We start from the raw sequence: 113,447 nt of genomic DNA, 5'->3' as shown, positions 1-113,447 counted from the left end.
GAACTGGGAGGTGGTTTGCATGTGCTGACCGCGCTGAGCGATGTCGCCCATGTCGGCAGCGGAAAGCTGATCCAGATGAATGTTCGCGCCGCTGCCGATGCCGGTGCTGAAGGCGAACACCAGACCAATCACCAGGGCGATGGTGGTCAGGATTTCGAAGTAGATCACCGATTTCAGGCCGATGCGTCCGACCTTCTTCAGGTCGCCGGCACCGCTGATGCCGCTGACCACTACGCAGAACACGATCAGACCGATGAGCATCTTGATCAGTTTGATGAAGCCATCGCCGAGCGGTTTGAGCTGGGCGGAGTATTCAGGAAGGGTCAGCCCACAGACGATGCCGAGCACCAGTCCGAGAACCACTTGGAGGAAGATTGAACGCGAGCACCATCTGAGCATGGGAGGAATCCTGGTCGGTGTCCTGGCTGCCGTGCGCTTCGCGCATCAGATTCAGGACTTAATTATTGTGGTCTTACCGGTATGTCCAGTGCAGGCGCAGTCTACGCTGGGTTTTTTCAGGATGACAAGTAAAAATATCAAAATTGGCATGACCGGTCTGACCAGTGGTGCGGGTCCCCCGTAGGAGCTGCCGAAGGCTGCGATCTTTTGATCTTGCTCTTCATCGGTCTGTCGGACGCTAAAATCAAAAGATCGCAGCCTTCGGCAGCACCTACACCGGTCGTCATGAACGTTCAGGCATAAAAAAACCGGCCATCACTGACCGGTTTTTTCATTGCTGCGGTTCTGCGGGCTGATTAGGCGCCGTATACCGGCAGCTTCTTGCAGATGGCCTTGACCTTCTCACGAACGGCGTCGATCACCGCTTCGTTGTTCAGGTCCGCCAGGATGTCGCAGATCCAGCCGGCCAGCTCTTTGCACTCTGCTTCCTTGAAGCCACGAGTGGTCACAGCCGGAGTACCGAAGCGCAGACCGGAGGTGACGAACGGGGAGCGTGGATCGTTTGGCACGGAGTTCTTGTTCACAGTGATGAACGCTTTGCCCAGAGCTGCGTCGGCGTCTTTACCGGAGATTTCCTGCTTGATCAGCGACAGCAGGAACAGGTGGTTTTCAGTACCGCCCGAGACCACGTCGAAACCGCGCTCGATGAACACGCCGGCCATGGCCTTGGCGTTCTTCACCACTTGTTGCTGGTAGGTCTTGAACTCAGGCTGCAGCGCTTCCTTGAAGCAGATCGCTTTGGCGGCGATCACGTGCTCCAGCGGGCCACCCTGGGCGCCCGGGAATACCGCGGAGTTGAGCTTCTTCTCGATGTCGGCGTTGGCGCGAGCCAGGATCAGGCCGCCACGGGGACCGCGCAGGGTCTTGTGCGTGGTGGTGGTCACGACGTCAGCGAAAGGCACCGGGTTCGGGTAGACGCCAGCGGCGACCAGACCGGCCACGTGGGCCATGTCGACGAACAGGTAAGCGCCAACCTTGTCAGCGATTTCGCGGAAACGCGGGAAGTCGAGGATCTGCGAGTAGGCAGAGAAACCGGCCACGATCATTTTCGGCTTGTGCTCAACCGCCAGACGCTCGACTTCGTCGTAGTCGATCAGGCCGTTGCCGTCGATACCGTACTGAACGGCGTTGTACAGCTTGCCGGAGGAGGAAACGCTGGCACCGTGGGTCAGGTGACCACCGTGCGCCAGGCTCATGCCCAGGATGGTGTCGCCCGCTTGCAGCAGAGCCAGGTAAACGGCGCTGTTGGCTTGCGAACCGGCGTGCGGCTGAACGTTGGCGTAATCAGCGCCGAACAGTTCTTTTGCACGGTCGATGGCCAGTTGCTCGACGATGTCGACGAACTCGCAACCACCGTAGTAGCGCTTGCCCGGGTAGCCTTCGGCGTACTTGTTGGTCAGTACCGAGCCTTGAGCTTCCATGACCGCAGGGCTGGTGTAGTTTTCCGAAGCGATCAGCTCAATGTGCTCTTCCTGGCGCTGAGCTTCTTGCTCCATGGCGGCAAAGAGATCGGCGTCGTACTTGGCAATAGTCAAATCACGGCTGAACATGGCGGTCCTCAAGGATCGGGGCAGAAAAGGGGGGCATTCTAACCCAATGGGTTTTAGATGGCATATGAAAGGACATCATGTCGCAGACAAGTGGGCTTCATGACGGGATCAGCGGTGATCGTGCCGGCCTCATCGCGAGCAAGCTCGCTCCCACATTTGAAATGCGTTCCCCTGTGGGAGCGGGCTTGCTCGCGAAGAGGCCGCCTGCATCACTACAAAGTCTCAGTCGAACATGAACAACGCATCATTGCTGAACTGCGCCTCAAACCGGCTCGCCGGCATCGGCCGGCCGAACAGATACCCCTGAACCTCATCGCAACCATGCTCACGCAGGAAGTCGAGTTGCTCGTGTGTTTCCACGCCCTCGGCGATCACCGCCAGATTGAGGCTGTGGGCCATGGCAATGATCGCGCGGGCAATCTGCGCATCCTGCTCACCCGACGGCAGGCCGTCGACGAAGGTGCGGTCGATTTTCAGCACGTCGATGGGGAACTGCTTGAGGTAGTTCAGCGATGAGTAACCGGTGCCGAAGTCGTCGACCGCAATGCTCAGGCCGAGATTTTTCAGCCCGGCGAGAATCTGCATCGCTTCGCTGACTTCGCGCATCAGGATACTTTCGGTCAGCTCCAGCTCCAGGCACGCCGGCGGCAGGCCGGTTTCCTTGAGGATGGTGGCGATCCGCGTCCCGAGTTGGCCGTCGGAGAATTGCCGGGCCGAAATGTTCACCGACACCTTCGGCACCCGGACCTTGGCTTGATGCCAGGTCTTGAGCTGACGGCAGGCCTCACTGATCACCCAGTCGCCGACATCCACCACCAGCCCGAGCTCTTCGAGCACAGGAATGAAGTCTCCCGGCGGCACCAGACCACGTCGCGGATGGCGCCAGCGCAGCAAGGCTTCGGCGCCGGTCAGGCGTTTGCCATCGCCGCTGAACTGCGGTTGGTAGTACAACACGAACTCGTCCTGCTCCAGGGCGTGTCGTAAGTCGCTTTCCAGCTCCAGACGCTCCAGGGCGCTGGCGTTCATATCGGCCTGATAGAACTGGAAGTTGTTCTTGCCACGCTCCTTGGCGTGATACATCGCGGTGTCGGCGTTTTTCATCAGCTGGCTGAGTTCGTTACCGTCCTGAGGGCTCAGGGCGATGCCGATACTGGCCGTGACGAAGAACTCGCGGCCTTCAAGCACGAATGGTTTCACCAGGCTGGCGAGAATCTGTTCGGCCACATGAATCGCCCGGTTCAAGGCAATTTCACGGTTGGCCCGCGGTTGCAGCAGCAAGGTGAATTCATCGCCGCCCATGCGCGCCACGGTGTCGTCATCATCGACACAGCCGAGCAGGCGCGTGGCCATTTCCTTGAGCATGCGATCGCCGGCTGCGTGGCCCAGGGAGTCGTTGATCGGTTTGAAGCGGTCCAGGTCGAGGAACATCAGCACGACCCAGGACTTCTGCCGTTCGGCCGATTGCAGCGCCGTGTGCAGGCGATCCTGGAACAGCGTGCGGTTGGGCAGGTGGGTCAGGGCGTCGTAATAGGCGAGGCGGTGAATCCGCTGCTCACTGGCCTTGCGTTCGCTGATGTCGCTGAAGAAGCACACGTAGCTGGCCAGATCGCCTTCGTCATCCAGCACCGCCGTGATCCCGACCCAGGCCGGGTAATGCTCGCCATTGCGTCGTTTGAGCCAGACTTCGCCTTCCCACGTGCTGTGCTGATGCAATTGCTTGAGCACGTAACGCAGATGGGCTTCCTGCTGATCGTCGACGGTCAGCATGTTCGGTAACTGGTCGAGCACCTGCTCCACCGCATAACCGCTGACACGGCTGAAGGCTTCGTTGGCCTGGACGATGTAGCCGGCCGGGTCGGTAATCAGGATCGCAGAAGTCGAGTGCTCAAATACGGTCGCGGCCATGCGCAGGTCTTTTTCGGCCCGGCGTTGCTGGCTGATGTCGCGACCGACGCCCAGCACGCCTTCGAATGCACCGTGTTCGTCCCAGACCAGCACCAGCCGCAGTTCGATAGGGATCTTGCGCCCGTCGGCCCGCAGGCAGTCGAACAAAAACAGTTGGGTCTGCACCTGACTGCGCAACAGCGCCAGTTGGTCGGGTTTGTTCAGCGCTTTGCTGACCCGGTCCATCAGGTTGTAAATACCGGTCAGCTGTTGCGGGTTGGCAATGGTCGATTGCCAGCCGTTCTGGAAAATCCAGTCGGCGTCGTAGCCCAGCACAGCTTGCACCGACGGGCTGACGTAGTTGAGCGCCAACTTGCTGTCGGTTGAGAAAATCACATCGCTGATGCTTTCGGCGAGCATCCGGTAACGCTGCTCGCTGTCGCGCAGGGACTCACTGGCTTCGATCTGATCGGTGATGTCCTTGGCCACGCCGATGATCCGCGTGACCTGATCATGCTTGTCCCGCGCCAGCGCCTGTTCGCGGATGTCGAAACGCCGCCATTTGCCGTCCCGGTGGCGGAAGCGCAGCTGGCATTGCATCAATTGTCTGTAACCGGCCTGGCGCTGGGTTTGGCGCGAGCGGTGGTAGAAGTCCGCATCTTCGGGGTGCAGCAGAATTTCCCAGAAATACTCGCCCATCTGGTGCAGTTCGGTGCGGTTGTAACCGAGCGTCTGGCCCAGGTGGTGGTTGCTGAAAATCATTCGCTGGCTGATCACGTCCTGCACGTACAGATGATCCGGCACGGTGCGTACCACGTCGGACCAGAATCCTTCGCGCTCCAACAGCGACAGTTCGACGAGCTTGCGGCTCGTGATGTCGGTGATGCTCAGGATCACCGCTTTATAGTCGTCCTGGTCTTCCGGCAGACGCAGGACCAGCCACAAGTGCTGGTCGCGGCCATTGGCGTCCTGCAGTTTGATTTCCAGTTCAAGCTGTTTCTGCTGGTTGAGCACCGCGTCGAGCACTTGATCGCCGATGGCGGCGCCGTCCTGCGGGTTGCCGTCGATCAGCAGTTTCCAGGCTTGATCGCAAGCGTTGACGTTGAGCAGTTGCAGGGCGACCAGGTTGACCTCGGTGATGCGCAGTTCCTGCAGAAGTTGCTGGCGTTGTTCCGGTGTCTCGAGCCAGGCCTTCAGGTGCTCGCTGCTGTGCAGCTGAGCCTTGTCGAAGACGCTTTTGAGCCCGAATACGTCGAGTACACACAGTGCGACACCGGTGCCTTCGAAAATATCCTGGTAGCGTCGACGGCCTTCGTGCACCTGGCGTTGGCGGCGGCGCATGTTCAGCAGGGCGATAAATGGCAGCAGGGAGAAGGCCAGGCCCAGAAGGCATTTGCCAATGAACGCCGGCAGCAGGTGTTCGATCACCCGTTGCCGGTCGAACAGCCCGCGCAGTTGCCAGTCGCTGCTGCTCAGGGGCACTGTCAGCACGCTGTTGGCCACATCGTCCTCGGTCAGTTCACCCGACTTGGCCAAGGGTAGTGACTCATCGCGACTGATGACTTGGTGATTGAAGCGGTTTTCTACCAGCCACAGCGGGCGGATACCCGCTTCGTTTGGTTTGGTCAGCGACGAGAAAAATGTCGGCGTCAGGCGCAGAACCCAGTAGCCGCGGGTGCTACCGCTGGCTTGATGCAGCAGCAGATGCACCACCGAACCGTCATTGGCATTGCTGAAATAATGGGCCTGGGCGTGACTGCGCCGGACCAGTTCGCTCAGGTACTCGGCGTCGTCGCTGTCGTCGGCACTGTCGTTGAGGACTTTGCCGGAGGGGCTGAGTAACGCGAGGCTGCGCAGGTCGGGCAAGGATTTTTGCAGTTTGCGCAACAGCGCCTGCTGTTCGTCGGCGCTTTGCGGTTGTTCGACGATCGGTAGCAGGTTGAGGGCGATCTGGGCGTTGAGCGCCATGTTCAGGCTGACTTGCGAGGCCAGATCGGCGGTGTAGTCGATGGTGTACTGACGCTGGTTTTTCTGGGTTTCGCGCAGCTGATCCAGCAACTGCCAGAACAGCAGCGCGAGCAGCAACAGAACGAGCGCCGCCAGCGCGCCCTTCAAGGAGCCACGCAGGGGTGAGCCGGTCGCAGGATTGAGTGCGCTCACGGAAGAAGGTGGGGAGACATTAGACAAACTGTAATCCTGCGGTTTGGCTGGACTGGCGCGACGTGCACTATAAGCCGGACGCCCGGAGGGCGGCTAGCATGCCCTGAGTTGTGGCAAAGTGCCAGTCCCGCTCGGCTGGACTGCCTTCCGTCAATCAGGTAGCTTTGCCGGTTACGCGGGAGCGTTCCAGCTCCTAGAATTTGGCTTTTTCAGCGCGCACGCATTGATACCCATCAATCGGACGACGCGCACGGCCTGGCCGGGCATCGCCCGCGCCCCAATCATTCATCGTTCACTGACCCTAGGTTCTCCATGGCTCAATACGTATTCACCATGCATCGGCTGGGTAAAGTTGTTCCGCCGAAGCGGGAAATCCTGAAAAACATTTCGCTGTCGTTCTTCCCGGGCGCCAAGATTGGCGTACTCGGCCTTAACGGTTCGGGTAAATCCACGCTGTTGAAAATCATGGCGGGCGTCGACACCGAGTTCGACGGCGAAGCCCGTCCGATGCCGGACCTGAACATCGGCTACCTGCCGCAAGAACCGATCCTGGACCCGACCAAGACCGTGCGTGAAGTGGTTGAGGAAGCGGTCAGCGTGATCAAGAACGCCCAGGCTCGCCTGGACGAGGTCTACGCGGCTTACGCTGATGAAGATGCCGACTTCGACAAACTGGCCGCTGAACAAGCCAAGCTCGAAGCCATCCTGCAAGCCAGTGACGGCCACAACCTGGATCGCCAACTGGAAGTCGCCGCCGATGCGCTGCGTCTGCCGGCCTGGGATGCCAAGGTCGAATTCCTGTCCGGTGGTGAGAAGCGTCGTGTGGCCCTGTGCCGCCTGCTGCTGTCCGCACCCGACATGCTGCTGCTCGACGAACCAACCAACCACCTGGACGCCGATTCCGTCGCCTGGCTGGAGCACTTCCTGCACGATTTCCCGGGCACCGTGGTCGCGATCACGCACGACCGTTACTTCCTGGACAACGTTGCCGGCTGGATCCTCGAACTCGACCGTGGCGCCGGTATCCCGTACGAGGGCAACTATTCGGGTTGGCTCGAAGCCAAGTCCGATCGTCTGGCTGCCGAATCCAAGCAGCAGTCGGCCCACGAAAAAGCCATGAAGGAAGAACTGGAGTGGGTGCGCAAAGGCGCCAAGGCCCGCCAGTCCAAATCCAAGGCTCGTCTGCAACGCTTCGAAGAAATGCAATCGCAGGAATTCCAGAAGCGCAGCGAAACCAACGAGATCTACATCCCGGCCGGTCCACGCCTGGGCGACAAGGTCATCGAATTCAAGAACGTTTCCAAGGGTTATGGCGATCGCGTGCTGATCGACAACCTGTCGTTCTCCATGCCTAAAGGCGCCATCGTTGGCGTGATCGGCGGTAACGGTGCTGGTAAATCGACCCTGTTCCGTATGCTGATGGGCAAGGAAGCGCCGGATTCGGGCAGCATCGAAGTCGGCGAAACCGTGCAACTGGCGTGCGTCGATCAGAGCCGCGAAGACCTGGACGGCAGCAAGACTGTGTTCCAGCAAATCTCCGACGGCTCGGATCAGATCCGTATCGGCAACTACGAGATTCCGTCGCGTACCTACGTCGGTCGCTTCAACTTCAAGGGCGGCGATCAGCAGAAGTTCGTCAAGGACCTGTCCGGTGGTGAGCGCGGTCGCTTGCACCTGGCCCTGACCCTGAAAGAGGGCGGCAACGTCCTGCTGCTCGACGAACCGTCCAACGACCTCGACGTTGAAACCCTGCGTTCCCTGGAAGAAGCCCTGCTGGACTTCCCGGGCGCTGCCATTGTGATCTCTCACGATCGGTGGTTCCTTGACCGCGTCGCGACTCACATCCTGGCGTACGAAGACGACTCGCAAGCGGTGTTCTTCGAAGGTAACTACACCGAGTACGAAGCCGATCGCCGCAAACGCCTGGGCGAAGCCGCGACTCAGCCGCATCGTGTACGGCACAAGAAACTGGCCTGATTTCAGGTTGGTTGCATGAAAGAACGGAGCCTTCGGGCTCCGTTTTTTTATGGGGTTTCAGATAGGCCGCAGCGCGGCCATCGTCGGAACGCCGCCCGGAGCAAGCTCGCTCCTACATGGATTTAAGTAGGCCGAAAATCTTCAATCCAATGGAGATCTACTGTGGGAGCGAGCTTGCTCCGGGCGGCGTTCTGACGATGGCGCCTTCAAGCTCACCCAATTTCTATGCCCAAAACCTCAATCACCAAATCCCCAGCCGGCCGCTTCCACAGCACTTCATCCCCGACCTGCGCCCCGAGTAACGCCCGACCCAAAGGCGAACCCCAGTTGATCAACCCACTGGCAGCATCCGCCTGATCCTCGCCGACCAACTGCACACGCTGCTCGTTGCCTTGTTCATCGGCAAACGTCACCCAGGCGCCAATCTGTACTTTGTCAGACGAAGAGGCCGGGACGACTAACTGAGCGCTTTGCAATCGTTGATTGAAATACCGCCAGTCACGCTCAAGGTCGGCCTGGCGCTGTTTGTCGGCCAGTTCACCTTTGGCACTCTGTTCATTGAGCAGGTTTTGCACGTCGGCAAGTTTCGCCTGAAGTTGGGCGAGTCCGGCTGGGGTGACGTAATTGGGCTGCGCACTGACTTGTCGTTCGACGGGCTGATCGGCTTGCGCGGCGGCGTTATCTTCATTGACGAAGGCGCGACTCATGGTTGTCTCCCGTTATAGGGTTTGGGCCATGGTCGCAGGCTTTTAGTTTCGACAGATATCTGTCAGCGACTTATTGCGAGCGAAAAGCACGAGCGGCGTCCTGATCCTTCTGCTGCTGCCAGGCCTTTTCGCGCTCGTCCCAATGGTGGCTGCGATAATCCTCACGATCCTCGCTTTCGCGCATCGCCTGACACTGACGGAAGCCATCGCTCCAGCCCTCGGCGTACTGCTTGTCCTTGAGGTAACGCGGAACGTTTTTACGAAACTCTCCGGTGATTGCCCCCGCCGCTTGCCGGCCACTGCTGCAACCGTCATCGAAGCCATCGGCGAATGCCGGTGGATAACCCTTGGCGATCAAATCCTCGTGGGTCGTCTGGCAACCCGCGATCAACATCAGCAACCCCGCCACGCCCACGCAACGCCACATCTCAGACTCCCAGACCGTCAACGGCCTATAGGAGAAGTCTAGGAGTGGATTCGTGAGCGGGATGTGAAAGAAAGATCAAAAGATCAATAGTGATACCACTTCACCTCAAGCATCACTTCGTTCTCGGGCGAAGCCAGGTGGCTGAATTCTCGCTGGGCACTCAGGCGCAAACCCAGGTTGCGCGACAATTCCCACTGCTGATTCAGACTCACGCTACGGCGCACTTCGCCGTTGGTGAAGAAGTCGCCCTTGGCTTCCAGGCTGAAGTTGCCCAGCGAGTTTTTCCACAGCACGCCGCTGTTGAAACCTGCCGCCGGCGCGATGAAACCGGCAAAGTCGTTGTTGTGCTCAACGCGCACGGTGCCCAAAGCAAAGCCGAGCATGTCGTCGCCCAGTTGCCAGGTCCCGCCGCCACCGCCATTGACGTGGCTGACCAGGGTTTCGTCGTCATGCTTGCCCGGCACGCGCTCCAGGCCGCCGGTAACTTGCCACGAGAGTGGCTGCAGCAATTCATTGCGCGGGGTCAGGGAACGGATGGTCGCCAGGTCCAATTGCTGCAACTGCCAGTGATTGCCTTCGTACTGGCGCAGTTTCATTTGCAGGATTTCAATCTGCGCGCCGAGGGGGAAGCTCTCGGCGTTGTCGTTGAGGTCGTGATAAGCCATGCGCAAGCCATACTCGCCAAAGGCCTTGTCGCCCCGAGTGCCGATGCCGGCCTGCCAGGTGCGCGATTCATGGCCATCCTCAGGCAGGCCGGGTTGCGGGATGTCCAGTTCCGGTGCCGGATTCTGGTTGATCGCCCGCAGCAATTCGAAACTGCGCTGCGCCCGTTGCGGATCGCGTTCCTGGCCGTTGGCGCGGTAGCGCTCCAGGCGATAGGCCGCGTCGATGATCAGCGCCTGACGATCCTTGGGTTGAGCCTTGAACGCCGGTTCCTGTAACTGCTTCTGGTCGGCGCTGACTTTCAGCACCCACTCCTGTTCTTCATTGGTCAACGGCTCGGCGCGGCTCAACAGTTCACGTTCGCGAGACGGTCGATACTGAATGGATTCCACCAGTCCGGCTTCTTTTACCGCTTTGACGGTGTCCGTAGGAATCGCGGTCAGCGGGAACTGTTCGGTCAATCGCAGGCTCGGGCGGGCGACTTGCAGCAGTTCCAGCAGACGATAGGAGCAGTTTTCGTCGAAGAAGAAATAGTCGAACTGGATCTGCTTGAGCTCCCAGACGTGCTCGACCATGCGCTCGGTTTCTTCCTGGGTCAGATTAAGGCGGTACTCCCACAGATCACGGTTCTCGAGACTGCGGTACTCCGAAAGTTTTTCCTGATAAGGCACCAGGGCAAACAGACCAGGATAGCCGCCCATCAAGCCTTTCCAGGCATACAGGATGCTGTTGTCCGAGCCTTCGATGTACGCGCCGAAGTTGATCGCATAGCTGAGCAGGGCGGTTTGATCGCTCTGTACATTGGCCTGGTCGATGCGCAGCAATGTGTGGCCGAACATCGATGACGGACTGTTCAGATACGCTGCCGGGAAAATCATCACCGCACTGTGGGGCGAAACATCCTTGAACCATTGCTTGAATTCAGTGCAGGGAAGCGTCGGCAGATCGGTCAGGTTGAGCTGTGCCTTGAGCCAGCGGGTGCGGGCCGGGTAGACGCATTGCGCATGTTTTTCGCCAGCACTGGCCGGGGCGTAGAGCGCTTGCACGGTCGCCGCCAGCTCGCGGTCAGGATGTTCATTGCCGTCGGCGGCGAGGAAGAATTTCTTGTCGCTGACATAGCTGCGCCAGCCGCCGAGTTTGGCGGTTTCGTAGTGACCCAGGGAAGTCCAGAAGGGGTCATTGGCCAATTGCTGCAAACGTTGATTGTCGATTTTGGGCGTGGCAGACAGCGGGGCGCAGACACAGAGCGCCAGCCAGGCAAGGCGTTTGAGCATAGTGGGCAACTTAAGTCGAAAGAAACAAAGACCCAGCGCGGTTGATGCCATTTGTCTGTAGGAGCTGTCGAGTGAAACGAGGCTGCGATCCTTTGATCTTTAAAAGCAAAGATCGCAGCCTCGTTTCACTCGACAGCTCCTACAGTTGAATGACATTACCCAAAGAGGGGCAGGTCCAAAAAATAAAGCCCGCTCCCCGAAAGGAGCGGGCGGGTCGAGCTTAAGCTTGAGTGGCGTATTTGGCCAGACGCGGATCGCTCTTCAGAACGGCCAGGGTGTTGGTATGCACGTCGTCAGCGGTCACGTCAGCCTTGCTGAATATCTGCTGGAAGTGCTCATGAGTGACGGCGGCGAAATGCGCACGGTCTTCCGGCGCCACGCCCAGTACCACGGCGTAAGTGGTCAGCGCTTCGCCCTGACCCTTGGCCATGTCTTCAGACAGCTCGTTCATCATGCCATTCATGGCAATCCAGGATTTGCCGCCATAGGTCAGCGACGCATTAGTCGCGCAACCGTTGGTACCGGAGGTCATACCGAAGGTTGCGTTGCCGGAAGTGCCGTTGGTGGTGGATGCCAGGAAGTGAGCCGGGGTGCCACGCTGACCTTCGAACAGCATGTTGCCCCAACCGCAATCCGGGCCGCCTGGCGCCTGAGCCATGGCATTGAGGGATACAGCGGTGAAGAGAGTACCGAGAAGAATCCGTTTCATAGCTTTGTTCTCTTTATGTGCATACCAATGGACAAGGGGTCTGGCCCAATCCGGCGCCAGTGGGCCAGTTATTAATCCAGCCGCGCAGTTTGGAGTTTAGGCACGATCCCGGGGTTCCGTGATTTTTTGCAAAACATTATTGAAAACATTGATTTGGCCCCGTCCCGCTTGGGGATGCCGCTTTGTCTATGCTTTGGCTAGAGGCGCGCCTTGCAAGTGAGGTATGGGCAGCGCCAGAATGCCGCTATCTGCCCCGCCTGATGTAAGGAAGCCCGATGCCTGATCCTGTTGCTGCCAGCTTGCGTCTAGCGCCCGAAGCGCTGACCCGTCCGTTTTCCGCTGAACAGTTCAGCTTCTCTACCACCAATGATTTGGAGCCCTTCCGCGGAGTGCTTGGCCAGGAACGTGCGGTCGAAGCCTTGCAATTCGGTGTGGCAATGCCACGCCCCGGTTACAACGTATTCGTCATGGGCGAGCCCGGCACCGGCCGGTTTTCGTTCGTCAAACGCTACCTGAAAGCCGAAGGCAAACGCCTGCAGACCCCGGCGGACTGGGTCTACGTCAACAATTTCGATGACCCTCGCGAGCCTCGCGCACTGGAGTTGCCGTCGGGCACCGCCGGTGCCTTTATCGATGACATCAACGGCTTGATCGACAACCTGCTGGCGACTTTTCCGGCCGTGTTCGAGCACCCGTCCTACCAGCAGAAGAAAAGCGCCATCGACCGCGCCTTCAACCAGCGTTACGACAAGGCGCTGGATGTGATCGAGCGCCTGGCGCTGGAGAAGGACGTTGCGCTGTACCGCGACAGCACCAATATCGCGTTCACGCCGATGAGCGAAGGCAAGGCCGTGGACGAGGCCGAATTTGCCCAGTTGCCGGAAGCCGATCGCGAGCGTTTTCACGACGACATTTCATGGCTGGAAGAGCGGCTGAACGAAGAACTCGCCAGCCTGCCGCAGTGGAAGCGTGAGTCGAGCAATCTACTGCGCCAGCTCAACGAAGAAACCATCACCCTGGCCTTGCAACCCTTGCTCGCGCCGCTGTCGGAAAAGTACGCGGAAAACGCCGGCGTTTGCGGTTACCTGCAAGCGATTCAGGTGTATCTGCTCAAAACCGTGGTCGAGCAACTGGTCGACGACAGCAAGACGGACGCCATCGCCCGCAAGCTGCTGGAAGAGCAATACGCGCCGAGCCTGGTGGTCGGTCATCCGTTCAGCGGCGGTGCGCCAGTGGTCTTTGAGCCGCACCCGACTTACGAAAACCTGTTCGGTCGCATCGAGTACACCACCGATCAGGGCGCGCTCTACACCACGTATCGACAGTTGCGTCCGGGTGCGCTGCACCGCGCCAACGGCGGCTTCTTGATTCTTGAAGCGGAAAAAATGCTCAGCGAGCCATTCGTGTGGGATGCGCTCAAACGCGCGCTGCAATCGCGCAAACTGAAAATGGAATCGCCGCTGGGCGAGATGGGCCGTTTCGCCACCGTGACCCTGACACCGCAACACATTCCGCTGCAGGTCAAAGTCGTCATCATTGGCGCCCGACAGCTCTACTACACGCTGCAGGACCTCGATCCGGACTTCCAGGAGATGTTCCGCGTCCTGGTGGACTTCGACGAAGACATCCCGATGGTCGACGAAAGCCTGGAACAGTTCGCCCAGTTACTCAAAACCCGCACCTCCGAAGAAGGCATGGCGCCGCTGACCGCCGATGCGGTGGCGCGTCTGGCGACTTACAGTGCTCGCCTGGCTGAGCACCAGGGGCGTTTGTCGGCGCGGATCGGTGATCTGTTCCAACTGGTCAGCGAGGCGGATTTCATTCGCCAACTGGCCAGTGACGAAATGACCGACGCCGGGCACATCGAACGTGCGCTCAAGGCCAAGGCCACGCGGACCGGGCGCGTCTCGGCGCGGATTCTCGATGACATGCTGGCCGGGATCATCCTGATCGACACCGCAGGTGCGGCGGTCGGCAAGTGCAACGGGCTGACAGTGCTGGAGGTCGGTGACTCGGCCTTCGGTATACCGGCGCGGATCTCCGCCACGGTCTACCCGGGAGGCAGCGGCATCGTCGATATCGAGCGTGAGGTCAACCTCGGTCAGCCGATTCACTCCAAGGGCGTGATGATCCTCACCGGGTATCTGGGCAGCCGATACGCCCAGGAATTCCCGCTGGCGATTTCCGCGAGTATCGCCCTGGAGCAGTCCTACGGTTACGTCGATGGTGATAGTGCATCGCTGGGCGAGGCTTGCACCTTGATTTCGGCACTGTCGAAAACCCCGCTCAAGCAGTGTTTTGCGATCACCGGTTCGATCAACCAGTTCGGTGAAGTGCAGGCGGTGGGTGGGGTCAACGAGAAGATCGAAGGCTTCTTCCGGCTCTGCGAAGCCCGCGGGTTGACCGGTGAACAGGGAGCAATCATTCCCCACGCCAACGTTGCCACGCTGATGCTCGACGAAAAAGTGCTGACGGCGGTGCGCGCGGGGCAGTTCCACGTCTACGCCGTGCGCCAGGCTGATGAAGCCTTGAGCCTGTTGGTCGGCGAGCCGGCCGGTGCGCCGGACGCCGATGGCCAGTTCCCTGAAGGCAGTGTTAACGCGCGAGTGGTGGAACGCTTGCGGGTCATCGCAGAAATGATCAGCGAAGAAGACCTCAAGGAAGCCGAGAAAGAAGCTGCGCAGGAAGCACTGGTCGAGGCCAAACCGGCTTGATACAAATCTGAGGTCACCTCAATCCCCTGTGGGAGCAAGCTCGCTCCGGGCGGCGTTCCGACGATGAGGCACTGACATTCAACATCTCTGTTGGCTGACAGTCCGCTATCGCGAGCAAGCTCGCTCCCACATTTGACTTGGGTGAATCATGAAAAGTGCCATCAGTCTGGCGTCAATATTCACACAATGACCATTCGGCGCCTTTCGGTCTCACTTGACGTGCTAGTCAGACTTTTCCTCTATTCTCAGGTCAAGGATATCGACAGTAATCACTGGATCGAGACAGTCCTCCCGTGGGGGCTGAATACCGGATCTACCGAGGGTCGCCGCCATGTCGCGCAACCTCTGCCTCACCCGTCAATGCCTGGGCCTTGTGACCCGTATCGAGTGTGCCATCCGCCCATTGGCGGGGGATACGGGCATGTGGACCTTACTCTTCGCCGCCGGAATGGAAGGTGAACAACCTTCTGCCATCAAAGCCCAGGGCCCGTTTCATGGCCCCTTTGTGGCTGAGTCGATCCTCGACACCATCGTTGAAAGTCTCACCCTGCACGGCTATGAGCTGGCCGATGATCCGCAAATCTGGTGCCTGCACCTGCAAGCTCAGCTGCGGGAAATCAATGGTGGCCGCTGCCGTAACCCTGGAGGTTTCGAGTTTCGGCCCGAGCACTGAACAGGCTATTGAGCAAGGCTGGACGTGTCCGCCTTGTCGAGTTTGACCTCGAAGCCATATTGCACGGTGGAGAGATCGGTTCGTTGATAGGTTTCCAGGCGGGCAGGCTGCCCGTAGAAATAATGCACCCCCAATAATGCCGGGCCTTCTGCGCTCGCATCGTGGCTGACCGAAAGAATCTCCTTCAGATAATTGCCGCTGTCGTCCTTGGCGAAGAAACGCCAGTCCTGGGCGGGAAACTGCTTCAGATCAACCATCAGCGCATTGCCCTTGAGCACCAGGCCTTTGGGCAACTGGCGGGCGTCGATGGTTTTCTTTTCGACGGTGGCGAGAAACAGCGGCATGGAGCCCACCGCGTAAGCCGGGGTTTCTGGAAACAGGTTCAAGTCGTAGGTGATGGTGCCGCGCAGGGGATCGACCTGGTAAGCCTCAGGCGGCAATTCGATCGGCTCATCGCGTTTGCCGTTACCGTCTTCGGTAAAGAAACTGACCGGGCTTTCGCCGGGGGTGAAGGAGGTGCCGAGCAGCTCATCATTGAAGCTTTTGGGGTGATCGAACTCGATGCGCGCGGCGCTGGGGTCTTCGACCGACTGGCTGATGCGGATGCTTTTTTTCAGTTGTTCCTCGCCAAGTGTGGCGCCCTTGAGCCAGATCGTGGCCTGGTCGTCGTACACCACCACTGGCAGCGTCAGTGGCTGGATGGTCTTTTGCGTGGTGTGTGGGTCGAAGCGAAGTACCGGCAGGTTCAGGTCCTTGCGGGTCACCGTGGCGGTTGAATAGTCCAGTACGCTGACCTCAAGCGTTTCGATCGGCCCGTTGAAGTACACCTTGGAATAATGGTGGCTCTGTTGCTTCTCAAAGGCGCGCTGCTCTTCATCGATCTGTTTCTCGAAGCTCTCGCTCCAGGCTTTCTGCTGTTGCATTTTCGCCAGTTGCTTTTGATAGAAGGCTATTTGTGCGGCGGTTTCGTTGATCGAGCCTGAGCGCGAGAGAAATTGCCCGCTGCTGTCCTTGGCCTGGACGATCAGCGGGTTCAGCGGTGTTTCGCTGACCTCGGGGGCCAGTGGCGCGCTGTTGTTGAATTCGATTTCGGCGTAGTTGTTTGCAAGGTTCAGCAGGTTGACGCTGAGGTTGTCGTTGGTGCGAGTCTGGCCAACGTCCTTTTTCGTCAGGTCGAAACTGTAGAGCCGGCGCGGCGCGATGACTTCCACCTTGCCTTGCAGGCTCACTGGTTGTGGCTGGTTCTTGTTTTCGACATCCAGGCCATCGATGAAAGGGTAGGTCACCGTCAGGTCGTCGGGGTTGGTCAGGTTTGAACTCGATGGGCTCAGTTGAATGCCCGGATCGGTTTCTGACCATTCCGGCTGAAACGGGATGACGCGTTTATTGCTCAAAGTCACCGATTGCCATTCAAGACTATGGGGAAAGAGAAACGCGACCGGAATGTTGAAGTTGAAAGGGAACACCGGTTGCAGATCGGTCAGGTAGTCGGAACTGGAATCTTTGTGCAGCACGAACAGGCCGTTGATGTAGGTGTCGACCAAGGCTTGGGGCGTCGGATAGTGCTTGAGGACGGCGAGGGCGTCTTCGCCATATTCTGTTTCCACCGGTTTGCTGTCGAGCTTGAGTTGCGCACGCTCGAGCAACAACAGTGAGCCGCCGAGTTCAGCCACGGCTTCCTTGAGTTTTGGGTCCTGAATCGCATCCAGAGACTTCTCGAACTGCGCAGTTTTTTCCTCGAGGCTGACCTGGCGCTTCTCATCGCTGGGTGAGCAGGCGCTCATCAGCAAAGCCAGGCAAATTCCGGCGCTCGTTAAAGGCAATCGCACATCCATTTCCCGTCTTCCTGTCCGATGTCGCTGAGCTGTCAATGCTTTGGACACTAGCAGAAAAACCTTGTCACACACGCGCAGGTTGCGGATTTCCCAACGGTTTCTGGCTGCTTCTGGGTATAGACAGGTGGCTGGTATACTCGCGGCCATTTCCAGGCCTTGTGTGAGATTTAATGGAACGCTTTATCGAAAATGCAATGTACGCCAGCCGCTGGCTGCTGGCGCCGATCTACTTCGGTCTGTCCCTCGGGCTGTTGGCCCTGGCGCTGAAATTCTTCCAGGAAGTCTTCCACGTCATCCCTAACGTGTTCTCGATGGCCGAGTCGGATCTGATTCTGGTGCTGCTCTCGCTGATCGACATGGCGCTGGTAGGCGGTTTGCTGGTGATGGTGATGATTTCCGGTTACGAGAACTTCGTTTCCCAACTGGACATCGACGACGACAAGGAAAAGCTCAACTGGCTGGGCACCATGGATTCCTCTTCATTGAAGATGAAGGTGGCCGCTTCCATCGTGGCCATTTCGTCCATCCACCTGCTGCGGATTTTCATGGACGCCAAGAACGTCGATCCCGAGCATTTGAAGTGGTACGTGATCATCCACATGACCTTCGTGATTTCGGCGTTTGCCATGGGTTATCTGGATAAGCTGACCAAGCACTGATCGCTTTTTATCGCTATACCAAACCGCCCGTCTGTTGCGAAACAGACGGGCGGTGTCGTTTGTGGCTTGTACTTTGATGCGCCGAGGCCTATGCCTGTAAGGATCTTGGCTCGCCACTGCGTGAGGTGCGTTTATGGACCTGAAAGAGTTGAATGCTTATGCCATCGCCGGGAAGGTTGATGAACTCAACCTGATTTCGATGGAAGGCGGGATCTACCTGTTGGAAGCGCGGATGCATGGCGCGGCGTATCCGCTGAGTGATAACCACGGCCAGATGTTTCATCTTCGTTCGGTCGAGCATGCGCGTGAAGTACTTCATGCCTTTCCCAGCTTGCCGTTCAACCTTGTGCACGTTTCGGTTCATGACGAGATGTGTGGACTCGGTGCTAGCTCCGAGGGAAGCCTGAAGGTACCGATTGCGTGGCAGCACTGACGGCTCTCATCAACGCAATGACATCTGTGCTAGTCTGCTGGCCCTTTTGGTTCCGGGCGCTCCGGGACGCGCTGTGCACGCACGGCTAGTTCCAGGGCCGTCCGCACAGCGGAGCAGTGTCATGTCCGAAGTAAATCTGTCCACCGACGAAACCCGCGTCAGCTACGGTATTGGCCGTCAGCTGGGCGATCAACTGCGCGACAACCCGCCACCGGGCGTTAGCCTGGACGCGATCCTGGCAGGCCTGACCGACGCTTTCGCCAGCAAGGAAAGCCGTGTGGGTCAGGAAGAAATGTCCGCGAGCTTCAAGGTCATTCGCGAAATCATGCAAGCTGAAGCAGCTGCCAAAGCTGAAGCCGCTGCTGGCGAAGGCCTGGCATTCCTGGCTGAAAACGCCAAGCGTGACGGCATCACCACCCTGGCTTCCGGCCTGCAATTCGAAGTGCTGACTCAAGGTGAAGGCGCCAAGCCAACCCGTGAAGATCAAGTGCGCACTCACTACCATGGCACTCTGATCGACGGCACTGTGTTCGACAGCTCCTACGATCGTGGTCAGCCTGCAGAATTCCCGGTTGGCGGCGTGATCGCTGGCTGGACCGAAGCCCTGCAACTGATGAACGCCGGCAGCAAATGGCGTCTGTACGTGCCGAGCGAACTGGCTTACGGCGCTCAAGGCGTTGGCAGCATTCCGCCGCACAGCGTACTGGTATTCGACGTCGAACTGCTCGACGTTCTGTAATCCCAATGTGGGAGCGAGCTTGCTCGCGATAGCGGCATAACAGTCGACAGAGATGTTGAATGCTAGTCAGTCATCGCGAGCTCGCTCCCACAGTTTTTTGCGACGATCTTCATATTTCAAGCTTGTGGTGCAGTTCGCTTGTCGGGCGCAACGCCCGGGCATAGCAGAACAGAAACAGATTGCGCACCAGTTCCTTGAGCACCACCGGCTCGCTGGAACTCAAGCCATTGACGTCCAGATCCCCCTGATCCTGCAGCTCGTTCAAGGCTTCTTCTTCAAGCACTGCACAGACTTCCCCGGTTTCCCGATGCAGGATCCTGAGGTAAGGGTGTGGGCGGTCCAGCCAGGCATCGATCAAATAAGTCATGGGTCTCATCTCCATTGATTGGTTTAAATGAGAATAATTCTTATTCATCAAATAGCAAGGACCTATTGGCGGTTTGTGTTTTTTTAAGGGTAAAGGTTGCGTAAGGTCAAAACGGCTGGCGTTTGGCTATTGCGAGGGTTTGTTGGGCGAAGCGGGGGAGGGTGAAGCACCATCCCACGCAGGACGCGGGATGGAATACAGCAGGCTCAGACTTTTCTGACGAACTCGGATTTGAGCTTCATAGGGCCGATGCCGTCGATCTTGCAGTCGATGTCGTGATCACCATCGCACAGGCGGATATTCTTGACCTTGGTGCCGACCTTGACCACTAGCGAGGTGCCTTTGACCTTGAGGTCCTTGATCACAGTGATGGTGTCGCCGTCCTGCAGGACGTTGCCGACCGAATCCTTTTTCACGGTGTCATCGGACACTGCTTCGGCTTCGCCGCTGGCGGACCACTCGTGGGCGCACTCAGGGCAGATCAGTTGGGCGCCGTCTTCGTAGGTGTACTCGGAATTGCATTTTGGGCAGGGTGGCAACGTGCTCACTAAAGCTCCTTGGATTGGGGGGCGCTAAAAGTCGCACATTGTATAGGGTTTTATCGGAGGAGGGGCGCACAGCAAAAGATCGCAGCCTTCGGCAACTCCTACAGTGTTTTGTGTACTCCTGTAGGAGCTGCCGAAGGCTGCGATCTTTTGATCTTGCTTTGAATATCAGTGCGTGCGGGCGACCGCAAATTCGCTCAACTCGACCAGAGCATCGCGGTATTCGCTGGCAGGCAGCGCGTCGAGGCACTTGATCGCGCGGGCGACGTAGTCACGGGCCAGATGCGCGGTGTAATCCAGCGAACCTGAGGCTTCCACGGCTTCGCGGATGCTTTCCAGGTCTTCGATGCCGCCTTTCTGGATTGCCTTGCGCACCAGTGCAGCCTGCTCCGGCGTGCCTTCGCGCATGGTGTAGATCAGCGGCAGGGTCGGTTTGCCTTCAGCCAGATCGTCACCGACGTTCTTGCCCAGGGTTTCGGCGTCGCCTTTGTAGTCCAGCAGGTCGTCGACCAATTGGAACGCCACACCCAGGTGATCACCAAACGTACGCAGGGCTTCTGTCTGTTCCGATGTCGCTTCGCAGAGCGCTGCAGCACTGTGGGTCGAGGCCTCAAAGAGCATCGCGGTCTTGCCGCGGATGACTTCCATGTAGGTTTCTTCGGTGGTGCTGGCGTCACGAACCTTGGACAGCTGCAACACTTCGCCTTCGGCGATGATGCGCGTGGCTTGCGAAAGGATTTTCATCACCGGCATGGAGCCCAGTTCGACCATCATTTCGAAGGACCGCGAATACAGGAAGTCGCCCACCAGCACGCTTGGCGCGTTGCCCCACATGGCGTTGGCGGTCGAGCGGCCACGGCGCATGCCGGACATGTCGACCACGTCGTCATGCAGCAGGGTCGCGGTGTGCAGGAACTCGATGGTCGCGGCCAGCAGGCGCAGGTCATCGCCTTCGCGACCCAGAGCCTTGCCACACAGCAAAACCAATAGAGGGCGCAGGCGTTTACCGCCAGCCGAGGTAATGTAATCGCCGATTTTCGATACCAGCGGCACTCGGGAAGTCAGCTGCTTCTTGATGATGCCGTCGACGGCGCGAAAATCGTCCGCCACCGCGCGGTAGAAAGCTTGGGGTTGCATCAGCGACAGTTGCTCCAGAAGGGTTGCGCGGCATGCTAGGACCCACGTCGGCGGGTGTCAAGGTACGATGGACGGCCTCTTGCATCGCCCCGGCAGCTTGCGTACAATCGCGCACCCTGAACTTCCTGGGCAGCACCTGCCTTACGCAATTGCAAACAGGCCTTCCAGCCCAATGCAGCCATGCCAGCCAATACCTCTTCTTATAAAGAGCTGGGTGAGCAGGATTATCGGAGAAATACCATGTCGTACGCAGTAATTGTTACTGGTGGCAAGCAATACAAGGTCGCCCCAGGTGAATACCTGAAGATCGAAAAACTGGAAATCGCTACCGGCGAATCCGTTACTTTTGATCGCGTTCTGTTGGTCGCCAATGGCGATGACGTGAACATCGGCGCTCCAGTTGTTGCTGGCGCTACCGTTGTGGCTGAAGTGATCTCCCAAGGTCGTCACGATAAAGTCCGCATCATCAAGTTCCGTCGTCGTAAGCACCACATGAAGCGTATGGGCCACCGCCAGTGGTACACCGAGATCAAAATCACCGGTATTCAGGCTTAATTTCAGCCTAATTCCTCACTAGGAGAATTGACTCATGGCACACAAAAAAGCTGGTGGTAGTACCCGTAACGGTCGCGACTCAGAAGCCAAACGCCTTGGCGTGAAGATGTATGGCGGCCAGGTTATCATTCCGGGCAACATCATCGTGCGTCAGCGCGGCACCCAATTCCACGCCGGTTACGGTGTTGGCATGGGTAAAGATCACACTCTGTTCGCTAAAATCGACGGCGTGATCAAGTTTGAAGTAAAAGGCGCTTTCAACCGCCGTTACGTGAGCATTGTCCCGAAGACTGAAGTTGTCGCGGCATAATTACGTAGTTGCTGGAAAAGCCCTGTCTCGCGACGGGGCTTTTTCGTTTGTGGGGTGAGTCTCTTGCAAAGCTGTTTGTGATGGGCTCCAGCGCTGGATTTGCGGTCGTTGATTGAGGTCGCTGCGCTCATTTTTGCAAGAGTCTTATGTCTTAGTGTTTTTCGGCTCGTCCGTATGACGAGAGGCGTTTTGTTATGAAGTTTGTTGATGAAGTATCGATTCGAGTAAAGGCCGGCGACGGCGGCAACGGTTGCATGAGCTTCCGTCGCGAGAAATTCATTGAAAACGGCGGCCCGAACGGCGGTGACGGTGGTGATGGCGGCTCGGTCTACATGATCGCCGACGAAAACCTCAACACCCTGGTGGACTACCGTTACACCCGGCACTTTGATGCCGAGCGTGGTTCCAACGGCGGCAGCACTGACTGCACCGGCAAGAAAGGTGAGGAGCTGGTGCTGCGTGTTCCGGTCGGCACTACCGTCATCGACTCCGCTACTCAGGAAGTGATCGGCGACCTGACCAAGGCTGGCCAGAAACTGCTGGTGGCTCACGGCGGCTGGCACGGTCTGGGTAACACCCGTTTCAAATCCAGTACCAACCGTGCTCCGCGTCAGACCACTCCGGGTAAGCCGGGTGAGGCGCGTGATCTGAAGCTGGAAATGAAGGTATTGGCTGACGTCGGTCTGCTGGGCTTGCCGAACGCTGGCAAAAGTACCTTCATTCGCTCGGTGTCGGCCGCCAAGCCGAAAGTCGCCGACTACCCGTTCACCACGCTGGTGCCGAACCTGGGTGTGGTCAGTGTCGATCGCTGGAAAAGCTTCGTGGTCGCGGACATTCCGGGTCTGATCGAAGGTGCTTCCGATGGCGCAGGCCTGGGGATTCGCTTCCTCAAGCACTTGTCGCGTACGCGTTTGCTGCTGCACCTCGTGGACATGGCGCCGCTCGATGACGCCAGCGCCCCGGATGCTGCTGAAGTGATCGTCAGCGAGTTGACTAAGTTCAGCCCGTCCCTGGCTGAGCGTGATCGTTGGTTGGTGCTGAACAAGTGCGACCAGATCCTCGAAGAAGAGCACGATGCTCGCGTCAAGGAGATCGTCGATCGTCTGGAATGGACTGGTCCGGTCTACGTGATCTCGGCCATCTCCAAGCTGGGCACCGAGCGTCTTTGCCACGACATCATGCGTTACATGGAAGATCGTGCTGATCGCTTGGCTAACGACCCGGTTTACAAAGAAGAATTGGCCGAACTCGATCAGCGCATCGAAGACGAAGCCCGTGCTCAGCTGCAGGCCCTGGATGACCAGCGTGCCCTGCGCCGTAGCGGCGTGAAGTCGGTCCACGACATCGGCGACGATGATTGGGACGAAGAAGATGTGGATGACGAAGACGGTCCGGAAATCATTTACGTGCGTGACTGATTCGTTGCAGTAAACTTAAGCGCCGCTCAATCGAGCGGCGTTTTAGTATCTGGAAATCGGTAGTCACGAATAACGTTACGGACAGCGCTGGGTCGCGCTGTCCTCAAGCTAAGGTTGAAGATGATGCGGAGCAAGGTGACAGGTGCGCAGCGTTGGGTCGTGAAGATCGGCAGCGCTTTGCTGACGGCGGACGGTAAGGGCCTGGATCGCGCGGCAATGGGTGTTTGGGTCGAGCAGATGGTGGCTTTGCATGAGGCTGGCGTCGAGCTGGTGCTGGTGTCCTCCGGGGCGGTGGCGGCTGGCATGAGTCGCTTGGGCTGGACCGTACGACCCAGTGCGATGCACGAGTTGCAGGCCGCTGCCGCCATCGGTCAGATGGGGTTGGTGCAGGCCTGGGAGTCGAGCTTTGCCGAGCATGGCCGGCATACCGCGCAGATTCTCCTGACCCACGACGACTTGTCCGACCGCAAGCGCTACCTGAATGCCCGCAGCACCTTGCGCGCGCTGGTTGAGCTGAAGGTAATTCCGGTGATCAACGAGAACGACACCGTGGTTACTGATGAAATACGTTTCGGCGACAACGACACGCTCGCGGCGCTGGTGGCCAACCTGGTCGAGGCTGATCTGTTGGTGATTCTCACAGATCGCGATGGCATGTTCGACGCCGATCCACGCAACAATCCCAACGCTAATCTGATTTATGAGGCGCGCGCTGATGATCCGGCGCTGGATGCGGTGGCGGGCGGTACCGGTGGTGCGCTGGGTCGTGGCGGCATGCAGACCAAATTGCGTGCTGCGCGGCTGGCGGCTCGTTCCGGTGCGCATACCATCATCGTTGGCGGGCGTATTGAACGCGTGCTGGATCGCCTCAAGGCGGGCGAGCGCATCGGCACCTTGCTGTCGCCTGAGCGCGGCCTGTTGGCGGCGCGCAAGCAATGGCTGGCCGGGCATCTGCAAACCCGCGGCACGCTCGTGCTGGATGCCGGTGCGGTGACGGCGCTGTCCAAAGGCAACAAAAGTTTGCTGCCTGTGGGGGTCAAACTGGTCCAGGGCAGCTTCCGTCGTGGCGAGATGGTGGTTTGCGTGGCGCCGGACGGTCGTGAAATCGCCCGGGGCCTGGCCAACTACAGCGCGCTGGAAGCACAAAAAATCATCGGTCAGTCGTCTGAGGCGATTGTCGGTCTGTTGGGTTACATGGCGGAGCCGGAACTGGTTCACCGCGATAACCTGATCCTGGTCTGAAGGAATACCTGAATGCGCGTGGCAAAAGGATTGTTGGGTCTGCTGTTGGCGATGCCGCTGCTGGCCTCGGCCGAGGAGATTGGTCAGGTGTCGACGGTGTTCAAGTTTGTCGGCCCGAACGACCGCATCGTCGTTGAGGCGTTTGATGATCCAAAGGTTGAGGGTGTGACTTGCTACCTGTCGCGAGCCAAGACGGGTGGCGTGAAGGGTGGTTTGGGGTTGGCTGAAGATCGCGCGGAAGCGTCTATCGCTTGTCGTCAGGTCGGGCCGATCAGCTTCAAAGGAGAGTTGAAGGATGGTGACGAGGTGTTCAAGGAGCGCACTTCGCTGGTGTTCAAGACCATGCAGGTGGTGCGATTCCTCGACAAGAAGCGCAATACGCTGGTGTATCTGGTCTATAGCGATCGTGTGATCGAGGGTAGTCCGCAGAATGCGGTCACCGCCATCCCTATCCTGCCGTGGGCGAGCGCCCAGTAATCTGACGCAAATCGAAATGTGGGAGCGGCGGTGCGACGATTCGACTTGCTCGCGAAGGCGGTGTAACAGTCAACGATGATGTTGAATGTTATGGTCTCTTCGCGAGCAAGTCGAATCGTCGCACCGCCGCTCCCACATTTTTTTGCGTTATAGCTGCCAAATCGCAGGCAATAAAAAACCGACCCTGAGGTCGGTTTTTTAACAAGCTTATCGCTTATGCGGCAACAGCAAGGTTCAGAGCCTTGACGTGACCGTTCAGGCGGCTCTTATGACGAGCAGCCTTGTTCTTGTGGATGATGCCTTTATCGGCCATACGGTCGATAACTGGCACGGCCAGAACGTAAGCAGCTTGAGCTTTTTCAGCGTCTTTTGCGTCGATGGCCTTAACTACATTCTTGATGTAGGTACGAACCATGGAACGCAGGCTGGCGTTGTGGCTGCGACGCTTCTCAGCCTGTTTTGCACGTTTTTTGGCGGAAGGTGTGTTGGCCACCGTCGAGCTCCTCGAAAGACTTTTTAGGAAATAGCAAACAAAATAGGCCGCGAATCATGCCGATGAGTTGATGTCTTGTCAAGGGCGGTTGAGACGTTCCGCTAAGTGGTAGGTATAAAGAGGCGGGATATTTATTTCCGGCGCTTGACCTGTAAACTCGCGAGCTTTGGCTCTGTGCTGCTGCGGCGCGGAGTATCGCATAAGTAGGCGCTTTGTTCGCCTGCTGTTTATCGACAGGCACAAACTCTTTCAATGAATCTGCTCAAATCGTTGGCCGCCGTCAGCTCTATCACGATGCTTTCCCGGATTCTGGGGTTCGTTCGTGACACTCTCATTGCGCGCACATTTGGCGCCGGGATGGCGACTGACGCCTTCTTTATCGCCTTCAAACTGCCCAATCTGCTGCGGCGGATCTTCGCCGAGGGGGCTTTTTCCCAGGCATTCGTGCCGATTCTTGCCGAATACAAAAGCCAGAAGGGCGAGGAGGCGACGCGAACCTTCATTGCCTACGTCTCGGGCCTGCTGACGCTGGTACTTGCGTTGGTCACCGCGTTGGGCATGATCGCTGCGCCGTGGGTCATCTGGGCGACCGCGCCGGGTTTCACCGATACGCCGGAAAAATTCGAGCTGACGGCCAGTCTGTTGCGCGTGACCTTTCCTTATATATTGCTGATCTCCCTGTCTTCATTGGCCGGGGCGATCCTCAATACCTATAACCGCTTTTCGGTGCCGGCCTTCGTGCCGACCCTGCTCAACGTCAGCATGATCATCTTTTCGGTGTTCCTGACGCCGTACTTCGATCCGCCGGTCATGGCGCTGGGCTGGGCAGTACTGGTGGGTGGTCTGGCGCAATTGCTCTATCAGCTGCCGCACCTGAAAAAGATCGGCCTGCTGGTGTTGCCACGACTGAACCTGCGTGACAGCGGCGTCTGGCGGGTCATGAAACAAATGTTGCCGGCGATTCTCGGTGTGTCCGTGAGCCAGATTTCGCTGATCATCAATACCATTTTCGCCTCGTTCCTGGTCGCCGGTTCCGTGTCATGGATGTACTACGCCGACCGTTTGATGGAATTACCGTCCGGTGTGCTGGGTGTGGCGCTGGGTACGATTCTTCTGCCGACCCTGGCCAAGACCTACGCCAGCAAGGATCGCCAGGAATACTCGCGAATCCTCGACTGGGGTCTGCGCCTGTGCTTCATGCTGGTGTTGCCGTGCTCCCTGGCGCTGGGGATTCTCGCCGAGCCGCTGACGGTTTCTTTATTCCAGTACGGCCAGTTCAGCGCGTTTGACGCCTCCATGACCCAACGGGCGCTGATCGCTTATTCGGTCGGTTTGCTTGGGATTATCGTGATCAAAGTGCTGGCGCCGGGCTTTTATGCGCAACAAAACATCCGCACGCCGGTAAAGATCGCGATTTTTACCCTGATCGTTACCCAGTTATTCAACCTGGTGTTGATCGGCCCGCTGGCCCACGCCGGTCTGGCGCTGGCCATCAGCATCGGCGCGTGCATTAACGCCGGGCTGCTGTTCTATCAACTGCGCAAGCAGCAGATGTATGAGCCGCAACCGGGTTGGGCGAAGTTCGGCTTCAAGCTAGTGATTGCAGTGTTGGTGATGTCTGCTGTGTTACTGGTCGGAATGCATTTCATGCCAGCCTGGGATCAAGGGCATATGCTGGAGCGGTTCCTGCGTCTGGGCGCATTGGTCGTTGCCGGTGTGGTGGCTTATTTCGGCATGTTGCTGTTGATGGGCTTCCGTTTGCGAGACTTCAATCGCAAAACGCTGAGCTGAGGTCACGACCTCGATAAACACGGGCGAGTCGACGGTTTTGTCGGCTCGATCACTTTGGGTTACGGTGTTGCCTGTCGTCGGCCGCCGGGTGTGGTTATAATCGACCACTTTATGAGCAAGAAGCGCGTTATGCAGCTGGTTCGAGGCCTCCACAACTTGCGCCCCCAGCATCGGGGCTGTGTCGCCACTATTGGCAACTTTGACGGTGTTCACCGTGGCCACCAGGCTATCCTGGCGAGGCTCCGTGAGCGTGCGCTCGAGTTGGGCGTGCCCAGCTGCGTGGTGATTTTTGAGCCGCAGCCGCGAGAGTTCTTCGCCCCGGACACGGCGCCGGCCCGTCTGGCCCGGCTGCGGGACAAACTGCAGCTGCTGGCCGAGGAAGGTGTCGACCGGGTCCTGTGCCTGGCCTTCAACCAGCGCCTGAGCAAGCTCAGCGCCGCCGAATTCGTCGACACCATTCTGGTGGACGGCCTCGGTGTACAACATCTTGAGGTCGGTGACGACTTCCGTTTCGGCTGTGACCGGGTAGGGGATTTCGATTTCCTGCAACAGGCTGGCGTCCTTCAGGGTTTTACCGTGGAAGCGGCGCAGACTGTGGAGCTGGACGGTATTCGTGTCAGCAGCACCCAGGTCCGCAATGCCCTGGCCGCTGCCGATTTTGCCCTGGCCGAGCGACTGCTCGGTCGTCCGTTCCGGATTGCCGGGCGGGTCCTGCATGGCCAGAAGCTGGCGCGCCAGTTGGGTACGCCCACGGCCAACATACAACTCAAGCGTCGTCGCGTGCCGCTGACCGGGGTTTACCTGGTCAACGTCGACATCGACGGCAAGACCTGGCCAGGCGTCGCCAACATTGGCGTGCGGCCAACCGTTCAAGGTGATGGCAAAGCCCACCTCGAAGTGCATCTTTTAGATTTTGCCGGCGATCTGTATGACCGGCGTTTGACGGTGGTTTTCCACCACAAGCTGCGTGAAGAGCAGCGTTTCGCCTCTCTGGAGGCGCTTAAGACGGCGATCAATGCGGATGTTGCCGCCGCCCGTGCCCTGTCGCACCTAGCGCCAATCGCTAATGAAGAGCCTTAAATGACCGACTATAAAGCCACGCTAAACCTTCCGGACACCGCCTTCCCAATGAAGGCCGGCCTGCCTCAGCGCGAACCGCAGATTCTGCAGCGCTGGGACAGCATTGGCCTGTACGGTAAGTTGCGCGAGATTGGCAAGGATCGTCCGAAGTTCGTACTTCACGACGGTCCTCCGTACGCCAACGGCACGATTCACATCGGTCATGCGCTGAACAAGATTCTCAAGGACATGATCATCCGCTCGAAAACCCTGTCGGGTTTCGACGCGCCTTATGTTCCGGGCTGGGACTGCCACGGTCTGCCGATCGAGCACAAAGTCGAAGTGACCCACGGTAAAAACCTGGGCGCGGACAAAACCCGCGAACTGTGCCGTGCCTACGCCACCGAGCAGATCGAAGGCCAGAAGTCCGAATTCATCCGTCTGGGCGTGTTGGGCGACTTTGCCAACCCGTACAAGACCATGGATTTCAAAAGCGAGGCCGGTGAAATCCGCGCCCTGGCTGAAATCGTCAAGGGCGGTTTCGTGTTCAAGGGCCTGAAGCCTGTGAACTGGTGCTTCGACTGCGGTTCGGCCCTGGCTGAAGCGGAAGTCGAGTACGAGAACAAAAAGTCTTCGACCATCGACGTCGCGTTCCCGATTGCCGACGAAGCCAAGCTGGCTGCCGCTTTCGGTCTGCCGTCGCTGGGCAAACCCGCTTCGATCGTGATCTGGACCACCACCCCGTGGACCATCCCGGCCAACCAGGCGTTGAACGTTCACCCTGAATTCAACTACTCCCTGGTCGACGTCGGCGACAAACTGCTGGTGCTGGCTGAAGAGCTGGTCGAGTCGTGCCTGGCCCGTTACAGCCTGGAAGGCTCGGTCGTTGCGACCACCACCGGTAAAGAGCTGGAACTGATCAACTTCCGTCACCCGTTCTACGACCGTCTGTCGCCGGTTTACCTGGCCGAGTACGTTGAACTGGGCGCTGGCACGGGTGTGGTTCACTCCTCGCCAGCCTATGGCGTGGACGACTTCGTGACCTGCAAGAAGTACGGCATGGTCAACGATGACATCATCAATCCGGTACAAAGCAACGGCGTTTACGTACCGTCGCTGGAGTTCTTTGGCGGCCAGTTCATCTGGAAGGCCAACCCGGCCATCGTCGACAAGTTGACCGAAGTCGGTGCGCTGCTGCACACCAGCATCATCGAACACAGCTACATGCATTGCTGGCGTCACAAAACCCCGCTGATCTACCGTGCCACCGCGCAATGGTTCATCGGCATGGACAAAGAACCTGTGACCGGCGAAACCCTGCGCAAGCGCGCGATCAAAGCCATCGAAGACACCAAGTTCGTTCCGGCCTGGGGCCAGGCGCGCCTGCACTCGATGATCGCCAACCGTCCGGACTGGTGCATCTCCCGTCAGCGCAACTGGGGCGTGCCGATCCCGTTCTTCCTGAACAAGGAAAGCGGCGAGCTGCACCCGCGCACAGCCGAATTGATGGAAGAAGTCGCCAAGCGCGTCGAAGTCGAAGGCATCGAGGCCTGGTTCAAGATGGACGCGGCCGAGTTGCTCGGTGACGAAGCGCCGCAATACGACAAGATCAGCGACACCCTCGATGTCTGGTTCGATTCGGGCACCACGCACTGGCACGTTCTGCGCGGTTCGCACCCGATGGGCCACGAAACCGGTCCACGTGCCGACCTGTACCTGGAAGGTTCGGACCAACACCGTGGCTGGTTCCACTCGTCGTTGCTGACCGGTTGCGCCATCGACAACCACGCGCCGTACCGCGAGCTGCTGACCCACGGCTTCACCGTCGATGAGTCCGGTCGCAAGATGTCCAAATCTTTGGGCAACGTGATCGCGCCGCAAAAGGTCAACGACACCCTGGGCGCCGACATCATGCGTCTGTGGGTTGCTTCCACCGATTACTCGGGTGAAATGGCGGTTTCCGAGCAGATCCTGCAACGCAGTGCGGACGCTTACCGGCGTATCCGTAACACCGCACGCTTCCTGCTCTCCAACCTGACCGGCTTCAACCCGGCCACCGACATCCTGCCGGCCGAAGAAATGCTGGCGCTGGACCGTTGGGCCGTGGACCGCACCCTGCTGCTGCAACGTGAGCTGCAAGAGCACTACGGTGAATACCGCTTCTGGAATGTCTATTCCAAGATCCACAACTTCTGCGTGCAGGAGCTGGGTGGTTTCTACCTCGATATCATCAAGGACCGTCAGTACACCACTGGCGCCAACAGCAAGGCCCGCCGTTCGGCGCAAACCGCGCTGTACCACATCTCCGAAGCGCTGGTGCGCTGGATCGCGCCGATCCTGGCATTCACCGCTGACGAACTGTGGGAATACCTGCCGGGCGAGCGTAACGAATCGGTAATGCTCAACACCTGGTACGAAGGCCTGACCGAGCTGCCGGAAAACGTCGAGCTGGACCGCGCCTACTGGGAGCGGATCATGGCGGTGAAGGTCGCGGTCAACAAGGAAATGGAAATCCAGCGCGCAGCCAAGGCCGTCGGTGGCAACCTGCAAGCCGAAGTGACGCTGTTCGCCGAAGAGGCGCTGAGCGCCGACCTGGCCAAGCTGAGCAACGAACTGCGCTTCGTGCTGATCACCTCGACTGCTACTGTTGCACCATTCGTTCAGGCGCCGGCCGATGCCGTGGTCACCGAAGTCACCGGTTTGAAACTGCAAGTGGTCAAGTCGAGCCACGCCAAGTGCGCCCGTTGCTGGCACTGCCGTGAAGACGTCGGCGTGAACCCGGAGCATCCGGAAATCTGCGGTCGTTGCGTCGATAACATCAGCGGCGCTGGCGAGGTTCGTCACTATGCCTAATGCGGCTGGCCGTTTCGGACGGCTGAGCTGGCTCTGGTTGAGTTTGCTGGTCCTGGTCATCGACCAGGCCAGCAAGTTCTACTTCGAAGGCAAGCTCGAGATGTTCCAGCAAATCGTGGTGATCCCCGATTTGTTCAGCTGGACCCTGGCCTACAACACGGGCGCAGCGTTCAGCTTCCTGGCCGACAGCTCCGGCTGGCAGCGCTGGCTGTTTGCCCTGATCGCGGTCGTGGTCAGTGCGGTGCTGGTGGTGTGGCTCAAGCGTCTGGGACGCAACGAAACCTGGCTGGCCGTCGCTTTGGCGCTGGTGCTGGGTGGCGCGCTGGGTAATCTGTATGACCGCATTGCCTTGGGCCATGTGATCGATTTCATTCTGGTGCATTGGCAGAACCGCTGGTATTTCCCGGCGTTCAACTTTGCCGACAGTGCAATCACTGTCGGTGCCGTAATGCTTGCGCTGGACATGTTCAAAAGCAAAAAAACCGGAGAAGCCGTTCATGACTGAACAGGTATTGGCTGAGCAACGCATCCGCCAGAACACGGAAGTCACCTTGCACTTTGCACTGCGCCTGGAGAACGGCGACACCGTCGACAGCACCTTCGACAAAGCCCCGGCGACCTTCAAGGTCGGTGACGGCAACCTGTTACCAGGGTTCGAAGCAGCGCTATTCGGCTTCAAGGCTGGCGACAAGCGTACGCTGACGATTCAGCCGGAAAACGCTTTTGGCCAACCCAACCCGCAGAACGTACAGATCATCCCGCGCTCTCAGTTCAAGGACATGGAACTGTCGCCTGGCTTGCTGGTGATCTTCAACGATGCGGCCAATACTGAGTTGCCCGGCGTGGTGAAGGCATTCGATGACGAGCAAGTGACCATCGACTTCAACCACCCGTTGGCCGGCAAGACATTGACCTTTGACGTCGAGATCATCAACGTCAAATCGTTGTAACTGACCGGAAACGGTCAAAATGTGGGAGCGAGCTTGCTCGCGATGAGGACCTGACATTCAACATTGATGTCGACTGATACTCCGCCATCGCGAGCAAGCTCGCTCCCACATAGATTTCACTGTTCTCGGACCTTGTGTTCGATCAACAGGCAGGCATTACTTTTTCTTGCGCGCAAGACACGAGGCACAGCATGCAAATCAAACTAGCCAACCCCCGTGGCTTCTGCGCCGGTGTGGACCGGGCGATCGAAATCGTCAACCGCGCCCTGGAAGTCTTCGGGCCGCCGATCTACGTGCGCCACGAAGTGGTCCACAACAAATTCGTCGTCGAAGACCTGCGTGCTCGCGGGGCGATCTTCGTCGAAGAGCTGGATCAGGTGCCGGACGACGTCATTGTGATCTTCAGTGCCCACGGTGTTTCCCAGGCCGTGCGCACCGAAGCCGCCGGTCGTGGCCTGAAGGTGTTCGACGCCACTTGCCCGCTGGTGACCAAGGTACATATCGAAGTGGCACGCTACAGCCGCGACGGCCGTGAATGCATTCTTATCGGCCACGCCGGTCACCCGGAAGTCGAAGGCACCATGGGCCAGTACGATGGCAGCAATGGTGGCGCGATCTATCTGGTCGAAGACGAGAAAGACGTCGCCGCCTTGCAGGTGAGCAACCCTGAAAAACTGGCGTTCGTGACCCAGACCACCCTGTCCATGGACGATACCAGCCGCGTCATCGACGCACTGCGTACGCGCTTCCCGGCGATCGGTGGCCCGCGCAAGGACGACATCTGCTACGCCACGCAAAACCGTCAGGACGCGGTCAAGCAACTCGCCGACGAATGCGACGTGGTACTGGTGGTCGGCAGCCCGAACAGCTCCAACTCCAATCGCTTGCGTGAACTGGCCGAGCGCATGGCCACCCCTGCCTACCTGATCGACGGTGCCGAAGACCTGCAAAAGAGCTGGTTCGAGGGTGTCGAGCGAATCGGCATCACCGCTGGCGCCTCCGCACCGGAAGTCCTGGTGCGTGGCGTGATCCAGCAGTTGCAGGCGTGGGGTGCTACCGGCGCCGATGAACTGGCCGGTCGCGAGGAGAACATCACCTTCTCCATGCCTAAAGAGTTGCGCGTCCGCTCCCTGCTTTAACGCTTTTGCCTCCTGGGCACAGCGCCTGCTCAGCCTTATGGCTGCGCAGGCTGACGCGGCCGGTCGCGGCCAGCACCACCTGGAGCTGAGTGACCGGTTCGCGAGCTGCGCAAATGTGCAGTGTCCCCGCTTGAAAGGCCCGTCCGGGCATCTGTGGCTCGCCAATACTGTTGAAGCGTATGTATCGCCTGACCGGCCAATTGCCGACAATCGGCACCCGAGTGCCACTCGCGCGCTCAACCAGCAGCGGATTGCTGTTGTCCTCCGCCCCTTTGCCACTGATATCCAGAATGATCCGCCAGCCCTGACTCCAGTCGCTGTTGATGGCGTGAATCACGACACTCTGGTTGCGTGTGATGGCAACGGTTCTGGCGTTGCGTATACCGCTGATAAGCGACTCTGCCACCTGCTCGCGATGGTTCGATTCAGTCAGTGCTGCAAATGCCGGACTGACCAATAGCAGAACAATCCCGACAATTGTCAGTCCCATGAGCAGTTCGATCAGGCTGAAACCTCGCTGATGCATGTCATCTCCCTCCCTGGAGTGCTGCGGCCCGCGCGGTCCCTGCGCGAGTAATGGCAAAACAACCGAACACCTGTCGGTCGAATGCTCTAGCGTGTAGAAGCAGGTATAGCCGACGGCAACGGAGGGCACCGATGGATCATCGTACAAAAGGTTTCACGCTGATCGAGTTGCTGATTGCGCTCGCGGTGTTTCTGATACTGATCACCCTGGCTGTACCAGCGTTTACTCGTTCGGTGCAAAGCACCAAGGCCGACACCGAAATCGGCGATCTGCAACGCGGACTCAATTTCGCACGACTGGAGGCTATCGACCGTGGTGTCACCACCCGGCTGCGCCCGACAGCCGGCGGTAGCGTCTGGACCGGGGGATTGACGGTCTATGACGGTACTGGCAATTCGGCCAATGTATTGCGGGTTGTACCAGCGATGAGCAGCGGGGCGACTCTGACGCTAACCTTTGGAGTGACCGTCATCGATTTCAACAATCTGGGCGGGTTGTCGGCACCGTCCACGGCGGTAGTGATCAGCTATGTACTGGGGGCGCAAAGCAGGACGCTGAATGTGTGTTTGAACGGACGAATTCTATTGGGTGGAAATTGCGGATGAGGGGATGGAGCAAGCGTGCACAGGAGGGCATGACGCTGATCGAAGTCTTGGTTGCGTTGTTGATTCTGAGCGTGGGGCTGTTGGGGGCGGCAGCGATTCAGCTCAATGCGCTGAAGTACACGGACAGCTCGCGGATGACCAGCCAGGCGAGTTTTATCGCCTACGACATGATGGACCGCATTCGCGCCAACTCCGCTGCCGATTACACCGTCACGCCGCCGACCTCGGGTAACTTGAGCGTCGCCCGGGATCAGGACCTCTACGACTTCACGACCAACATCGTCAATTTCGGCGGCGCCACGGCTACTGGCAGCGTTACGCTCAATCAGCGGGTGTACACCATTACCATCACCTGGGATGACTCGCGGGCTGCCAATGTCGCCAATTCGCGGCGCAGCTTCATCCTGACCAGTCGAGCCACCGTTGACCCGGTGTCGACGCCATGAACCGGTCCAGCAGAGGTTTCGGCCTGATCGAGTTACTGATCGCCCTGGCATTGAGTTTGGTCGTGGTCCTGGGCGTGGCGCAGATATTCATCGCGGCCAAGAACACCTATGTCAGCCAGAACGCCGCTGCCGCCATGCAGGAAGACGCGCGTTTCGCACTGAGCAAACTGATTCAGGAAATTCGTATGGTCGGGATGTTCGGTTGTCTGGGGGCTATCACCGATTCAAGTTCGGCGGGTGACTTCAATGCCAGCCAGACAACGCCGATCAGTTGGGATAACGCCAACCTCAAACTGACCCTGGTGACAGCGGATGTCGGCGGCAGTGGTGGGGTACCGACCTGGACCGTGGTTTCCGATTGTCGGAACAATGCAACGGCCTACACCGGCGTCCGGGTTCCGGGGTCGGGAGAGCTGGCGTTTCCGATCCGGCGCTTGATCTACAGCTTCAGCAACAATCAACTGCTGATGGGTGTCGGCACCGGCACGCCGGCTCAGGCGGTGCTGGTGAACAACGTCAGTGCCTTCAACGTGAGCTTCGGCCTCGCCAGTTCCGCTACTGATGTGGCCGCCTCCAGTTACAGCAGCAACCCCACTGATCCGGCGCGCATCCGTAGTGTTCGCCTGACGTTGACCCTCACCGACCCGAACAACCGGGTAGGCAATCAAACCTTCAACGTGGTTGCCGCTCTGCGCAACCGCTTGCCATGAGGGGAGGGCCGATGAGTATTTCTCCCGAGACCCCTCACTCCCAGCGCGGCATGGCGCTGCTGGTCAGCCTGGTGTTTCTTCTGTTGCTGACACTGATCGGCCTTTCATCGATGCAAAACGCCACCCTTCAGGAAAAAATGGCCGCCAGCGTGACCTTGCGCAATCAGTCGTTCCAGGGCGCCGAATCGGCGTTGCGCGTGGGTGAAAGCGCGGTGCAACTGGATACCTATTCTCTGCCGGTCTGCAGCGGCACTACCCAATGCGCGCCACCGGCCGAGTCGTCGACAATCACCGGTGCCGGTTTCAATTCCACTTCGGGGGTGACCTGGATCGCCTCCGGCAGCGGTTTTTACGGGGTGCAGAACATCGGCACCACCCTGACCGCCGTGAATGTGCCGAGCAACACCTCGACAACGCTGTACCGGGTGACCGCCGTGGGCATCGCGGGCAACTCGCGCAGTGTGGTGGAGAGTATCTATGCGAAATATTGAGGCGCGCACAGGTTGGCGCCATCGGTTGTTGCAGTTGTTCTGCGGCGCGGTTTTGAGCCTTTATCTGGCAGCGCCGACTTACGCCTTCACGCCCTCGGATTCGCCGCTGTTGAACGCCGCCGCCGTGACCCCCAATGTGATGCTGTTACTCGATGACTCGGGGAGTATGAACAACATTATCTGGGCGGCAGGCTTCGACCCGACAATCGCGCGCACTCCGGTGACTATTTGCCTCTCGAATGGTTCTTGCTTGAGAGGGCGGGAACTTGACATGACCGATAGCAATATTTCCTTGTCGAGTTTGACTCGGGGAACCTGTTCGAAAGGATGGTACGGTTTTTATAACAACAGTTTCCTCGGTCTGGATTCACTCTGTCTGAAGCTTCCCGATCCGGTAGGGGGGGAGGACACGCGGTATACGGCAAATTACTTGTCCTTTCTGATCAGTCTGGCCAACAAATCAGATCGGGATTTCACTGATGGCTCGATCCCCAATGATTACCGGATGAACGTGGCGCGCAACGTTTCCACGATGTTGGTGGCCGGCAACCGCGATCTGCGCATCGGCCTGTCGACGTTCAATCTGGCGGTCGGCAACCACAAGAATGACGGCGGTTATATTGCCCGTTCGGTCAGTGATATGTCGGCGGTCAGCGGCGCAGTGACCCAGGCTCAGGCCAATACCAACTACAACGCACTGATCGACGCGATCAATGAACTGAGCGCGGAAGCCAATACACCGCTGGCAGAAGCCTATTACGAAATCACCCGCTATTTCCGTGGCATGGCGCCATACAACAATTCGACGCCCACCACCTATACCAGTCCGATTCAGGACCGCTGCCAGAAAAATTACGGGGTGGTGATTACCGATGGTCTGCCGACCTACGACCGAACCTTTCCCACCGGCGATCCGCTGGGTGGCAGCCAGTTACCGAACTGGGACGGTGTCAGCAATAACGATGGCGCCAACCTCTCCGGCGACGATGAGGGCGACACCCTGTACCTGGATGACATCGCCAAGTTCGCCTTCGACATCGACATGCGCACGACCGGCACTGATGCTGCGGGCAAAAACTGGGACGCAGTGGATTTTCCCAAACAGAACATGAACACCTACACCGTGGGGTTCGCCATCGCGAACCAGATGTTGTCGGACGCGGCGACTTACGGGCAGGGCAAGTATTACCAGGCGACCGACAGTGCAGGACTCAACAGTGCACTGTCGTCGGCGCTGAGCGACATCACCTCCAAGGGCGGCTCCGGCGGGGGGGGCGTTGCCAGCGGTACCATTCTGGCCAGCGGTTCGAGTTATTTCCAGACCAGTTACGATCCCAAGGATTGGCGCGGCACGATCAAGTCCTACGGATTTACCTCCGCTGGCGCGGTCAACACCGCCTCGGTGTTATGGACCACTGATACCGCCATCGTGCCCGGTGCCACGGCGCCGACCTATCAATCCTGGAACACCCTGACCAATGCGGCCGTGACGCTGGCCTACGCCAGTTTTACGTCAGCCCAGCAAACTTCCCTCAACCAGGGTTTGCCCACCGGCATCACTGGCAGCGATCTGGTGGAGTGGAGCAAGGGCACCAACAAGGCCGGCTTGAAAGTGCGCAGTGTGCTACTTGGCGACATCATCAATTCGCCATTGGCCCTGGCATCGCCCACGGATAAAACCGCGTCCGATCTGTCAGGCGACACCACTTACAGCACCTATCTGGCAACCAAAGCGGCAAGCATGAACGCCAGCCTCGTGGTGAACGCCAACGACGGCTTTGTAAACGTCATCAGCACGGCCAACGGCACACGGCGTTACGCTTTTATGCCGTCCAGTGTGTTGCCGTCACTGCGCTACATCGCCGACCCCACTTACATAAACGGGGTGAGCCACAAGTTTCTGGTGGACGGCCAGGTGGGCGTGTTCGATGCCCAGCTCAACAGTGCCTGGAAAACCCTTGCGTTGGGCGGGACAGGGGCGGGGGGCAGGACCTTCTACGCATTGCAGTTGTTCGACGCCTCGGCTGGCAATGTGACCAAGGCTTTGTGGGAAATCAGCGCTCCGGCCACAGTAAGCACGGCGAACGTTTTCAATGATCTGGGTTATGCCTACGCACGACCGGAAGTGGCACGCTTGGCCGACGGTCGATGGGCGGCATTCATCTCCAATGGTTATGGCAGCAACTCCGGGGTGGCAGCGTTGTACGTGGTCGACATTCGCGACGGCTCGCTGATCAAGAAAATCGTGGTCGACGGCGCCGAAACCACCAACGGCCTGTCGTCGGTGAAGCTCAGGGTCAACTCGCAGAATGTGGTGCAGGCCGCCTATGGCGGCGACTTGAAAGGGCGTCTATGGAAGTTTGATTTGAGCGCCACCGCCCCGGAGTCGTGGGATCTGGCGTTTTCCCGCACACCGCTGTTTACCACCGCAGGTGGTGTCACCCAGCCGATCACCGCGCAACCATTGCTGGCGGACAATTCGTTGGGAGGGAAGGAAGTGTTTTTCGGCACCGGTAAATTCAACGAGACGGCCGACAAGACTAACAAAGACCTTCAAGCGTTCTATGCCGTGTGGGATGCGGAAGGTGGCTCCGGGCAAATCACAACGTCCAGTTTGCAGGCTCAGACGGTGACCGGTGTGTTCTCCGGTAGCAGTGGGCAATTCATCACCACCAGCCAGAACGACGTGACCTATCCGGCGAAAAAAGGCTGGTACCTGCCGCTGGTGTACAACAACGTGCTAACCGGTGAGCGGGTGATCAATCAGGCCAGTCTGGTGGCCGGCCGGATCGTGTTCACCACGGCCAGCGTGGACACCACCGACCCGTGCGCCAGTTTCGGTACCGGCAAACTGGTCGAGCTGGATGCATTCAGCGGTAAGATGCTCAATTACGCAGTGCTCGACAGCAATGGCGATGGGCTGGTCGACAGCAAGGATTCGATATCCAGCGGGGTGATTTTCACCGGTGGTATTCCGACACTGAACGCGATCGTCAACAATGCGGCCGGCAAGATTGTGAACGACTCCAGCGGTGGCATCAGCTCCCTGGTGGAGAAACCCGGCGGTGGCGGTAACCGTCGCATCATGTGGCGACAAATTCAGTAAGTGAGAGTTGAGGCATGCGCAGATCCAACCGAGGTTTTACCCTGATCGAAATCATGATCGTGATAGCGATCATCGGGATCGTTATCACCATTGGCTACCCGAGCCTCACCGAGTACGTAAAAAAAGGCCGTCGAACGGAGGTGGCCGGGCTGCTCTCCGAGCAGGCACAGATCCTCGAGCGTTTCTATTCGAAGAGTAATGTCTACACCGGCGTTGCAGGCCTGAGTGCTGGCAATGACTTTTACACCATTACCCAGACCCTGACTGATCAGACCTTCCTGCTGACGGCAGTTCGCAAGGCTGGCAAAGCTATGGAGACCGACAAGTGTGGAGATTTCACCATCACCAACACCGGTGTCAGAAGCATGGTCAATGCGGCGTCCGGGCTCGCCACCAAAGATTGCTGGGGTCGCTGAGTTCCTTTTTCGGGTGCCTTTTATGCCCACTGTCTATTTAACGGTTGGATCAGAACATGACCAGGCAACAGCAAGTGGTGATTGTCGGCGGCGGCGTGATTGGCCTGCTGACAGCGTTCAATCTCGCGTCCGAAGTGCAAAGCGTTGTGCTGCTGGATCGCTCGAACGTCGGTCAGGAGTCGTCCTGGGCCGGCGGCGGCATCGTCTCGCCGCTCTACCCGTGGCGCTACAGCCCGGCGGTCACCGCGTTGGCGCATTGGTCCCAGGATTTTTATCCACAGCTGGGTGAGCGACTGTTTGCAGCCACCGGTGTCGATCCCGAGGTGCATACCACCGGGCTGTACTGGCTGGACCTGGATGACGAGGCCGAGGCGCTGGCCTGGGCCCAGCGTGAAAACCGTCCGTTGCGGGCTGTGGATATCTCGGCGGCTCACGACGCGGTGCCGGTGTTGGGGAGCGGTTTTTCCCGTGCGATCTACATGGCCGATGTAGCCAATGTGCGTAATCCGCGGCTGGTGAAGTCCCTCAAGGCTGCGTTGCTGGCGCTGCCGAACGTAACGATTCATGAGCAGTGTGAAGTCAGCGGGTTTATCCGTGAAGGCGCTACGGTGGTCGGGGTGCAGACCTCGGCGGGAGCGATTCATGGCGATCAGGTGGTTCTGACTGCGGGCGCCTGGAGCGGTGATTTACTCAAGAGCCTGGGCCTGGACCTGCCGGTCGAACCGGTGAAAGGGCAGATGATTCTCTACAAATGCGCAGCGGATTTCCTGCCGAGCATGGTTCTGGCCAAGGGGCGTTATGCGATTCCTCGGCGCGATGGGCACATTCTGATTGGCAGTACGCTGGAGCATCAAGGCTTCGACAAGACGCCGACCGAATCTGCCCTGGAGAGCCTGAAGGCATCGGCGGTGGAGTTGATTCCTGCACTGGCGGATGCCGAGGTCGTGGGGCACTGGGCCGGGTTGCGACCGGGTTCGCCGGAAGGTATTCCCTACATCGGTCGGGTGCCAGGGTTCGAAGGGCTTTGGCTTAATTGCGGGCATTACCGTAATGGCTTGGTGCTGGCGCCAGCGTCGTGTCAGTTGTTTGCGGATGTGATGCTGGGGCGTGAGCCGATCATTGATCCGGCGCCGTATGCACCGGCTGGACGTATTTAACCGTTAGATATTGATTGCTTGCCCGATCGCCATCGCGAGCAAGCTCGCTCCCACAGTTGATCTGAGGTGTGTTCAGATTATGTGCACACCACTGAACCCTGTGGGAGCGAGCTTGCTCCGGGCGGCGTTCCGACGATGGGTCCCTCAATCCAATCCAAGTTTCTTGAGCCTGTAACGCATCGACCGGAATGAAAGATTCAACCGTTGAGCCGCCGCCGTGCGGTTCCAGCGGGTTTCTTCCAGGGCCTGGAGGATAAGGTTGCGTTCGACGTTTTCCAGGTAGTCTTCCAGGTTGTCGATCTGCGTCAGGTCCGGCACACCACCTTCCGGGTTGCAGTTGCCTTCGGCCAGTCGCAGGTCGCTGGCTTCAATTTGTTTGTTTTCGCACAACGTGTGAGCCCGTTCGAGCACGTTCTCCAGTTCCCGCACATTGCCGGGGAAGCGATAGTTTTTCAGCGCGTCGAGGGCTTGGGGGTGGAGTTTTGCGGCGGGTTGGCCAGTGTTGATGGCCAAGCGTTTGAGCACGTGGCTGGCGAGGGATTCGATGTCGTCCCGGCGTTCGCGCAAGGGCGGCACCCTTAGTTCGATCACGTTCAACCGGTAGTACAAATCCTGGCGAAAGCGTTCGGCGGCGACTTCGGCGTCGAGGTCTTTGTGGGTGGCGCAAAGGATACGCACATCGACCACGGTTTCCTGTTGCTCGCCGACACCGCGAACGGCTTTCTCCTGTATTGCCCGTAGCAGTTTGACCTGCATCGCCAGCGGCAAATCAGCCACTTCGTCGAGAAACAGGGTGCCGCCATGGGCCGCCTGGAACAGTCCAGGTTTGTCTTCGATGGCACCGCTGAAGCTGCCTTTGCGATGCCCGAAAAATTCGCTCTCCATCAATTCTGACGGAATCGCCCCGCAATTGACCGGGATAAACGGTTGGCTGGCGCGCGGCCCTTGCTCATGGATCAGTCGCGCGACCAACTCCTTGCCGCTGCCGGATTCGCCGCTGATGTACACCGGCGCTTGGCTGCGGGCTAGTTTGTCGATGTGTTTGCGCAAGGCGCGCATGGGCGGTGAATCGCCCAGCAGCCGGCGATCGATGGCGACGCCGGTGCCGCCCGGCGCAGGCAACCGAAGCGCGCTGCTGACCAGTTCCCGCAGGCGAGTGAGGTCCACCGGTTTGGTCAGGAAGTCGAAGGCGCCGGCCTTGAGGGCGTTGATCGCCGTTTCCAGGCTGCCATAAGCGGTGATCATTGCCACGGGTACGTTTGGGTGGCGTTGCTGGATGTGTTGCACCAGCTCAAGGCCGGTGCCGTCCGGCAAGCGCATGTCGGTGAGGCACAGGTCGAAGGTCTCTCGCGAGAGCAGGGCCTGGGCTTCGCCGAGGTTGCGGGCACTGAAGGTGTCGAGTTTCATCCGGCCCAGGGTGATTTCCAGGAGTTCGCGGATATCCGGTTCGTCGTCGACGATCAGGACTTTTTGCCGTGGGCTCATGTTCAACTTTGTTTCCGTCCGTGAGCAAAAGTGATGCGAAAGCAGCCGCCTTGGCGTGTTTTGAAGTCTAGGCGGGCCTGGTTGCTTTCGCACAGCTCACGGGACAGATAAAGCCCCAGGCCGGTGCCTTGGGGGCTGGTGGTGAAGAACGGTTCGAACAAGTGCACGTGATGCTCCGGTGCCACGCCGGGGCCATCGTCCAGGATCTCGAGGACCGGCAGCTGGCTGTCCAGGTCAACAAACAACTCGAGCCAGACCTGTGCCAGGTCGTGATTCAAGGCGCTATGGCGCCAGGCGTTACGCAACAGATTGTCGAGAATCTGGGTCAGTTGGTCTGGGTCCATCAGGGTTTTGAAGTCTCCTGAGCCGATGCGCAGATGAATCTGCTGATGCTCGGCCGCCCCCTCGCGGGTTTCGTTGACGTATTGCTCCAGCCACGGCTTCAGATCAAGCCGTTGCGCTACGGTTTGCTGGCGGCGGGACAGTTGCAGGACGTTTTCGATTACCCGATTCATTCGCTGAGAGTGGTCTTGAATAATCTGTGTCAGACGTCGATCCGCGCGGTTCAGTTCCTCTGATTCTTGCAATAGCTGCGCGGCATGACTAACGGCGCCCAGTGGATTGCGGATTTCATGGGCGATACCGGCGGTCAGGCGACCGAGGGCAGCGAGCTTCAGTTGTTGGGCCTGTTGGGCGATTTGCGCGAGGTCTTCGAGAAAGACCAGGGTCTGGTGGTGTGGACTTTGGTCCAGGGCAATGAAGCTCGGTTGCAGCTCCAGACCACTACTGGCGACTTTCAGGCTCTGGGGGCGCAGCGTCGGATTGTTGAGCCACAGTTGCAGGCGTTCGACCAGGCTGGGTAAGTAGTCGTCGATCAGTTGGCCTGCAAGATTTTCCCTGCCTAACAGGTTCAAGGCGCTGTGGTTGGCCAGTTGAACCCGCCGCTTGTCGTCGAGTACCAGGATGCCGGTACGCATGCGTTGCAGGATCAGTGCGTTGAGGGCTTCGAGGCCGACGACTTCGCTGGCCCGTTGTTCGGCGAGGGTTTCGCTGACTTCCAGGCGTCGGATCAGCCCTTGCACCAGCAATGCCGCAGCAAAACACAAGGCGCCGAGCGTGCTGACTTGCAGGTAATCGTTGGGGGTGGCGGGATGGCTGAAACTCAGGAGGAAGCTCAGCCCGACGATGCCGAGCGCGCCAACCGCGGCAATCAGCAGGCCGATGCGCCCTCGCAACAAGGTGTTACTGATGGCTACCGATACGATCAGCAAGTTGCCGATGGCGCTGGCCACACCGCCGCCGGCGTAGAACAGACCGCACAGCAGCAGGACGTCGGTCAGCGCCAGGCTGAACAGTTGCGCCGGGCGCCGGGTGTTCCCGAGGAATACCACCAGCAGGATATTCAGCACCAGGTAAAACCAGCTGCCACTGCGCAGCAGGTCGTCATTGCTGAACGTCAGCAGCTGGTTGTCCATGTTGCTGGAGATCAACAGCACCAGGGTGATGCCGATGCTCAAGCGGTAAAGGTGATAGAGGCGCAGCAGTCGCTGGGCCTGTTTGCTGCCGGGACTGGAGGTCTCAGCGATCACTGGAGCCCGGGCCTTGCTCAAGATGAGCCTGGCTGCAATACCACTGTTGTTGAAGGCTCAGCGCGCGGTCGCGTGGCAGGTGTACGCCGCAATGGGCGCAGCGGACCATGGGCGCCGCTTCCAGCTCGGCAGGGGACTTGGGCACGGAAGCCTGGCCCTTGAACTTGCGCCAGAACCATACCGCAGCGGCAATCAGGGCGATCCAGAACAGTAAACGAAGCATGATGAGCTGCTATTCGACGAGTGATGAGCCAGTTTAGCCAAGGACATGACCAGCGCACAGCGTAATAATCGAGCCCATAAAAAAGGAGCCTCGAAAGGCTCCTTTTTGTACAACCCGATGTGTCAGTCAAACACGCCGAAGGTCATGTAGCTGAACCACGAGCGGTCGCTGTTATTGGCTTCGGACTCGTGTTGCTCTTCTTCGATCACGTCGCCATTTTCATCTTTAGGCTTGAGATCGTTCGGAATCGCGTCCTTGGCGTCCTGGAATTGCTTCTGCACGTCCTGGTTGGCGCGGGTTTCGCCCGGCGGCAGTGGTGGACGGGATTCGATCAGGCCCAGGGTCGCCTTGCTCAACCATGAACGGTTGTCGGCTTCGGCCACCGATGGCACGAACTGACCGTCCACCAGGCTTGGGTGCGTCGGGTAGTTGAGTTTCAGGGTTTCCAGGCTGGTGGCGGCCAGTTCGTCCAGGTGTAGACGCTGGTAGGCCTCTGTCATCACCGCCAGGCCGTCACCGACCGAAGGGGTTTCCTGGAAGTTTTCCACCACGTAGCGACCACGGTTCGCGGCGGCGACATAGGCCTGACGGGTCAGGTAGTAGTCGGCAACGTGAATCTCGTAGGCCGCCAGCAGGTTGCGCAGGTAGATCATGCGCTGCTTGGCGTCCGGCGAGTAGCGGCTGTTGGGGAAGCGGCTGGTCAGCTGGGCGAACTCGTTGTAGGAGTCGCGAGCGGCGCCCGGGTCACGCTTGGTCATGTCCAACGGCAGGAAGCGCGACAACAAGCCGACGTCCTGGTCGAAAGAAGTCAGACCCTTGAGGTAATACGCGTAATCCACGTTCGGGTGCTGCGGGTGCAGGCGAATGAAGCGCTCGGCGGCGGACTTCGCAGCTTCAGGCTCGGTGTTCTTGTAGTTGGCGTAGATGAGCTCGAGTTGAGCCTGATCGGCGTAGCGACCGAACGGATAACGCGACTCCAGCGCCTTCAGCTTGGCTGTGGCGGCGGTGTAGCTATTGTTGTCCAGATCGTGCTGAGCCTGCTGGTACAGCTCGACTTCGCTCAGGTTTTCGTCTACGACTTCCTTCGATGAGCAAGCAGCGGTCAATGCGAGGATGGCGATCAGCAGCAGGTGTTTCACTTGCATGGCGGCTTGCGTCCCTATGACGGCCGCTGTCTTGGGCGGGGCCGTCCTGTTATGATGAGCGCCCCGTTGAATAGCCTCGGGGCAAAAGACGCCGTATTTAACCACAAGCGCGCAGCCGAAACCAAAGGCTGTGCCGACGCCTAGTCTGAGCATGTCCGATAAAATTGAACTTCGCGCAGAGGTGCCGTCCGAATTGGGCGGCCAACGCCTCGATCAAGTCGCCGCACAATTATTCGCTGAGCACTCGCGCTCGCGCCTTTCCGCCTGGATCAAAGACGGCCGCCTGACTGTGGATGGGGCGGTTATCCGCCCGCGAGACATCGTTCATGGTGGTGCCATTCTTGAACTCACTGCCGAGCAGGAAGCTCAGGGCGAATGGATCGCTCAAGACATCGAGCTGGACATCGTCTATGAAGATGACGACATCCTGGTGATCAACAAACCCGCGGGTCTGGTGGTGCATCCTGCCGCCGGTCATGCCGATGGCACCTTGCTCAACGCCTTGCTGCACCACGTGCCGGACATCATCAATGTGCCCCGCGCCGGTATCGTGCATCGCCTGGACAAGGACACCACCGGTCTGATGGTGGTGGCCAAGACCATTCAGGCGCAGACACAGCTTGTCACGCAATTGCAGAGCCGCAGCGTAAGCCGGATCTACGAGTGCATCGTGATCGGTGTGGTGACTGCCGGCGGCAAGATCAACGCGCCGATCGGTCGTCATGGTCAGCAACGCCAGCGCATGGCCGTGATGGAAGGTGGCAAGCAAGCCGTCAGTCATTACCGCGTGCTCGAGCGTTTCCGCTCCCACACTCACGTGCGGGTGAAGCTGGAAACCGGTCGTACGCACCAGATTCGTGTGCATATGGCTCACATCAACTTCCCGTTGGTCGGAGATCCTGCCTACGGCGGTCGTTTCCGCATTCCGCCGGCAGCCAGTGTGACCATGATCGAATCGTTGAAGGCGTTCCCGCGTCAGGCGCTGCATGCGCGGTTCCTGGAGCTGGATCACCCGACCACCGGTAAACGCATGAGCTGGGAATCGCCACTGCCGGACGATTTCGTCTGGTTGCTGACGCTGCTCAAGCAAGATCGTGAGGCGTTCATCGGATGAGTGACTGGCTGATTCCCGACTGGCCTGCGCCTGCCGGGGTGAAAGCCTGCGTTACCACCCGTGCGGGCGGCGTCAGTCTGGCGCCGTTCGACAGCCTCAACCTCGGCGATCACGTCGATGACAGCCCCGAAGCTGTTGCCGAAAACCGCCGTCGCCTCACCGATCATTTCTCTATTCAACCGGCCTGGTTAAAGCAGGTTCACGGCATTGCCGTGGCCCACGCAGACCCAAGCCAGGTGGCCACTGCCGATGCCAGCTGGACGGCAACGCCCGGTATTGCCTGTACGGCGATGACCGCGGATTGCCTGCCTGCATTGTTTTGCGACCGTGCAGGTACTCGCGTCGCGGCGGCCCATGCCGGTTGGCGCGGGTTGGCGGCGGGTGTGCTGGAAGCGACTCTAGACACGCTGGCCGTGCCACCAGAAGAAGTGCTGGTCTGGCTCGGCCCGGCCATAGGCCCGCAAGCCTTTGAAGTCGGCCCTGAAGTGCGCGAAACTTTCGTCGAGCAATTGCCCGAAGCCGCCAAAGCCTTCGTACCGAGTCAAAATGCTGGCAAATTCATCGCTGACATTTACGAGCTGGCGCGCTTACGTCTGGCGGCTCGCGGTGTCACCGCTGTTTATGGTGGCGGTTTCTGTACCGTGACCGATCCACGCTTCTTTTCTTACCGCCGCAGTCCACGCACCGGTCGGTTTGCCTCCCTGATCTGGCTCGAACGCTAGAATTAGCTGACCTACATCAACGTCACGACGCTTGAAACTCCCAGAATCGACCGCATCTATAACGGTATCTGGCAGGTTTCTTCATTCAGGATGTTTTATAGGTCCGGCCTGCTCAAAAGGAAGGTGACCCATGCGTATAGACCGTTTAACCAGCAAGTTGCAGTTAGCCTTGTCCGACGCCCAATCCCTGGCCGTCGGCCTCGATCATCCGGGGATTGAACCGGCGCACTTGATGCAAGCCATGCTTGAACAGCAGGGTGGTTCGATCAAACCCCTGTTGATGCAGGTTGGCTTTGACGTCAACAGCCTGCGTAAAGAGCTGACCAAAGAGCTCGACCAACTGCCAAAAATCCAGAACCCGACCGGCGACGTCAACATGTCGCAGGATTTGGCGCGCCTGCTCAATCAGGCCGATCGTCTGGCCCAGCAGAAGGGTGACCAGTTCATCTCCAGCGAGCTGGTGTTGCTCGCCGCCATGGACGAGAACAGCAAGCTCGGCAAATTGTTGCTCGGCCAGGGCGTCAGCAAGAAAGCCCTGGAAAACGCGATCAACAACCTGCGCGGTGGTGAGGCTGTCAATGACGCCAACCACGAAGAGTCGCGTCAGGCGCTGGATAAATACACCGTCGACCTGACCAAGCGTGCCGAAGAAGGCAAGCTCGATCCGGTGATCGGCCGTGACGACGAAATTCGCCGGACCATTCAGGTCCTGCAACGCCGCACCAAGAACAACCCGGTGCTGATCGGTGAGCCTGGCGTGGGTAAAACTGCCATCGCCGAGGGCCTGGCCCAGCGCATCATCAACGGCGAAGTGCCGGATGGATTGAAAGGCAAGCGTCTGCTGTCCCTGGACATGGGGTCGCTGATTGCCGGTGCCAAGTACCGTGGCGAGTTCGAAGAGCGCCTCAAATCCCTGCTCAACGAACTGTCGAAGCAGGAAGGACAGATCATTCTGTTCATCGACGAACTGCACACCATGGTCGGCGCCGGTAAAGGCGAAGGCTCGATGGACGCGGGCAACATGCTCAAACCCGCCCTGGCTCGTGGTGAGCTGCACTGCGTCGGCGCGACCACGCTCAACGAGTATCGCCAATATATAGAGAAGGATGCGGCCCTCGAACGGCGCTTCCAGAAAGTGCTGGTGGACGAGCCGAGCGAAGAAGACACCATCGCGATTCTGCGTGGCCTGAAAGAGCGTTATGAGGTTCACCACAAGGTGGCGATCACCGACGGCGCGATCATCGCTGCGGCCAAGCTCAGTCATCGCTACATCACTGACCGTCAGCTGCCGGACAAAGCCATTGACCTGATCGACGAAGCGGCTAGCCGCATCCGCATGGAGATCGACTCCAAGCCCGAAGTGCTCGATCGTCTGGAGCGTCGTCTGATTCAGCTGAAGGTGGAATCCCAGGCGCTGAAGAAAGAAAGCGACGAAGCCGCGATAAAACGTCTGGAAAAACTCCAGGAAGAAATCGTTCGTCACGAGCGCGAGTACTCGGACCTGGAGGAAATCTGGAACGCGGAAAAAGCCGAAGTCCAGGGTTCTGCGCAGATCCAGCAGAAAATCGAACAGTCCCGTCAGGAACTGGAAGCTGCCCGCCGCAAAGGCGACTTGAACCGCATGGCCGAGTTGCAGTACGGGATCATCCCGGACCTGGAGCGCAGCCTGCAAATGGTCGACCAGCACGGCAAAACTGAAAACCAGTTACTGCGCAGCAAGGTGACCGAAGAAGAGATTGCTGAAGTCGTTTCGAAGTGGACCGGCATTCCGGTGTCGAAAATGCTCGAAGGCGAGCGCGACAAGCTGATGAAGATGGAAAGCCTGTTGCACCAACGTGTGATCGGCCAGGACGAAGCGGTGATTGCCGTTTCCAACGCCGTGCGGCGGTCCCGCGCCGGTTTGTCCGATCCTAATCGCCCGAGCGGCTCGTTCATGTTCCTCGGCCCTACCGGTGTCGGTAAAACCGAGCTGTGCAAGGCGCTGGCCGAGTTCCTCTTTGATACGGAAGAGGCGATGGTGCGGATCGACATGTCCGAATTCATGGAAAAACATTCCGTGGCTCGCCTGATCGGCGCGCCACCAGGCTACGTAGGCTATGAAGAGGGCGGTTACTTGACCGAGGCGGTGCGTCGCAAGCCTTATTCGGTGATCCTCCTGGACGAGGTCGAGAAGGCCCACCCGGACGTTTTCAACATCTTGCTGCAAGTGCTGGAAGATGGCCGACTGACCGACAGTCATGGCCGCACGGTGGATTTCAAAAATACCGTGATTGTCATGACCTCAAACCTCGGTTCGGTGCAGATCCAGGAATTGGTCGGTGATCGTGAAGCGCAGCGTGCGGCGGTGATGGATGCGATTTCCACGCACTTCCGGCCGGAGTTCATCAACCGGGTCGATGAAGTGGTGATCTTCGAGCCGTTGGCTCGGGATCAGATCGCGGGCATTACCGAGATCCAGTTGGGTCGCCTGCGCAGTCGCCTGACCGAGCGCGAGCTGAAGCTTGATCTCAGCCCTGAGGCCATGGATAAGCTGATCGCGGTAGGTTACGACCCGGTTTACGGCGCACGGCCGCTCAAACGAGCAATTCAGCGCTGGATCGAGAACCCGCTGGCGCAGCTGATTCTGTCCGGTCGTTTCATGCCGGGCGATACCGCCAAGGGTGTCGTGGAAAACGACGAAATCGTCTTCGTCTGATCCCTGGCCACAGTAAAAGAGAGGAGGCCTCGCATTGCGAGGCCTTTTTTTCGCCAGGCTGTTGAACTGAAAGGAAAAGGCTTGTAAAGTGCGCCCCGCAGTAAGTCGCCCTTAAGGGTTCCCGCTCCCCAAGCAGGAATCTGAAATAAGTTGCAAATCATTAACTTGAAAGCAATTTAGGGGGTTGACAGAGGTGCTTAAGATTGTAGAATAGCGCGCCTCAGACACACGAACGCAGCGATGCGAACGGGTCGAAGAGGTGAAGCAAGCTTCACAGTTGTAAATTGAAATATCAGTAGTAATTGAAATATGTAGTTCCGTGATAGCTCAGTCGGTAGAGCAAATGACTGTTAATCATTGGGTCCCAGGTTCGAGTCCTGGTCACGGAGCCAATTTCAAGCCGGGGTATAGCGCAGTCCGGTAGCGCGCCTGCTTTGGGAGCAGGATGTCAGGAGTTCGAATCCCCTTACCCCGACCATTTTTGGGTCGTTAGCTCAGTTGGTAGAGCAGTTGGCTTTTAACCAATTGGTCGTAGGTTCGAATCCCACACGACCCACCATTTTTGAAACCAGTTAACGCTGGGGTCAGATCTTAAGATCAGAGGCCAAAAGCACTGATCGAAGAAGGCGACTTTTTAAAGGTCGCCTTTTTATTACCGGGGTATAGCGCAGTCCGGTAGCGCGCCTGCTTTGGGAGCAGGATGTCAGGAGTTCGAATCCCCTTACCCCGACCATATTAAAAATCTTCGTATCGAAAGATACGGGGATTTTTTTTGTCTTCGATTTTTTGTCTTCGAGAAATAACACTTCAGTCATCGTACAACTTGCCGATAACGAGGCGACGGGGTACTGCCGAAACAACGCCCCTTATCCAAGCCACTACAAGAAAAGGGCGTTCGTTATGGTGCTTCGTCAGTTAAATATCGCTCCTCGGGCAGCCTTGGGGTTCGCCCTGATAGCCGTATTGGTCGCTTTGCTCGGGATTTTTGCCCTGGGGCAGATGTCGAGCATTCGCGACAGCGAGGTGGCGGTGGAGAAACAATGGCTGCCGAGCATTCGCGGTGGTGACGAGATCCGCGAAATCATGCTGCGCATCCGTACCATTTCCCTGCGCATGGCCCTGGATCAGGATCCGAAGAACATTCCTGTCTACCGTGGCCAGATGGACACTCGCGACAAAGAGTTGAGCCAGAAGATTGCGGCTTATGATCAGTTGGTCAACACCGCAGAAGGCAAGGCCTTGTATGACCAGTTCAAAACCACCTTCGCGGATTATCGCTCCGGCATTGCTCAATCGTTCTCCCTGGCCGAACAGGGTCGCCGTGACGAACTGACCAAACTGCTGCTGATCGACATGAAAACCGTGGTCGATGGATCCGGCAAACAGCTCACAGACCTGGCGGATCTGTTCGCCAAAAAAGTCGCCGCCGAGAGCCAGAAATCCGCAGCGCATTACGAAACTTCGCGGATGATCGTCAGCCTGTTCATCGCATTGGCGGCGTTGGCCACCGTCGGCCTGGCCATGCTGCTGACCCGCAGCATCGTCAAACCGTTGAACGAAGCGTTGAATGCCGCGGAAAACGTGGCACGAGGCGACCTGACGCGCCCCATCGAAACCCATGGCAACGATGAAGTGAGTCGCTTGATCAAGGCGTTGGCGACCATGCAGCGCAACCTGCGTGAAACCTTGCAAGGTATCAGCGGCTCGGCGGCGCAATTGGCGACAGCGGCTGACGAGTTGAATGCGGTCACGCTCGACAGCACGCAGAACCTGCAACAGCAGAACAACGAGATCGAACAAGCGGCGACGGCTGTCACTGAAATGACCACCGCGGTGGAGGAGGTCGCTCGCAACGCGGTGTCTACCTCCGATGCCACGCGCCAATCCAGTGAGTCCGCGCACGCGGGCCAGGAGCGGGTCAGCGAAACAGTCACCGCCATCGGCGCCCTGGCCAGCGATGTGCAGATCACGGGCGGATTGGTGCAGTCCCTGGCCAACCAGTCTCAGGACATCGGCAAGGTGCTGGATGTGATTCGTGCGATTGCCGAGCAAACCAACTTGCTGGCCCTCAACGCTGCCATTGAAGCGGCGCGCGCCGGGGAAAGCGGTCGCGGTTTCGCAGTGGTTGCCGATGAAGTCCGCGCGCTGGCTTATCGCACGCAGCAATCGACTCAGGAAATCGAGCAAATGGTTCAGGGCATGCGTAACGGCTCAACTCAGGCGCTGGATTCCATGCAGGCCAGCTCAACCCGTGCGGCCAGCACGTTGGCCTTGGCCGAGCGTGCAGGCGAAGCGTTGCAGACCATCACCGCGTCGGTCCATCAGATCCACGAGCGCAATCTGGTGATCGCCAGCGCTGCCGAAGAACAGGCACAGGTGGCACGTGAAGTCGACCGTAACCTGGTGAATATTCGTGACCTTTCGGTGCGATCTGCTGCCGGGGCGGATCAGACCAGCGCGTCCAGCCATGAGCTGTCTCAGCTGGCCAATGCCTTGCAGGGCATGGTGCGGCGCTTCCAGCTTTAAATGTTCCAGACACAAGAAAGCCGCGCTTCTCGACGGAAAAGCGCGGCTTGGTTCTCGGAAACTTAGGCGCCGTCTTGGTCTTTCAGGTGCTCGAACAAACCTTTTGGCATTTTCTTGCCATTGGCTTCGAAGTTGGCTTTCACGTTGTCGTAAGCCTCTTGCTCGTCGATGAAGCCGTCATGGTTGGTGTCGATCTTGTCGAAATTGGACTTCGGCGCGACTTTCTGGAATTCGGCACGGGAGACCTTGCCATCGCCATCCGTGTCGGTTTTTGCCATCGAAGCATCGCCACACTTGCCTTCGCCACATTTACCTTCAGGGGTTTTCACAACCTGTTCGGCCGAGGCCAGCAGGTAGCCCTGAGTCAGAGGTTGCGAGGCGAACACAGCGCCGGACAACATCATGCCACCGGCCAAAACAGCGCCGAGCAAACCGATAGTGTTTTTGGTTGTACGGGACATTTCAATACTCCTGGGTTGCACGACACAACCGTTCGATAAAGGACGCCACGTAAGTGCGGCGATAACCGTAGCTGGCGGGGAGCCTTGCTTGGGTGTGGCCATTTAGCGGGCGTGGTGTATCGCTACTGTGTCGCGCAAGGGGGGCGTTTGTAAGCGAAGGGGTGAAACGGCGGGGGGAGATACAGTGAGACACAGATCTGCAAGGCACTGACTAACAAATGTGGGAGCGAGCTTGCTCGCGATAGCGTCCGTCGACATCAATGTCGCCTGACACGCCGCCATCGCGAGCAAGCTCGCTCCCACAGGTTTTTGTATCAGTGCAGCTTCAACCGCGGCTCAGTCCCGCGCCCGATCTTGCTCCCCAACATCAACATCGCCGTACGAAACGCGCCATACAGCGCCATCTGGTGCATGCGATACAGCGACACGTAAAACATCCGCGCCAGCCAGCCTTCAAGCATCACGCTGCCGGTGAGGTTGCCCATCAAGTTACCCACAGCCGAAGAACGCGACAGCGAGATCAGCGAGCCGTAGTCGGTGTATTTGTACGCAGGCAGAGGCTTGCCTTCGATCCGCAGTTTCAGCGATTTGGCCAGCAACGAAGCTTGCTGATGCGCAGCCTGGGCGCGTGGCGGTACATTGCGATCGGTGCCCGGTTGCGGGCAGGCCGCGCAGTCACCGAAGGCGAAGATGTTCTCGTCGCGGGTGGTTTGCAGGGTCGGCAGTACTTGCAGCTGATTGATCCGGTTGGTCTCCAGACCATCGATGTCCTTGAGAAAACCCGGTGCGCGAATCCCGGCGGCCCAGACTTTCAGGCTGGCGTTGATGACTTTGCCATCGGCGGTAATCAGGCTGTCGGCTGTCACTTCACTGACGGCGGCATTGGTCATGACGTTGACCCCGAGTTTCTCCAGGGTTTTATGCACAGGCCCGCCGATACGTTCCGGCAGGGCCGGCAGCACCCGTGGCCCGGCTTCGATCAGGGTGATGTGCATGTTTTCCGGTTTGATCCGGTCAAGACCATAGGCGGCCAATTCATGCGCGGCGTTGTGCAATTCGGCGGCCAGTTCAACCCCGGTGGCACCGGCGCCGACGATGGCGACGCTGATCTGCTCTACCACATCGGTTTGCCCGGCATGGGCGCGCAGGTAATGGTTGAGCAATTGCTGATGGAAACGCTCGGCCTGTTTGCGGGTGTCGAGGAACAGGCAGTGTTGCGCCGCGCCCTGAGTTCCGAAATCGTTGGTGGTGCTGCCGACCGCGATCACCAGCGAGTCATAACCCACTTCGCGCGCCGGGACCAGTTCAATGCCGGCTTCGCCGTAGGTGGCGGCCAGCTGGATTTTCTTCTGTGCGCGATCAAGCCCGCTCATGCGCCCCAGCTGGAACTCGAAGTGGTTCCATTTCGCCTGGGCAACATAGTTGAGTTCGTCTTCGGAAGAGTTCAGGGAACCTGCCGCCACTTCGTGCAACAGCGGTTTCCAGATGTGGGTCAGGTTCGCGTCGACCAGCATCACACTGGCCGTGCCGCGCTTGCCCAGAGTCTTACCCAGACGGGTAGCCAACTCCAGACCGCCGGCGCCGCCGCCAACGATGACAATACGATGAGTCATGGGGATATCTCGCAAGGCTAAAAGAAATCGGTGCAATTACCCGAGCGAGCGCGATGCTGCTCATAGCGTCAGGTAACTGATAAGTCGGCTCAACAGGCCTAAACCAATGGTCACTGCCAACACCACCACCAGGAGCATCCACGGCCGGAAAGGCCGGCGCTCGACTTGGTGCTGGGACAGTTGCAGGTACTCTTCGACATGCTTTTGGTCGTCGGGGTTCAGGCGGCTGGTCATATTGGGCCTCGTCAGGGGTAGACGTTGCTAAATGTGTAGAAGCTACAAGCAGGCTGCGGTTGTAACACGTTAGCCCACATTGAACGGAGCATAGCCGCTGGCAGGAATGGGCTCGACGCTCACCGTATCGTCCAGGCGAATGATTCCACTTTGTAACATTAGTTACCCCAAGCAGAAGTACTGATATTTCTCCAAATCGACCCAAACACGCATAAATTTTTTTTTCGAGATGGGGCCGAGCCGGTCAAACGTCCCGGGTATTGGCGCAGCACCATTTCTACTCGTACAGCGTCGAGCCAGACCGCTCGGTCTGCTGTGCATAGCCTGTTTTTGAATGCGAACACGCAATGATTGCGTTCGGTGTCGACGATCTCTAGCGGATAAACCCAATGAGAATTACCCGCCTCCCAAGGCGTCGCCTGAACCCGGTGGCGACCGTCCTGGCGGCAGAGAGAGGATTTCGATGCCCATGACGCTTTCCTTAAAAAACAGGATGCCTGCCTGAGTTGTCGGCAGAGCGGCGACTATCAAGCATCGCGCTCAACCAAGCGCCGGTGGCAATCTGCCGGGGTCAATACCTTGCCCGCTCTGGAGCGGACCCTGATGGTCTCGACCGGCTCCGACAGGTCGCTGTCCAGCAGCACCGAATAACTCTCGCCCTTGCTGTAGAGGAAGCGCTCACCCCACTGGCGCATGCTGACCACTATGGGGAACACGGAGCGCCCCATCTCGGTTAAAACATACTCCTTGTAGGCACTGCCGTCGGACGCCGGTTGGACTTCGAATACGCCCAACTCGACCAACATTTTGAGTTTGACCGTAAGGATGTTTTTGGCAAGGCCAAGACGCTTCTGGAATTCACTGAAGCGGCGAACGTCATCGAAAGCGTCGCGAATGATCATCAACACCCAGCGATCTCCGATAGCTTCGAGAGTCCGGGCCACAGGGCATTCGCTCTGTGCCAGTAGCTTTTGTCTGGCCATGACTCTCCAACCTTCCGGGGCAGATTGTTTATGAAAAAGTTCTAACGTCAGACGAAAATATTTTGAAATATCTAGTTGTATTTTAGAACCAGGTTTGCTAAAAAATCAACGCATCGGTTTTCTTTCAAAACCACATACTTCCAAGGATGGAGTGATGACGCTGAACCCCCAAAAACCTTTGAAAATGGACTTCGAAGCCGAAAAATCAGCAGGCGGAGCCACTACCCTGCTACCTCAGGGGCGTGCAGCCACCACCCTCAGCCATTACCAGACACTTCTCTTCGCTATCACCTGCGCTATGGCCGTGGCCAATGTCTATTTCGCACAACCGCTGCTTGAGTCCATGGCCGCCAGCCTGTCGGTTCCGCCCAGCACTATCGGAGTGGTGGTCACTGCTACTCAGGCCGGATACGCGGTGGGGCTGCTTTTCATAGTCCCTCTGGGCGATCTGCTGAACCGCAAGAAACTCATCCTGGCGCAGATGCTGATGTCGGCCGTAGCCTTGTGCGCAGTAGGACTGGCCCAAGGTTGGGGCATGCTGCTCGGCGCGATGGTGCTGGTCGGTCTGATGGCCGTCGTGGTTCAAGTGGTGGTCGCCTACGCTGCCACACTGGCGAGCCCGGACCAGCGAGGTCAAGCCATCGGAACGGTGACCAGTGGCGTAGTGCTGGGCATTCTGCTCGCCCGCTTCGTCTCTGGCGCGATGGCTGACCTGGCCGGATGGCGAGGCGTCTACTTCATGTCGGCAGCCTTGATGGTTGGCATGGCGTTGGTGCTGTACCGAACCATGCCGGCGTCGACAACGCCGCCAGCCAAAGGCAGCTACTGGCAGTTACTGCGTTCGGTCTTCCAGTTGTATCTGACAGAACACACGCTGCGCGTCAGAGGCACCTTTGCCCTGCTCATATTCGCCGCATTCAGTGTGTTGTGGACCGCAATGGTCCTACCACTAAGCGCGCCTCCGCTGTCGCTTTCACATACCCAGATTGGCCTGTTCGGTCTGGCCGGAGTGGCTGGCGCGCTGGCCGCAGCACGGGCCGGGCGACTGGCCGACCAAGGGCTCGGCAATCGCACGACAGGCGTTGCTCTGGCGCTATTGACCTTGTCCTGGCTGCCAACCGCGTTTGTTGAAAGTTCATTACTGGCCATGGTGGTGGGCGTAGTACTGCTGGACTTTGCCGTGCAAGCGGTGCATGTGACCAATCAGAGCCTGATCTTCGCGGCGCGGCCCGATGCGCAAAGCCGTCTGGTGGGCGCGTATATGTGTTTCTACTCAGTGGGTAGCGGTTTGGGCGCAATAGCTGCCACTTACACTTATGCTCACTTTGGCTGGGTGGCCGTTTGCCTGTTGGGTGCTGCCATCAGTGGGATAGCCCTGCTGTATTGGTTGTATCTGGAACTGACCTCCCGATAGGATCTGTCCTTGTGTATCGAAGATTTTCAGGTCGAAGAATATATCAGTGGCCCCATCCGCCATTTCGACGGCCTGGTACTGAACGGCCGGATCCTCACCATGCTTTCCAGCCAATACGTAGGAACATGTCTGGACTACATGGAGCGCGGCCATCCTCTCGGCTCCTGGCACTTGGAGACCTCCGCGCAGATGCAAGCATGGGTCGGCGCCGCGCTGGAAGCGGTGCAGATCCGCAATGGCGCGTTCCATCTGGAAGCAATCATGGATGGTGACGAACCGGTGTTCCTTGAGGTGGGTAACCGGGTTGGAGGCGCAGATGTGGTAGCGACCTATGAGCTGGCCACCGGCATCCACATGCCGTCGCTGGAGTTGCGCATCCACGTTGAGGGCGAGCTGGATATCGCGCATCTGACTGAGCGGCAGCCAAACCTGGGCTTCGGCTGGTTTGTATTCCCCGGGCACACCCACCGAGAGCGGATCTATTACGGCCTGGACGGCGCAGACGAACTGCGGGCAAGCCCATTCGTCGTGCAATGGAACGAACTGCAACCGGGCCGCGCTGCTGCCGGAGCACGTGACTTATTCGGCCTTCGAGGCACCCCTGGCAGGCATCGTCAAGACTGCAGAACCGCAACAGACCCAGGCCTGGATGCAAGCGCTGTTTTCCCGAGTGAGCCTCGCCGAAAACCTGACGTCCGTAGCGTGACAAAGCCCAACATCATTAAGGCAACTCATCAATGAAACCACTACACGTAGTGTTGGCTGTACTGATCACGGCAATCTGGGGTGTCAATTTCTCGGTGATCAAACTGGGGCTGGCAACCGTAGATCCGTTCATCCTGGCGGGCATCCGCTTCAGTCTCTGTGCGTTACCGGCGATCTTCTTCATCCGCAAGCCCGATGTGCCGTGGCGCTACATCATCGGTTACGGACTGGTGTTCGGCATTGGTCTGTGGGGCGTGGTAAACCTGGGCATCAAGGCCGGACTCTCGGCAGGGATCGCCTCGCTGGTGCTGCAGTTCAGCGCGTTCTTCACGATCCTGCTGGGCGGGTGGGTGTTCAAGGAAGCACTGACACGCTTTCAGCTACTGGGCATGCTGATCGCACTCGCCGGGCTCCTGTGCATCATCATGATCAGCGATGGCTCGGTCAGCCTGCCAGGCGTGCTTCTGGTGCTGGTTGGCGCGGCCTCATGGAGCGTCGCCAATATCATCAACAAGAAGGCCAGCACCAAGGATGTCTTTGGTTTTCTGGTCTGGTCCAGCGCCTTCGCGCCGATCCCGTTGTTCGCCCTCGATTACGCGGTTAATGGCAGCGCCGGCTATACCACGTTCGTCAATCAGGTAGACACGACCGCCGTGCTGTCGATTCTGTTTCAGGTCTACCCCAATACCCTGTTCGCCTACTGGATATGGAACTCGCTGCTCAAGACCTACCCGGTCTCGACGGTAGCACCACTGTCGTTGCTGGTGCCGATCTTCGGCATGCTCGGTTCTGTTTTTGTATTCAACGAAAGTGTGCCGCTGAGCAAAGTACTGGCGGTGGTTCTGATTGTGCTCGGCCTGGCCGTAGGCCTCTATGGACAGCGTATTTTCAATGCTGTGTTCGCGCATCCTGCGCGTACTTCAATATGAATCGACAGGGAGTTGGTATGAGTCTGGGAAGACGTGATTTCATGGGTGCGGCTGTTGGAGCGACTCTGATCGGAGGCAGCATGATCGCAGGCGTGGCTGGCGCACAGGTGGGCAATGTGCCTGTTCAGGATGACTCTGTAGCGACACTGGACCCCAACGACTGGGCATCCGTGCGTGCGCAGTTCAAACTGTCTCCGGAGTTTGTGCACATTTCCAACTTCTTTCTTGCCTCCAACCCGAAGCCCGTGCGCGATGCGATGGCCCGCCACCGGCAGGCATTCGATGAAAACCCCTACACCTACCTGGAAGACAATATGTTCGCCAGACCCGAGGAGATGGTCTGGCGCAAGGTCTGCGCAACAGCAGCAGACTATACCGGCGGACGGGCCGAGGACATCGCACTGACGACCAGTACCACGCAGGGCCTGGCGATGGTCTACAACGGTCTCAAACTGACACCCGACCAGGAAATCCTGACGACCAACCACGAGTGGTACACCCACGATGTGGCCATGCGCCTGGCTGTCGTCAAATGGGGCGGGAGCCTGAGAAGAATTGACCTTTACGAACGGCCCGAGGATGTCAGTGTTGACGCAATCGTCGCCCGCATTGAAGCAGCCATCAGGCCCTCGACCCGGATCCTGGCAATGACCTGGGTGCATTCGGGCAGCGGGGTGCGTTTACCGGTGCAGGAGATAGGTGCACTCGTGGCGCGAGTCAATCAGGATCGCTCCGAGGCAGACAGAATCATCTATGTGATCGACGGTGTGCACGGCTTCGGCTGTTTCGAGGCCCAGGTCGCCAGCCTGGGTTGCGACTTTTTCAGCGCAGGGACGCACAAGTGGATCCTTGGTCCGCACGGTACGGGCCTGGTCTGGGCCCGTGAAGGTCAGTGGGCGCAGATCACGCCGACCATTCCCACCATCATGGCAGCCGAGCCCGCTAATGCCTGGCGCCAACAGCGCGACCCTCAGGGAGACACACAGGGTGCCTGGGTCAGTCCCGGAGGCTTCCTGGCGTTCGAAAACCAATGGGGCGTGATCGAAGCGTTCGAGTTCGTCAAGCAGATCGGCCGCAAGCGCATTGCTGACCGCGTCGCTGAACTCAATGGACAGCTGAAGGAAGGATTGTCGAAGCTGCCCAATGTGCACCTGCATACGCCCCAGTCTGCGCAGTTCTCCGCCGGAATCGTCTGCTGTGATGTAAAAGGCTGGGCCCCCAAAGATGTGGTGGCCAGGCTAAAGGCGCAGAAGATCATCGCCAGTGCCACACCCTACCGCCATTCGACAGTACGGTTCTCCGCCGGGATCATCAACACGCCGGAAGACATCGACAAGACCCTCAGGGTGATGCGCACTCTAGCCTGACACCCAGCCCGGATCGACGCCAGCCTCATGCACTTGCACAACTGTGGCGCAGTCGCTGGCGTCAGGAATTCAATTGAAGAATGGCCGCGTACTCAAGGGCAAGGATCGATTCCATGAATGAAAAACAAGTCGTCATGAAAAGCACTTCAAAAGAGCTGACTATGTTCCTGGTCTGCTCGACGGTTTATCGACTGTTTTCCGGCGCGCTGCTGGTCTCGTTGACGTGGACCATACTCAATCAGAACGAAGGCGATTACCTGCCGTTGGCGCTGGCGATTTTCTGCTCGTTTATACCGGCCTTTGTCACGCCAGTGATGATCAAGCGCCTGTCGAGCCGAATGAACGGCCGCCAGGTGAGCAGCTGGTTTCTGATGTGTCTGACCGGCCTCAGCCTGGTTTCGGGAGCATCCAGAGACTTTACCATCGGCCTGCTGATCATCAATCTGTTTGTCTGGCTGATGATCATGCTGCTCGAAGCCAGCCTGGATATGTGGTTCACCCAGATTCAACGTGGCATGGACGAAACGATGGTACGCCGGATCAGCGGGGCAACCACCGCCACCAGCCAGGCGGCCCTGATGATCGGCCCTTTGCTGGCGGCGGGCTTGATGCCGATTCTGACCGGTGTTGGGTTCTCCATTTTGCTGTGCGCCGGCTTCTTGTTGGTCGCAGCCATTTGCTACACGCGTGACAGTCTACCGGTGGCGGCGCAGGAGGCTGGCGAAGTAGCGGCTCCAGCCAAGCTTCCGCTAGCGCTGTTTGTGCCGATGGTACTTATCTGGCCAATCCTCGGGGCGTTCAACTTTATGTTGCCCGTCTATGTGTCGAGCCACGGCTGGGCGCTGTTTGAACTGGGTGTGCTCGATGCGGTGTTCGGCATGGGCATGGCGCTGATCGGGGTGCTGGTCATCATTGCCAATACCGGTCGTAACCTGTTGGCTTATCTGTCAGCCCTGATTGCGCTGGCGGTGATTTCCACGTCAATGTGGTTGCTGATGCCAGACACACTGATACTGAAAGCACTGAGCCTGTTGATTCTCGGTATGGCTTTCGGCGGCGCGCGGGTGCATATCCGTGTCGCCATCGCCTGCCGCTACAGCGAGGCCGCTGTGGGCTTGTATGTCAGCCGGGCGAATGCCCTGGCCACGCCGGTGCTGCTGTTGATCCTCAGCCTGCAATTGGCAATGATCGAGAACGCCTGGCTGCTTCCGTTCCTGCTGGTCACATTGACCGTCGTTCTGTTGTTGCAGACATCGGCGACCCGCTTTGCCCGAGGGCATACGCGCGTCGAAGCAGTGGGTGCCTGAAAAGTCGCCCTGCATTTCACTTAACAGCTTCGGCAGTCAGTAAAGGCATCCCGCGCCTGGAAGATCGTCTGCAAACGCGACCCGTTTGCGGCACTTCGGCAATCAGTTCCTGCAATGGACTCACAGGCTGATCCCGACATCGAAAACAATGCTGCGACCCAGGTTGCTGCGCAGGAAATCCGGTGCGTCCGGGTGCGCAAACAGCACACGGGCGAAGGTCGGACCGACCAGCGACAACGAGCGCCAGCCCTGGCGCAGGTATTCGGTCGGCGGCGGGAAATGGCTGTTGAGGTCCAGCACTTCGCGCTTGAGGCTTGCGAAGGCGATGATGTCAAGTTCGCCCAGGTCCATGCCGCGTTCTTTGTAGTTGTGCGCTTTTTTGCGCAAGGTCGGCGCCAGTCTCAGCAAGAATTCATTCGCCGGAATGCGCCGGGGCTTGGCCTCGCGGCGCACCAGCGAACTCAGAGAAAACGCGCTGCGCCGGCGTTGCAGCTCATCGCGCCATTCGTCGTTGAGGCGTCGGCCTTCATCGAGCACAAAAAACACTTCGAAACTGGCGTCACGAAACAGCACGTCCGGCGGCTCCCCGGCCGGGGCGAATTCGTCGGCGCGATAGGGAATGTTCAGGCCTTGCAGCAGGCGCTGACAGACCCAACGCTCACGCTCCCATTTGCGGGCATTGGACAGGAACGCGTTGGCTTGCTCGGCCGCGATGGTCAGCAGGCGTAAATAATCTGAGTCATCCATAAGCCCAAGCTTAGCGTTCAAATGCGACAAGCTGAAAGCTTTGCATCGACACGAGGTCGTTATGGTCCAGCGGGCTTCATCGGCGTCCGGGCGCTTGCGGCGCTTCTTTGATCATTGTTGCCTGATGTTTCCCCGCCAGTGTCCGGTTTGTCCTTTTCTGTATCTTCTCCGGGAGGACAGTTCTGGAGGTTTTATGAAAACAACAGGAGCAACCCAAATCATCACGGGATACTTTCAGTTTCCTGTGGCATTCAAAAGGCCTGAGTTCAATTGCCAAACAATTGCTGACGGCCTCAAGGATGCTGAGTTTGATCTACTCGTGCTGCCTGAAATGTGTACGACGGGTTATCTCTTCGATTCAAAAGAAGAGCTTTTGCCTTTTGCCGATTGTGCTCAAACGGGAGCGTTTGCCGGTTTTTTGCAAGACTTGTCAGCGCAGAAGCAGGCGACATTAGTTGCCGGCATGGTCGAACGCGATGGTGAGAATCTTTACAACACAGCCATTGTGGTGAGTCGAGGCAAGTGGCTGGGTAAACAACGCAAGTGCCATATCACAGACCTGGAGAAGAAACTCTTCGAGGAAGGTGACCGCTGGCAATGCTTTGATGATGGCAAGATTCGCTTTGGGGTTCTGATCTGTTTTGATCTATGGCTTCCTGAGGCCGCTCGATTGCTCGCTCTGGACGGCGCGAAACTCTATTGCTGCCCGGTCAACTATGGCGGCCCATGGACCGGCGATATCATGCGAGTCCGCGCGATGGAGAACGGCCTGCCGCTCGTTTCCTGCAATAGAACAGGCGTCGAATCGGGGCTGCAAATGGACGCTCGCTTTTGTGGAGAAAGTCAGATCATAGATGCCGCCGGAAACAAGCTCGTTCAATCCCGGCAAGAAACCAGCCTTGAATTGACCCAACTGTCTATCGGCCCCAAGGGAGAAGCTCAAGGTAATGTCATGTGCAGCGATCTTTTAAAAGAGGCTCGACGTTACACGCTCTCAGGACCTGTATATCGGTAGCGCGCTCCAGGTCACGGCGACGGGGTATGCGAAGGGGGCGGCCTCGACTGATCGCGAAAATGTTCGCTGTACCGGCCATGCGCGATTATGCCTATCGAGTGATGCTTGACCGTGATGGTCGCGTGGCGCCGCGCTATCCCGGGCCTGTGGATAAAGTGCTGTGGCTGCAGCTCAAGGACGGTCAATTGGTGGCTCAGCACGAATACGCCACGGCTGCGCAATTGCGTGAGGCGCTGGAGAAGGCCCTGCCCTGATTGGTGCAGAGTGCCTGTGACCGCAGACGCTGACATCTGAGTCATCCATCAGCCCGCGCTTAGCGTTCAAATGTGATCGCAATGAAGGCAGTTCATCGGAGAGGTTCCGATCTGCCGGATCTGCGGCGCGCCATGCCCGCGACAATCCTCATCCCACGCCCGGTTCAGGGCATTGCACAAAACGGATAGCGATCTGCGCAAAGCGGATATTGCCCCGTGCCTGTCGCCTCTACCCTCGGCTGTACGGACGTAAGCCGCTTTACCGACGCTCTAAAAATAACAACAAGAGATAAATGCCATGCGCAAGATCGACGTACATGAGGTTATCGACAACGCACGATTCAACCGCTTTCACTGGATGGTGCTGTTCTGGTGTGCCCTGATCATCATCTTCGACGGTTACGATTTGGTGATCTACGGCGTGGTGCTGCCGATGCTGATGAAAGAGTGGGGGCTCAGTCCCCTGCAAGCAGGCGCACTGGGCAGTTATGCACTGTTCGGAATGATGTTCGGCGCGCTGTTCTTCGGCCCGCTGTCGGACAGGATCGGCCGCAAAAAAGCCATCACGATCTGCGTGATGCTCTTCAGCGGTTTTACCGTGCTCAATGGATTTGCCCGAAATCCCACCGAGTTTGGCCTCTGTCGGTTCATTGCTGGCCTGGGCATTGGCGGGGTGATGCCCAACGTCGTGGCGCTGATGAACGAGTACGCGCCGAAAAAGATTCGCAGCACGCTGGTGGCGATCATGTTCAGCGGCTACTCGGTGGGCGGCATGCTCTCGGCGGGGCTCGGTATCGTGCTGATCCCGAGTTTTGGCTGGCAATCGGTGTTTTACGTGGCGGTGCTGCCGTTGCTGTTGTTGCCGTTGATCATGTACTTCCTGCCCGAGTCGGTGGGTTTCATGCTGCGTCAGGGGCGCAATGAAGAGGCGCGCCACATTCTGGAACGGATTGATCCGGCTTACGTCGCACACGCCAGCGATCTGTTGCACATGAGCGAAGTGAAGGGCACCGGCACCCCGGTGTTGCAACTGTTTCGCGAAGGTCGTGCGCTGCGCACGCTGATGTTGTGGCTGGCGTTTTTCTGCTGCTTGCTGATGGTCTACGCCTTGAGTTCCTGGTTGCCGAAACTGATGGCCAACGCCGGTTACAGCCTGGGGTCGAGTCTGTCGTTCCTGCTGGTGCTCAACTTCGGTGCCATTTTCGGCGCGGTCGGCGGCGGTGTGCTGGGGGACAAACTCAACCTGCCGCGGGTGTTGGCGGTGTTCTTCGCCGTGGCTGCGGTGTCGATCACCTTGCTGGGTTTCAACAGCCCGATGCCGCTGTTGTACCTGCTGATCGCCATCGCCGGCGCCACCACCATCGGCTCGCAGATTCTGTTGTACGCCTGCGCCGCACAGTTCTACTCCATGACCATTCGCTCAACCGGTTTGGGTTGGGCCTCGGGCATCGGGCGCAACGGTGCCATCGTCGGACCGCTGCTGGGCGGTGCCTTGCTCGGGATTAGCCTGCCGCTGCAACTGAATTTCATGGCCTTTGCCTTGCCCGGTGCGGTGGCCGCGATTGCCATGACCGTGTTCGCCATCAGCAGTCGGCGCAGTGCTAAACAAGCGCTGTCGGGCCTGCGCCATGGTTCGCTCGACGGGTCTGTTGGCGACGTTTCATGAGAGCGTTAGTCCGGGACTTTTCCCTGTCTGCGGCAGTCGCCGGGTTTATCGCCACGGTGATTTCCTATGCAGGCCCTTTGGTGATCATCTTCCAGGCCGCCGAGACCGCGCACCTCTCGCGGGAGGTGCTGTCGTCATGGATCTGGGCGATTTCCATCGGCAGCGCCGTGCTCGGCATCGGTCTGAGCCTGCGTTACCGCGTCCCGGTGATCATCGCGTGGTCGGCGCCGGGGTCAGCGTTGCTGGTGGCGCTGTTGCCAGGGATCTCCATGCCGGAGGCGGTGGGTGCCTATCTGGTCAGCAGCCTGATTGTTTTTCTGGTCGGGGTGTCGGGGGCGTTTGACCGGATCATCGGCAAACTGCCCGCGGCCATTGCGGCAGCGATGCTGGCGGGGATTCTGTTCAGCTTCGGCACCGGCTTATTCGTCTCGTTGCAGGGCAAGCCGCTGCTGGTGCTGGCGATGTTCGTCACGTACCTGATCTGTAAACGGTTGATGCCGCGGTATGCGGTGTTGATGGTGCTGCTGGTGGGCTGCTCGATGGCTTTTCTCGCCGGTGATTTGCACAGCGAGGCGTTGGTGATCGGGTTGGCCACGCCGGTGTGGATCACGCCCGCCTTCAGCCTGAGCGCGACGCTGAATATCGCCTTGCCGCTGGTGATGGTGGCGCTGACCGGCCAGTTCGTTCCCGGCATGGCGGTGCTGCGCGCCAGCGGTTACGCAACACCGGCCGGCCCGATCATCGCCAGCAGTGCGGTGGGCACGGCGCTGTTGGCACCGTTCGGTTGCCATGGGCTGAACCTGGCAGCCATCACCGCGGCGATTTGTACCGGGCGCGAGGCCCATGAAGATCCCGGCAAACGCTATGTGGCCGGGGTTGTGGGCGGGCTGTGTTACCTGGTGCTGGGGATCTTCGGCGCCACCCTGGTTTCACTGTTTTCGGCGTTCCCCAAAGAACTGATCGCAGCCTTGGCCGGGCTGGCGCTGTTCGCTGCGATTGCCGGGGTGTTGGCCGGCGCAATGGCCGTGCCGAGTGATCGCGAAGCCGCGTTGGTGACCTTTCTGACCACGGCGTCGGGCATGTCGTTGTTGGGTTTGTCCGCCGCCTTTTGGGGGCTGATTTTCGGCATGGTCACGCACTTGTTGTTAAACGCCCGTCGTCCCGTTCCCCGCCGCGAATACGCTGCGGCTGAAGCACTTCAACCTGTCGATCAATAAAAATAAGAGAAAAAACGATGAAACAGATTCTTCCAACAACCGGTTCAGTGTTGTCCATGGCTGTCGTCTCGAGTTTCTCCGCCGGTGCGATGGCGGCCGAGAGTGGCTTCATCGAAGACACCACCGCCACCTTGCAAGCACGCAATTACTACTTCAGCCGGGACTTTTCCGACATCGTCGGGGCCAACCAACAATCGAAGGCCGAAGAGTGGGCGCAGGGCTTCATCCTCAACGTCAAATCCGGTTATACCCAGGGCCCGGTCGGTTTTGGTGTGGATGTCATTGGCCTGCTCGGCCTCAAACTCGACAGCAGCCCGGACCGGGTCAATACCGGTTTGCTGCCGGTGCAGGGTGATGGGCGCGCGGCGAATGATTACAGCCGACTGGAAGGCGCGTTGAAGGTGCGTTTCTCCAAAACCGAACTGAAGGTGGGCGAACTGCAACCCAACCTGCCGGTGCTGGCCTTCAGCGATATCCGTTTGCTGCCGCCCAGCTATCAGGGTGCGAGCATCAGCTCAAACGAGATCAATGGCCTGACCTTGCAAGGTGGCCACTTGAGTTCCACCAGCCTGCGCAACGAGGCTGGCGACGAAAAGATGCAAGCCATGCTCGGTCATGTACCGCAGCGTCAGGTCAGCAGTGATGGCTTCAACTTTGCCGGCGCCGATTACGTTTTCAACGATAAACGCAGTTCGGTCAGCGCCTGGTTCGGGCAACTGGAAGATATCTACAACCAGCGTTTCCTCGGCCTCAAGCACAGCGAGCCACTTGGTAACTGGATACTGGGCGCCAACCTCGGGTATTACGATTCGCGCGAAGACGGCAAAAAGCTGTTGGGTAACATCGACAACCAGGCGTTCTTCTCCTTGCTGTCGGCCAAGCGTGGCGGCCACACGTTCTATGTCGGTTATCAGGGCATGTTCGGCGACAGCGCCTTCCCCCGAGTGTTTGCCAACATCAGCCCACTGGGTAACGAGGTGCCGACCTACGAGTTCGCCTTCACCGATGAGCGCTCCTGGCAGGCGCGTTACGACTACGATTTCGCGGCCCTCGGCGTGCCGGGGCTGACCAGCACCGTGCGCTACATCACCGGCAACAATGTCGATACCGGCAAAGGGTTCGAGGGCAAGGACCGCGAGCGTGATCTCGATCTCGGCTATGTGCTGCAGAGCGGCAGCCTCAAAGGCCTTGGGATCCGTGTGCGCAACGTGATGGCCCGTTCCAACTACCGCAGTGATATCGACGAGAACCGTCTGATCCTCAGCTACACCTGGACACTGCTATGACCACTGGAAAAGAACACCTGCCCTACAACCTCGGCGCGAATCTGCTGTTGATGATGGCTGGCGCAGGCTCCGTGATGTTGGGCTGGGGTGATAGCGAGCGGCTGATGCTGGCCGGTGGGATCAACCTCGCGTTGCTGTGTGCGGCGGTGCTTTATCGCCGTCAGCCAAGGGTAACGTTGGCGTCGATTTCCGCACCTGTGTGGCAGGCTGCCGAACCGGTTGTTGTACCGATCGAAGCACCGCTCGCGCCACCGCCAACAGTGCCGGAGCGCGAGTGGCCTGGGGCCGTTGTGCAGGTCACGCTGGAGCAATTGACCGAGTCCGTGCTGCAAACCGAGGAAGACATGCGCTTTGCCAATCAACTGGCGCGCACGGCAGGTGAACGGGTAAACGCGAGTGCGCTGAGCATGCAGTCTTCGGCCGGTGTGCTGGAAGATCTGAACCTCTACATGCAGCGTCTGGATCAAGTGTTCGACGAGCTCGGCAGTCAGTCGATGCGCATCGGCGCGATTGTCGGCAGCATCCAGGACATTTCTCGTCAGACCAACCTGTTGGCGTTGAACGCAGCCATTGAGGCGGCGAGGGCGGGCAGCCATGGCCGAGGGTTTGCGGTGGTGGCCGATGAGGTGCGCAATCTCTCGCGTCAGGCAGCGGACTCCAGTGCGCAGATCCGGCAAATCGCTACGGGGCTGGAACAGTCCGCTGAACAGGCACGCCAAGGTCTTCAGCAGTTGTCCGGCTCTACACGTCTGGGCCTGGAAAAGGCCGGAGTGGCCCTGCACTCGATGGGCGAACTGCAAAGCGGTGCGGTTGCCAGGGTCGAGGTGGTCGAACGCATCATGGCGCGCCTGGCCGGCCTGCATGATCTGGCCTTGCAGGCGAAACGAATGATCGTGTGAGTCGTGCAGTGTGCCAGTGATTACAGGTTGCTCGTGCAATCACCCATGACCTCGTACGTCACGCGATGGGTCTGGCCTTGATGATCGACATACTCCATGGTCGCAGGCACAACCCCGCAGGCGGTCGCGGTGTCCGACACTGAAACGACCTTGGCGATGTCCAGCGGCTGTGCCGGGTTGTACGAGGTAGCGGCGGGCTCGTTGCCGGCGGCCATGGCCGAGGTGGCGACAACGGTCAGAAACAGGCTGATCAGGGTTTTCATTTTTGTGGGCTCGGTGTTGATTCGGATGCTTGAAGTTTAGTCTTTGGCCGTGAGTGATAAAGGGGGCTGGGTTTGATTCAGCGTTGCAGGGAACGTAACAATCGCTGGTTTTGTGTGCATATCCGTTTCTGCGGTAACGGCTACTTAGGGTTCCGCCCTTACGGCGGGTCACTTGGAAAAGCCCCAAGTAACCAAGGGCTCTTGCCCCTTTCGTTCGGTGCCTCGCCTAGGCTCGGCATGCCCTCGCTCCGGTCCTGCTCCGTGGGCCCGCCGCCATCGGCCATCCATGGCCGGGGGCGGCTAACCCGGCATCCATGCCGGGTTGCCCACTGCGCAGAACCTGCGCTCGGCCTCTCGAGGGGGCGGTGCATCAAGATCAAAAGCTGCAGGCGAGCTAACGCTCGGCCTGTTGAGTGGTGAGTAGCAAAAGCTGTACGCCGATCTGCTTTATGTGGGAGCGGGCTTGCTCGCGAAGCTGTTGATCTTGCCGTTGCCGTTGCCGTTGCCGTTGCTGTTGCTGTTGCTTTGGCTTCAGATCTGCCGCCCCTTTCCCAGAGGCCGAACGCAGGCGTTGCGCAGGGGGCACCGCGGCAAGGATGCCGCGGTAGCCGCCCCCGGCCATGGATGGCCGATGGCGGCGGGCCCCCGGAGCAATGCCGGAGTGAGGGCATGCCGAGCCTAAGCGAGGCACCGAATGGCGGGGCAAGAGCCCTTGGTTACTTGGGGCTTCTCCAAGTGACTCGCTGTAAAAGCGAAACCGCCAGCAGCCGCTACCGCAGCAACGGATATGCCCCCAATCGTAAAACGACCCTCCGGAGCAAAGTCGAAGCCCATCCAACGGCCGGTGTAGACTGAGGGCCTGTTCTCTTTCGGCAAGACAAGGGAGTGTGCCCAGCCATGATCGGCGCCGAGTTACTGTCACCTGAAACCCTTACGGTAGGGTGGTTGATCTATGTACCGGTGCTGATCTGGGCCGTTGCGCGAGCATCGTGGGTCGAACTGTTCAGCGACAGTCGCCGCCAACATCTGTTGTTTGGCACGGTGTTCGCGCTGTTCATGCTCTGGCTGGTGCGACAAGACTTCGACACCGGCGTGTCCTACCACTTTATCGGCATGACCGCCGTGACCCTGTTGCTCGACTGGCCGCTGGCGATTGTCGGCGGGTTGGTCGCGCAAGCGGGACTAGTACTGCTCGGGCGGCAAGATCTGGCGGCGATGGGGGTCAACGGCGCGCTGCTGATTCTGCTGCCGGTGCTGGTCACCGAGTGCTGCGCCATCCTGGTGGAGCGAGCGCAGCCACGTAATCCCTTTGTGTATATCTTCGTGTCCGGGTTTTTTGCAGCGGCGCTGTCGGCGTTGCTGTGCCTGCTGCTGGCGCTGTGGTTGCTGTGGTTCGACGAACGTTTCGCCATGCCGTATTGGCTGGAAGATTTTGTCGGTTATCTGTGGCTGCTGATTTTCCCGGAAGCGTTCATCAACGGCATGGTGGTCAGTGCGCTGGTGGTGTTTTGCCCCGAGTGGCTGGAGACGTTCAATCGCACGCGCTACCTTTCGGCCCCCTGGAAAGACGACGATCCCAAATCTTGATCCACATCAAAGGCAAAAATCGCTCACGAATCCATGCTCTGGAAAACCTTCAGGAGCATCGAAATGAGCGTCTACGAATGGGCAAGGCAGGAGTTGCGTCAGAGTCTGGATGGGGCGCAGGAAGTGGGGTTTGATCCGGGGTTGAGCCTGCGCGCCTTGCTCAGTGCAGTGGTGCAACAGAGCAAGGCAGTGCGCAGCGCCGAAGACCTGGCCGATGAGTTGCGCTTTCTTGCGGAAAACCTCGATGACAGCCAGGACTACGGTTTTATGCGGCCTTGAAGATCAGTGACGCGGGTCGAAGTCTTCGCTGAACAGTTCGTCTTCGGCATCCGGGCTGACCGGAATCTTGTGTTCTTCCGAAGCCCAGGCGCCCAGGTCGATCAGTTTGCAACGGTCCGAACAAAACGGCCGGAAGGTGCTTTCTGGGCTCCATTCAACAGGGGCGCCGCAGGTTGGGCATTCGACGGTTGGGGTTTGGCTCATGACTGGCCTCCACGCAAAGTAAGGTAAAAGTGATGCAGGCGTTCAACCTCGCTGTGCAGCCAGGCGAGGTCGCGGTCGTTGACCACCACATCGTTGGCGTGGCTCACGCGGTCCTGTCGGCTGGATTGGGCCTTGAGGATCGCCTGGACCTGTTGCTCGCTGGTCTGGTCACGCTGCAGGGTGCGCTCGATCTGTAGTTGTTCCGGGGCATCGATCACCAGAACCCGTTGGGTCATGGCGTACTGCCCGGACTCGATCAGCAGCGGCGAAACCAGAATCGCGTAAGGCGATTGTGCCTTGGCCAGATGATCGGCGATTTCCTTGGCGATCAGCGGATGCAGCAACGCTTCGAGCCAGCGGCGTTCCTCTGGCACTTCGAAGATCAGTTTACGCAACGCCGCGCGATCCAGCTGCCCGTCGGCTTGCAATACGCCGGGGCCGAAGTGTTCGGCGATCCTGGCCAGCGCCGGGCGCCCCGGTTCCACCACCCAACGCGCCGCATGATCAGCGTCCACCACGTGCACGCCGAGGTTGATGAAGTGCTGGGCAGCCGCGCTTTTGCCGCTGCCGATGCCGCCGGTCAGGCCGAGAATCCAGGGTTTTTCCACAGGGGTATTCATTTCAAACCGACAAACTGCCAATAGAAGTCGGTTATTTGACCACCCCAGAGCAAGGCAATCCAGCCGGCAATTGCCAGAAAGGGTCCGAAGGGGATCGGCGCGGAGGTTTTCGCGTTGCGCAAACGCAGCAAAATCACGCCGACAACGGCGCCCACCATCGACGATAACAGGATGGTCAGAGGCAAGATCTGCCAGCCACCCCAGGCGCCGAACATCGCTAACAGCTTGAAATCACCGTGGCCCATGCCGTCCTTGCCGGTGATCAGCTTGAACAGCCAGAACACTGTCCACAACGCCATATAGCCGGCCACCGCGCCCCACAATGCATCATGCAAGGACACGAAGAGCCCGAAGCTGTTGACGATCAGCCCCAGCCATATCAGTGGCAGCACCAGCACATCCGGCAACAGTTGATGTTCGGCGTCGATCAGGCTCATCGTCAGCAACCCCCAGCTCAGGAGCAGCGCCATGCAGGCCTGCCAGCCGAAACCGAAATGCCAGGCGATGAACGCCGAGAGCAGACCGCAGGCCAGTTCGGTCAGCGGGTAGCGTTTGCTGATGGCTGCCGTGCAGTTCGAGCATCGACCCCGTAAGAGCAGATAACTGAGCACCGGAATATTTTCCCAGGCGCGGATTTGATGGCCGCAATGTGGGCACCGGGAATGGGGCAGCATCAGGTTGAAGGTCGATAGCGGTGTTTCGCCTGGCAAGCCCAACACTTCACGAGCCTCCTCACGCCATTCGCGGTCAAGCATTTTTGGCAGGCGCCAGACCACCACGTTGAGAAAGCTGCCAATCAGCAGGCCGACCAACATGGCTGAGATTACGAAGGTCAACGGGTAGAGGGTCAGAATGTCGTTAAAGGGCATGTCAGATCGCTGAGCCAAGTTGGAAGATGGGCAGGTACATCGCAACCACCAGACCACCGACGATAACACCCAGCACCACCATGATGAACGGCTCCATCAGGCTGCTGAGGTTATCGACCATGTTGTCCACTTCGTCCTCATAGAAGCTCGCGACCTTGTCGAGCATATCGTCCAGTGCGCCGGACTCTTCGCCGATGGCGGTCATCTGGATCGCCATATTCGGAAAGATACCGGAGGCACGCATGGAGAAGTTCAGTTGCATGCCAGTGGATACATCCTGCTTGATGCGCAGCACCGCGCGCTTGAACACGATGTTGCCGGTAGCGCCGGCCACCGAATCCAGGGCTTCCACCAGTGGCACACCTGCCGCAAAGGTAGTCGACAGCGTGCGGGCGTAACGGGCCACGGCGGACTTGTACATCAGCGTGCCAATTAGCGGCAATTTCAGCAGCCAGGTGTCCATTCGGTCCCGAAAGGCTTGCGACGTTTTAAAGGCGTGGCGCACACCGAAGATGGCCGCGATCAGCACGCCGAGCATCGCCCACCACCAGTCCTGCATGAATTCCGAGAGGCCGATGACCATCACCGTGAAGGCTGGCAATTCGGCGCCAAACCCTTTGAATACCGATTCGAACTGCGGCACCACTTTGACCAGCAGAATCCCGGTCACAATGATCGCGACAAACACCACCGCCAGTGGGTAGGTCATGGCTTTCTTGATCTTGGCCTTGAGGCTTTCGCTCTTTTCCTTATAGGTCGCCACTCTATCCAGCAGGGTATCGAGGGCACCGGCCTGCTCGCCGGCATCTACCAGGTTGCAGTACAGCTCATCGAAATACTGAGGCTTTTTGCGCAGGGAAGCGGCGAAGCTGTTACCCGCCGCGACTTCCTGTTTTACCTCGTCGATCAGTGTGCGCATGGCCGGGTTATCGAAGCCTTCACCGATGATGTCGAAGGACTGCAACAGCGGTACGCCGGCTTTCATCATGGTCGCCATCTGCCGGGTGAACAGAGCAATGTCCTGGGCCTTGATGCGCTTGCCCAGGTTGAAAATCGAGGTGGACTTCTTGCGCACCTTGCCGGGGTTGATGCCCTGCTTGCGCAACTGGGCCTTGATCAACGCCGGGTTCTGACCGCTCAACTCTCCCGTCACTTTGGTGCCTTTGCGGTCTGTACCTTCCCAGGCGTAGACGCTGATTTTTGCTGCTTTGACCGCCATATTCAGTCCTTGGTGACCCGGTTGATTTCTTCAAGGCTGGTGATGCCTTGCATGGCTTTGAGCAGGCCCGACGTCCGCAGGTCGTTGAAGCCGTCTTTACGCATCTGGATGTCGATTTCCAGTGAGTTGCCTTCGGCCATGATCAGCCGTTGCAGGTCCGGGGTATTCTTCACCACTTCATAAATCCCTACTCGCCCTTTGTAACCGTTGTTGCAGTGATCGCAACCGACTGGCTCATAGATCGTGAATGAGCCGATCCGTTCCTCGGGGAAGCCTTCCTTGAGCAGCGCCTCCCGGGGAATCTCGATGGGTTTCTTGCAATGGCTGCATAGCTTGCGCGCCAGGCGCTGGGCGATGATCAGGCTGACCGAGGTAGCAATGTTGAACCCCTGGATGCCCATGTTGTGCAGGCGTGTCAGGGTTTCGGCGGCGCTGTTGGTGTGCAGGGTCGACAGCACCAGGTGCCCGGTCTGGGCGGCCTTGATGGCTATTTCTGCGGTTTCGAGGTCACGAATCTCGCCAACCATGATCACGTCCGGGTCCTGTCGCAGAAATGAGCGCAGCGCCTGGGCGAAATCCATTCCCTGTTTGGGATTGACGTTGACCTGGTTGATGCCTTCCATGTTGATCTCCACCGGGTCTTCGGCGGTGGAAATGTTGATGTCCACGGTATTGAGAATGTTCAGCCCGGTGTAGAGCGACACGGTTTTACCCGAACCGGTGGGCCCGGTCACCAGAATCATCCCCTGTGGCTGCTTGAGGGCGGCCATGTACAGGTCTTTCTGGTCCGGCTCATAGCCGAGGGCGTCGATGCCCATTTGAGCGCTGGACGGGTCGAGGATCCGGATTACCACTTTCTCGCCCCATAGGGTCGGCAGGGTGTTGACCCGGAAGTCTATGGATTTGCTCTTGGACAGGCGCATCTTGATCCGCCCGTCCTGGGGCCGACGCCGTTCCGAGATGTCGAGACTGGCCATGACTTTCAGTCTCGAGGCGATGCGGTTGGCCAGTTGAATCGGCGGCTTGGCGACTTCACGCAGCATGCCGTCGGTGCGCATCCGCACGCGGTAGGTTTTTTCGTAGGGCTCGAAATGCAGGTCGGAAGAGCCGCTCTTGATCGCGTCGAGCAACATCTTGTGGACGAAGCGCACCACGGGTGCGTCGTCGGCGTCTTGTCCGCCAATGGAATCCTGTTTGTTGTCATCGATCGACTCGATGTCCACACCATCAAGGTCGACATCGGCCATGTCTTCCAGGCCGGTGCTAGGGCTGTCGAAGAATTTTTCGATGGCATCGGTGAGCTTGTCGTCTTCAACCAGAATGGCTTCGGTATTGAGCCCGGTGCTGAACTGGATGTCATTGATGGCCTGGTGATTGGTCGGGTCGGAAACGCCCACGAACAGTTTGTTGCCGCGTCGCCAGAGGGGCAAGGCGTGGTGCTGGCGGATCAGTTTCTCGCTGACCAGACCCTTGGGTTGGGTTTCCTTGTCCAGGCAGTTGAGGTCGAGCAAGGTCATGCCGAAGTGTTCCGACGCGATCTCGGCGACCAGGCGGCTTTTCACCAGCTTGTTCTGCACCAAATAGGTGACTAGCGGGGTTTTATCACGTTGGGCTTGCTGATACGCCTGTTGCGCGCTTTTGTCAGTGAGCAGTTCGGCCAGGACCAATTGCTTGGTCAGACCGCTAAGGGCGATGTCATTCATTGGGATTCCAAGCGCAGACAGTTCATGACTTATAGCCTAGTCAAGCGGAGGAACCAAACCAGCGACGTTCAGGGGACAAAAAGTGTCAGATAGTGCGGATTCTGGGGGTAGGAAAGGGGTTTGTGTCGCTCGCACGCCCCGCCAACACGGGGTGAAGGGCTTGGCATGGGCTGTGCTGCGGCTAATTCAGATCATGAGATTTCGACTCATGCATGGAGCTTGTCTATGAATACTCAGAAAGGTTTTACGCTTATCGAGCTGTTGATCGTGGTGGCGATAATCGGGATCCTGGCGACGGTTGCGCTACCGCAATATTCGAAGTATCAATCGCGGGCGAAAGTAACTGCAGGTCTTGCTGAAATATCGGCACTGAAGGTCTCTTACGAAGACATTATCAATCAAGGTAACGCCCCCACCCTTGCTCTGATGGGCGTTAACGCGACCACAGGTAATTGCACGATTGCGGTGGCGGGCACCGTCGCTACCGGTGTTGGCAGTATTGGCTGCACGATCCTCAATGCAAACGGCCTGGTGGCCGGCAAGACCATCACGCTTTCGCGCACGCTTGACGGTGGCTGGACTTGCGCCTCGACAGTACTCAAAGAGTACGCGCCTAACGGTTGCCCTGGCGTCTGATCCAATTCCAAGCCTGTCCCATGCCCCGCGATTCACAACGCGGGGCATTTTTTTGTTCGTCATTTGAGGGGTCGATTCAAATAATCAAGAAAATCCCGACATTTCATGGCCTTAGGCCTGCGACAAAACCCGCAACTTGCATGTAGAGAATCTCGCAGTCATGCATTTTGCATGATTTCGAAAATCCTCTGTTTTTATAAGATACTGATTTATAACGGTTTATTGCTTGGCCGAAAGTTGGCACAGCGTTCGCAATATCTCTGGTAACCCTGCTGACAAGACACGCAGCAGACTTTATGAAAAACAGGAGTTACTCGTATGAAGAAGTTCGCTATCGCTGCCGCTACTGCTACCGCGCTGACCCTGACCATGGCCAACGCTGCATTTGCACAGACCACCACCACCCAAGCCCCGATGACTCTGGCGGCGGGTGAAATGACTAAGGCTAAAGAATCCACTTCCGATACCTGGATCACTACCAAAGTCAAAGCAGACCTGGTGACTGAAAAAGGCATTCCTGGTACCGACATTAAAGTCGAAACCAACAAAGGCGTTGTATCCCTGTCGTCCACCGTTGCGGTGACAGACGCTCAGAAAACCACCGCAGTGGCCATTGCCAAGAAAATCAAAGGCGTCAAAGCGGTCTCCGCTGACGGCCTGAAAGCCGAGTAAGGCAAGACTTCTCGCCTGGACTGGGAGAAGGCGCGGCAGGCGGGCCGAGCAATACGTCAGCCGCCTCTGGAGAGTTCATGCGAAAGGCCATAAGGATGTGGCCATTACAGGCCTCGGCATTCGTGTCGGGGCCTGTTCTATTTGGGTCAACGCAAAGCACATGTGGGAGCGGGCTTGCTCGCGAACGCGGCCTGACAGCCAACATTTTTGTTGAATGTTAAGCCCTCTTCGCGAGCAAGCCCGCTCCCACATTAAATTGTGCCCACATAAGATCGTGGTGAGTTCAGTTACCACGCTTGCTGGTGATCTGCTTCAAGCGATTACCTTCAAAACGCAGGTACTGATACATCCCGCCGTTGGGCCCGTAGGTCCATTCCTCGACTTGAAACTCTTCCCGCCGGTTAGCGCTGCGCTTGTAGCCCAACAGATCACGGCTGACCGGTTCACCGCATTTCTGCAGTACTTCGCTGGACCTGTCCCCGACACTGACCAATTGACTGCCGCAGCGTAGGGTATCGGCTGCCGAGGCCTGACTGGCAGCCATTGCCAGTGCCAGGTACATCAGCCATTTCGCGCCCATCACTCGGCGTCCAGATGCAGCGGCGTAACCACTCGGCCGTCACTTTGTGCTTCGCCGAGGTTAGCGTCGATGAAGTACACGCGGTCATCGGCCAGCTGACCCTTGTCGACCAGATAGTCCTTGATGCTGCTGGCGCGTTCCTGACCCAACTGACGCAACAGCACGTCGCTGGAACTCCAGAACTTGATCACGCCTTCGCGCATTTTTACCGTGCGTTCTTCCTTGCCAAGATCCTTCCACTCGGCGGGCGGCTGCGTCTTCAGGCGCGTGCGGTAAATTCCTTCCAGCAGCGAACCCTTCTCGTTGTCCGGTACTTGCACCAGCGAGGCCTGAGCCGGCACTTTGTCACCGCGGCGCTGGAGCATTTTGTAGTAGTTGTATTGGTATTCCCGTTCCAGACGTTGCTCGGCGATCAGTGGGCCATCGCTGCTTGCGGCAGCCGTGCCTTCGATTTCCAGGCGCAAGGCCGGACGTTCCTTGAGGGCCTGGGACAGTTTGACCAACGAACCCTCGGCATCCTTGCTCAGGTCGCTTGAACCCGGCGCAAACGAGACAGTGCCCAGATCTTCCGAGCCGCCGCCTCTGACCAGCCCGCCAATCATTTTGAATGGCGCCGCAGCAGCTTTGACGATCAGGTTGCGCAAGGTCTGCCAGACAATCGGCATGATGCTGAACTGCGGGTTGTTCAGGTCGCCGGTCACCGGCAGTTCAATGGAAATCTTGCCGTCGACGTCCTTGAGCAACGCGATCGCCAGTTTCAGCGGCAGGCTCACGGCGTCCGGACTGTCGACTTTCTCACCCAGTTGCAGCTGCTCGACCACCACTTTGTTTTCGGCCTTGAGCTGGCCCTTGGTGATCAGGTAATGCAGGTCGAGATTGAGTCGGCCCTTGCGGATGCGGTAGCCGGCGAACTTGCCGGAGTAGGGCGTCAGCGTGGTCAGTTCAACACGTTTGAAGCTGGTGGCGATGTCGAGGCTGGCCATCGGGTCGAACGGGTTGACCGAGCCCTTGATGGTGACCGGTGCATAGCGGTCGACCTTGCCTTTGATATCGACACTGGCTGGTTTCGCCTGACGGCTGTCGATGGTGCCGATCTGGCCGTTGAGTTGTTGCACGGCGGTGGCGAAGTTCGGGGTCAGGCTGAAGTCGGCGAAGTTCGCCGAACCGTCATTGATGGCAATGCCGCCAATGTGGATGCCCAGCGGTTTTTCCTTGCCGGCAGGTTTGGCAGCAGCCGTTTTGGCGCCGGAGTCGGGCGGTTGCGGAATCAGCAGATCATCGATGTTAGTGGTGCGGTCATCGTTGATCATGAAGCGGGCATAAGGCTGGAACAGTTTGACCTTGTCGATCGACAGGCTATCGCCGTGCTGATAATTCAGGCCTTCGAGCACCAACTGCTGCCACTTGAGGAAGTCGCGGGTTTTGAGGGTGTCGAGGGTATGCAGTTGATCGACCTGAGCTTTGCCTGTGACGCTGAATGCCAGCGGCTCGGTGCTTTTCAGATCGACCGCCAGATCACTGCCGAGCATGCCGCTGCGCAGTTCCAGGCGAATGAACGGGGTGATGTAGGACTGGGCGACGCGCAGGTCGATGTCCTTGGTTTGTACTTTTAACTTGGCGCTGACCGGGGCGAGATTGACGATACCGTCTGCCGTGATCTTGCCTTGCTTGCCCACGCCCGTATCGAGCTTGAGGTTAAAAGGCGAGCCATTGAGGCTGTCGAAATTCTGCAGGTCCAGGTTCAGCGGGCCGACGTCCAGCGCCACGGCGGGTTGCGCCTTGCGATCAGCCAGATGCACCTGGTAATCGCGCAGTTGCACGTCTTTGAGCAGCACCTGCCATGGTTTGCTCGGTGGCGCCGGTTCGGGTTTCGGTGAATCGGCAGCTGCCGGGGTGGTGGCCGGTTCGGCTTTGGCTTTGGCGGCTGCTTTGGACGGTTGGCTGGCGAACAGTTTCTGCCAATCGAGTTGCCCGTCGGCTTCAAGGGCGGCCCAGGTTTCCAGTTTCTGGCTGCGGATCTTGCCGACGACCACTTGCTGCTTGGCCAGGTCTACGGTGGTTTCGCTGATGTCCAGCCGCCCAAGCTTCGCCAGCGGCCGACCGTCCGGTGCCTTGATGTTGAAAGGCGCGACGCTGACGGCGACGTTGCTCAGCAGTAATTCGGTTTCTTTGGACAGGTTCAGCTTGTAATCGGTGCTCAGGTTCAGGGTGCCGTTTTCCAGATCCAGCGGCACCGAATCGCGCACGTATGGCCACCAGACTTTCATGTTGCCATCGGTGACTTTCAACTTACCTTCGGAGGCAATCGGGATCAGGCTGAAATTGCCGGTCCAGTCGATCTGTCCACCGGCAGGGCCGACGGCCACCAGGGTCATGTCGGCGTTATCTTCTGGCAGGGTGCTGAGGTTCTTCAGCTCGAAGTCGAGTTTGTCGTAGAGGAATTCGATCGGCTCGCTGGGCCGTGCATCCTGGAAGTGCACATAGCCGTCGGCCAGTTTGGTCCGCTCGATGCGCAACGGGAACGGTTTGGCGTTCGGGTCGGCCGGGGTCGGTTCACTGGCGGGGATTTTGAACAGGCCAAGCAGATTGAGCTTACCGTCCTTGCCGAAGAGGATTTCGGTCTTGGGTTTGTCGATTTCGATATCGGACAGGTGCAGCGCCTTGGTCCAGAGGCTGTCGATTTGCAAGTTGGCATATAGTCGCTCGAAGCCGACCTGTTCCTTGCCCGGCTCGCCGATGATCAGTCCCCAAAGGGTGACTTCAAGGCTGAACGGGTTGAGTTCGATCCGCGAAATCGTGGCGGGCGTCGTTGCGTAACTGGCCAATTGTTGATTGGCCACCCGTAACGCGATGCCCGGCAAAATCAGAAACCCCAGCAGGCTGTAGAGGGCTAGAGCGGTCAACAGAGCGCCAATAGCGCGAATCAATCCTTTGGGCATGTGTGGCTTCATCTGTCTGAATCGGAGTGCGTTGGAGTATGGCACGCGTTTGCGGTTCCGAAGTGATCATGCTTTATAGGATTTATCTGATTTTTCGGACGAATCTCAGAGCTGCAGAATCAGGGTTTTCAGCGGCGGCTGCTCATCCATTGACGGAAAATCGCCGCCTGGTTTCATCACGGTCCACTCGCGCACCGGCCGGCCGGCTTTCTCTGCACAGCGCAAAACTTGCTCGCGCCAGTCGTCCATGCTGACTTTTGCGAGGTTGTTGCAGCAGATCAGCACGCCATTGTCGGCGGTGGTCAGCAGCGCGGGTTTGAGCAGGCTCTGATAGTCGCGCAGCAAGTCGACGGTGCCGAAAGCGCTCTTGGCCCAGGCCGGCGGGTCCAGCAGCACCAGGTCGTACTGACGCTGTTCCAGACGCTGATAGCTCGGCAGTTTTTGCCCGCGGCGCTGGCTGATCGGTAGGCCGGCCAATTGGCGGATTGCCGGGAAGTAGTCGGACTGGATGAAGTCCATGGTCGGCAACTGCGGATTGAGCAGGCCGTTCTCACGGCCGACGGCCAGGTTGCCTTCAGCGAAGTCGAGGTTGCAGACTTCGCTCGCGCCACCGGCCGCAGCACTCAGGCCGACGCCACAGGTGTAGGCGAAGAGGTTCAGCACACTTTTGTTTTTGCTGTGCTGCTTGACCCAGCCGCGCGTGTTGCGCAAGTCGAGGAACAGCAGCGGATCCTGGCCGGCGTGGCGGCCGCGAACCCGGTAATTCAAGCCCCATTCGTGGCCGATCAAGTCTTGCAGGGCGGCTTCGTCGGCGCGGTAGACGGTGTCTTCGCGGTCGATACGCGAGTTGCCACGGGAGCGATCGTTGTAGACCAGCAGCGTCTCGAGGCCCAGGTGCTGATTGAGGGTGTCGTGCAGTTGCAGCAGTGCGTCTCGCTCCAGCGACTGGTGAAAGCTTTGCACCAGCAATTGCGGGCCGTAGCGGTCGATTGTCAGGCCGCCGGCGCCTTCCTGGCTGCCGTGGAACAAGCGATAGCAATCGGTGCCTTGCTGATGCAGTTCGGCCAGCAGGTCCTGACGACGATCGAGGGCGGCGCGCAGCGCCTGATTCAAGGAAGACATGCTGGGCGCCTTGCAGGAGGGAATTTGGCGCGGGAGTTTAACAGCTTGGCGCGGGACCGCGGTGCTGCCTTCGCGAGCAAGCTCGCTCCCACAGGGGATTTGTGTCGTTCATCAGTCCAATGTGCGGGCTTGCTCCGGGCGGCGATCCGACGAAGCTTTTCAGCTCTTTCTAGCTGAGCAACCCCATCCGTCGTTTGGCCCGGTGCACCGAGCCGTTACGCACCGCCCAACGCAGCATCGGCGTGCTGCGGTTGACGCCGGCGCGGATCAGCTTGCGTTGCAGCGGGCTCTGTTGGACACCCAGCATGTCACTGGCCCAGTCCGGCAGCAGGTCGATCCCGGCCTGCATCATCAAACCGCCGAAAGGTTTGGCCAAACGGCTGGGGGACGGGGCGTTCAACAACAGCCGTAACACTTCGCGACTGCGCTCATCGCACAGCAGCTGTGGACGAATGCGCTCAAGGTAATCGGCAATCTCCTGACGTGAACGCGGCACGTCACGGGCGCCGAGCCGTTCGGCAACCAGCGCGATTTCCGCGTAGTAACGATCCTGATCAGCCAGGGACAGGTCCGGATTGCGGTAACGCAAATGGGCTGCGAGGAAGTTGCTGACTTCGGCCACGTGCACCCAGGTCAACAGATCGGGATCACTGGCGGCGTAGGGCCGGCCATCCGGTGCCGTGCCGGTCACTTGCAGGTGGATGGTGCGGACTTTCTCGATCAGCCAGTCGGCGTCCTTTCGCGAACCGAAGGTGGTGCCGGAAATGAACTGCCCGGTGCGGCGCAGTCGGCCGATCATGTCCTCGCGAAAATTCGAATGGTCCCAGACCCCGGCCAGGGCCAGTGGATGTAGAGCTTGCAGCATCAAGGCGCTGATGCCACCGATCAGCATGCTGCTGAAGTCGCCATGCACTTGCCAGCTCACCGAATCGGGCCCGAACAGGCCGGGATCACCCTTGGGGTTTTCCAGGTCGAGCTTGCCCAGAGACAGACCGGTCAGGCTCATGATCTGGGTTTCGATGCGGGTTCGAATGAATTCCATGGCGACTCAGTGGCGGAAAAGGAGGCGCGGCCATTAACGGCCGCGCTGGCTTTTGAAACAAGCGATTATTGGTTCAGGCGTTTATCGACCAACTCCTGGACCACGCTCGGGTCAGCCAGGGTCGAGGTGTCGCCCAGGCTGTCCAGTTCGTTGCAGGCGATCTTGCGCAGAATGCGCCGCATGATCTTGCCCGAACGGGTTTTCGGCAAGGCCGGCGCCCACTGGATCAGGTCCGGTTTGGCGAAGCTGCCGATTTCCTCGCTGACGTGAGCCAGCAGTTCTTTCTTCAGTTCGTCACTGGGCTCGGTGCCGTTCATGGGGGTGACGAAGGCGTAGATGCCCTGACCCTTGATGTCGTGGGGGTAACCGACCACCGCCGCTTCGGCGATGCTGTCGTGCAGCACGAGCGCGCTTTCCACTTCCGCGGTGCCGATGCGGTGTCCGGAGACGTTGATCACGTCGTCGATGCGCCCAGTGATCCAGTAATCGCCATCCTCATCGCGCCGGGCGCCGTCGCCGGTGAAGTAGTAACCGGGGTAGGGCTTGAAGTAGGTATCGACCATTCGTTGCGGGTCGCCGTAGACGCTGCGGATCTGCGCCGGCCAACTGGACTTGATCGCCAGCACGCCGCTGCCGGCGCCTTTGATTTCCTTGCCCGCTTCATCGAGCAACACCGGTTGCACGCCGAACATCGGTTGCGTGGCGCAGCCGGGTTTGATCCGTTGAGCGCTGACCAGAGGGCTGAGCATGATGCCGCCAGTTTCGGTCTGCCACCAGGTATCGACGATCGGACAACGCTGTTCGCCGACAGCATTGAAGTACCACTCCCACGCTTCCGGGTTGATGGGCTCACCGACACTGCCGAGTAATCTGAGGCTCGCGCGGGAAGTTTCCTTCAACGGTTCGGGGCCTTCACGCATCAGGGAGCGCAGGGCGGTCGGGGCGGTATAGAAAATGTTCACATGGTGCTTGTCGATCACCTGCCAGAAGCGTGAGCTGCTCGGGTAGCTCGGCACGCCTTCGAAGATCAGCGTGGTCGCGCCGTTGGCCAACGGACCGTAGACGATGTAGCTGTGGCCGGTGACCCAGCCGACATCGGCGGTGCACCAGAAGACTTCGTCGTCACGGTAGTCGAGCACGTACTTGAAGGTCATCGCCGCTTGCAGCAGGTAGCCGCCGGTGGTGTGCAGCACGCCTTTGGGTTTGCCGGTGCTGCCGGAGGTGTAGAGGATAAACAGCGGGTCTTCGGCGTCCATTGGTTCAGGCGGGCAATCGTCGCTGACGTCGCGCAGTGCCTGGTGATACCAGATGTCCCGGCCCTCGACCCAGTCCACTTCGCCCTGAGTGCGCTCGACCACGATGACGGTGCTGACGTTCGGACAACTTTGCAGCGCCTTGTCGACCTTCTGCTTGAGCGGCACGACTTTACCGCCGCGCACGCCTTCATCGGCGGTGATCACGGTGCGGCAGTCGGCATCGAGAATCCGGTCACGCACAGAGTCCGGAGAGAAACCACCGAACACCACCGAATGCACCGCACCAATGCGCGTGCAGGCGAGCATGGCGTAGGCGGCTTCGGGGATCATCGGCATGTAGATGCACACGCGGTCGCCTTTCTTCACGCCACGGCTTTTGAGCACATTGGCCAGGCGACAGACGTTGTGATGAAGTTTTTTGTAGGTGATCTGCGCGGATTCGGCAGGGTCGTCGCCTTCCCAGATGATCGCAATTTGATCGCCGCGCTTTTCCAGGTGACGGTCGATGCAGTTGTAACTGACATTCAACTTTCCGCCGGCGAACCAGCTCGCCTCACCGGTTTTCAGGTTATAGCGCTGGACGGTATCCCACGGCTTACTCCAGTCGAGAAAGCGTGTGGCCTGTTCGGCCCAGAAGGTGCTGGGGTGTTCGATGGATTGGCGGTACAGCCGCTTGTAGTCGTCTTGACTTAATTGTGCAGCCCGGCGGACGGCATCGGCTTGGGGGAACGTGCTGATATCGAACATGACGGTTCCTTATTCTTGTTTTGCGACAAGTAATAAAGATGCGCCGAGTGACCAACGGGTTCAAGTCATACACAAAACAACTGTGGGAGCGAGCTTGCTCGCGATGGCGGCATAACATTCAACAGAGATGTTGACTGTCAGTCCGCTATCGCGAGCAAGCTCGCTCCCACAGGGGATCGGGTCTAAGTAACTTACCCGCGGTGACGACCGCGGAAGTAGTTGATCAGGCCTTGGGTTGAAGCATCGTCAGCCGGGGTTTCTTCGCTGCCGACCAGGCGGTTGTAGACGCCTTTGCCCAGCTCTTTACCCAGCTCCACGCCCCACTGGTCGAAGGCGTTGATGCCCCAGATCACGCTTTGCACGAAGACTTTGTGTTCGTACATCGCCACCAATGCGCCGAGACGACGCGGGCTGATGCGCTCAACCACCAAGGTGTTGCTCGGACGGTTGCCCGGGATCACCTTTTGCGGTGCGATTTTGTGCACCTCTTCTTCGCTCATGCCCTTGTCGCGCAACTCGGTTTCGGCCTCGGCAAGGGTCTTGCCCAGCATCAGCGCCTGGCTTTGCGACAGGCAGTTGGCGTACAGCCACTGGTGGTGGTCGGACACAGGGTTGAAGCTGACGATCGGCACGATGAAGTCGGCCGGGATCAGTTGAGTGCCCTGGTGCAGCAACTGGTGATACGCATGCTGACCGTTGCAGCCGACGCCGCCCCAGATCACCGGGCCCGTGTCGGTGGACACCGGAGTGCCGTCCTGGCGCACGCTCTTGCCGTTGGATTCCATGTCCAGCTGTTGCAAGTGCTTGGTGATGTTGCGCAGGTAGTGGTCGTACGGCAGGATCGCGTGGCTCTGTGCACCCCAGAAGTTGCCGTACCAGACACCGAGCAAGGCCAGCAACACCGGCATGTTCTGGTCAAAGGGCGCGCTCTGGAAATGCTGGTCCATGGTGTAGGCACCGGACAGCAGCTCCTTGAAGTTCGACATGCCGATGGCCAACGCGATTGGCAAACCGATGGCCGACCACAGCGAGTAACGGCCGCCAACCCAGTCCCACATCGGGAAGATGTTTTCTTCGCGGATCCCGAATGCCACCGCCGCTGCATTGTTGCTGGATACGGCGATGAAGTGACGGTACAGCTCGGCTTCCGAACCACCCTGAGCCAGGTACCAGGCGCGTGCGGCCTGGGCATTCTTCAGGGTTTCGAGGGTGTTGAAGGATTTTGACGAAACGATGAACAGCGTGGTTTCGGCCCGCAGTTTCATGGTCAGTTCGTGGAACTCACTGCCGTCGATGTTCGCCAGGTAATGGCAACGCACGCCCTTCTGGGCGTAGGACAGCAGCGCTTCGGAGACCAGCTCCGGGCCGAGGAACGAGCCCCCGATGCCGATGTTCACCACGTCAGTGATCGGCTTCTCGGAGTAACCGCGCCACAAACCGTCGTGGATACGGCCCACGAGGTCGGTGATCTGGTTCAGGACCTTGTGCACTTCCGGCATCACGTTGACGCCGTTGACCTTCAGCTTGTCGCCGACCGGACGGCGTAGCGCGGTGTGCAAGGCCGGACGGCCTTCGGAGGAGTTGACGATTTCGCCTTCGAACAGCGCTTTGATCGCGCCCTGGAGGTCGACTTCGTTGGCCAGGCCCACCAGCAGATCGCGGGTCTGGGCGTTGATCAGGTTCTTCGAGTAGTCGAGAAACAGGCCGCAGCTGCTGAGGGTGAATTGGGTAAAGCGCTGCGGATCGGCATTAAAGGCTTCGCGCATGCTGAAATCCTGCATGGCTTGGCGGTGGTCATTCAACGCTTGCCAGGCGGGCAGAGCGGTAACGTCTTGAGGGGTGCGGTAATACGCCATCGCTGCGGGTTTCCTTTTTACTTGAACGGCCTTTTGAACACTAAAAATACCGGAGCGCTGTGGGTGGGCGTCCGGTCAACTGCGTCGACACGATTTCATGACACAGGGCGAATACAGTAAACCTCGCGCTGCGATCTGTCTTGACTTTGTCTGACCCGTTCCCGGTACTTTTTTATACATCGAGCAGGGAACGGTCCGACAAACGGAAGGGGGAGGGGCTAAGACTGGATCAGGCGACCTGAACCGGAATGGCATTGCTGGTATGGCTCAGTTCATTACCCGGCGCCATGTAGAGCATGCGTGGCTTGAAATTGAGCAGCTCGGCTTCGCTGTAGTGGGCGTATGCGCAAATGATCACTCGGTCACCGACCTTGGCCTTGTGTGCGGCTGCACCGTTGACCGAGATCATGCGCGAACCTTCTTCGCCACGAATCGCGTAGGTGGTGAAGCGTTCACCATTGTCGATGTTGTAGATCTGGATCTGTTCGTACTCACGGATACCGGACAGGTCCAGCCATTCGCCGTCGATGGCGCAAGAACCTTCGTAATCGAGTACAGCGTGTGTGACTTCGGCGCGATGCAGCTTGGCCTTGAGCATGATGGCGTGCATGAGTGTTTCCCCAGGTCGGAATCGAACGGCGGGCAGTTTGCCCGAAGGCTTGAGGGGCATCAATACAGACTGGAAGCCACCACAAAACCCAATGTGGGAGCGGGCTTGCTCGCGAATGCGGTGGGTCAGTCAACATTTTTGCTGAATGACCCACCGCATTCGCGAGCAAGCCCGCTCCCACAGGGGGATTGTGGTGTTCAGGCAGTAGCGTCGAGATTCAGATGCAGGTTATCGATCAACCGCGTAGTGCCCAGGAACGCCGCCACCAGAATCACCAGATCCCGATCTTGCGCAGTTGCCGGACGCAAGGTCTGGGCATGACGAATCTCCAGATAGTCAGGACGCAAACCCGCCGCTTCAAGCTGCTTGATCTGCGCGCTGATTACGGCCGGGAAATCCCGTTCGCCCTGTTTGATCGCGTCGGCAATCTGGCTCAAACCGCGATACACAACCGGCGCAACGGCCCGCTGTTCTTCGCTGAGGAAACCATTGCGCGACGAGAGCGCCAGGCCATCGGCTGCACGGACCGTCGGTTCGCCGATAATCTGGATCGGCATGTTCAGGTCATGCACCAGGGCGCGGATCACCGCCAGTTGCTGGAAGTCTTTCTGGCCGAAGATCGCCAGATCCGGCTGGACCATGTTGAACAGCTTGGTGACTACCGTCGCCACACCTTCGAAATGCCCGGGACGGCTGGCGCCGCAGAGGCCTTCGGAGAGTTGGGGGACGCTGACGCGGGTCTGGCCGACTATGCCGTCGGGGTACATTTCTTCAACGGTTGGCGCGAACAGCAAGTGGCAACCGGCCTGGAGCAGTTTCTCCTGATCGGCTGCGAGGGTGCGCGGGTACTTGTCGAGGTCTTCGCCGGCGCCGAACTGCAGCGGGTTGACGAAAATGCTCGCGACCACGAAATCCACCCGTTGGGTGGCTTTGGTCACCAGTGCCACATGACCGCTGTGCAGGTTGCCCATGGTCGGCACGAAGCCGATGCGCTTGCCTTCACTGCGGGCACGGGCCACGGCGGCCCGCAATTCGCGTACGGTTTTTACGGTGTTCATGCAGAGAATCCGTGTTCGATACCAGGGAAAGTCGCCGCTTTGACTTCAGTGACGTACGCACCAAGCGCCGCTTGAATGTTTTGTTGCCCGGCCATGAAGTTCTTCACGAACTTCGGCACACGGCCAGTGATCGACAGGCCGAGCATGTCGTGCAGAACCAGCACCTGGCCGTCGGTGGCACTGCCGGCGCCAATGCCGATCACCGGAATTTTCACCGCTTGGGTGATTTCTTCGGCGAGCTCACTCGGTACGCATTCGAGCAGCAACATCGACGCGCCAGCTTGTTCCAGGGCGATCGCATCGGCACGCATCTGCCGCGCCTGGTTTTCGTTGCGACCCTGGACTTTGTAACCGCCGAGGATATTCACCGATTGCGGTGTCAGCCCCATATGCGCGCATACCGGGATACCGCGTTCGGCCAGCAGACGGATCGAGTCCCCCAGCCACAGCGCACCTTCAACCTTGACCATGTGCGCACCCGCCTGCATCAACAGGGCACTGTTGGTCATGGCTTGTTCGGTGGTGGCGTAGGCCATGAAGGGCAGGTCGGCGAGGATCAACGCATCGGTGTTGCCACGTTTGACGCACGCCACGTGGTAAGCCATTTCAGCGGTGGTGACCGGCAGGGTGCTGTCGTGACCTTGCAAAACCATGCCAAGGGAGTCGCCCACCAGCAGCACTTCGACACCAGCCTCATTGCAGGCGTGGGCGAAGGTCGCGTCATAGCAGGTCAGCATGGTGATCTTTTCACCTTTTTGCTTGAGACCTTGCAGAGTGGTCAGGGTGATGGCTGGCATGAAAAGTTCCTCATTCAGGCGCTGTGGAAACTACTGCGAGTAACGCGCGTGATTCTTCGTTAAATACAGGCGCACGGTCTGTTGTCGTGCTTTTAAGGCCTGGATTGCGCCCTTCAACGCCGTGTTGGCGGCAGCGGGACGCCTATAGTCGTGAGGAGAACTCGGGAAGTCAATTGCGTGTGTTACCGCATTGTTACGCGTGGGGTGTTACCGGGGTAACTGATGCGATTCAGCAGCTGTAATCTCGTGTTCGACACAAAAACCAGTGTGGGAGCGGGCTTGCTCGCGAATGCGGTGTTTCATTCAGCATCAATGTTTACTGTCACACCGCATTCGCGAGCAAGCCCGCTCCCACAGGGGATTTTTGTCAATTTTGGGGGAGGCGTTCCAACCCGACGAACGGGCAAGCGGCGAGCAGTTCGTTGAGGCAGCGACCATCGGCCAGACGCAAATCCGCAGGCGCCAGTTCGGCCAGAGGATACAGAACGAACGCCCGTTCCTGCATATGGTAGTGAGGCACCTTGAGGCGAGGTTCATCGATCAGCCGATCGCCGAACAGTACGATGTCGAGATCCAGCGTACGCGGCCCCCAACGTTCAAGGCGCTCGCGGCCCTGCCCGTTCTCGATGGCTTGCAGCGCATCCAGCAGCACCAGCGGCGGGAGCGTGCTGTCGAGGGCGGTAACCGCGTTGGTGTAACGCGGTTGGCCGGGCAGTAGCGAGTCGCTCTGATAAAACCCGGAAACCCCGATCAGTTCGGTCTGCGGCAACTGTGCCAGCGCCTCGACGGCGCTGCGCAATTGTTCGGCGGGGTCAGCCAGATTGCTGCCCATGCCGATGTAGATGCGTTCCATGGATTACTCGCCCGTGGCGCTCGGTGCGCCGGCGGTACGTTTGCGCTTGGCGCCACCGCTGCGGCGACGTTTGCGTGGAGCGCCGGTGCCGTCATCCTTGCCGCTGAGGTCGCGGATCATGTCGCGACGTTCGCTGTCGTTGGCGTCCTGATAATCCGTCCACCATTCGCCCAGGCCATCAGTCTGCTCGCCAGCGCTTTCGCGCAGCAGCAGGAAGTCGTAACCGGCACGGAACCGTGGGTTGTCCAGCAACAGGTCGGCGCGCTTGCCGCTGCGGCGTGGCAGACGCTCCTGCATGTCCCAGATCTCGCGGATAGGCATGGTGAAGCGTTTCGGAATCGCGATGCGCTGGCACTGTTCGGCGATCAGTTCATGAGCCGCTTCCTGCATCGCCGGAATTGGTGGCATGCCGCGCTCTTGCAGGCGCAATACACGAGCCGGCAGGGCAGGCCAAAGCAGCGCCGCAAACAGGAACGCCGGGGTTACCGGTTTGTTCTGTTTGATCCGCAGATCAGTGTTGATCAACGCTTCGCTGATCAGCGTGTGGGTATAGGTCGGGTTGTATTCCAGCGCCTCGGCACTGGCCGGGAACAGCGGATCGAACAGCTGCAGGTCGACCAGCATCTCGAAGGTGTCCGCGGCATGGCCGGAGAGGAACAGCTTGAGCACTTCTTCGAACAGGCGGGCCGATGGAATCTCGCGCAGCATCGGCGCCAGTTCACGGATTGGCGCGGCGCTGTGTTTTTCGATGCCGAAATTCAGCTTGGCGGCGAAACGCACGGCTCGCAGCATCCGTACCGGATCTTCCTGGTAGCGTTGCTTCGGGTCGCCGATCAGGCGGATCAGGTGATTGCGGATGTCGTGTACGCCGTTGGCGTAATCGAGGATGCGCTCGCTGACCGGATCGTAATACAAGGCGTTGATGGTGAAGTCGCGGCGTTGCGCATCTTCTTCCAGCGTGCCGTAGACGTTATCGCGCAGGATGCGCCCGCTTTCGTTACGGGAAGACTGGTTGCTGTCTTCCTCTTCATCGTTTTGCGGGTGATTGGCGCGGAAGGTCGCGACTTCAATGATTTCGCGGCCAAAGTGGATGTGTACCAACTTGAAGCGACGACCGATGATCCGCGCGTTGCGGAATTCGGCCCGCACCTGCTCAGGCGTGGCACTGGTGGCGACGTCAAAATCTTTCGGCGTGATGCCGAGCAGCATGTCACGCACACAGCCGCCGACCAGATAAGCCTGGTAACCGGCGTTCTGCAGGCGTTCGACGATGTTCACCGCGTAGCGACTGAATTGGGCCTTTTGCAGCGAATGTTGGCCGCTGTTGAGCACTTCAGGCGTACTGCGAATGTGTTGCGTATGACGCTTGGGAGAACGGAATGACTGGAACAGCTTCTTCAGCATGGGATGCACTGTTTGAAGGAATGTTCGGCCAAAACGAAGAATGACCGCATGATGGGCGGGGATTCTAGCATTTAGTCGGGGGATGGTGTAGGAAGCTGCGCAAGCGCTTGAAGGGGGGGGGCTTGTTGGTGCGGATTGGCTCTGTGGTAGCAGCTGCCGAGCCTGCGAGGCTGCGTTCGACTACGCAGTAGTCGTAAAACCAGAGATTGCGGTGTGTCAGAAGAAACCCGGTGCTTGTATTGGCGACTGCTTCGTCCGAATGCGGCCCAAACCGAACGCAGCCTCGCGTTGCTCGACAGCTGCTACAAAGTCGAACGCACTGCCGCTACAAGGGCCAAACGCCAGAAACTACAAGGGGAGCCGAAGCTCCCCAAGAAAGTAGTTGCGTGCTCTATTTTTATTTTTGATTCGGGCTTCTTGTTTTTGTTGAGTGCCCTCGCCATGAAGTTTTTCCTTCATGACCCTCCCAATCGGGAGCCAAGAGCAAACGGATTGCTTTGGTCGCTGTGTTGCAGTGATCTTGCGATCCAACCAGTTCAGGCTCTGTCTTGTGACAGTTTTTTGTTGTTCTCGGCCTGGTCGTGGGGCAAGCCCCAAATACAACGCCTCTCCAAAAGAATCAGTTAGCTGCGCCTCTCGCCGTCTTGTTTTTATTGTGCGTGAGTCGATACGTCTTATTTTTATTGTCTTGTGCATTGCTTGTTATTGTTCTTGTACCAAACATATAGCAGGGTGCGTGCCAACTTTTGCGAAGCCCAGCAAAACAAAGGGTTAAGCTGGCTGGTGAGGTTTTCAGCGGCCAAAAAAAGCCGGGGCTTCGTTACCGTAAGCCCCGGCTTCTGTTACGTGAAAAATCTGAGGTAACAGTTTCTTCACGAAGTCACGTGTTACCCACGCATCAGACAGGTGACATTCAGCTTTCGCTGGCGACCCCGGTCTTGCGCCGCGGGATGCCCAGGCGCTGACGGCGTTCCCACAGGCATTTGCGACTGACACCGAGTTTGCGCGCCAACTCGGTTTCGGTCATGTGGTCCTGATGCTCGAGAACGAAGTGCTGGAAGTAGTCTTCCAGTGACAGGTCTTCGGTCGGCTCATGGCTATTGTTACCGGCGGCGCTGCCCTGTTGTGGGGGCAGGCCAATGAAATCGTCATCGTCCAGATCGCTCAGTTCGATGTCGATACCCAGCAGCTCGGCGGAAATTTCCGGGCTCTCGCACAGGATGACCGCACGTTCTACTGCGTTTTCCAGCTCTCGAACGTTACCCGGCCAGGAGTAATGACGAATGGCTTGCTCGGCATCCGGGGCGAATTTCAGATCGGTGCGGTTGACCCGCGCGCTCTGCCGCGCCAGGAACGCGGTGGCAATTTCGTTGACGTCCGCGCCGCGCTCGCGCAGGGCCGGCAGTTTCAGGGCGATCACGTGAAGGCGGTAATACAAGTCTTCACGGAACTGGCCGATTTTCGCCAGGCTCTTCAGGTCCCGGTGAGTCGCGGCGATCAGGCGCACATCGACTTTCTGGGACTGCACCGAACCCACGCGACGAATTTCACCTTCCTGAAGGACGCGCAGCAGGCGGGCCTGGGCTTCCAGTGGCAGTTCGCCGATTTCGTCGAGGAACAAGGTGCCGCCGTCGGCGGCTTCTACCAGGCCGGCACGCCCGGCGCTGGCGCCAGTGAACGCGCCTTTTTCATGGCCAAACAGTTCGGACTCGATCAGGCTTTCCGGAATGGCCGCGCAGTTCACCGAAATCATCGGCGCCTTGGCGCGTTTGGACAAATTATGCAGGGCGCGCGCCACCAGTTCTTTACCGGTGCCGGATTCGCCCTGGATCAGGACATTGGAGTCGGTTGGCGCGACTTTGCGGATCTTGCTGTACAGATCCTGCATAGGCGGGCAGGAGCCGATGATGCCGATTTCGCCGTTGCTGTTATTGACACCCGGTTTCGCGGCGCCGTTGCCGGCTTTGCCGACGGCAGGTTCACCGCTGGCTTGCACCGATTGCCGGTCACGCAGGATTCGCGCGACGGCCTGAAGCATTTCGTCATGATCGAAAGGCTTGGCGATGTAATCGACCGCGCCCATCTTCATCGAGTCGACCGCCGAACGCAGGCTGGCGTAGCTGGTCATGATCAGCACCGGAGTGCCTTGGCCGAGTTTGATCAACTCGGTGCCAGGCGCGCCAGGCAGACGCAGGTCGCTGACGATCAGGTCGAACGTGGGAATGGTGAAGCGTTCTTGTGCTTCCTGCACTGAACCGGCTTCGCTGACCTGGTACTGGTTACGTTCCAGCAGGCGGCGCAAGGCGGAGCGGATAATTGTTTCGTCTTCGACGATCAAAATGTGCGGCATTGATTCGATACTCTCGACGGTCTCAGTTCACAGCGGACGTCGCTTCGACATGACGCGGCAAGGTCACCCGGATACGGGTGCCGCGCTGGCTTTGAACATCAGCCGGGCTGTCGATGGTGATTTGTCCATAATGCTCTTCAACGATGGAATAGACCAGTGCAAGGCCCAGACCGGTGCCTTCGCCAGGATCCTTGGTGGTGAAGAAAGGTTCGAACAATCTATCCATGATGTTCTTCGGAATACCGCTGCCTTCGTCCTCCACGATCAAATCGACCGTGTGTTCGCCGGCTTCGCTTTTGACCCGCACCGCACTGCCCGGAGGCGAGGCGTCGCGGGCGTTTGAGAGCAGGTTGATCAGTACTTGTGCAAGCCGCTGGGGGTCGCCTTCGACCCAGTGATCGGGATCGCAGAGGTTGTAGAACTGCACTTCGAAATTGCGTCGGTTCAGGGCCAGCAAACCGATGGCATCCTGGGCCACTTCCGCCAGACAGACGGGCTCGTCGCTGTGCTGATGACTGCCGGCGTGGGCGAAGCTCATCAGCGACTGAACGATGCGCGACACGCGTTTGGTTTGCTCCAGGATCTGCCCGCTGATTTCCTTCAGTTCACTGTCTTCTTCGCGCTCTTCGCGCAGGTTCTGCGCCAGACAGGCGATGCCAGTGATCGGGTTGCCGATTTCATGGGCCACGCCCGCCGCGAGTCGACCGATGCTGGCCAGGCGCTCGGAGTGCACCAGTTTGTCTTCGAGCATCTGGGTTTCGGTCAAGTCTTCCACCAGCAGCACCAGGCCGCTGTTGCCGGGCGCAAGCGGTTCATCGATCGCTGCTTTGTGCAGGTTCAGCCAGCGGGTTTGGCCGTCGAGCGCCAGGTGCTGTTTGTGCAAATGCTCGTCCGGCAGATTGATGAAGCCTTGCAGCAGCTCTTTCCAAGGATCGGCAATAGTACTCAGCCGCGAACCGACCACACGCTGCGCGGCAATCCCGGTCAGCTCCTCCATGGCTTTGTTCCACATGAGGATTTCCTGATCCTTGGCCAGCGAGCAGACGCCCATCGGCAATTCCTGCAGGGTCTGGCGGTGGTAGCGGCGCAGGGCATCGAGTTCGGCGGCAAGCCCGGTCAGGCGCGAGTGGTAATCCTCGAGACGACTTTCGATGAAGTGGATGTCTTCGGTGACGTAGTTTTCGCCGCCGGCCTTATAAGGCAGGAATGTCTCGACCATGTCCTGAGCCACACTCGGCCCCATCAGGCCGGAGAGGTTGGCTTCGATACGGTCGCGCAAACGGCGCAAGGCATAAGGCCGGCGCTCGTCGAATGGCAGATAGAGGTCGCGCAGGGCCTGTTCGACTTCTTTCTGCGCTGCCTTGGCGCCCAAGGGTTTTGCAAGCTGCGTGGCGAATTCCTGGGGGGAGGCGGCGTGCAGTTCGCGGCGTTGCGGCCGACGCACGTTGTCCACGGCACAGGCTTCGGCGGCGCTGGCCTCTTCGCTGCTGGCGTTGGTGAACAGCGAGATCAGGGTGAACATCAGCACGTTGGCCGCCAGCGAGGCGATCGCCGCCATGTGCCAACTGGTGTCGTCCAGCACGTAGATCATGTTCAGCAGCGGTATGTAGAAGCCTTGCAGATTGCCGACCAGCGGCAGCAGCATGGTCACCAGCCACACCAGAATCCCCGCGAGCAAACCGGCGATGAAGCCGCGGCGGTTGGCGGTCGGCCAGTACAGTACCGACAGCACGCCCGGCAGGAACTGCAGGGTGGCGACGAAGGCGACAATGCCCAGATTCGCCAGATCCTGCTCCGCGCCCAGCAGCAGGTAGAAACCGTAACCGGCCATGATGATCGCGACGATCAGCGCCCGGCGGGTCCACTTCAACCAACGGTAGATATTGCCTTCGGCGGGTGGCTGATAAAGCGGTAGCACCAAGTGGTTCAGCGCCATCCCGGACAGCGCCAGGGTGGTGACAATGATCAACCCGCTGGCCGCCGACAATCCACCGACATAGGCCAATAGCGCCAGGGCCTTGTTATTGGCGGCGATGCCGATGCCCAGCGTGAAGTATTCCGGGTTGGTGGTGGCGCCGAGTTTCAGTCCGGCCCAGAGAATCAGCGGTACCGCCAGGCTCATCAACAGCAAGAACAGTGGCAAGCCCCAGCTCGCACTGACCAGCGAGCGCGGGTTGAGGTTTTCGGTAAACGTCATGTGGTACATGTGCGGCATCACAATCGCCGAGGCGAAGAACACCAGCAGCAACGTGCGCCATGGACCTTCCTGCAATGGCGTGTGCAAAGCGGCGAGGGCGGTCTGGTTTTGCAGTAGCCACAGTTCCAGTTGTTGCGGGCCATCGAACACGCCATACAGCGCATAGAGGCCAACGCCACCGATGGCGATCAGTTTGATCACCGACTCGAAAGCAATCGCGAACACCAGGCCTTCGTGTTTCTCGCGGGTGGCAATGTGGCGGGAGCCGAAGAAGATGGTGAACAGCGTAATCAGTGCGCAGAAGCTCAGGGCTACGCGATGTTGCACCGGCTCGCGGGTGAGGATGCCGATGGAGTCGGCCACCGCCTGAATCTGCAACGCCAGCAACGGCAGCACACCGATCAGCATGAAGATCGTGGTCAGTGCGCCGGCCCAGGTGCTGCGGAAGCGGAAGGCGAACAGATCGGCCAGGGACGACAACTGATACGTGCGGGTGATCTTCAGAATCGGATACAAAAGTACCGGCGCCAGCAGAAACGCGCCGGAAACGCCCAGATAGCTGGACAAAAATCCGTAGCCATATTGATAGGCCAGGCCCACCGTACCGTAAAACGCCCACGCACTGGCATACACGCCCAGCGACAGGGTATACGTCAGCGGGTGGCGAATGATCGCCCGGGGGATCATGCCCCGTTCGCTGACCCAGGCTACGCCGAACAGCACCGCTAAATATGCGGCGCTGATCAGGATCATCTGGGTCAGGCTAAAGCTCATCGGCATCTTTTTGGCTCTGCAGGATGAAGGTCACGACGATCAGAATCAGCCAGAGCAGATAAGGGCGATACCAGGCGCCAGTGGCGTCGATCCACCAATCCATGATGGCCGGGGAGAACAGATAAATCCCCACTACCAGGAGCAGGACCAAGCGATAGATGTACATCCCGGCCTCTCTTTTTTATGCGCGTGCCCGAAAACGTGCGGCGATGGTAACGGATGGGCGCGCCACTGCAAGTGTGATCACTGTAGTTGCGCTTCGGGCAGGTTGAGTGTGCGCGGGATCAACACTGCATCCCAGTGGGCTATGCCCCAGTTCAACACTTCCCGTGGGGTGGCGTAAGCCAGTTCGGCACCGGGATTCTGCCCCAGTGCGCGCAACGCACGCAGCAACAAGGGGGTTGCCTGATCTTCGGTCAACGGCGGCGAGCGATAGGACTTGCCGAGCTTGTTGCCATCGGGCTGGGTAATCAGCGGGATATGCAGATAACGCGGTTGCGGCAGGCCAAGCAGTTCTTGCAAGTAGAGCTGGCGCGGTGTTGAGTCGAGCAGGTCGGCGCCGCGGACGATATCGGTAATGCCTTGCCAGGCGTCGTCCAGCACCACCGCCAGTTGATAGGCGTAGAGCCCGTCGCGACGACGGATCACAAAATCGCCAACTTCCCGACCCAGATGCTGGCGGTATTCGCCTTGCACCCGGTCGATGAAGTGGTATTCCAGCTCGGGGACGCGCAGGCGAATCGCCGCATCTTTGGTGCCGTGGCCGGCGTTGCGGCACAGTCCCGGATAAATCCCGTGATAGGGCGCAAGTGTTTTGCGCGAGCAGGTGCACGCGTAGGCCAGGCCATGATTGAACAGGCGATTGAGGACTTCGGCGTAGGCATCGTGCCGGTCACTCTGTCGGACCATTTCACCATCCCACTCGAAACCGTAGCTTTCCAGGGCTTTAAGGATCGCTGCTTGAGCGCCGGGCTCTTCCCGTGGCGGATCGAGATCTTCCATGCGCATCAGCCAGTGGCCACCCACCGAGCGCGCGTCGAGGTACGAGGCCAGCGCTGCGACCAGCGAACCGAAATGCAGATGTCCACTGGGCGTGGGGGCGAAGCGCCCGATGTAGGTGGGGGCGGTCATAAAGGCGACGTTACTTTCCAGGCTTGCACCAATCACCCTGTGGGAGCGGGCTTGCTCGCGAATGCGTTGGGTCAAACACCATCAATTTTGAATGTCAGATCGCATTCGCGAGCAAGCCCGCTCCCACAGGTTTCGTGTCGAGGCGAATGTCAGAAACAAAAACGGAGCGTTCGCACGCTCCGTCTTTCGTTCAAGTCGAGATTACTTGCCGACTTGCTTTTCCTTGATTTCCGCCAGGGTCTTGCAGTCAACGCACATATCGGCGGTAGGGCGGGCTTCCAGTCGCTTGACGCCGATTTCGACGCCGCAGGACTCGCACCAGCCATATTCTTCGTCTTCGATCAGTTGCAGCGTCTTGTCGATCTTTTTGATCAACTTGCGCTCGCGGTCGCGGGCACGCAGCTCGAGGCTGAATTCTTCTTCCTGGCTGGCACGGTCTGCCGGGTCCGGGAAGTTGGCCGCTTCGTCTTTCATGTGATCAACCGTACGGTCGACTTCCTGCATCAAGTCCTGTTTCCACTTATTCAGGATCTTGGTGAAGTGAGCGCGCATGGGCTTACCCATGTATTCCTCGCCCTTTACTTCTTTGTAGGGTTCGAAGCCGCTGATCGACTGGTTTTGCTGCTTTGCTTGGGTGGGCATGAAATGGACCGCCTCTACTCTTGTAATCCATTGCGCAGGATTGCTCCATCACCGACACCTGCCGGCCCTGCGGCTGCAAGCGGGCGAACTTACCAGATCAAATCGGACCGCGCTACTCCCGGATGTCGAGGTAGTGGCCCGCTGTGCTTGCAAATGATTGCAAAGCCTTGTCTGGTGGCGCTGGAGACCTGATCAATTATTGATTTTAGTCAAACCTGGGACACACGCTTGAGTCGTTTGAGACCAGCGTTATAACGGTCTGACCGCTTTAGGTTCTCGCTCGTTCCTGCGCTTGGGTAGAATCAGTTTTTTTCCCCGTTGAAGGAAAGCTAATGGCTCAGTCCTACAGTGCCCGCAGTCGCGCGATCGAACCTTTCCATGTCATGGCGCTGCTGGCGCGGGCCAATGAACTGCAAGCCGCTGGCCACGACGTGATCCACCTGGAAATCGGCGAACCCGACTTCACCACCGCCGAGCCGATCATTCAGGCCGGCCAGGCCGCCCTGACGGCGGGGAAGACCCGTTACACCGCCGCGCGTGGCATTCCCGAGTTGCGTGAGGCCATTTCCGGCTTTTATCAGCAACGTTACGGTTTGAGCATCGACCCGCACCGAATCCTCATCACGCCTGGCGGTTCTGGTGCGCTGCTGCTGGCCAGCGCCTTGTTGGTGGATCCGGGCAAGCACTGGCTGTTGGCGGACCCGGGATACCCGTGCAACCGGCACTTTTTGCGGTTGGTGGAAGGCGCAGCGCAACTGGTGCCGGTCGGTCCGGACGTGCGCTATCAGCTGACGCCGGACCTGATTGCACGCCATTGGGATCACGACAGCGTCGGCGCCCTGGTGGCGTCGCCAGCCAATCCGACCGGGACGATCCTGACCCGCGATGAGCTGGCAGGCCTGTCGGCTGCGATCAAGGAGCGCCACGGTCATCTGGTGGTGGATGAGATCTATCACGGTCTGACCTACGGCACTGATGCGGCCAGCGTGCTGGAAGTCGATGACAGTGCCTTTGTGCTGAATAGTTTTTCCAAGTATTTCGGCATGACGGGATGGCGACTTGGTTGGCTGGTGGCGCCTGAAGCGGCGGTCGGTGAACTGGAAAAACTCGCCCAGAATCTCTACATCAGCGCCCCGAGCATGGCTCAGCACGCCGCTTTGGCCTGCTTCGAACCGGCCACGATCAGCATTCTGGAAGAGCGTCGCGCCGAATTCGGCCGTCGTCGGGATTTCCTGCTGCCAGCCCTGCGAGAGTTGGGCTTTGGTATCGCCGTTGAACCTGAAGGCGCGTTCTACTTGTATGCCGATATCAGCAAGTTCGGCGGCGATGCCTTCGCGTTCTGCCGACATTTCCTGGAAACCGAACACGTGGCGATTACTCCGGGTCTGGACTTCGGTCGTTATCAGGCTGGCCACCATGTGCGATTTGCCTACACCCAAAGTCTTCCGCGCCTACAAGAAGCGGTCGAGCGGATTGCGCGCGGCTTGAAGAGCTGGCAAGGCTGATGCGTTTTCATCCTCCCCTCGAAGAAGGCCGTTTGATTCGTCGTTACAAGCGTTTTCTCGCCGATATCGAAACCGTTAGCGGCGAGTTGCTGACCATTCACTGCCCGAACACCGGCTCGATGCTCAATTGCCAGGTCGAAGGCGGGCAGGTCTGGTTCAGCCGTTCCAACGACCCCAAGCGCAAGTTGCCCGGCACCTGGGAAATCGGCGAAACGCCGCAGGGGCGCTTGTTTTGTGTGAATACCGGGCGGGCCAACGGCTTGATCGAAGAAGCACTGCGAGCCGGTGTCATCACCGAATTGAACGGTTTTACCGAGCTGAAGCGCGAAGTGGCCTACGGTCAGGAGAGCAGTCGCATCGACTTCCGTCTCGATTACCCGAGCGGGCCGGCTTATGTGGAAGTCAAAAGCGTCACTTTGGGCTTCGATGGTTCTTTGGTGGCAGCATTTCCCGATGCGGTGACCCAGCGCGGGGCCAAGCATTTGCGCGAATTGGCGCATTTGGCCCGGGACGGAATTCGTGCGGTGCAGTTGTATTGCGTCAATCTCACCGGCATCGACGCTGTACGTCCTGCAGAAGAAATCGATTCGGCCTACGCCGCAGCCTTGCGTGAGGCGGTGTCGTGCGGGGTTGAGGTGCTGGCCTATGGCGTGCACTTGACCCACGAAGAAATGGTGGTCGATCGGCGTCTGGATGTGTTGCTGAACGGCTAAAGACTGACCCAGATCCCTTGCTCGTCTTCGCGGCAGGCGACTGTGGTCAGGGACTGCCCGGCACAAGGGCCGGCGACGCATTCGCCGTCTTCGATCAGAAACAGTGCGCCGTGGGTCGCGCACTGGATGAGGCTGTTGCTGGGGTCGAGAAACTGGTCAGGCTTCCATTCCAGTCCGACGCCACGGTGCGGGCAGCGATTGATGTAGGCGTAAACCTGGCCGCCACGGCGCACGGCAAAGAGCTTCTGGCCGTCGATGTCGAAACCGCGACTGCTGGCATCGGCCAGCTCAACGCCTGCACAAAGAAACTTCATGTCTATCCTCAAGTCCTGCGGCTCGTGACTGGATATGTCCGAGCTTGACGTTCAAATGCAAACAATTATCAAATGGCCGCCTTGCCCTTCGGTTACAGATGCCAGGCGCCAAGGATACGTGGCCTGTCATTTCAATGCCCGGGAAAACCCTTAAAGGAAGCTGTTTATGCGCCTGAGTACCCGCGTTGCTGCGCTTTGTGTCGGACTCCTCGTCAGCCACCACGCCGCAGCGGCCGAGTTGCCACAACGTTGGGTCAGTGCCGGTGGGGCTTTATCGGAATGGATCAGCGCGCTGGGTGGTGAATCGAAACTGGTCGGTGTCGATACCACCAGTCAGCACCCGGAATCGCTCAAGGCATTGCCAAGCATCGGGTATCAGCGGCAATTGTCGGCGGAGGGTATTTTGAGCTTACGCCCGCAGATACTGGTCGGCACCGAGGAAATGGGACCGCCACCGGTACTTTCGCAGGTTCGCAGTGCAGGCGTGCAGGTCGAACTGTTCTCGGCCCAGCCGGACCTGCCGACCTTGCAGGGTAATTTGCAGCATTTGGGCAAGTTACTCGGCGCTGAAGATCAGGCCTCACAATTGTTTCAGACGTATCAACAGCAACTCGATCAACAAAAGATCCGGGTCACTCGGGCGCAGTTGAAGGAAAAATCGCCGGGCGTGCTGTTGTTGCTTGGCCACGCGGGCGGCAAACCGCTCATCGCCGGCAAGGACACCGCCGCCGATTGGTTGCTGCAACGGGCCGGTGGGCACAATCTGGCCACGCATACCGGCTATAAACCCTTTTCTGTTGAATCCCTGGTCAGTCTGGATCCCGAGGTGCTGGTGTTTGCCGATCGTGCACTGACCGGCAATGCGGCACGTGCGGCGTTGTTCAAGGAGAACCCCATCCTGTCCTCGACCCGCGCGGCCAAGGGCGGGCGAGTCATGGAGCTTGATCCGACCTTGTTGGTTGGGGGCTTGGGGCCGCGGCTACCCGAGGCGTTGAAAAAACTGTCTGACGCCTTTTACTCTGGTTCGGCCGGCGAATGACCATCCTGGTTAAACCACGCGCTTTATTCATGGGTCTGATCCTGCTGTGTGTGGTGGCTATCTGGCTGTCGTTGGCGCTTGGGCCGGTGAGCTTGCCGTTGTTCGACACCTTGCGTGCAGCCCTGCGGCTGGTGGGTGTACCGATCGCTCCCGACGGGCTGGAACAGGCCGAGCTGATCCTCGGGCAGATTCGTTTGCCGCGAACCTTGCTGGGTTTGGCTGTGGGTGGCGTATTGGCACTGTCCGGCGTGGCGATGCAGGGGTTGTTTCGAAATCCTCTGGCCGATCCGGGGCTGGTCGGCGTCTCCAGCGGTGCGGCATTGGGCGCGGCGATCGCGATTGTCGGAGGCTCGGTATTCGGCGGACTGCCCGAATCCTTCGGGCCTTATCTGTTATCGCTGTTCGCGTTTCTCGGCGGGCTGGGCGTGACGGCATTGGTGTATCGACTGGGCCGGCGCAACGGGCAGACCAATGTCGCGACCATGCTGCTGGCCGGAATTGCGTTGACTGCGCTGGCCGGCTCCGCCGTGGGACTGTTCACGTATCTGGCGGATGACGCGACGCTGCGCACCCTGACGTTCTGGAACCTGGGCAGCCTCAATGGCGCCAGCTATTCGCGGCTCTGGCCGTTACTGCTGATCAGTGCCGGCGTGGCGCTGTGGCTGCCGCGCCGGGCCAAGGCCTTGAATGCGTTGTTGCTGGGTGAGTCGGAGGCCGGTCACCTGGGCATCGACGTCGAACGGCTCAAGCGCGAATTGGTGTTTTGCACGGCGTTGGGTGTCGGTGCTGCGGTGGCAGCGGCGGGGATGATCGGGTTTGTCGGTCTGGTGGTGCCGCATCTGGTGCGACTGCTGGCCGGTCCGGATCATCGTGTGCTGTTGCCAGCGTCAGTATTGGCGGGGGCCAGTCTTTTGTTGTTTGCCGATCTGGTGGCCCGACTGGCCCTGGCGCCGGCCGAATTGCCGATCGGGATCGTCACGGCTTTCATCGGCGCGCCGTTCTTTCTGTATTTATTGCTCAGAGGGCGTGCCTGATGTTGCGAACGCAAAATCTGCAAATCCGTAGGGGCCGAAAGATTGTCCTGGCGGACATCACGCTTGAGCTCAAACCAGGCGAAGTCCTCGGTGTGCTGGGACCTAACGGCGCCGGTAAAAGCACCTTGCTCGGCGCCTTGTGCGGCGAGTTGCAGGCTCATCATGGCAGCGTCTGGCTCGACGAGCGCGAGCTGAGCGATTGGACGGGGGCGTTGCGAGCGCAGCGTTTGGCGGTATTGCCGCAGGTGTCGACCCTGGACTTCGCCTTTCGTGTCGAAGAGGTGGTCGGCATGGGCCGCTTACCCCATCAAAGCGGTCGGGTCCGCGATGACGAGATCGTTGCCGCCGCATTGCACGCTGCCGATGCCGGGCATTTGAGTGGCCGCAGCTATCTGGCCTTGTCCGGTGGCGAACGTCAGCGGGTGCATCTGGCGCGGGTTCTGGCGCAGCTCTGGCCGGGCGAAGCGGGGCAAACGTTGTTGCTTGATGAGCCAACGTCGATGCTCGACCCGCTTCATCAGCACACCACGTTGCAAGCCGTGCGCGAGTTCGCCAATCGTGGCGCAGCGGTGCTGGTGATCCTGCATGATCTGAACCTGGCAGCGCGCTATTGTGATCGCCTGTTACTGCTCGAAGGCGGGCTCCCTGTGGCGCTCGATACACCGGAGCAGGTGTTGCGCCCGGAACCACTCAAGGCCGTGTTCGGGCTGGAAGTGCTGGTGCAGCAGCACCCGGAGCGTGGGCATCCGCTGATCATCGCCCGCTGAGTTTTTTATGGAGTGAAAACATGCGTGGGATTTTGATGCTGGCCTTGCTGTTGCTGAGTGCCTGTCAGCATGTTTCGACTCCGCCACCGGTTGTGGGCGAGATTCGGGACTTTCGCAGCGGCCAGGCTCTGACGGCAGAGGAACTGGTTGAGCGGTTGGAGTCGCCTTCACGACTGATCGTGGGCGAGCAGCATGACAATCGCGATCACCATGAACTGCAGTTGTGGTTATTGAAGTCGCTGGGTGAGCGGCGAGCTCAAGGCAGTCTGCTGCTGGAAATGCTCACGCCGGATCAACAGCTGCGCGTCGATGACGTCCGTCACGCCTCGACACCACCGACGGATTTACCCGGTGCATTAGCGTGGCAGTCGGGTTGGGACTGGAATCTGTACGGACCCATCGTTCGCTTCGCGCTTTCCCAGCCATACCCGCTGCTGGCAGCCAATCTGGACACGCCTGAAGTCCGTGCCGTTTACGCCAATCCTCCGACATTGAGCGGTTCGCGTTCCAGCGCAGCTTCAGTCAAGGACGAGTTGCTGAAGCAAGTCAGCGACTCCCACTGTGGTCTGCTACCCGAATCGCAAATGCCGGCGATGCTGGCGGTCCAGCAACAACGTGACCGACGGATGGCCGAGCGCCTGTTGGCGGCACCCACGCCTTCACTGCTGTTTGCCGGCGCTTACCATGCGCGCAAGGATGTCGGCGTGCCGATTCATGTGCTTGATCTGGGAGAGCCCCAGGTGCCTGTGGTGTTGATGCTGGCGGAGCAGGGCAGCGAGGTCACACCGGCCATGGCTGATTACGTCTGGTACACGCCTGCAACGCCGCCCCAGGATTACTGCGCGCAAATGCGTAAGCAATTTGGCAAGTGATCGAACGACTTTTCTCCAGGCAAAAAAAGACCCGGCAAAAGCCGGGTCAAATAACCGTGATTAGCCTGATGAGGAGATATCTGAGAGTCCGAACCAAGGGCTTTTCAAATATCGACCAGTCTCGCGACCAGTTGTGATAATCATAGCGATTCTCATTACCCAGTCAACCGCTGATTTCTCAATTATTTGAAATGCGCTTTCCGTTCGCTGGAAACGCCCGTAATCATTGGGTTTCAGCCTGTGCGGTTGAGCGAGCTCAGCTGAATGATCTGCTTGTTCAGCAGGTCGATACGTCGAGCCATGCTCTCGATCAGGCTGTGGGCAATCTTCGGATTACTTTGGGTCAGGCTGAGAAACTGGTCCTTGGGGATCAGCATGACGGTACTGGGTTCGCTGGTGATCACGCTGGCATTACGCTTCTCGCCGGTGAACACCGCCATGGCGCCAAAAATCTCGTCCTTGGGTACATCGCCGACTTTGTGCCCGTCAACAAAGGCCTCGGCGTGACCATCAATGATGACGAATACGTGATCCGCGTCTTCGCCCTGATGGATCAACACTTCGCCACTGGCCACGCGCTGAAAACCATTGGTGCTTCGAAACTCGGGTTGTTTCAGGCGGGCGAGTGCGTCGGACAGCAGGGCGGACTGACCGGCCATGTATTGAAGGAACAACTCCGACCGCTCCGGGTCGGCATAGATATGCTGAAAAACCTCGGAGCGCAGATACGGCGTCAGTGCCAAGGGGCTATCGCTGCGAAAGCGGCAACGCGGCAGCTCTGTGCCCTGGCGCAAGCCGATCAGATCTCCCTCGTGCAGATAGAACAATGCCCGCTCGTCAACGCACCCATGCAGCAGGCCATTTTCCAGCACAAACAGTTGATCGCCGGGTAACAGGACGGCCAGATCATCGACGGCTGAAAATTCCAGGCTCGGTCCGCAGGGCATCAAACCTTCCAGCAGCCGGACGGGAATATGTTGCAGTCGGTTGATCAGCGCGTCGGCGTAAGCCGGTTGTTCCCCAAGTAGGTACATGGCTGCTGCGTCCGTTCAGTTCTTGTGACGTGACGAGATAGCTTCCAGCTGTTTGTTCAAGGCGTCCTTGCGCTCGGCGGGAATGTCATTCCAGTGCACATCCATCAGGGCACCTTCGATGGCATACAACAACACCTTGGACGCCCGAAACCCGCGCGTGCGCACGGCCCGATAAGCATCCACCGCCCCCAGGCGACGCAAGTCCGAGGCGCTGTGGATGCCCACGGCATGCAGCCACTGCGCCGACGTCTTGCCAAGATTCTTCAGGTGCTGCAGTTCATCATTCATCAAGCCTCCTTGCGACGGCCGAACGGTGCGTGGGCGAGCTTCTCAGGAGTGTAGCCATCAGTAGGAAAAGCGTGATTGTTTGGTCGGTTTCGACGCAAAAGCTTCTAAGAGGCAGATGTCTGGAGAGAGGAAATGTCGGCGAGTGCAGTAGAGGCAGGCAACGCAATCCCTGTGGGAGCGAGCTTGCTCGCGAAGACGTAGTGTCAGTCGACATCAATGTTGAATGTCATACCGCCTTCGCGAGCAAGCTCGCTCCCACAGGGATCGTGTCATATCGGGGAGGCGATGCGGGTATTAGCGGGTGCGATAACGCAGGCGTGTACCGAAATTCATCGACATCAGGATCTCGTCAGCACTCAGCTCTGGCGGGAAGTAGGCGCCGGAGATCTGTGCATGAGCAAGGCTCGCGCCTTCCAGGGAGGCGTTGCGAAAGTCGATGCCGCGCAAGTCGGCGGAGCGGAAGTAGGCATCGGTAAAGTCGACGCCGTCGGCGTTCAGTTCACGCAGGTCCAGACCCCGGAAATCGCCACCGACCATGTCGATAGGTCCGTCTTTGGGGCGCTCGTTGTTGAAACCTGTGATGTCGTCTTTGTGCAGCAACGCATAAAGCGGGGTGTCGAGAAGTTTCGGCTGGCTCATGTCACATCACCTGTTGGTTTTATGACGCCAGTATAGTGCCACTATTTGGCAGCCGTGAAGCCGGCGAAGGCTTCACGGCTGAAATAGTTTCTTACAGGCCCGGCAGGCGCTGGCGAATCTGTGCAACGACTGTGTCGAGGGTTCCGCTTTCATTGGTCTGAACGCGTTTGCTGCAAAGAATCTCTTCAGGCGTCAGGGCCTCACGAGTGGCTTGCTGGGCTTCGATAACCGCCAGGTTGGCGTCGGACGGGTCATTTTTGTCTGCCTGGCGCAGAGCCAGCCAGCTCTCGATCACCGCTTGCGGCGCATTGCAATCGAGGATCAGGAATGGCGCGCCGGTGGCTTCGGCGATTTTCGCTGCGCCGTCACGCTGGTCGCGCTTGAGGTACGTCGCATCGACTACCACCGGGAAACCAGCACGCAGGATCACTGCGGCAATTTCATGCAGGTGGGTGTAAGTGGCGGCGCTGGCGTCGGCGCTATAGATGCCGGCCTGCGGGTCGTTTGGCACGGTTTGCTCGCCGAACAGACGTTTGCGCTCTACATCGGAACGCAGGCGAATGGCGCCCAACGCTTCCACCAGACGCATGGCCACGTGGCTCTTGCCGACGGCAGAAACACCGTGGGTGATGGCCATGAAGCGCGAAGGAATGGTGCTGTAGCTTTCCGCCAGGTTGGCGTAATTGCGGTACTGACGCAGGGTGGTGGCTCGCTGAACCGGGTCGGCCTCGGCCGGCATGCTGAACAGGCTGACCTTGGCGCGAACCAGTGCGCGATAGGCTTTATAGAAGTTCAGCAACTCAAGGCCCTGATAATCGCCGGTCAGTTCCAGGTACTGGCTGATGAAGCGGCGCGCCAGACTCTTCAGGCCACGGTCTTCCAGGTCCATCGCCAGGAAGCCGGTGTCGGCGTAAACGTCGGTGAAGCGGAACGGTTCGTTGAACTCGATGCAGTCGAAGATCACGACCTTGCCGTCGATCACGGTGGCGTTGCCCAGGTGGATGTCACCGTGGCATTCGCGGATGAAACCTTCGGTCTTGCGCTGGGCGAACAGTGGCTTGAGGCGTTCGAAGCTGCTTTCGGCCCAGGCTTGCAGCGCATCCAGTTGCAGCAGATCGGCCTTGTCGCTGAGGAACGGGCGGATCTGTTCGAAGTTCTGGCGTACCGGCGCCATCACGCTGTCCGGCGTGCCGGCTTCGTGTTCGGCAGGCACTTTCGGTGCGCTGAGGTGGAATTGGGCGATCTGCGCGGCCATCTCATCGATGTGCGCAGTGGTCAATTCGCCGTTGGCTTGTAGGGTGCTGAGTAACCCGCTTTGTGGGAATTGACGCATCTTCAGTGCGTAATCGACAACCGGACCATCGCCGCCCAATTGTGGCGCTTCGGCGCTGCCGGTGATCGGCAACACTTCGAGGTACAAATCGTTGGTCAGGCGCTGGTTCAGGCGTAGCTCTTCAGCGCAGAAATGCTCGCGGGCGTCGAGGCTGGTGAAGTCGAGGAAGCCGAAATTCACTGGTTTCTTCACTTTATAAGCAAAGGGACCGGTGAGGATTACCCAGGAAATATGGGTTTCGATGACCTGGAACCCGTCTACGGGATGCGGGTAGAGGGCCGGGTTTTGCAGGGCAGCGATCAGGGACTGGCTCACAGGCGATCCTTCAGAGTCTGGGGAAAATTCACGGCCGTCATTATGGCCGCAAGTCCGTCTGACGCAAACCTCGGAGGGCTCCTGTTGAGTATGAATAAAGTGCGTATAATCCGCCGCCATGACTCGTACTCGATCCCCCCGCACCCCCAAAAAACCACCTTCCAAGGGCCTGCGCCCCTGGCTGGGCTGGGCCCTTAAACTCAGTCTGGTCGGCCTTGTGGTGCTGGCCGGGTTCGCGGTTTACCTCGACGCGATCGTCCAGGAGAAGTTCTCCGGCAAGCGCTGGACCATTCCGGCCAAGGTGTACGCGCGCCCGCTGGAGCTGTTCGTCGGACAAAAGCTCAGCAAGGACGATTTTCTGACCGAACTCGATGCCTTGGGCTATCGACGTGAAAGCGTGAGCAATGGACCCGGCGCGGCGGCGGTCAGCGGCAATACCGTCGACTTGAATACCCGTGGCTTCCAGTTCTATGAAGGCATGGAGCAAGCGCAACCAGTACGGGTGCGTTTCTCTGGCGACTACGTGGCCGAACTTTCGGCGACCAACGGTTCGAAACTCTCAGTGGTGCGATTGGAACCGCTACTGATTGGCGGGATTTACCCGAAAAATCTCGAAGATCGCATTTTGATCAAAATTGATCAGGTCCCGCCGTATCTCCTGGAAACTCTGGTCGCTGTGGAAGACCGGGATTTCTACAGCCACTGGGGCGTGTCGCCCAAGTCGATTGCCCGAGCCATCTATGTCAACACCTCTGGCGGCAAGATGACCCAGGGCGGCAGTACGCTGACGCAACAACTGGTCAAGAACTTCTACCTGACCAGCGAACGCAGCCTGACCCGTAAACTCACCGAAGCCATGATGGCGATGTTGCTTGAGCTGCATTACGACAAACGAGACATTCTTGAGGCTTACCTCAATGAGGTGTTCGTCGGTCAGGATGGGCAGCGCGCGGTGCACGGTTTCGGCTTGGCAAGCCAGTTTTTCTTCGGGCAGCCGTTGTCTGAACTGAAGCTGCATCAAGTCGCGATGCTGGTGGGCATGGTCAAGGGGCCGTCCTATTACAACCCTCGTCGCAACCCTGAACGGGCGCTTGAACGGCGCAATCTCGTGCTCGATGTACTTGAGCAACAAGGTGTTGCCACCGTCGATCAGGTCGCTGCTGCGAAGAAAATGCCACTGGGTGTGACGACTCGCGGCAAGCTGGCTGACAGCTCGTTCCCGGGTTTCCTCGATCTGGTCAAGCGTCAGCTGCGCGAAGACTATCGCGACGAAGACTTGACCGAAGAAGGTCTGCGGATCTTCACCAGTTTCGACCCGATCCTGCAAATGAAAGCCGAAGCGTCGGTCAACGACACCTTCAAGAGACTCTCCGGGCGCAAGGGTTCCGATGAGGTTGAAGCGGCCATGGTCGTGACCAACCCGGAAACCGGTGAAGTCCAGGCCATGATCGGCAGCCGCCAGGCGAGTTTTGCCGGCTTCAACCGTGCGCTGGATGCTGTACGACCGATCGGCTCCTTGATCAAACCGGCGGTTTATCTGACAGCCCTTGAGAAGCCGAGCCAGTACACATTGACCAGTTGGCTGTCGGACGATTCCTTCTCGATCAAAGGCGCGGACGGTCAAGTCTGGAAACCGCAGAACTACGATCGCCGTTCCCATGGCACCGTATTTCTGTATCAGGGCCTGGCGCACTCCTACAACCTGTCGACCGCGCGTCTCGGGTTGGCGGTGGGCGTACCGAATGTCTTGAAGACCCTGGCACGTCTCGGTGTGAGTCGCGAGTTCCCGGCGTTCCCGTCGATGTTGCTGGGCGCTGGCGGTCTGACCCCGATCGAAGTGGCGACGATGTACCAGACCCTGGCCAACGGTGGTTTCAATACGCCGATGCGCGGGATCCGTAGCGTATTGACCGCTGAAGGCGAACCGCTCAAGCGTTATCCGTTCCAGATTCAGCAGCGTTTTGATCCGGCCTCCATTTACCTGATCCAGAGCGCCATGCAGCGGGTCATGCGTGAAGGTACCGGTAGTTCGGTTTACAACGTGTTGCCGAAAACCCTGACCCTGGCCGGCAAGACCGGTACCAGTAACGATTCGCGGGACAGCTGGTTTGCCGGTTTCAGCCAGGACCTGCTGGCCGTGGTCTGGCTGGGTCGCGATGACAACGGCAAGACTCCGTTCACCGGCGCCACCGGTGCGCTGCAGGTCTGGACCAGTTTCATGCGCAAGGCCGATCCGTTGCCGCTGGACATGCCGCAGCCAGACAACATTGTTCAGGCCTGGGTCGATTCGCGTACCGGACAAGGCTCTGATGCCAACTGCCCAGGCGCGGTGCAGATGCCGTATATTCGCGGCAGCGAACCGCCTCCCGGTGCCGCTTGCGGTGGCGAAAGCCCTGTTTCTGGCGAAACGGTGATGGATTGGGTCAAGGGCTGGATGAATTAAGCAAAGAGGGTTTCAAGTGAACAAGTGGTTGATTCCAGCGGTTACCGCCGTGGCTTTGCTCAGCGGTTGCTCCTCCGTACAACGCGGGTCGATTCCGGTTGTGGATTCCGGTAGCGCCGTTTCGAACAGTGAACGGATTTCGGCGAATGGCGGTTTCCGTCAGACGACGACTAAACGTCCTGCGCAAGCCCAGACTCAGGCAATCCCGCAAGGTGATACCGGCGTCGTCGTGATGGTGCCAGGTGGTGGCGCTGTGACGTCGGCACCGATCAGCACTGCGCCGATCACACCAGGCCCGATCACCCCGGGGCCGATCGATACCTCGCCGGTTCAGTCGGCACCGGTCAATCAAGGCAGCTACAGCATGCCGTCGACGCCGAGCGGGATTCCTTCGGCGAGCTCCGGTGGTTTGTCCGCCGACGAGCAATTGGACGGTCCGGTTCTGGCCTTGCTGACCACCGCTCAGCAGCAACAGGCGAGCGGTGATCTCAACGGTGCTTCCTCCAGCCTCGAGCGCGCCCAGCGTGTTGCGCCGCGTGAGCCGCAAGTGCTTTATCGTCTGGCTCAGGTGCGTATGGCCCAAGGCGATGCGCCACAAGCCGAGCAGTTTGCTCGTCGTGGCCTGACCTTCGCCAACGGTCGTCCGGCACTTCAGGCCAGCCTGTGGGAATTGATCGCTCAGGCGCGTGAGAAACAGGGTGACTCTGCTGGCGCAGCATTGGCCCGTCAGAAGGCCAAGGTATCGCTGTGATGGATGCACGCTTTCCGAAGATTGCCGAACAGTTGCTATTGATCGAGCGCGAGCTGCGGGTTCAGGGTTGGTGGGACGAGGTCTCGCCCTCCGCCGAAGCGCTTTCCAGTGTCGAACCATTCTCGGTCGATACGCTGGATTTCGAGCAGTGGCTGCAATGGATCTTCCTTCCGCGGATGAAGGTGATCCTCGAGCAGGATCTGCCCTTGCCAAACGCTTCGGGAATTCAGGAGATGGCCGAAATGGTCTTCGCTGCCCGTAATGTCCAGGGCAAGGACCGGCAGTTGCAGGTGCTGCTCAAAGAGTTTGATCTTCTGATCACCGCCTCTCGCTAACGCCGATCCGTTGTAGGAGCTGTCGAGTGAAACGAGGCTGCGATCTTTTGACTTTGCTTTTAAAAAGATCGCAGCCTCGTTTCACTCGACAGCTCCTACAGGTGTTTATTGGCAATTATCCGCAATCTGTTTCTGTGCTTCGCTAATGCGCTCCTGCCGCTGCTGGTCGGTCAGGCGGCGCATCTCACCTTCGACATCCTCCCGTATTCGCGGATTGTTCTGCAGCTGAGCCAGGTTCGTCCGCGCCTGTTCGCAGAATGCCTTTAGCTGGGCTTGCTGCTCGGTCACCTGCTTTTTAACTTTATTGTCGATAGCCTGTTGATCACCAATGGTGCCGCTGCGTGGCGACGGGGGCTGGTTGCTTGCAGGCGAGGAGGGCGTGACCACGGTGGTGGCTTCCCGGCCTTGGGGCGGCTGGGCGTCGAAGTGGGTAACGCCCTGGGCGTCGACCCATTTGTAGATCTGAGCGGCCATGCACAAAGGGCTGATGCCAATCAGCAGGCTGGCGGTCAGGAAAAACGTTCGCATGCCATTTCCTTGTATTGGGTTGCGCAATTGAAGCTAACACAGTTGCTGTTTAGCGGTTTTTTCTTGCTTTCTCATGTGCTTAGTTCAATAAAGCACATAGACGACTTGACTTGGAGAGGACGAAACAGAAGAATCCAAAGTCCGCTGTAGAGGGACTGCCAGAAGCAGGCCCGCTCAGCAGATCATGAGGCGCACATCCGCGCCGACCTGTTACACCCGCAACGCGTTACCTCGCGCTGGGTGGGAAAGGCCCGCAACACTTGGGACGATCCCAATACTTGCTCAGTCAGTGCTGACGTAGTCGGCGACCACCGTCGCTCATGCTCTGCTGAGAAGTAAACCTATTAAGACCCGTCCTCTTTTATGTGGGCGGTATTCTGGCGTTTTAGAGGTGAACAACGTGGAGCTTTTATCTGGCGGTGAGATGCTCGTCCGCTTTTTGCGTGACGAAGGCGTCAAATATATCTACGGGTACCCGGGTGGTGCTCTTCTTCATGTCTACGATGCCCTGTTCAAAGAACCGGAAGTGACCCACATCCTGGTTCGTCACGAACAGGCTGCGACCCATATGGCTGACGGCTATGCCCGTGCCACCGGTAAAGCCGGTGTGGTACTGGTGACCTCCGGCCCGGGCGCAACCAACGCCATCACCGGTATTGCCACGGCCTACATGGACTCCATTCCGATGGTGGTCATTTCCGGCCAGGTGCCTAGCAACATGGTGGGCACCGATGCGTTCCAGGAAACCGACATGATCGGTATCTCCCGGCCGATCGTGAAGCACAGCTTCATGATCAAACACGCGTCGGAAATCCCGGAAGTCATGAAGAAAGCGTTCTACCTCGCGCAATCCGGTCGTCCTGGGCCGGTCGTTGTCGATATCCCGAAAGACATGACCAACCCGGCCGAGAAGTTCGAATACATCTTCCCGAAAAAAGCCAAGCTGCGTTCCTACAGCCCGGCCGTTCGCGGTCACTCCGGGCAAATCCGCAAGGCGGCAGAAATGCTTTTGGCGGCCAAGCGTCCAGTGATGTACGCAGGCGGCGGCGTGATTCTCGGTGGTGGCTCCGCGCCGCTGACGGAATTGGCGAAGATGCTCAACCTGCCAGTAACCAATACCCTGATGGGCCTGGGTGCCTACCCTGGCACCGACCGTCAGTTCATTGGCATGCTCGGCATGCACGGCAGCTACACCGCTAACCTGGCGATGCACCATGCCGACGTGATCCTCGCGGTCGGCGCGCGTTTCGATGATCGCGTGATCAACGGTCCGGCGAAGTTCTGCCCGAATGCCAAGATCATTCACATCGACATCGACCCGGCTTCGATTTCCAAGACCATCAAGGCAGACGTACCTATCGTCGGTCCGGTCGAGAGCGTCCTGACCGAAATGGTCGCGATCCTCAAGGAAATCGGCGAGACCCCGAACAAGGAGTCTGTTGCCAGTTGGTGGAAGCAAGTTGATGAGTGGCGCGGTGACCGCGGCCTGTTCCCTTACGACAAGGGCGACGGCAGCGTCATCAAGCCGCAGACCGTGATCGAAACCCTGTGCGAAGTCACCAAGGGCGATGCCTTTGTGGCCTCCGACGTGGGCCAGCACCAAATGTTTGCGGCGCAGTACTACACGTTCAACAAGCCGAACCGCTGGATCAACTCCGGTGGCCTGGGCACCATGGGCTTCGGTTTTCCGGCGGCCATGGGCATCAAGCTGAGCTTCCCGGATGACGACGTTGTCTGCGTGACGGGTGAGGGCAGTATCCAGATGAACATTCAGGAACTGTCCACCTGTCTGCAATATGGCTTGCCGGTGAAAATCGTCATCCTGAACAACGGTGTTCTGGGTATGGTTCGCCAGTGGCAAGACATGAGCTATGG

101 protein-coding genes, 4 tRNA genes and 3 pseudogenes (2 of these 108 running past the window's edge) are annotated in these 113,447 nt (G+C 58.9%); 57 read left to right on the top strand and 51 right to left on the bottom strand.

Translation table 11 applies throughout. From position 1 onward, the window contains the following. The 3 genes from ACMXYH_RS28205 to ACMXYH_RS28195 form a co-directional block, all read right to left on the bottom strand. A protein-coding gene (locus ACMXYH_RS28205) for a C4-dicarboxylate transporter DctA (protein ID WP_415765605.1) crosses the window boundary here: on the bottom strand, nt 1-399 show its beginning. The gene continues 915 nt to the left of window position 1, outside the view; only the first 399 of its 1,314 coding nucleotides appear in the window; the start codon lies at nt 397-399; its stop codon lies off the left edge, out of view. Nucleotides 400-755: 356 nt separating this feature from the next. Further along, nucleotides 756-2,009, bottom strand: a complete 1,254-nt coding sequence (glyA, locus tag ACMXYH_RS28200; protein ID WP_403102425.1) for a serine hydroxymethyltransferase — start codon at nt 2,007-2,009, stop codon at nt 756-758. Between the two features lie 222 nt (nt 2,010-2,231). Next, on the bottom strand, nt 2,232-6,080 hold the full coding sequence (locus ACMXYH_RS28195) for a sensor domain-containing protein (protein WP_415765604.1): 3,849 nt from the start codon (nt 6,078-6,080) through the stop codon (nt 2,232-2,234). A 285-nt stretch (nt 6,081-6,365) separates the two neighbouring features. Between ACMXYH_RS28195 and ettA the strand changes: the two genes are divergently transcribed. Next, nucleotides 6,366-8,030, top strand: a complete 1,665-nt coding sequence (gene ettA / locus ACMXYH_RS28190) for an energy-dependent translational throttle protein EttA (RefSeq protein ID WP_415765603.1) — start codon at nt 6,366-6,368, stop codon at nt 8,028-8,030. A 212-nt stretch (nt 8,031-8,242) separates the two neighbouring features. Here the strand turns inward: ettA and ACMXYH_RS28185 are convergent, their stop codons facing one another. From ACMXYH_RS28185 to ACMXYH_RS28170, 4 genes are all read right to left on the bottom strand, one after another. Continuing rightward, nucleotides 8,243-8,737: a GreA/GreB family elongation factor gene (locus ACMXYH_RS28185; RefSeq protein WP_129441064.1), complete on the bottom strand. Its 495-nt coding sequence runs from the start codon at nt 8,735-8,737 to the stop codon at nt 8,243-8,245. A 70-nt stretch (nt 8,738-8,807) separates the two neighbouring features. Then, nucleotides 8,808-9,164, bottom strand: coding sequence for a hypothetical protein (locus tag ACMXYH_RS28180; RefSeq protein ID WP_129441066.1), 357 nt, complete (start codon nt 9,162-9,164; stop codon nt 8,808-8,810). A gap of 83 nt (nt 9,165-9,247) precedes the next feature. Beyond that, nucleotides 9,248-11,101 carry an Lnb N-terminal periplasmic domain-containing protein gene (locus ACMXYH_RS28175; RefSeq protein ID WP_415765602.1) on the bottom strand — a complete coding sequence of 618 codons (1,854 nt, stop codon included), beginning with the start codon at nt 11,099-11,101 and terminating at the stop codon, nt 9,248-9,250. 220 nt (nt 11,102-11,321) lie between these two features. Then, nucleotides 11,322-11,810, bottom strand: a complete 489-nt coding sequence (locus ACMXYH_RS28170; RefSeq protein WP_129441070.1) for a DUF3015 domain-containing protein — start codon at nt 11,808-11,810, stop codon at nt 11,322-11,324. A 275-nt stretch (nt 11,811-12,085) separates the two neighbouring features. Here ACMXYH_RS28170 and ACMXYH_RS28165 point away from each other — a divergent pair, with 275 nt between their 5' ends. Both ACMXYH_RS28165 and ACMXYH_RS28160 read left to right on the top strand, forming a co-directional pair. After that, nucleotides 12,086-14,524 carry a Lon protease family protein gene (locus ACMXYH_RS28165; protein WP_129441072.1) on the top strand — a complete coding sequence of 813 codons (2,439 nt, stop codon included), beginning with the start codon at nt 12,086-12,088 and terminating at the stop codon, nt 14,522-14,524. Nucleotides 14,525-14,855: 331 nt separating this feature from the next. Continuing rightward, complete coding sequence (locus tag ACMXYH_RS28160; RefSeq protein WP_129441074.1) at nt 14,856-15,197, top strand: hypothetical protein; 342 nt, start codon at nt 14,856-14,858, stop codon at nt 15,195-15,197. Between the two features lie 5 nt (nt 15,198-15,202). Here ACMXYH_RS28160 and ACMXYH_RS28155 read toward each other — a convergent pair whose 3' ends face one another. Further along, nucleotides 15,203-17,032: a hypothetical protein gene (locus ACMXYH_RS28155; protein ID WP_415765601.1), complete on the bottom strand. Its 1,830-nt coding sequence runs from the start codon at nt 17,030-17,032 to the stop codon at nt 15,203-15,205. A gap of 170 nt (nt 17,033-17,202) precedes the next feature. On the opposite strand from ACMXYH_RS28155, the gene ACMXYH_RS28150 reads away from it, so the two are divergent. From ACMXYH_RS28150 to ACMXYH_RS28140, 3 genes are all read left to right on the top strand, one after another. Then, nucleotides 17,203-17,691, top strand: coding sequence for a TIGR00645 family protein (locus ACMXYH_RS28150; RefSeq protein WP_033054284.1), 489 nt, complete (start codon nt 17,203-17,205; stop codon nt 17,689-17,691). A 133-nt stretch (nt 17,692-17,824) separates the two neighbouring features. Then, nucleotides 17,825-18,124: a DUF6482 family protein gene (locus ACMXYH_RS28145; RefSeq protein WP_056742834.1), complete on the top strand. Its 300-nt coding sequence runs from the start codon at nt 17,825-17,827 to the stop codon at nt 18,122-18,124. A gap of 121 nt (nt 18,125-18,245) precedes the next feature. After that, entirely contained in the window at nt 18,246-18,863 is a 618-nt protein-coding gene (locus ACMXYH_RS28140) for an FKBP-type peptidyl-prolyl cis-trans isomerase (RefSeq protein ID WP_415765600.1), read from the top strand. Nucleotides 18,864-18,972: 109 nt separating this feature from the next. Here the strand turns inward: ACMXYH_RS28140 and ACMXYH_RS28135 are convergent, their stop codons facing one another. From ACMXYH_RS28135 to ACMXYH_RS28125, 3 genes are all read right to left on the bottom strand, one after another. Further along, complete coding sequence (locus ACMXYH_RS28135) at nt 18,973-19,230, bottom strand: PA4570 family protein (protein WP_129441078.1); 258 nt, start codon at nt 19,228-19,230, stop codon at nt 18,973-18,975. A 206-nt stretch (nt 19,231-19,436) separates the two neighbouring features. Beyond that, nucleotides 19,437-19,778: a zinc ribbon domain-containing protein YjdM gene (locus ACMXYH_RS28130; RefSeq protein WP_008154270.1), complete on the bottom strand. Its 342-nt coding sequence runs from the start codon at nt 19,776-19,778 to the stop codon at nt 19,437-19,439. Nucleotides 19,779-19,943: 165 nt separating this feature from the next. Then, entirely contained in the window at nt 19,944-20,912 is a 969-nt protein-coding gene (locus ACMXYH_RS28125; RefSeq protein ID WP_415765599.1) for a polyprenyl synthetase family protein, read from the bottom strand. 240 nt (nt 20,913-21,152) lie between these two features. Here ACMXYH_RS28125 and rplU point away from each other — a divergent pair, with 240 nt between their 5' ends. The 5 genes from rplU (at nt 21,153) to ACMXYH_RS28100 (ending at nt 24,914) form a co-directional block, all read left to right on the top strand. Continuing rightward, the gene (gene rplU, locus ACMXYH_RS28120; RefSeq protein ID WP_003176051.1) at nt 21,153-21,467 is read left to right on the top strand and encodes a 50S ribosomal protein L21; all 315 of its coding nucleotides are present in this window, start codon (nt 21,153-21,155) and stop codon (nt 21,465-21,467) included. A 34-nt stretch (nt 21,468-21,501) separates the two neighbouring features. Continuing rightward, entirely contained in the window at nt 21,502-21,777 is a 276-nt protein-coding gene (gene rpmA, locus ACMXYH_RS28115; RefSeq protein ID WP_003215862.1) for a 50S ribosomal protein L27, read from the top strand. Between the two features lie 194 nt (nt 21,778-21,971). Continuing rightward, the gene (gene cgtA, locus ACMXYH_RS28110; protein ID WP_010467530.1) at nt 21,972-23,195 is read left to right on the top strand and encodes an Obg family GTPase CgtA; all 1,224 of its coding nucleotides are present in this window, start codon (nt 21,972-21,974) and stop codon (nt 23,193-23,195) included. 123 nt (nt 23,196-23,318) lie between these two features. Further along, complete coding sequence (gene proB / locus ACMXYH_RS28105) at nt 23,319-24,437, top strand: glutamate 5-kinase (RefSeq protein WP_059402007.1); 1,119 nt, start codon at nt 23,319-23,321, stop codon at nt 24,435-24,437. A gap of 12 nt (nt 24,438-24,449) precedes the next feature. Further along, nucleotides 24,450-24,914 carry a CreA family protein gene (locus ACMXYH_RS28100; protein WP_076029692.1) on the top strand — a complete coding sequence of 155 codons (465 nt, stop codon included), beginning with the start codon at nt 24,450-24,452 and terminating at the stop codon, nt 24,912-24,914. A gap of 214 nt (nt 24,915-25,128) precedes the next feature. Here ACMXYH_RS28100 and rpsT read toward each other — a convergent pair whose 3' ends face one another. Then, on the bottom strand, nt 25,129-25,407 hold the full coding sequence (gene rpsT / locus ACMXYH_RS28095) for a 30S ribosomal protein S20 (RefSeq protein WP_008154937.1): 279 nt from the start codon (nt 25,405-25,407) through the stop codon (nt 25,129-25,131). 252 nt (nt 25,408-25,659) lie between these two features. Here rpsT and murJ point away from each other — a divergent pair, with 252 nt between their 5' ends. From murJ to ispH, 6 genes are all read left to right on the top strand, one after another. Next, nucleotides 25,660-27,198: a murein biosynthesis integral membrane protein MurJ gene (murJ, locus tag ACMXYH_RS28090; protein ID WP_415765598.1), complete on the top strand. Its 1,539-nt coding sequence runs from the start codon at nt 25,660-25,662 to the stop codon at nt 27,196-27,198. Nucleotides 27,199-27,327: 129 nt separating this feature from the next. Continuing rightward, nucleotides 27,328-28,278 carry a bifunctional riboflavin kinase/FAD synthetase gene (gene ribF, locus ACMXYH_RS28085; RefSeq protein ID WP_008154932.1) on the top strand — a complete coding sequence of 317 codons (951 nt, stop codon included), beginning with the start codon at nt 27,328-27,330 and terminating at the stop codon, nt 28,276-28,278. Then, a complete protein-coding gene (gene ileS / locus ACMXYH_RS28080) occupies nt 28,279-31,110 on the top strand; it encodes an isoleucine--tRNA ligase (protein WP_415765597.1) in 2,832 nt (943 codons plus the stop codon). Beyond that, nucleotides 31,103-31,615 (top strand): signal peptidase II, encoded by a 513-nt coding sequence (gene lspA, locus ACMXYH_RS28075; RefSeq protein WP_129441088.1) that lies wholly within the window; start codon nt 31,103-31,105, stop codon nt 31,613-31,615. Before ileS ends, lspA begins: the two co-directional genes overlap by 8 nt. Before the next feature lie 7 nt (nt 31,616-31,622). Next, a complete protein-coding gene (gene fkpB / locus ACMXYH_RS28070) occupies nt 31,623-32,060 on the top strand; it encodes an FKBP-type peptidyl-prolyl cis-trans isomerase (RefSeq protein WP_178082707.1) in 438 nt (145 codons plus the stop codon). A 191-nt stretch (nt 32,061-32,251) separates the two neighbouring features. Then, nucleotides 32,252-33,199, top strand: a complete 948-nt coding sequence (gene ispH / locus ACMXYH_RS28065) for a 4-hydroxy-3-methylbut-2-enyl diphosphate reductase (protein ID WP_415765596.1) — start codon at nt 32,252-32,254, stop codon at nt 33,197-33,199. Here ispH and ACMXYH_RS28060 read toward each other — a convergent pair. Further along, nucleotides 33,168-33,725, bottom strand: coding sequence for a GspH/FimT family pseudopilin (locus ACMXYH_RS28060; RefSeq protein ID WP_134422340.1), 558 nt, complete (start codon nt 33,723-33,725; stop codon nt 33,168-33,170). The two genes, ispH and ACMXYH_RS28060, sit on opposite strands and share 32 nt — an antisense overlap. Before the next feature lie 131 nt (nt 33,726-33,856). On the opposite strand from ACMXYH_RS28060, the gene ACMXYH_RS28055 reads away from it, so the two are divergent. From ACMXYH_RS28055 to thiO, 7 genes are read left to right on the top strand one after another with little or no spacing between them, the layout of a single operon-like run. Further along, nucleotides 33,857-34,330 carry a GspH/FimT family pseudopilin gene (locus ACMXYH_RS28055; protein ID WP_415765595.1) on the top strand — a complete coding sequence of 158 codons (474 nt, stop codon included), beginning with the start codon at nt 33,857-33,859 and terminating at the stop codon, nt 34,328-34,330. After that, nucleotides 34,327-34,776, top strand: a complete 450-nt coding sequence (gene pilV / locus ACMXYH_RS28050) for a type IV pilus modification protein PilV (RefSeq protein WP_415765594.1) — start codon at nt 34,327-34,329, stop codon at nt 34,774-34,776. The genes ACMXYH_RS28055 and pilV overlap by 4 nt, the downstream gene beginning before the upstream one ends. Continuing rightward, complete coding sequence (locus tag ACMXYH_RS28045) at nt 34,773-35,486, top strand: PilW family protein (protein WP_415765593.1); 714 nt, start codon at nt 34,773-34,775, stop codon at nt 35,484-35,486. The genes pilV and ACMXYH_RS28045 overlap by 4 nt, the downstream gene beginning before the upstream one ends. Nucleotides 35,487-35,497: 11 nt before the next feature. Continuing rightward, complete coding sequence (locus tag ACMXYH_RS28040; RefSeq protein ID WP_415765592.1) at nt 35,498-35,977, top strand: pilus assembly PilX family protein; 480 nt, start codon at nt 35,498-35,500, stop codon at nt 35,975-35,977. Further along, a complete protein-coding gene (locus tag ACMXYH_RS28035) occupies nt 35,964-39,083 on the top strand; it encodes a pilus assembly protein (RefSeq protein WP_415765591.1) in 3,120 nt (1,039 codons plus the stop codon). The genes ACMXYH_RS28040 and ACMXYH_RS28035 overlap by 14 nt, the downstream gene beginning before the upstream one ends. 14 nt (nt 39,084-39,097) lie before the next feature. Beyond that, the gene (locus ACMXYH_RS28030) at nt 39,098-39,499 is read left to right on the top strand and encodes a type IV pilin protein (RefSeq protein ID WP_415765590.1); all 402 of its coding nucleotides are present in this window, start codon (nt 39,098-39,100) and stop codon (nt 39,497-39,499) included. A gap of 56 nt (nt 39,500-39,555) precedes the next feature. Then, nucleotides 39,556-40,656 (top strand): glycine oxidase ThiO, encoded by a 1,101-nt coding sequence (gene thiO / locus ACMXYH_RS28025; RefSeq protein ID WP_415765588.1) that lies wholly within the window; start codon nt 39,556-39,558, stop codon nt 40,654-40,656. A gap of 144 nt (nt 40,657-40,800) precedes the next feature. Here thiO and ACMXYH_RS28020 read toward each other — a convergent pair whose 3' ends face one another. The 4 genes from ACMXYH_RS28020 to ACMXYH_RS28005 all read right to left on the bottom strand — a co-directional run bounded on the left by ACMXYH_RS28020 (nt 40,801) and on the right by ACMXYH_RS28005 (nt 45,098). After that, the gene (locus tag ACMXYH_RS28020; RefSeq protein ID WP_415765586.1) at nt 40,801-42,141 is read right to left on the bottom strand and encodes a sigma-54-dependent transcriptional regulator; all 1,341 of its coding nucleotides are present in this window, start codon (nt 42,139-42,141) and stop codon (nt 40,801-40,803) included. A gap of 2 nt (nt 42,142-42,143) precedes the next feature. Continuing rightward, on the bottom strand, nt 42,144-43,730 hold the full coding sequence (locus tag ACMXYH_RS28015) for a sensor histidine kinase (RefSeq protein ID WP_415765585.1): 1,587 nt from the start codon (nt 43,728-43,730) through the stop codon (nt 42,144-42,146). After that, nucleotides 43,720-43,953, bottom strand: a complete 234-nt coding sequence (locus ACMXYH_RS28010; protein WP_008037883.1) for a PP0621 family protein — start codon at nt 43,951-43,953, stop codon at nt 43,720-43,722. Before ACMXYH_RS28010 ends, ACMXYH_RS28015 begins: the two co-directional genes overlap by 11 nt. A gap of 122 nt (nt 43,954-44,075) precedes the next feature. Further along, nucleotides 44,076-45,098 carry an outer membrane protein assembly factor BamD gene (locus ACMXYH_RS28005; RefSeq protein ID WP_415765584.1) on the bottom strand — a complete coding sequence of 341 codons (1,023 nt, stop codon included), beginning with the start codon at nt 45,096-45,098 and terminating at the stop codon, nt 44,076-44,078. Nucleotides 45,099-45,249: 151 nt separating this feature from the next. Between ACMXYH_RS28005 and rluD the strand changes: the two genes are divergently transcribed. The 8 genes from rluD (at nt 45,250) to ACMXYH_RS27965 (ending at nt 52,155) form a co-directional block, all read left to right on the top strand. Next, on the top strand, nt 45,250-46,212 hold the full coding sequence (rluD, locus tag ACMXYH_RS28000; RefSeq protein ID WP_046048807.1) for a 23S rRNA pseudouridine(1911/1915/1917) synthase RluD: 963 nt from the start codon (nt 45,250-45,252) through the stop codon (nt 46,210-46,212). Further along, a complete protein-coding gene (pgeF, locus tag ACMXYH_RS27995; RefSeq protein ID WP_415765583.1) occupies nt 46,209-46,934 on the top strand; it encodes a peptidoglycan editing factor PgeF in 726 nt (241 codons plus the stop codon). The genes rluD and pgeF overlap by 4 nt, the downstream gene beginning before the upstream one ends. 130 nt (nt 46,935-47,064) lie before the next feature. Next, a complete protein-coding gene (gene clpB / locus ACMXYH_RS27990; protein WP_415765582.1) occupies nt 47,065-49,629 on the top strand; it encodes an ATP-dependent chaperone ClpB in 2,565 nt (854 codons plus the stop codon). Between the two features lie 316 nt (nt 49,630-49,945). Beyond that, nucleotides 49,946-50,021: transfer RNA gene (locus ACMXYH_RS27985), tRNA-Asn, on the top strand. Nucleotides 50,022-50,030: 9 nt separating this feature from the next. After that, a tRNA-Pro gene (locus tag ACMXYH_RS27980) sits at nt 50,031-50,107 on the top strand. A gap of 5 nt (nt 50,108-50,112) precedes the next feature. After that, a tRNA-Lys gene (locus tag ACMXYH_RS27975) sits at nt 50,113-50,188 on the top strand. Nucleotides 50,189-50,285: 97 nt separating this feature from the next. Beyond that, nucleotides 50,286-50,362: transfer RNA gene (locus tag ACMXYH_RS27970), tRNA-Pro, on the top strand. Nucleotides 50,363-50,529: 167 nt separating this feature from the next. Then, complete coding sequence (locus ACMXYH_RS27965) at nt 50,530-52,155, top strand: methyl-accepting chemotaxis protein (RefSeq protein ID WP_415765580.1); 1,626 nt, start codon at nt 50,530-50,532, stop codon at nt 52,153-52,155. A gap of 62 nt (nt 52,156-52,217) precedes the next feature. Here the strand turns inward: ACMXYH_RS27965 and ACMXYH_RS27960 are convergent, their stop codons facing one another. From ACMXYH_RS27960 to ACMXYH_RS27940, 5 genes and pseudogenes are all read right to left on the bottom strand, one after another. Further along, nucleotides 52,218-52,616 (bottom strand): HvfA family oxazolone/thioamide-modified RiPP metallophore, encoded by a 399-nt coding sequence (locus tag ACMXYH_RS27960; RefSeq protein WP_415765579.1) that lies wholly within the window; start codon nt 52,614-52,616, stop codon nt 52,218-52,220. 314 nt (nt 52,617-52,930) lie between these two features. Beyond that, the gene (locus tag ACMXYH_RS27955) at nt 52,931-54,229 is read right to left on the bottom strand and encodes an NAD(P)/FAD-dependent oxidoreductase (RefSeq protein WP_415765578.1); all 1,299 of its coding nucleotides are present in this window, start codon (nt 54,227-54,229) and stop codon (nt 52,931-52,933) included. 60 nt (nt 54,230-54,289) lie between these two features. Next, nucleotides 54,290-54,463 (bottom strand): DUF3094 domain-containing protein, encoded by a 174-nt coding sequence (locus tag ACMXYH_RS27950; protein WP_008154890.1) that lies wholly within the window; start codon nt 54,461-54,463, stop codon nt 54,290-54,292. A 69-nt stretch (nt 54,464-54,532) separates the two neighbouring features. Beyond that, a pseudogene (locus tag ACMXYH_RS27945) lies at nt 54,533-54,622 on the bottom strand (MOSC domain-containing protein); the annotation flags it as partial. 368 nt (nt 54,623-54,990) lie between these two features. Further along, complete coding sequence (locus tag ACMXYH_RS27940; protein ID WP_415765577.1) at nt 54,991-55,446, bottom strand: winged helix-turn-helix transcriptional regulator; 456 nt, start codon at nt 55,444-55,446, stop codon at nt 54,991-54,993. A gap of 154 nt (nt 55,447-55,600) precedes the next feature. On the opposite strand from ACMXYH_RS27940, the gene ACMXYH_RS27935 reads away from it, so the two are divergent. The 5 genes from ACMXYH_RS27935 to ACMXYH_RS27915 all read left to right on the top strand — a co-directional run bounded on the left by ACMXYH_RS27935 (nt 55,601) and on the right by ACMXYH_RS27915 (nt 61,168). Continuing rightward, nucleotides 55,601-56,860, top strand: a complete 1,260-nt coding sequence (locus tag ACMXYH_RS27935) for an MFS transporter (protein ID WP_134422316.1) — start codon at nt 55,601-55,603, stop codon at nt 56,858-56,860. Nucleotides 56,861-56,869: 9 nt separating this feature from the next. Next, nucleotides 56,870-57,601: an ATP-grasp domain-containing protein gene (locus tag ACMXYH_RS27930; protein ID WP_415765575.1), complete on the top strand. Its 732-nt coding sequence runs from the start codon at nt 56,870-56,872 to the stop codon at nt 57,599-57,601. After that, nucleotides 57,598-58,494, top strand: coding sequence for an EamA family transporter (locus ACMXYH_RS27925; RefSeq protein ID WP_134422314.1), 897 nt, complete (start codon nt 57,598-57,600; stop codon nt 58,492-58,494). The genes ACMXYH_RS27930 and ACMXYH_RS27925 overlap by 4 nt, the downstream gene beginning before the upstream one ends. 17 nt (nt 58,495-58,511) lie before the next feature. Continuing rightward, entirely contained in the window at nt 58,512-59,861 is a 1,350-nt protein-coding gene (locus tag ACMXYH_RS27920; protein ID WP_415765574.1) for an aminotransferase class V-fold PLP-dependent enzyme, read from the top strand. 113 nt (nt 59,862-59,974) lie between these two features. Continuing rightward, complete coding sequence (locus tag ACMXYH_RS27915; protein WP_415765573.1) at nt 59,975-61,168, top strand: hypothetical protein; 1,194 nt, start codon at nt 59,975-59,977, stop codon at nt 61,166-61,168. Between the two features lie 120 nt (nt 61,169-61,288). On the opposite strand, the gene ACMXYH_RS27910 is transcribed toward ACMXYH_RS27915, so the two are convergent. Further along, on the bottom strand, nt 61,289-61,915 hold the full coding sequence (locus ACMXYH_RS27910) for a DUF1780 domain-containing protein (RefSeq protein ID WP_008154887.1): 627 nt from the start codon (nt 61,913-61,915) through the stop codon (nt 61,289-61,291). Nucleotides 61,916-62,108: 193 nt separating this feature from the next. On the opposite strand from ACMXYH_RS27910, the gene ACMXYH_RS27905 reads away from it, so the two are divergent. The 6 genes and pseudogenes from ACMXYH_RS27905 to ACMXYH_RS31490 all read left to right on the top strand — a co-directional run. Continuing rightward, nucleotides 62,109-62,930, top strand: a complete 822-nt coding sequence (locus ACMXYH_RS27905) for a carbon-nitrogen hydrolase family protein (protein WP_415765572.1) — start codon at nt 62,109-62,111, stop codon at nt 62,928-62,930. Between the two features lie 41 nt (nt 62,931-62,971). Continuing rightward, a pseudogene (locus tag ACMXYH_RS27900) lies at nt 62,972-63,184 on the top strand (FAD/FMN-containing dehydrogenase); the annotation flags it as partial. A 298-nt stretch (nt 63,185-63,482) separates the two neighbouring features. Beyond that, a complete protein-coding gene (locus tag ACMXYH_RS27895; protein ID WP_415765570.1) occupies nt 63,483-64,850 on the top strand; it encodes an aromatic acid/H+ symport family MFS transporter in 1,368 nt (455 codons plus the stop codon). Then, nucleotides 64,847-66,067, top strand: coding sequence for a benzoate/H(+) symporter BenE family transporter (locus ACMXYH_RS27890; RefSeq protein WP_415765568.1), 1,221 nt, complete (start codon nt 64,847-64,849; stop codon nt 66,065-66,067). The genes ACMXYH_RS27895 and ACMXYH_RS27890 overlap by 4 nt, the downstream gene beginning before the upstream one ends. Nucleotides 66,068-66,084: 17 nt before the next feature. After that, entirely contained in the window at nt 66,085-67,353 is a 1,269-nt protein-coding gene (locus ACMXYH_RS27885) for an OprD family porin (protein ID WP_415765566.1), read from the top strand. A 506-nt stretch (nt 67,354-67,859) separates the two neighbouring features. Continuing rightward, a pseudogene (locus tag ACMXYH_RS31490) lies at nt 67,860-68,252 on the top strand (methyl-accepting chemotaxis protein); the annotation flags it as partial. A 20-nt stretch (nt 68,253-68,272) separates the two neighbouring features. Here the strand turns inward: ACMXYH_RS31490 and ACMXYH_RS27875 are convergent. Further along, entirely contained in the window at nt 68,273-68,515 is a 243-nt protein-coding gene (locus ACMXYH_RS27875; protein ID WP_134422302.1) for a DUF2790 domain-containing protein, read from the bottom strand. Nucleotides 68,516-69,412: 897 nt separating this feature from the next. Here ACMXYH_RS27875 and ACMXYH_RS27870 point away from each other — a divergent pair. Then, nucleotides 69,413-70,102: an energy-coupling factor ABC transporter permease gene (locus tag ACMXYH_RS27870; RefSeq protein WP_415765564.1), complete on the top strand. Its 690-nt coding sequence runs from the start codon at nt 69,413-69,415 to the stop codon at nt 70,100-70,102. 63 nt (nt 70,103-70,165) lie between these two features. Further along, nucleotides 70,166-70,381, top strand: coding sequence for a hypothetical protein (locus tag ACMXYH_RS27865; protein ID WP_033054332.1), 216 nt, complete (start codon nt 70,166-70,168; stop codon nt 70,379-70,381). A 3-nt stretch (nt 70,382-70,384) separates the two neighbouring features. Here ACMXYH_RS27865 and yacG read toward each other — a convergent pair whose 3' ends face one another. Genes yacG through pilB form a run of 5 tightly spaced genes read right to left on the bottom strand, consistent with a single transcriptional unit; the run spans nt 70,385 to nt 74,996 of the window. Then, entirely contained in the window at nt 70,385-70,585 is a 201-nt protein-coding gene (yacG, locus tag ACMXYH_RS27860; protein WP_134422296.1) for a DNA gyrase inhibitor YacG, read from the bottom strand. Further along, complete coding sequence (gene coaE, locus ACMXYH_RS27855; protein ID WP_415765562.1) at nt 70,582-71,205, bottom strand: dephospho-CoA kinase; 624 nt, start codon at nt 71,203-71,205, stop codon at nt 70,582-70,584. The genes yacG and coaE overlap by 4 nt, the downstream gene beginning before the upstream one ends. After that, the gene (locus ACMXYH_RS27850) at nt 71,202-72,074 is read right to left on the bottom strand and encodes a prepilin peptidase (RefSeq protein WP_415765561.1); all 873 of its coding nucleotides are present in this window, start codon (nt 72,072-72,074) and stop codon (nt 71,202-71,204) included. Before ACMXYH_RS27850 ends, coaE begins: the two co-directional genes overlap by 4 nt. 1 nt (nt 72,075) lies before the next feature. Further along, nucleotides 72,076-73,293 (bottom strand): type II secretion system F family protein, encoded by a 1,218-nt coding sequence (locus tag ACMXYH_RS27845; protein WP_415765560.1) that lies wholly within the window; start codon nt 73,291-73,293, stop codon nt 72,076-72,078. Between the two features lie 2 nt (nt 73,294-73,295). Further along, entirely contained in the window at nt 73,296-74,996 is a 1,701-nt protein-coding gene (pilB, locus tag ACMXYH_RS27840) for a type IV-A pilus assembly ATPase PilB (protein ID WP_415765559.1), read from the bottom strand. A 225-nt stretch (nt 74,997-75,221) separates the two neighbouring features. On the opposite strand from pilB, the gene ACMXYH_RS27835 reads away from it, so the two are divergent. Next, nucleotides 75,222-75,632: a pilin gene (locus ACMXYH_RS27835; RefSeq protein ID WP_134422286.1), complete on the top strand. Its 411-nt coding sequence runs from the start codon at nt 75,222-75,224 to the stop codon at nt 75,630-75,632. 318 nt (nt 75,633-75,950) lie between these two features. After that, complete coding sequence (locus tag ACMXYH_RS27830) at nt 75,951-76,304, top strand: BON domain-containing protein (protein ID WP_129441155.1); 354 nt, start codon at nt 75,951-75,953, stop codon at nt 76,302-76,304. Between the two features lie 283 nt (nt 76,305-76,587). Here ACMXYH_RS27830 and ACMXYH_RS27825 read toward each other — a convergent pair whose 3' ends face one another. From ACMXYH_RS27825 to dksA, 16 genes are all read right to left on the bottom strand, one after another. Beyond that, nucleotides 76,588-76,884, bottom strand: a complete 297-nt coding sequence (locus tag ACMXYH_RS27825) for a DUF2845 domain-containing protein (protein WP_129441159.1) — start codon at nt 76,882-76,884, stop codon at nt 76,588-76,590. Next, a complete protein-coding gene (locus ACMXYH_RS27820; RefSeq protein ID WP_415765558.1) occupies nt 76,884-79,823 on the bottom strand; it encodes a DUF748 domain-containing protein in 2,940 nt (979 codons plus the stop codon). The genes ACMXYH_RS27825 and ACMXYH_RS27820 overlap by 1 nt, the downstream gene beginning before the upstream one ends. A 105-nt stretch (nt 79,824-79,928) precedes the next feature. Beyond that, entirely contained in the window at nt 79,929-80,945 is a 1,017-nt protein-coding gene (locus tag ACMXYH_RS27815) for a class I SAM-dependent rRNA methyltransferase (protein ID WP_129441163.1), read from the bottom strand. 169 nt (nt 80,946-81,114) lie between these two features. Further along, nucleotides 81,115-81,987: an oxygenase MpaB family protein gene (locus tag ACMXYH_RS27810; protein WP_415765557.1), complete on the bottom strand. Its 873-nt coding sequence runs from the start codon at nt 81,985-81,987 to the stop codon at nt 81,115-81,117. Nucleotides 81,988-82,052: 65 nt separating this feature from the next. Then, complete coding sequence (gene acs, locus ACMXYH_RS27805; protein ID WP_415765556.1) at nt 82,053-83,990, bottom strand: acetate--CoA ligase; 1,938 nt, start codon at nt 83,988-83,990, stop codon at nt 82,053-82,055. Between the two features lie 191 nt (nt 83,991-84,181). Then, nucleotides 84,182-85,846, bottom strand: a complete 1,665-nt coding sequence (gene pgi / locus ACMXYH_RS27800) for a glucose-6-phosphate isomerase (RefSeq protein WP_415765555.1) — start codon at nt 85,844-85,846, stop codon at nt 84,182-84,184. Between the two features lie 229 nt (nt 85,847-86,075). Then, nucleotides 86,076-86,456 carry an aspartate 1-decarboxylase gene (gene panD / locus ACMXYH_RS27795; protein ID WP_008153310.1) on the bottom strand — a complete coding sequence of 127 codons (381 nt, stop codon included), beginning with the start codon at nt 86,454-86,456 and terminating at the stop codon, nt 86,076-86,078. Between the two features lie 197 nt (nt 86,457-86,653). Beyond that, on the bottom strand, nt 86,654-87,514 hold the full coding sequence (gene panC / locus ACMXYH_RS27790; protein WP_415765554.1) for a pantoate--beta-alanine ligase: 861 nt from the start codon (nt 87,512-87,514) through the stop codon (nt 86,654-86,656). Beyond that, nucleotides 87,511-88,311, bottom strand: a complete 801-nt coding sequence (gene panB, locus ACMXYH_RS27785; RefSeq protein WP_415765553.1) for a 3-methyl-2-oxobutanoate hydroxymethyltransferase — start codon at nt 88,309-88,311, stop codon at nt 87,511-87,513. Before panB ends, panC begins: the two co-directional genes overlap by 4 nt. A 367-nt stretch (nt 88,312-88,678) precedes the next feature. Next, a complete protein-coding gene (gene folK, locus ACMXYH_RS27780; protein WP_415765552.1) occupies nt 88,679-89,164 on the bottom strand; it encodes a 2-amino-4-hydroxy-6-hydroxymethyldihydropteridine diphosphokinase in 486 nt (161 codons plus the stop codon). Nucleotides 89,165-89,167: 3 nt separating this feature from the next. Next, nucleotides 89,168-90,568, bottom strand: a complete 1,401-nt coding sequence (locus tag ACMXYH_RS27775) for a polynucleotide adenylyltransferase PcnB (RefSeq protein WP_008153304.1) — start codon at nt 90,566-90,568, stop codon at nt 89,168-89,170. Between the two features lie 913 nt (nt 90,569-91,481). Then, nucleotides 91,482-92,918 (bottom strand): sigma-54-dependent transcriptional regulator, encoded by a 1,437-nt coding sequence (locus tag ACMXYH_RS27770; RefSeq protein ID WP_129441175.1) that lies wholly within the window; start codon nt 92,916-92,918, stop codon nt 91,482-91,484. A gap of 22 nt (nt 92,919-92,940) precedes the next feature. Further along, nucleotides 92,941-95,895: a sensor histidine kinase gene (locus ACMXYH_RS27765; RefSeq protein ID WP_162247459.1), complete on the bottom strand. Its 2,955-nt coding sequence runs from the start codon at nt 95,893-95,895 to the stop codon at nt 92,941-92,943. Next, complete coding sequence (locus tag ACMXYH_RS27760; RefSeq protein ID WP_003176118.1) at nt 95,879-96,055, bottom strand: hypothetical protein; 177 nt, start codon at nt 96,053-96,055, stop codon at nt 95,879-95,881. Before ACMXYH_RS27760 ends, ACMXYH_RS27765 begins: the two co-directional genes overlap by 17 nt. A 77-nt stretch (nt 96,056-96,132) precedes the next feature. Continuing rightward, on the bottom strand, nt 96,133-97,020 hold the full coding sequence (gene gluQRS / locus ACMXYH_RS27755) for a tRNA glutamyl-Q(34) synthetase GluQRS (protein WP_415765551.1): 888 nt from the start codon (nt 97,018-97,020) through the stop codon (nt 96,133-96,135). Between the two features lie 201 nt (nt 97,021-97,221). After that, nucleotides 97,222-97,662: an RNA polymerase-binding protein DksA gene (dksA, locus tag ACMXYH_RS27750; protein ID WP_007902025.1), complete on the bottom strand. Its 441-nt coding sequence runs from the start codon at nt 97,660-97,662 to the stop codon at nt 97,222-97,224. A gap of 332 nt (nt 97,663-97,994) precedes the next feature. Between dksA and ACMXYH_RS27745 the strand changes: the two genes are divergently transcribed. Both ACMXYH_RS27745 and sfsA read left to right on the top strand, forming a co-directional pair. Next, a complete protein-coding gene (locus tag ACMXYH_RS27745) occupies nt 97,995-99,167 on the top strand; it encodes a pyridoxal phosphate-dependent aminotransferase (RefSeq protein WP_129441181.1) in 1,173 nt (390 codons plus the stop codon). Further along, nucleotides 99,167-99,880, top strand: coding sequence for a DNA/RNA nuclease SfsA (gene sfsA / locus ACMXYH_RS27740; RefSeq protein ID WP_415765550.1), 714 nt, complete (start codon nt 99,167-99,169; stop codon nt 99,878-99,880). Before ACMXYH_RS27745 ends, sfsA begins: the two co-directional genes overlap by 1 nt. Here sfsA and ACMXYH_RS27735 read toward each other — a convergent pair. Beyond that, complete coding sequence (locus tag ACMXYH_RS27735) at nt 99,877-100,194, bottom strand: Rieske (2Fe-2S) protein (protein ID WP_134422261.1); 318 nt, start codon at nt 100,192-100,194, stop codon at nt 99,877-99,879. The genes sfsA and ACMXYH_RS27735 overlap by 4 nt on opposite strands. Before the next feature lie 166 nt (nt 100,195-100,360). Here ACMXYH_RS27735 and ACMXYH_RS27730 point away from each other — a divergent pair, with 166 nt between their 5' ends. From ACMXYH_RS27730 to ACMXYH_RS27715, 4 genes are read left to right on the top strand one after another with little or no spacing between them, the layout of a single operon-like run. Further along, nucleotides 100,361-101,233: a heme/hemin ABC transporter substrate-binding protein gene (locus ACMXYH_RS27730; protein ID WP_415765549.1), complete on the top strand. Its 873-nt coding sequence runs from the start codon at nt 100,361-100,363 to the stop codon at nt 101,231-101,233. A 50-nt stretch (nt 101,234-101,283) separates the two neighbouring features. Then, nucleotides 101,284-102,267, top strand: a complete 984-nt coding sequence (locus ACMXYH_RS27725) for a FecCD family ABC transporter permease (protein ID WP_415767761.1) — start codon at nt 101,284-101,286, stop codon at nt 102,265-102,267. Next, complete coding sequence (locus tag ACMXYH_RS27720; RefSeq protein WP_415765548.1) at nt 102,267-103,034, top strand: heme ABC transporter ATP-binding protein; 768 nt, start codon at nt 102,267-102,269, stop codon at nt 103,032-103,034. The genes ACMXYH_RS27725 and ACMXYH_RS27720 overlap by 1 nt, the downstream gene beginning before the upstream one ends. Nucleotides 103,035-103,054: 20 nt before the next feature. Then, nucleotides 103,055-103,906 (top strand): ChaN family lipoprotein, encoded by an 852-nt coding sequence (locus ACMXYH_RS27715; protein ID WP_415765546.1) that lies wholly within the window; start codon nt 103,055-103,057, stop codon nt 103,904-103,906. 233 nt (nt 103,907-104,139) lie between these two features. Here the strand turns inward: ACMXYH_RS27715 and ACMXYH_RS27710 are convergent, their stop codons facing one another. From ACMXYH_RS27710 to ACMXYH_RS27695, 4 genes are all read right to left on the bottom strand, one after another. Beyond that, the gene (locus tag ACMXYH_RS27710; RefSeq protein ID WP_415765545.1) at nt 104,140-104,940 is read right to left on the bottom strand and encodes a Crp/Fnr family transcriptional regulator; all 801 of its coding nucleotides are present in this window, start codon (nt 104,938-104,940) and stop codon (nt 104,140-104,142) included. Between the two features lie 15 nt (nt 104,941-104,955). Next, nucleotides 104,956-105,228: a TfoX/Sxy family protein gene (locus tag ACMXYH_RS27705; protein ID WP_003228231.1), complete on the bottom strand. Its 273-nt coding sequence runs from the start codon at nt 105,226-105,228 to the stop codon at nt 104,956-104,958. A 294-nt stretch (nt 105,229-105,522) separates the two neighbouring features. Further along, on the bottom strand, nt 105,523-105,867 hold the full coding sequence (locus tag ACMXYH_RS27700; protein ID WP_008015079.1) for a pentapeptide repeat-containing protein: 345 nt from the start codon (nt 105,865-105,867) through the stop codon (nt 105,523-105,525). Between the two features lie 91 nt (nt 105,868-105,958). Next, on the bottom strand, nt 105,959-107,515 hold the full coding sequence (locus ACMXYH_RS27695; RefSeq protein ID WP_415765544.1) for an AAA family ATPase: 1,557 nt from the start codon (nt 107,513-107,515) through the stop codon (nt 105,959-105,961). Between the two features lie 118 nt (nt 107,516-107,633). Here ACMXYH_RS27695 and mrcB point away from each other — a divergent pair, with 118 nt between their 5' ends. The 3 genes from mrcB to ACMXYH_RS27680 are packed head-to-tail and all read left to right on the top strand — an operon-like array spanning nt 107,634 to nt 111,044. After that, a complete protein-coding gene (mrcB, locus tag ACMXYH_RS27690; RefSeq protein ID WP_129441197.1) occupies nt 107,634-109,958 on the top strand; it encodes a penicillin-binding protein 1B in 2,325 nt (774 codons plus the stop codon). A gap of 16 nt (nt 109,959-109,974) precedes the next feature. After that, the gene (locus ACMXYH_RS27685) at nt 109,975-110,709 is read left to right on the top strand and encodes a tetratricopeptide repeat protein (RefSeq protein ID WP_223528149.1); all 735 of its coding nucleotides are present in this window, start codon (nt 109,975-109,977) and stop codon (nt 110,707-110,709) included. Continuing rightward, nucleotides 110,709-111,044: a YqcC family protein gene (locus ACMXYH_RS27680; protein ID WP_033054374.1), complete on the top strand. Its 336-nt coding sequence runs from the start codon at nt 110,709-110,711 to the stop codon at nt 111,042-111,044. The genes ACMXYH_RS27685 and ACMXYH_RS27680 overlap by 1 nt, the downstream gene beginning before the upstream one ends. Nucleotides 111,045-111,149: 105 nt before the next feature. Here ACMXYH_RS27680 and ACMXYH_RS27675 read toward each other — a convergent pair whose 3' ends face one another. Beyond that, nucleotides 111,150-111,572: a DUF4124 domain-containing protein gene (locus ACMXYH_RS27675; RefSeq protein WP_134422252.1), complete on the bottom strand. Its 423-nt coding sequence runs from the start codon at nt 111,570-111,572 to the stop codon at nt 111,150-111,152. Nucleotides 111,573-111,972: 400 nt separating this feature from the next. Here ACMXYH_RS27675 and ACMXYH_RS27670 point away from each other — a divergent pair, with 400 nt between their 5' ends. Next, nucleotides 111,973-113,447 carry the 5' portion of an acetolactate synthase 3 large subunit gene (locus ACMXYH_RS27670; protein WP_129441205.1) on the top strand. 250 nt of this gene lie beyond the right edge of the window, so the window shows 1,475 of its 1,725 coding nt (coding positions 1-1,475); the start codon lies at nt 111,973-111,975; its stop codon lies off the right edge, out of view.

Origin of the sequence: Pseudomonas frigoris (assembly GCF_047758635.1) — a bacterium.
Lineage (GTDB): Bacteria > Pseudomonadota > Gammaproteobacteria > Pseudomonadales > Pseudomonadaceae > Aquipseudomonas > Aquipseudomonas frigoris.
Note: the sequence above shows the minus strand (reverse complement) of the source record. Positions and strands in the feature narration are given on the sequence as shown.

Excerpts from the sequence above, each read along its gene's own strand:
- glyA (WP_403102425.1), bottom strand. The coding sequence starts at position 2,009 with ATGTTCAGCCGTGATTTGACTATTGCCAAGTACGACGCCGATCTCTTT.
- ettA (WP_415765603.1), top strand. The coding sequence starts at position 6,366 with ATGGCTCAATACGTATTCACCATGCATCGGCTGGGTAAAGTTGTTCCG.
- ACMXYH_RS28185 (WP_129441064.1), bottom strand. The coding sequence starts at position 8,737 with ATGAGTCGCGCCTTCGTCAATGAAGATAACGCCGCCGCGCAAGCCGAT.
- ACMXYH_RS28180 (WP_129441066.1), bottom strand. The coding sequence starts at position 9,164 with ATGTGGCGTTGCGTGGGCGTGGCGGGGTTGCTGATGTTGATCGCGGGT.
- ACMXYH_RS28175 (WP_415765602.1), bottom strand. The coding sequence starts at position 11,101 with ATGCTCAAACGCCTTGCCTGGCTGGCGCTCTGTGTCTGCGCCCCGCTG.
- ACMXYH_RS28170 (WP_129441070.1), bottom strand. The coding sequence starts at position 11,810 with ATGAAACGGATTCTTCTCGGTACTCTCTTCACCGCTGTATCCCTCAAT.
- ACMXYH_RS28165 (WP_129441072.1), top strand. The coding sequence starts at position 12,086 with ATGCCTGATCCTGTTGCTGCCAGCTTGCGTCTAGCGCCCGAAGCGCTG.
- ACMXYH_RS28160 (WP_129441074.1), top strand. The coding sequence starts at position 14,856 with ATGTCGCGCAACCTCTGCCTCACCCGTCAATGCCTGGGCCTTGTGACC.
- ACMXYH_RS28155 (WP_415765601.1), bottom strand. The coding sequence starts at position 17,032 with ATGGATGTGCGATTGCCTTTAACGAGCGCCGGAATTTGCCTGGCTTTG.
- ACMXYH_RS28150 (WP_033054284.1), top strand. The coding sequence starts at position 17,203 with ATGGAACGCTTTATCGAAAATGCAATGTACGCCAGCCGCTGGCTGCTG.
- ACMXYH_RS28145 (WP_056742834.1), top strand. The coding sequence starts at position 17,825 with ATGGACCTGAAAGAGTTGAATGCTTATGCCATCGCCGGGAAGGTTGAT.
- ACMXYH_RS28140 (WP_415765600.1), top strand. The coding sequence starts at position 18,246 with ATGTCCGAAGTAAATCTGTCCACCGACGAAACCCGCGTCAGCTACGGT.
- ACMXYH_RS28135 (WP_129441078.1), bottom strand. The coding sequence starts at position 19,230 with ATGACTTATTTGATCGATGCCTGGCTGGACCGCCCACACCCTTACCTC.
- ACMXYH_RS28125 (WP_415765599.1), bottom strand. The coding sequence starts at position 20,912 with ATGCAACCCCAAGCTTTCTACCGCGCGGTGGCGGACGATTTTCGCGCC.
- rplU (WP_003176051.1), top strand. The coding sequence starts at position 21,153 with ATGTCGTACGCAGTAATTGTTACTGGTGGCAAGCAATACAAGGTCGCC.
- rpmA (WP_003215862.1), top strand. The coding sequence starts at position 21,502 with ATGGCACACAAAAAAGCTGGTGGTAGTACCCGTAACGGTCGCGACTCA.
- cgtA (WP_010467530.1), top strand. The coding sequence starts at position 21,972 with ATGAAGTTTGTTGATGAAGTATCGATTCGAGTAAAGGCCGGCGACGGC.
- proB (WP_059402007.1), top strand. The coding sequence starts at position 23,319 with ATGCGGAGCAAGGTGACAGGTGCGCAGCGTTGGGTCGTGAAGATCGGC.
- ACMXYH_RS28100 (WP_076029692.1), top strand. The coding sequence starts at position 24,450 with ATGCGCGTGGCAAAAGGATTGTTGGGTCTGCTGTTGGCGATGCCGCTG.
- murJ (WP_415765598.1), top strand. The coding sequence starts at position 25,660 with ATGAATCTGCTCAAATCGTTGGCCGCCGTCAGCTCTATCACGATGCTT.
- ribF (WP_008154932.1), top strand. The coding sequence starts at position 27,328 with ATGCAGCTGGTTCGAGGCCTCCACAACTTGCGCCCCCAGCATCGGGGC.
- ileS (WP_415765597.1), top strand. The coding sequence starts at position 28,279 with ATGACCGACTATAAAGCCACGCTAAACCTTCCGGACACCGCCTTCCCA.
- lspA (WP_129441088.1), top strand. The coding sequence starts at position 31,103 with ATGCCTAATGCGGCTGGCCGTTTCGGACGGCTGAGCTGGCTCTGGTTG.
- ispH (WP_415765596.1), top strand. The coding sequence starts at position 32,252 with ATGCAAATCAAACTAGCCAACCCCCGTGGCTTCTGCGCCGGTGTGGAC.
- ACMXYH_RS28060 (WP_134422340.1), bottom strand. The coding sequence starts at position 33,725 with ATGCATCAGCGAGGTTTCAGCCTGATCGAACTGCTCATGGGACTGACA.
- ACMXYH_RS28055 (WP_415765595.1), top strand. The coding sequence starts at position 33,857 with ATGGATCATCGTACAAAAGGTTTCACGCTGATCGAGTTGCTGATTGCG.
- pilV (WP_415765594.1), top strand. The coding sequence starts at position 34,327 with ATGAGGGGATGGAGCAAGCGTGCACAGGAGGGCATGACGCTGATCGAA.
- ACMXYH_RS28045 (WP_415765593.1), top strand. The coding sequence starts at position 34,773 with ATGAACCGGTCCAGCAGAGGTTTCGGCCTGATCGAGTTACTGATCGCC.
- ACMXYH_RS28040 (WP_415765592.1), top strand. The coding sequence starts at position 35,498 with ATGAGTATTTCTCCCGAGACCCCTCACTCCCAGCGCGGCATGGCGCTG.
- ACMXYH_RS28035 (WP_415765591.1), top strand. The coding sequence starts at position 35,964 with ATGCGAAATATTGAGGCGCGCACAGGTTGGCGCCATCGGTTGTTGCAG.
- ACMXYH_RS28030 (WP_415765590.1), top strand. The coding sequence starts at position 39,098 with ATGCGCAGATCCAACCGAGGTTTTACCCTGATCGAAATCATGATCGTG.
- thiO (WP_415765588.1), top strand. The coding sequence starts at position 39,556 with ATGACCAGGCAACAGCAAGTGGTGATTGTCGGCGGCGGCGTGATTGGC.
- ACMXYH_RS28020 (WP_415765586.1), bottom strand. The coding sequence starts at position 42,141 with ATGAGCCCACGGCAAAAAGTCCTGATCGTCGACGACGAACCGGATATC.
- ACMXYH_RS28010 (WP_008037883.1), bottom strand. The coding sequence starts at position 43,953 with ATGCTTCGTTTACTGTTCTGGATCGCCCTGATTGCCGCTGCGGTATGG.
- ACMXYH_RS28005 (WP_415765584.1), bottom strand. The coding sequence starts at position 45,098 with ATGCAAGTGAAACACCTGCTGCTGATCGCCATCCTCGCATTGACCGCT.
- rluD (WP_046048807.1), top strand. The coding sequence starts at position 45,250 with ATGTCCGATAAAATTGAACTTCGCGCAGAGGTGCCGTCCGAATTGGGC.
- pgeF (WP_415765583.1), top strand. The coding sequence starts at position 46,209 with ATGAGTGACTGGCTGATTCCCGACTGGCCTGCGCCTGCCGGGGTGAAA.
- clpB (WP_415765582.1), top strand. The coding sequence starts at position 47,065 with ATGCGTATAGACCGTTTAACCAGCAAGTTGCAGTTAGCCTTGTCCGAC.
- ACMXYH_RS27965 (WP_415765580.1), top strand. The coding sequence starts at position 50,530 with ATGGTGCTTCGTCAGTTAAATATCGCTCCTCGGGCAGCCTTGGGGTTC.
- ACMXYH_RS27960 (WP_415765579.1), bottom strand. The coding sequence starts at position 52,616 with ATGTCCCGTACAACCAAAAACACTATCGGTTTGCTCGGCGCTGTTTTG.
- ACMXYH_RS27955 (WP_415765578.1), bottom strand. The coding sequence starts at position 54,229 with ATGACTCATCGTATTGTCATCGTTGGCGGCGGCGCCGGCGGTCTGGAG.
- ACMXYH_RS27950 (WP_008154890.1), bottom strand. The coding sequence starts at position 54,463 with ATGACCAGCCGCCTGAACCCCGACGACCAAAAGCATGTCGAAGAGTAC.
- ACMXYH_RS27940 (WP_415765577.1), bottom strand. The coding sequence starts at position 55,446 with ATGGCCAGACAAAAGCTACTGGCACAGAGCGAATGCCCTGTGGCCCGG.
- ACMXYH_RS27935 (WP_134422316.1), top strand. The coding sequence starts at position 55,601 with ATGACGCTGAACCCCCAAAAACCTTTGAAAATGGACTTCGAAGCCGAA.
- ACMXYH_RS27925 (WP_134422314.1), top strand. The coding sequence starts at position 57,598 with ATGAAACCACTACACGTAGTGTTGGCTGTACTGATCACGGCAATCTGG.
- ACMXYH_RS27920 (WP_415765574.1), top strand. The coding sequence starts at position 58,512 with ATGAGTCTGGGAAGACGTGATTTCATGGGTGCGGCTGTTGGAGCGACT.
- ACMXYH_RS27915 (WP_415765573.1), top strand. The coding sequence starts at position 59,975 with ATGAATGAAAAACAAGTCGTCATGAAAAGCACTTCAAAAGAGCTGACT.
- ACMXYH_RS27910 (WP_008154887.1), bottom strand. The coding sequence starts at position 61,915 with ATGGATGACTCAGATTATTTACGCCTGCTGACCATCGCGGCCGAGCAA.
- ACMXYH_RS27905 (WP_415765572.1), top strand. The coding sequence starts at position 62,109 with ATGAAAACAACAGGAGCAACCCAAATCATCACGGGATACTTTCAGTTT.
- ACMXYH_RS27895 (WP_415765570.1), top strand. The coding sequence starts at position 63,483 with ATGCGCAAGATCGACGTACATGAGGTTATCGACAACGCACGATTCAAC.
- ACMXYH_RS27890 (WP_415765568.1), top strand. The coding sequence starts at position 64,847 with ATGAGAGCGTTAGTCCGGGACTTTTCCCTGTCTGCGGCAGTCGCCGGG.
- ACMXYH_RS27885 (WP_415765566.1), top strand. The coding sequence starts at position 66,085 with ATGAAACAGATTCTTCCAACAACCGGTTCAGTGTTGTCCATGGCTGTC.
- ACMXYH_RS27875 (WP_134422302.1), bottom strand. The coding sequence starts at position 68,515 with ATGAAAACCCTGATCAGCCTGTTTCTGACCGTTGTCGCCACCTCGGCC.
- ACMXYH_RS27870 (WP_415765564.1), top strand. The coding sequence starts at position 69,413 with ATGATCGGCGCCGAGTTACTGTCACCTGAAACCCTTACGGTAGGGTGG.
- ACMXYH_RS27865 (WP_033054332.1), top strand. The coding sequence starts at position 70,166 with ATGAGCGTCTACGAATGGGCAAGGCAGGAGTTGCGTCAGAGTCTGGAT.
- yacG (WP_134422296.1), bottom strand. The coding sequence starts at position 70,585 with ATGAGCCAAACCCCAACCGTCGAATGCCCAACCTGCGGCGCCCCTGTT.
- coaE (WP_415765562.1), bottom strand. The coding sequence starts at position 71,205 with ATGAATACCCCTGTGGAAAAACCCTGGATTCTCGGCCTGACCGGCGGC.
- ACMXYH_RS27850 (WP_415765561.1), bottom strand. The coding sequence starts at position 72,074 with ATGCCCTTTAACGACATTCTGACCCTCTACCCGTTGACCTTCGTAATC.
- ACMXYH_RS27845 (WP_415765560.1), bottom strand. The coding sequence starts at position 73,293 with ATGGCGGTCAAAGCAGCAAAAATCAGCGTCTACGCCTGGGAAGGTACA.
- pilB (WP_415765559.1), bottom strand. The coding sequence starts at position 74,996 with ATGAATGACATCGCCCTTAGCGGTCTGACCAAGCAATTGGTCCTGGCC.
- ACMXYH_RS27835 (WP_134422286.1), top strand. The coding sequence starts at position 75,222 with ATGAATACTCAGAAAGGTTTTACGCTTATCGAGCTGTTGATCGTGGTG.
- ACMXYH_RS27830 (WP_129441155.1), top strand. The coding sequence starts at position 75,951 with ATGAAGAAGTTCGCTATCGCTGCCGCTACTGCTACCGCGCTGACCCTG.
- ACMXYH_RS27825 (WP_129441159.1), bottom strand. The coding sequence starts at position 76,884 with ATGGGCGCGAAATGGCTGATGTACCTGGCACTGGCAATGGCTGCCAGT.
- ACMXYH_RS27820 (WP_415765558.1), bottom strand. The coding sequence starts at position 79,823 with ATGCCCAAAGGATTGATTCGCGCTATTGGCGCTCTGTTGACCGCTCTA.
- ACMXYH_RS27815 (WP_129441163.1), bottom strand. The coding sequence starts at position 80,945 with ATGTCTTCCTTGAATCAGGCGCTGCGCGCCGCCCTCGATCGTCGTCAG.
- ACMXYH_RS27810 (WP_415765557.1), bottom strand. The coding sequence starts at position 81,987 with ATGGAATTCATTCGAACCCGCATCGAAACCCAGATCATGAGCCTGACC.
- acs (WP_415765556.1), bottom strand. The coding sequence starts at position 83,990 with ATGTTCGATATCAGCACGTTCCCCCAAGCCGATGCCGTCCGCCGGGCT.
- pgi (WP_415765555.1), bottom strand. The coding sequence starts at position 85,846 with ATGGCGTATTACCGCACCCCTCAAGACGTTACCGCTCTGCCCGCCTGG.
- panD (WP_008153310.1), bottom strand. The coding sequence starts at position 86,456 with ATGCACGCCATCATGCTCAAGGCCAAGCTGCATCGCGCCGAAGTCACA.
- panC (WP_415765554.1), bottom strand. The coding sequence starts at position 87,514 with ATGAACACCGTAAAAACCGTACGCGAATTGCGGGCCGCCGTGGCCCGT.
- panB (WP_415765553.1), bottom strand. The coding sequence starts at position 88,311 with ATGCCAGCCATCACCCTGACCACTCTGCAAGGTCTCAAGCAAAAAGGT.
- folK (WP_415765552.1), bottom strand. The coding sequence starts at position 89,164 with ATGGAACGCATCTACATCGGCATGGGCAGCAATCTGGCTGACCCCGCC.
- ACMXYH_RS27775 (WP_008153304.1), bottom strand. The coding sequence starts at position 90,568 with ATGCTGAAGAAGCTGTTCCAGTCATTCCGTTCTCCCAAGCGTCATACG.
- ACMXYH_RS27770 (WP_129441175.1), bottom strand. The coding sequence starts at position 92,918 with ATGCCGCACATTTTGATCGTCGAAGACGAAACAATTATCCGCTCCGCC.
- ACMXYH_RS27765 (WP_162247459.1), bottom strand. The coding sequence starts at position 95,895 with ATGCCGATGAGCTTTAGCCTGACCCAGATGATCCTGATCAGCGCCGCA.
- ACMXYH_RS27760 (WP_003176118.1), bottom strand. The coding sequence starts at position 96,055 with ATGTACATCTATCGCTTGGTCCTGCTCCTGGTAGTGGGGATTTATCTG.
- gluQRS (WP_415765551.1), bottom strand. The coding sequence starts at position 97,020 with ATGACCGCCCCCACCTACATCGGGCGCTTCGCCCCCACGCCCAGTGGA.
- dksA (WP_007902025.1), bottom strand. The coding sequence starts at position 97,662 with ATGCCCACCCAAGCAAAGCAGCAAAACCAGTCGATCAGCGGCTTCGAA.
- ACMXYH_RS27745 (WP_129441181.1), top strand. The coding sequence starts at position 97,995 with ATGGCTCAGTCCTACAGTGCCCGCAGTCGCGCGATCGAACCTTTCCAT.
- sfsA (WP_415765550.1), top strand. The coding sequence starts at position 99,167 with ATGCGTTTTCATCCTCCCCTCGAAGAAGGCCGTTTGATTCGTCGTTAC.
- ACMXYH_RS27735 (WP_134422261.1), bottom strand. The coding sequence starts at position 100,194 with ATGAAGTTTCTTTGTGCAGGCGTTGAGCTGGCCGATGCCAGCAGTCGC.
- ACMXYH_RS27730 (WP_415765549.1), top strand. The coding sequence starts at position 100,361 with ATGCGCCTGAGTACCCGCGTTGCTGCGCTTTGTGTCGGACTCCTCGTC.
- ACMXYH_RS27720 (WP_415765548.1), top strand. The coding sequence starts at position 102,267 with ATGTTGCGAACGCAAAATCTGCAAATCCGTAGGGGCCGAAAGATTGTC.
- ACMXYH_RS27715 (WP_415765546.1), top strand. The coding sequence starts at position 103,055 with ATGCGTGGGATTTTGATGCTGGCCTTGCTGTTGCTGAGTGCCTGTCAG.
- ACMXYH_RS27710 (WP_415765545.1), bottom strand. The coding sequence starts at position 104,940 with ATGTACCTACTTGGGGAACAACCGGCTTACGCCGACGCGCTGATCAAC.
- ACMXYH_RS27705 (WP_003228231.1), bottom strand. The coding sequence starts at position 105,228 with ATGAATGATGAACTGCAGCACCTGAAGAATCTTGGCAAGACGTCGGCG.
- ACMXYH_RS27700 (WP_008015079.1), bottom strand. The coding sequence starts at position 105,867 with ATGAGCCAGCCGAAACTTCTCGACACCCCGCTTTATGCGTTGCTGCAC.
- mrcB (WP_129441197.1), top strand. The coding sequence starts at position 107,634 with ATGACTCGTACTCGATCCCCCCGCACCCCCAAAAAACCACCTTCCAAG.
- ACMXYH_RS27680 (WP_033054374.1), top strand. The coding sequence starts at position 110,709 with ATGGATGCACGCTTTCCGAAGATTGCCGAACAGTTGCTATTGATCGAG.
- ACMXYH_RS27675 (WP_134422252.1), bottom strand. The coding sequence starts at position 111,572 with ATGCGAACGTTTTTCCTGACCGCCAGCCTGCTGATTGGCATCAGCCCT.